A 106,643-nucleotide genomic window follows, 5' to 3' on the forward strand; every position below is an offset into this window, starting at 1 on the left:
ACTCCACCGTGCCGGCGGAGAGGTCCACGTGGGCGATGCGATTGGCGAAGCCGCCGAGGGTCATAGGTGCCTCCTTGGGTAATGGTTGCTTGCCGAGAGTGGATGACGAATGGTGTCCTCACCCTGCCCCCGGCCCCCTCCCTCGCCACCGGCGGTAGAGAGGGAGGGGGCGCCGCGCCGGGCGCGGCGGGGGCGGGTGAGGAGCGGCAGCGCAACCTTCAAGGTTGCGCAACCTTGAGGGTTGCGGCCACGGATCAAACCGGTTTGCCCCGGGCCCCTGCCTGCCGGGAAACAAAAACACCCGGCGATGGGCGCCGCGGGAGCGCGGCCCTGTCCGAGGCGATGCTACAGAGCGAAAATGCGGAGCGTGGATCATCCTTCAACATCGAAGATCAGGTTGCAGCAACGCAACAATACGATGACCAGCAGGGCCAGTCGGGCAGCGACTATCACCGTTCCCAGGCGGGGCGACTGGCGTGTATAGATGGTGTTTCGTAACGGGAGCTTTTACTTATTGATTGTGCCACAGGACGGGAAACTTGTCCAGGGAACTTTCACATCCCGGCCTGCCCGACGGGACGGTTTGTGAGGCTATAGCCCTCCCGGCAATTCTTCTCATCCCTGCCCGGGCCGGTGGGAAGGGTGTGGAGCAGCCAGGTTTCCCCATACCCTCAGGTGTAGGGGTTTTTGGGCGAGCAGGGGTTTTCGGCATTCCAGTGCGCTTACGGTCCTCACCTCCCCGCCCCCCGCTCCCGCGCGCGGGAGCGGGGGGAGTTGGGCGTCCCGATGCCCCGGATGGCGCATGCGACGCGAGGATGCGCCGGAAAACCCTGCACCTGAGAAGCTTCCCCATACCCCTGTCCAGGCCGGTTGGGGAGACAGGGGAAAACCCGGTGGCCCCGGACTCCCGCCCGGCAAAGGCGCATTAAGACAACGTCATAACGCTAACCCATAGAGCGCAATCGCATTCTGGCGGAGAATAGCCAGCGCCGCCGCCTCGGCCTCGGCGAGGGTCAGATCGCCGTCGGTGACGCAGCGGGTCAGCACGGCGGCCAGCGCCTCACGCCCGCAGCGCGCGCCGACATAGAAAGTCTCCGGGATGAGGTGGGCGTCGGTGGAGAAGAGGATCTTGCTGATCGGGGCCAGTTCCAGGGCCGCGCTGGCCACCGCTTCCATCCCTGCGCGGCTGAGGTAGGGGATGGCGAGCCCGAGGTCGAGGTACACGTTCGGATACACCGCGGCGAGGTAGCCGAGTTCGCGGGTGAAGGGATAGCCGGCGTGGAGGAGGACGACCGGCGCGGAACGCAGGTCGGCGCGTTCGAGGAGCGGCCGCAGGTGCAGCGGATTGGCCTCGCGCAGATCGAGGTCAGGGTCGCCGAAGCCGGTGTGGAACTGTACCGGCACGGCGTCGCGGGCGGCGATCTCCATCATAGTCCATACCAGCCAGTCATTCAGCGGTCTGGCGGCGATGCGCGCTGGCGCGCCGCGGACGACCGCCGCGCGCAACTCGGCGAAGGCCCGGCTGGCCGCCAGTGGGTCGGCGGGGGCCAGGCGCAGGCCGGTGCGGTAGGCCACGATGCTCTTGAAACCGACTACGGAAGGATCGCGCTGCTCCAGCCCGGCGCGAAAGGCGTCCACGAAGTCTTCCCAGGCGGAGATCTGTTCTAGCAACTGCGCGGCCAGGTGTTCGATGCGGATCAGGCGGAAGGTGGGCGCAAAGCGCTGATGCCACGGAGTGGGCATAATGCGATCGGGCATGAACCCGTCGTCGAGGATGAGGGCGGCGAACCCGCCGGCATCGAAGAGCCGCTGCGCCATCGCTTCGTAACCCAGTTGGTCGCGCAGCGCCTGCAGGCCCTCCAGCGAAGCTTCGCAGCCCAGCAGGTCGGCCAACTGGCGCATGCTGCGCTTGAAAAACAACGTCTGCCGCACATGCCGGCTGACAATCGCCGCGTCGTAGCCCTCGGTAAATGCCGCCGCCAGCGAGAAGTCGTTCAGCGCCTCGGGGCGCAGCAGGTTGTGCGCGTGATGATCAACGATGGTCAGGTGATCGAGTTCCAACATAAGCTGAGGTGGCAATGCGCCAGGCAGGGAAGGGCGTGAGCGGGCATAGCCCGTCTACGAATAGGCATAGTGTTCACATCGACCGAACACATTCGCACCGCAGAGGACGCGGAGGGCTTCAAAATGTTCATCCTCTCCGTTCCTCGGCGCGCTCTGCGGTACATCTGAACACGTACACGAATAGTCCTCTCAGTACCGCTCCAGGATCAGCCGCACTTCTTCCTCGTGCGACAGATCCTTCATGGCCTGCCACTCGGCTCGGCGCACGGCCAGGTAGGAACGGGCCAGGTCGCCGCCCAGGGCCTCGAGCAGCACATCGTCGCGCTCCAGGGCGGCGATGGCCTCGCCGAGGGTCGCGGGCAGGGGCAGGATGCGCCGCTCAAGCCGCTCGGCTTCGGAAAGATCGGCGGGGTCACCCCGCACGGCATCGCCGAGGGGCAACTGGCGGTCAATGCCGTCAAGTCCTGCCGCGATCACCGCGCCGAGGGCGAGATAGGGATTGGAGGTGGCGTCGCAGGTCTTCAGTTCCACGTTGGTGACCGGCAGGCCGCTATCGGGCATGGGCACGCGCAGCGCGGCCTCGCGGTTGCCCATGCCCCAGCAGGTGAACGCGCCGCTCCAGAAGCGCGGGCGGATGCGTTTGAAGCTGTTGGGAGAGGGGGTGGTCAGGGCCATCAGCGCCGGCAGATGCTCCAGAATGCCGGCCATGAAGGCGCGCATCGGCGCCGACAGGGCGCGGGGCTGGCCTGGCTCGGTGACGATGCTGGCGCCCTGGCGGGCCAGGCTGAGGTGCAGATGGGCGCCGTTGCCGGCTTTATCGGCGTAGATCTTCGGCGCGAAGGAAGCCAGCAGGCCGTGCTGCGCCGCGCAGGCCCTGACCGTCTCGCGGAAGACGATCTGCTGATCGGCGGCGCGCAACGCGTCGGCGTAGCGCACTGGCAGCTCAAACTGGCCCGGCCCCGACTCGGCGTAGGTCATCTCCACCATCACGCCCTGGGCCTCCAGCGCTGACGTCATTGTGTTGATCACCTCCGCGGCTCCATCGAGGGCCGCGGTCTGGCAGAACACGGTGGCGTCAAACGGTGCAGGACCATCGGGGCCGGGGCGTAGCAGGGAGAATTCGTTCTCGAAGGCCGCGAAAACGCTCAGGTCGCGGGCGGCGGCGGCGGCAATCATGCGGCGGAGAAAGGAGCGCGGGCAGTGGGTCCAGGGCTGGTCGCCGGCGTAGATGTCGGTCAGCACGCGGGCGTGGCCGGGGGCATAGGGCAGCACGGCGAAGGTCGTCCAGTCCGCGCGCATGTGAACCTCGCCGTCGGGCGTCAGGCCGGTGTCGGGGGCCAGAGCGTCGTACATTACTGGCAGGGCCTGCTGCGCGGCAGCAATCCCGACCCCGTTGCCGGCCAGGTAGCTCTCGATCATCGTCGTCCGCACTGCCTTGGCGCGGATCACATTGGCGTTATCGCACCAGATGAAGCGCACAAAGCGCACCTGCTGGTTCTGGATCGCCGTCAGAATGCTTTGCACCGAAGTCATGGCTCGCTGAGGTGAACGGAAGTTATATATAGAAGGGGCTGGGAGGGCAAAGCCCTCCCAGAGGGATGCAATCCGGCTGCACATGATGTTCGGCGCGGTTTCAGGCAACCCGTTCCGGCGTCGGTTCGGCACCGAGTGCCTCCAGATGCGCCGCGCCCAATCCAAAATCTAAAATCGAAAATCCAACATCTCCCTAGGGCGTGATCTCCTTGACGAACGTATACGCCCCATCCTGAACCTGAATAATCGTCACCGATTTGTCGGGCTTGCGTTGCCCCGGAGCATAGGTGATCTGCCCGGTGACGGCGGCGAAGCCCTGGGTGGCGGCGAGGGCGTCGCGGATGGCTTTGGGATCGGCAGAGCCGGCGCGTTTGATCGCGTCGGCGATCAGGTTCAGCGTGTCGTAGCCGAGTACGGCGAAGGCATTCTCCGGCGGTTTGCCGTATTCCTGGGTGTAGGCCTGTACGAAGGCCTGCACCTTGGGGTCAACATTGTCCAGCGCGACGTGGGTCGAGAAGAACACATTATCCGCAAGTTCGCCGGCTACCTCGGCGATCAGCGGGGTGTCGAAGCCATCGCCGGAAATGATCGGCATCTGCAGGCCGGCTTCACGGAACTGCCGGGTGGTGATGCCGGCTTCGTTGGGAATGGCCGAGATGAACAGCACGTCAGGCGGGGGATTGAGGGCCTGGACCTTGGCGATCTGGGCCGAAAAGTCGGTGTCGCCAGAGCGATAGATGTCCTCGAGAACGATCTGGCCGCCCTTTTCGGTGAAGCGCTGCTTGAAGAAGGCCGCCAGCGCGGTGGTGAAGTCATAGGCCTGATCCACGAGCATGTAGGCCGTCTTCGCCTTCAGGTCGTCAATGGCGTAGTCGGCGATGGCGAAGGCCTGGGCGTCATCGCCGAAGGGGGCCATAAAGAAGAAATCGCCGATCTGCTCCGGCAGGGTCGGCAGCGTGGCGCCCGCAGTGACGAAGGGGATGCCGGCCTGCTGCGCGATAGGTCCGGCGGCCAGGGCAAAGGTCGAGTCGTTCAGACCGCCGATGGCGACGACCTTATGCACGTTGATCAGCTCCGAGGCGGCATTGGTCGTGGTCGTTTGATCGGTCTTGCCGTCCACGGCGATCAGTTCGATCTGGCGTCCCAGCACCCCGCCTGCGGCGTTGATCTCCTTGACGGCCAGTTTCATGCCGTTTAGCCCGGGCGCGTCAATCGAGGACATGCCCCCGGTAATGCCGTAGAGAGCCCCGATCTTGATCGCTTCGGCTGCAGCGGCAGGCGAGGCAGCAGGCGAGGCGGCGGGGGCAGTGGGCTGGGCCGCAGGGGCGCCGCACGCGGCGGTGAGGATGATCAGAACGACGACGACCAGGGTGGAGAGCATCTGTTGTGTGGGTTTCATAGCGCGACTCACCTTCAGTGGTCTGTGAACTAAGGTTTCTTGCATTGCTGCCCCCTCCCAACCTTCTCAGGCGGAGGGTTTTTCGAGCGAGAAGGGGTTTTCGGCATTCCAGCGCGCTTACGATCCTCACCCCGCGCCCCCCTCTCCCGCTTGCGGGAGAGGGGGGCGCGGGGCGTCCCGATGCCCCGGATAGCGCATGCGACGCGAGGATGCGCCGGAAAACCCTGCACCTGAGAACTCCCAACCTCCTCCCAACGGGGGGAGGAGCCGGACGCCCTCGCCCGGCGGGGGAGGGTTGGGGAAGGTGCGGGGGTTTAGCGAAAAAACTCCGTTCACAGACTATTCGGATCGGTTCTGGATTGCGGATCGTGGATTGTGGATTGACTCGGGACGTCTCGACAGCGTAGACGGAACAGGCACGTTCGAACCCCTTCCCAGGCGTCTCCCCAGGCAGCCTTATCCGCTTTCCAGGAGAATAGCGTCATTATAGGGATGTCTGTGGTTTTGGCAAGCGGGGCGCCCCGGGTCAGCTTCCCGCGCTGCACCGGTCTGGCGCGGGACGTGCGGGATGCACTGATGCGCCGCGCCCAGTAAGGCCGAAGCATTCGCGCAGCCAATGCTTCGGCCTTACTCGGACGCGCTACGATGCCCCTTCACTCTCGACGGCGGGGAGCGGCTCGCGTCGGCGCAGCAGGTCGCTCAGTTCATGCCCGCCGAGCAAGCCCTGGGGGCGAAAGATCATCACCAGCAGCATGAGCAGGGCGATCACGATCTGGCTCAGGCCGTACAGCGGCCTGCCGCCGACGGCCAGGCTGGTCTCGATGCCGCGCAGCCACTCTGGCAACAGGGTCATCAACACGCCGCCGAGGACAGCCCCGGTAATGCTGCCGGCGCCCCCGATTACCACCATGGCGACGACGTTGAAGGTGATGGCGAACGAAAACGATGCCGGAGCGATGGCGGTGATCAGGTGCGCCCAGAGGGCCCCGGCGGTTCCGGCGAAAAAGGCCCCGACCACGAAGGCCAGCAGGCGCGTCGGAAAGACGCGGATGCCGCGACAGGCCGCCGCCAGTTCGTCTTCGCGCACGGCGAGCATGGCCCGCCCAAACGGCGAGCGCACCAGGCGCCAGATGATGATCACGCTCACCAGCATCCAGCCGTAGGCCCAGAGGAGCGAGGTGAAGGCGGGCAGGCCATTGAGGCCGCGCGCGCCGCGGGTCACCGTCTGCCAGTTGAGCGCCACCACCTGCACGATGACCATCAGGCCCAGCGTGGCCACCGATAGATAGTGTCCGCGCAGCCGCAACACCGGAATGCCGACCACGAAGGCCGCCAGCGCGGCCAGGGCGCCCCCGGCGAGCAGGGCCAGCGCAAAGGGCAGTTCCGCCCGAGCCAGCCAGGATGGCAGGTCCGGCAGGGCGACCAGCTTCATACTGGCAGGCATCGTCAGCAGGGCGGAGGCGTAGGCGCCGATAGCCATGAAAGCGGCATGACCGAGCGATACATCACCGCTGAAGCCGTTGGTCAGGCTCAGACTGACGGCGAGGATCACGTTGATCGCCACCACTGCCAGCACCCGCTGGTAATAATCGTTGAGCCGGTACTCAGCGAGCACGACCAGCGCCGCGCCCAGGCCGAGGGCCAGCCAGCCATACACGGGCCTCATGCGCGCCGTCCCTCCTCCAGGCCAAACAGCCCCGCCGGACGCACCAGCAGAATCGCCAGCAGCAGCACGAACACAAACGCATCGCGGTAGCCAGAGAGGGCCGGGGGCGCAAAGGCGACAAAGAAGACCTCGGCGAAGCCAAGGAGATACCCGCCTACCATGGCCCCCGGAATGCTGCCAACGCCGCCGATCACCGCAGCGACGAAAGCCTTGAGGCCCGGCACGAAGCCCGTAAAGGGGTCCACCAGGCCAAACTTGCCGCTCCAGAGCACGCCGGCGACGCCGGCGAGGGCGGCGCTCACGCCGAAGGCCACCGCGATCACCCGGTTCACGTTCACGCCCATCAGGTGCGCGGTCTGCACCCGCTCGCTGCACGCGCGCATGGCAATCCCGATCGTCGTGTATTTGACAAACAGGCTCAGAAGCGCCATCAAGGCGATCGAGAGGAGCAAGATCACACCATCAATTGGCGCAATGGTCAACCCGGCCCACTCGACGCGGCGGGTCAGTTCGGCGGGCAGGCGCAGCGGGCGCGGCTGGGCTGTCAGGGCCATGGTTGCGCTGTTCTGGATCAGCGAACTGATGGCCAGGGAGGTGATCAGCATAGCCACTTCCCGCGAGCCGCGCAGGGGGCGATAGGCCAGCCGTTCAATGATGATGCCGATCGCGCCAGCGACGATCATGGCGAAGAGCAACGCCGACCAGACGGGCAGAACCAGGGCGCTCAGGGCCGCCAGGGCCACGTAGGCCCCCACGGTCATCATATCGCCGTGGGCGAAGTTGATCAGCCGCAGGATGCCGTAGACGATCGTCAGGCCAATGGCAACCAGGGCGTAAATGCTCCCAAGGTTGAGGGCGTTGACGGTTTGTTGGAGGAGGTAGGTCATTGGCGGCCTCCCACCCGCATCATCGGCGGGTCTCCCCGAGACGCTATATCCGACAATCCACAATCCACAATCCACAATCCACAATCCACAATCCAAAATCACCTTAAACCTGCCTGGCGTCTACGCCCCCAGATAGGCCGCTCTGACCCGCGGATCGTCCAGGAGCGCAGGGGCGGGGCCGCTGAGAGTAATGGTTCCGGTTTCGAGAACATAGGCCCGATCGGCCAGGCGCAGGGCCTGCCAGGCGTTCTGTTCAACCAGCAGGACGGTCATCCCTTCGCGGCGCAACGCGGCGATGACCTGGAAGATGCGTTCGACCACCAGCGGCGCCAGACCCAGTGACGGTTCATCGAGGAGGAGCAGGCGCGGGGCGCTCATGATCGAGCGCCCCAGGGCCAGCATCTGCTGTTCGCCGCCGCTCAGCAGCCCGGCGATCTGGCGCTGCCGTTCGCCAAGGATGGGGAACAGGCTCAGCACCCGTTCCAGATCGCGGGCCACGGCGTCGCGGTCGCGCCGGTGGCCGGCGGCCAGGCGCAGGTTCTCGGCGACAGTCAGCCGGGCGAAGATCTGCCGCCCTTCGGGACAGTGCACCAGTCCGCGGCGCACAATCTCATGCGGCGCCAGGCGGGTGATCTCCGCACCCTCGAAGCTGATCCGGCCGCGTCTGGGGCGCAGCAGGCCGGAAATGGCGCTCAGGGCGGTGGTTTTGCCGGCGCCGTTGCTGCCGATCAGGGCCACGATTTCGCCCGGCTGCACCTCGAGCGAGATGCCCTTCAAAGCGTCAACGCGACCATAGGCCACGTGGAGATCGCGCACCTGGAGCATATCATGCCATCCCAACCTGCCGGCCGAGAAAACCGGGATCGCTCACGCCCAGGTACGCTTCCAGCACCCGCGGATGGCGCTGCACCTCGGCCGGCGGGCCGTCGGCGATCAGGGCGCCGTAGTGCAGCACCTGCACGCGCTGGCAGACGCCCATCACGACGCGCATGTTGTGTTCGATCAGCATCACGGTCAGCTTCAACTCGGCGTGCAGGCGGGCGATGAGTCGCATCAGCGCTTCCACCTCGGCCGGGTTCAGCCCGGCGGCCGGCTCATCGAGCAGCAATATCCTGGGTTGGGCGACGACCGCCATGGCGATTTCGAGCCGGCGCTGCAAACCGTAAGGCAGGCTGTCGGCGGGAGCGTCGCGGTAGGTTTCGAGGCCCAGCAGCCGCAGGGTCTGGAGGGCCTGGGCATCGCGGGCGCGTTCTTCCGCGGCGAAGCGGGGCAGGCGCGCCAGGGTGGCGAACAGGTCGGCGCGGCGGTCGAGTTGCGCGCTGATACGCATATTATCCATCACCGAGAGGCGCCGAAACAGGCGGATATTCTGAAACGTGCGCGCCACCCCTGCCCGCCGGATGGCATCGGGCGGCAGGTGGGTAATGTCGCGCCCTTCGAGCAACACGCGACCGCTGCTCAGGGGGACGACCCCTGTCAGCGCGTTGAACAGCGTGGTCTTGCCGGCGCCGTTGGGGCCGATGATGCCGAGCAGTTCGCCGGGGCGAAGGGTCAGGTGATAGTCCTGCAAGGCGATAATGCCACGAAAGGCCACCGAGAGGTTCTGGGCTTCCAGCAGAACCTCTGGTCTCTCACGCGCCATGACGACGATCCTCTGCTTTCCAACGGAGTCTTCTGCTACCTGGTTGCGCTGCGTGGCTTCTTGAGGTACACGTCAGGGGAGGTGGCGTAGGGAAACCAGGTTTCCTCACACCCCTGCCCGCGGGAAGGCTCGCCCCTCCCATCGCCGATTGGAGCGGGGGAGACCCGGTTTCCTACACCCCTGCCCAATCGGAAGGTCCCACACCTGCCTTACTCCCGCACTTCGCCCATCCTGCGCGTGTCGTAGCCACCCAGGGCCTCGACCGCGGCGCGGTAGGCCGGGTCGCCGAGCGCCTGGCGCAGCGGTTCGAGCAGTTCGCTCTCCCAGTGGCGGCGCGGCACGGCCAGTTCGTAGCATTCGCTGAACAGGGGCACGAACTCCAGCCCCAGAGCCCGCGCCGCAGCGCGAATGCCCAGGCCCACGTCCGCGGCGCCGCTGAGCACTGCCGCCGCCACGGCCATGTGGGTGAACTCCTCGCGTTCGTAGCCGGCGATCGCGCCGGGGTCAATGCCCGCCTGCTTCAGGTGATAGTCAAGCAGCACCCGCGTTCCCGAACCGCGCTGCCGGTTGACGAAGCGCACCCCCGGGCGCGCCAGGTCGCGCAGTTCGCCCAGACCCAGGGGGTTGCCCGGCGCCACCAGGAAGCCCTGTTCACGCCAGGCCAGGTGGACCAGGACGATCTCCTCGTCGGGCAGCAGGCGGCGCACGAACGGCCGGTTGTACTCGCCGCTCTCCTCATCGAGCAGGTGGGTGCCGGCCAGATGGGCGTCGCGGCGCTTGAGGGCCATCAGGCCGCCCAGGCTGCCCACATTGGCCGAACTGAGGCGTCGCTGCGCTCCGGCGCGGTGCAGGTGACTGGCCAGCAGATCCAGCGCCAGGTCGTGGCTGCCGATGACCACCAGGGTGCGCTCGATCTCCTCCGGGTCGCGCAGGAGTTCAACCGCCACCTCGGCTCCGGCGTGCACCCCCTCGGAGAAGCGCGGGATGCGGGCGATGCCATCGGCCCTGACCAGCGAAGTGACCACTCCGGCCCCGCGACTCAGCGGCGTGGCGATCAGGCGCCCGTCTACCCGCCCCAGGGTTACGCGCACGAACTCATCTTCGCCGATCGGTGAAAGCAGCTTGCGGCTCATCATCGCGGCAAGCACGGGGCGCAAAGGCGGGGTCAGCCCCTGGAGCCGGTACACCAGCGGGCGCAGGAACAACTCGGCGGTGAGGGCCGCCGAGACGGGGTAGCCGGGCAGACCCAGGGCCGGTTTGCCTGCGGCGACGCCGAGGATCACCGGGTGGCCGGGGCGGATGGCCACTCCGTGGACGGCCACCTCGCCCAGTTCGGCCAGCACCGCCGCAGTAAAATCCTCCGAGCCAGCGGACGAGCCGGCGTTGATCACCACCACGTCGTGGCCTGCCAGGGCCTCCTCGACCACGGCGCGGAGCAGGTCGCGCTGGTCGGGCACGGGGGCGAAGCGGGTGGCGTGCCCGCCCCACTCTTCGACCATACCGGCCAGGATCAGCGAGTTGAACTCCACAATCGCGCCGGGGGGCACTGCCTCGCCGCGGGCCTCGCGGGCCGCGGCCTCTTCGGGGGTGATCAGTTCCGTCCCGGTGGGAATGATCGCCACCCGCGGGCGTCGGCGCACCAGCAAGGTCGTATGGCCGGCGGCCGCGGCGGCCCCCAGATCCACGGGCCGCAGGCGCGTCCCCTCGGGGATGATCAGTTCCGTAGCGACAATATCCTCCCCCAGGGGGCGCACGTGCTGCCAGGGGGCCACAGCGGCGGTAATAGCGACGGTGGTCTCATCGAGCGTCTGCACGTGTTCGGCCATTACCACGGCATCGGTATGGGGCGGCAGGGGATCGCCGGTATCCACCCAGATTGCCTGCGTGTCGAGGGCGAGGGCGCGGGGCGCGGTTTCGGTGGCCCCGGCGGTATCGGCGGCGCGCACGGCAATCCCGTCCATTGCCGCGGCGTGGTAGTGCGGCACCGAGCGCGTGGCCCAGACCGGGGCGGCCGTCACCCGGTCGCGGGCCGCGGCCAGCGGAACGCTCTCGCCCTCCAGCGGCGACAGCCCCCCGGCGCGGGCCAGGGCGGCCTCGAAGCGGGCGATAGCCTCGTCGAGGGCGCGATCTTCGAGGTAGTAACGTCGTCTGGTCATAGCCAGCCTCTTCACCGGGGCGCGAGGAAACCTGGCTTCCCCGCTCTCTTCAGCCGCCTGTGGCGCCGTCAGGATGTTCCTGGGAGGGCCACACCCTCCCGGCCGCTCTCCGAGGCCGGGGCGCGGGGAAACCCGGTTTCCCCGCACCCTTCAGCCGCCTGTGGCGCCGTCAGGATGTTCCTGGGAGGGCCACGCCCTCCCGATCCGTTCCATCGGGCAGGGATGACAATCAAGAAAACAGCTTCACCTCAACCTGATCGCCCGCGTACAGGCCGCCGAGATCCAGAGGCACATGCACCAGGCCATGGGCGCGGGCCAGGGTGTAGATCAGGTTCGACTTGCCGAAGACGGGATCGGCCCACAGTTCCCCATCGCGCGCTTCCAGCCGCACCGGCACGAAATCCTCGCGTCCGGTACGCGAGGGGATGTTGCGCGCCAGGCGCGCCCATCGCGTCAGCGCGGGCGGCGCGGCGGCGTCCAGCAACTGGCGAATGGCCGGGGCGACAAACAACCCGAAGGCGATCATCGCCGAGACGGGGTTGCCGGGCAAGCCGAACACCGGGCGATTGCCGGCGGCAGCCAGAATGGTGGGTTTGCCAGGCTGGATGGCCACGCCGTGCACCAGCACCCCCGGCGCGCCGAGCGCGCCGATCACCGCTACGGTCATATCGCGGGCGCTCACCGAACTTCCGGCGGCAATCACCAGGGCGTCGGCATCTTCCAGGGCGGCGCGGGCCATCGCCTCCAGGGTGGCGGCGTCATCGGGGGCGATGCCGCGGGGCATCGGTTCGCCGCCAGCGCGACGCACCAGCGCGGCGATAGTATACGTATTCACGTCGCGCACCTGCCCCGGCGCGACTGGCGCGTCGGGGGGCACGACTTCATCACCCGAGGCGAGGATGGCCACCCGCGGGCGCGCCACCACCGGCACGCGGGTGATCCCTACCCCGGCCAGGCCGCCCAGATCCTGGGGGCGCAGGCGGTGCCCGCGGGGGAAGAGCAGGTCCCCCCGGCGCACATCCTCGCCGACGGGGATAACATTCTCGCCCACGGCCACCGGGCGCACCACTTCGATGGTCGTCGCATCGAGGCGCTGGGTATACTCCACCATCACCACGCTATCGCTGCCGTCGGGGAGCATCCCGCCGGTATGGATCAGCGCAGCCTGGCCCGCGCCGACGGTGATGGTTGGGGCGCGGCCCATGGGCGCCTCGCCGCAGAGCGTCAGGTAGGCCGGCAGGCCCTCGCTGGCGCCGTAGGTGTCGGCGGCGCGCACGGCAAAGCCGTCAACCGTGGAGCGCGGGAAGGCAGGCAGATCAACAGGAGAATGCAGATCCTCGGCCAGCACGCGGTCGAGGGCGTCGTGGAGGGCCAGCGTCTCCACCCGCGCCAGCGGCGCCAGATGGCGCGCGAGGCGTGCATTGGCCTCGGCTATCGTCACAACCTGAAACAGTTCAGGCATAGCATGCTCCTTCCTCGCAAGGGGGCTGCTATGTAGTATACACGGATGTCCGGGGTTTGCGGCAAGAGCGCGGAGTTGATGCAACATCTTCCGGGTGTGTCTGAGAGGTTTTTCCTGAAAACCAGCGAAATAATCTTGTCAGGCGGCCTGGTCGTCCCGCACCCTCCACCGAAAGCGGCGACCGCATCAGATCTGGCAACACGGTTGATTGCATCTATGCCAGTTGGCGCTATCATTGCCTCCGACTCTGGCGCCTGGCGCAGTTGCGGAAAAATGCGGCGCAATGTCCGGATGCAGCGCGTTTAATCTGCAAGCGCACTGACACTGAAGGAGGAGGCAATGGGGAAGCATCGGATGGGTGCGTTGGGGATGGCGCTGGTAGCCGCGGTGTTAGGGTTAGGAGTTGGGTTCCTCTTACAGGTCAACTGGTCGAGTGGGGCAGCGGCAGCGCCCCTCGCGCAGCCGACGCCCGTCTCAAGCGGGATTGTCCCGCGCTTTATCAGTCTGGACCCGTATGGGGCGTATGTAGAGGGCGCGGCGACCTTTTCTGGAGGTTTTGGACCTAATAGTGGTTTACGCCTGGCCGATGGCGCTAATGGCAGCTTCAATCTGGGTTTCACGCTGCCTCCCGACTACGCCAGTGGCACGCCGCTGACAATACGCATGGTCTGGCACACCCCCTCAACCGGTTGTGCCATCGTCTTTCGACCGAACTCGATCGCTATAGCCCGCCCTGGCCGAAACCATATTCAAGGACCGGGAGCTTCCGATGGGTTATCTGTTGTCGGCGGCACGACCCTGAACGCGCCAGCCACGGCCAACAGTTCGCAGGCAACGCAGATCCAGATTGTCTCACCGATTAGTGGCACGCCCCTGCAGGCGGGTGATGTCATTATGTTCAGCATGTTCCGTGCCGGGACCGCGCCTGAAGACACATGCACCGGCAATCTGGTCATCCAGGGGATGGCCTTGCAGTACCAGGGGCAGACGACCTACCTCCCGCTGGTGGATGACTAGGGCGATTGCAGGGTCGGGTGCAACCCGAAGGGTTGCACCCGCTGGTTTCCTGACCAGCAGAGGATTCGGGATGTCTGGTTCTTTTTCTGGGCGCAACCCGGAGAGTTGCGCCCACGGTGCTTATTGCAGAGCAATGGCCCGGTATACTGCCTTCATCGCCCCGGCAGTGCGTTGCAGCGCGGTGAGGCGGCGCTCGGCAAACGCGGCCAGCCGGCGGTCAACCGGGCATCCTTCGCGGTAAGCGGCGCTCAGGGCGAACCATCTGGGCAACAGGTCGTTTTCGATCCATGTCCAGCGATCCTGAGTGTTGGCGATGCTGCGCGTGCCTAGCAGCACTGCCGGGAGGCCGAAGTAGCCGCTGAACCACGGCTGGCCCATCAGCCCGGAGAGGCCCTCGAAATCCAGCCAGGTGCCCAGGGAGGCCAGGCGCCGGCCCGGGTCGGACAGACGCTCCATATACGGCGGGAGAATGGTCATCTGTTCGTGGCGCAGCATGGCCACCGCGGCCTGATCGATCAGCGCGCGCCCCTCCTCCAGAGTGGACGGATCGCATACCCGGTGAGCGCCCTCATCGAGCATGCGAAACGCATCGAGGAGCGGGCGTTCCTCGTCGGCGGTCAGGCACGCCTCGAGCGCCTCCAGGCCCCCGTGGATGTAGGCCAGGTGGGCCCAGCCCGTGTCATTGAAAATTGCGTCGTTGGCCTGCTTGATCACCCGCAGATCCTCCAGCAGTTGCGCGGTCGCTCCCTCGTGCAGAGCGATGGGCACGAACAGCGCCACGCTCACCCCGCGGCTATGCAAGTCGCGCAGCAGAGCGGGCAGGGCCGTGCCGGGCGGGGGAATGGAGTCTTCGCGTAGCGCCTGGCGGGGGGCCATCAGCATCTCTGCGGTGGCGACGGCGACTCCTACCTGGTCGGAGGCGAAGGCGGCCATCCCGGCCCACTTGAACAGCCAGGGTTCTTGCCGGTACCAACTGGCGTAGGCGGCGGTGATGGCCTGGTTGCGATCACAAAAGCGTTCCGGCGGGGGAAGCTGGCGTTCGATGACAGCGCGCCATTCGGCCTGGGTGGGCATAGATGCTCCTGCTAGGATACAGACTGGACGGATGCGGGCGCGCGCCCGCTCGCTGGCGGGCATTATACCAGTCCTGAACCCGGTCGTTCGTTGCTCCGCGGTCAGGGCTGCTCGCGGCGTCTTTACGCCCCGGACCCGACGAAAGGCGGACGACCGCGTTGCTTCCTTACCCTCTGCCAGAGGCCGACCCTTCGCCGGGCCTGGCCTGGCGGCCTGCATTGCCTCGCCCTCGCGGATAAGGTAGACTACATCATGTCCCCGGCGGGCCGAGCAATGAGAGGGTATGCCCATCTCAAGAAGGCCCTTTGTCTTGTCAACGTTCAGGGCGCACCGATATGGCGCCCTCTGTGGAGGTATTCCCGATGAGCGATCCATCAACGACGCAGGGCATCGCCACCCTCGGCGGAGGGTGCTTCTGGTGCCTGGAGGCGGTGTACGACCAGTTGCAGGGCGTCACCGATGTGGTTTCAGGCTATTCCGGGGGACACGTGCCCAACCCGACCTACGAGCAGGTCTGCGGGGGCAAAACCGGTCACGCCGAAGTCGTGCAGGTGCGCTTCGATCCGCGCCTGATCAGCTACCGTGAGATCCTGGACGTGTTCTTCAGCATTCATGACCCGACCACCTTGAACCGCCAGGGCAACGACGTGGGGCCGCAGTACCGCTCGGTGATCTTCTACCACTCGCCGGAGCAGGAGCGGATCGCTCGCCAGGTGATCGCCGAGTTGAACGCCGCGAAGGTCTGGCCGCGCCCGATCGTGACCGAAGTAGCGCCCTTCAGCGCATTCTACCCGGCGGAGGATTACCACCAGGAGTACTTCGTCAATAACCCCGGGCAGCCCTATTGCCAGTTCGTCGTAGCGCCGAAAGTGGCCAAGTTTCGCCAGCAGTTCGCCGCCCGCCTCAAGGGGTGAGTAGTCTGTGAACACAGTTTCCTGGCATTTCCGCCCCCCTCCCAACTGGGCGCGCCGCCGCGATCCGCGGCGCGCGGCTGGAGAACGCAGTTTCCTGGCATTTCCGCCCCCCTCCCACCCTTCCCCCCGTCAGGTGGAGGCGCCGGACTCTTTCCCCCAGCGGGGGAGGGTTGGGGAGGGGGGCGCAGTTACCGAAAAAACTCCGTTCACAAAGTAGTGAGTGGCAGTGTGTTATGTAGGCCCAACCCGGAAGGTTGGGCCTACAGGCCCCCCCTGCAACATTCGCGGCTCTACCGGCGTCTCACTGCCAGAAGGTAAGAGGGCCGGCGCGGCGGGCACCGGCCAGCGCGAATGGTGGAGGGAGTAGTTCCATGCAAACCAGGCAGGCCCGGATAGCCGGGATCGTGTTGATAGTTCTTGGGATCGTGGCGCTCTTTAATCTCTGGTGGCTCGTGCCGGCGGCGCTGCTGGCCCTTGGCGGCGTGGTGATCTACCAGCGCCAGCGGGCCATCGGGCGCGTGGGCGAAGCGGTGCAGGCGCTCCTGTGGGGCATGGGTCTGGCTGCGTTGCTGCTCGCCGATGTGATCTTCCCCGGGGTGTTGATCCTGGGAGGCGTGAGCCTGCTGCTGCGGGGCCGCGAGGCCGGCATTGACGCTCGCCTCCAGACCCTCGTCGCTCGCTTCCGGCGAGGCCCGGCGATGAGCGCGCCGCAGAGTGTTCCCCCGGCCCCCGTGACGGTCATTGACGAGAGCGAGCGCCCCGCCACGAATGAGACCATCCGGCTCTGAGCAGGGTTCATGAAGATTCAGAATATAAACCGGTATTCGCCCGGCAGCCCGGCGGCTGAAGTCGCGGGCTACCGATGCGAAGCCCGCCTGCGCGGGCTATACCGGATTTAATTCTTAATCTTCATAAACCTGCTCAACGAGGTGGGCTACGCCTCCGCTGCTCCATGCCTCTACGCTATGTGGAGGTGTGGAGATGGCAAGGACCTGAAACTGGGATGGCTTGAAAAGGGAAGGATCGCGCCCGGAGGCGCCGGACCGGCTATCGGCCACCGCTTCAGCGGTTGAGGTTCAGGGAGGGGAACCCTCCCTGAACCTTTTTTGGCTGGAAGGACCAGCCTTCCCAGAGTGCTCCCCATCTCCGCCGCGCGAGGGTGCTGGGAGGGCCGCGCCCGCCGGGACTCTCCACGCCTTCGGAGTTAGCCATGACGCCCTAACCTCTTCTCTCACGACACCGCTCATTAGCGCCAGCGGCCTGCTCAATCGATGGAAACAAGCTGACATCCCGGCGATCGGGCCGGCCGCCTGCCAACGCTTGTCGCTCGGCACAGGACCCGCCACGTCTACCCTGTGCCGCTGCCGGCTGGGGGCCTGCCCTTCGGCCGCCACCTAATTTAACGGCAAGGCAGGTCAGGAACGCGCCGATGTCGCCTGAGAGCTGCTGGCGCGGATGGCGCAGGTATCAACGCGGATAAACCGGCGCACGCATCCGATATACGCCTCTTCGATGCGGAGCGAGGAGCGTTTGCGACACAGCGCGCCGCGCGCCTGATCGAGTCGTCCGGGCGGATGACCGGAAGAGGATATGTGGGGTGTGACGTAAAGTTCTGCACGTGCCGCGGCCCACCGACCCGCCGGGAGCCTGAAGGCTCCGGCTAGCATTGCGAAGACTACCTCCGTAGCCTGCTGAAGCCAGCGCAGGCCGGCTTCGCAGGACGTTAGCCCGCGGCTTCAGCCGCCGGGCGAAGGGGAACGTGCAGAACTTTTCGTCGCACCCGATATGTGCAAATCCCTTTACATCGGATATGGAGTAATCTATACTCATCACACCAATGTACCGTGCAACGTACACAAAGGATGCGGCAGCATCGAACGTGAGTTTCAGGAGAGAAGGTTATCCGTCTATCAGGGCATGTGCGGGAACAGGCGGACGAAGGGTAGTCGAACGCCGTATAGGGCGGGACAAGACGGACAGTTGTCCGGCTAATATGGCGCAAGCGGGCATAGGCGGATGAAGGGCGGCTGAACACCGTACGGGGCGGGATTAGCCGGAAAGTTGTCCGTCTAATGTAGTATAGGCTGGAATAGGCGGAGGCGGTCGGTCTACTTCATGTTGGACGGCTATAAGAACAAAAAACCACGATTGAGACACTTTTGTCATTTGACAAGGATATTACAGCAAACACGGGCTATATTCAGCCCGCGTTTGCCGATTGACTGTATGGTAAGCTACAAAATCTTTATTGAGCGCAATACTATAAACTGATAAGCGAACTCGCGTTCCTGCACCAGATACGAGAAACGTTTCATGGCTGACCTCCTCAGTTGTCGAACGCAGTAAAGGCTGCGTTCTCCAGGTGAAAATGAGGTCAGCGCACTACTTCCCATATTGACCAGGTGTGGTATACTATGGATGAGCCTACAGCGCATATTGCAACCGTATGTGCGCTGACCTCATTGACCAGGTGTGGTATACTATGGATGAGCCTACAGCGCATATTGCAACCGTATGTGCGCTGACCTCTATCAAAGCGCTGCTTTCCGCTTGGAGCCGGGGCAGCGTTTTGATCTGTATATTGGATAGTACCATCTATGTTGGATCATAGTCTACAGCGAGTGTCATCATAAATGCGTTTAGGCGCTTGACCTCACCTAGCTTGAGATCGGTTGGAAGCCTTAGTCTTGCTACACGGCCATCCTTCAGAGGAAAAGGATATTCCACCCATCCTGCTTCATCCGTCGAGATCCCAGTATCCGGAAGACTACTATCCGGCTCTTCTTTTCCTTGCGTGTTAGTAGTTCGCTCTTTTTTTGCTTTTCCATTCTGTTCTTTCCTCCTTGTTGCTTCGCTTGCTATAGGTTTCCAAGCGGAAGGATCCCTTACATAAGCAAGATACGACTCAACAGCTTGACGGAACTTGCGTTTGTATGTAGCAACGCTTTCAGGAGTGAAGTTCCTCCCCTTTAGGTTTTCGAAGCGACGAAGAAGCTGTTCCACATCTATTTGTGATATATCAATGTTCTCCCAGTCATCCTCAACACTTAGAATATGGACAGCAGCCCGACGATATGAAGCAGCAGTATTTGAGTTCATTAGGCCGCGTCTTGAAGCCCAATCCCAATGCTCCACAAATGCTTTCCCTGTTGTTTCCATATTAGACCTCCAGATTGTCACCGCCTCATCCGCCGTACCAGGATATCCGGATGATGGCATAGGATGCCGGCGCCGTCAACCACCATTTTTTCGGATATCCACACTGGACCTGAGGCGATAATTGGTTTGCACGGATGCCCTGCATGACCTACTCCTCGTAATTGTGTGTAAAAAATTAAGCGCCGTCCAACCCCGCTGTGCAACTGACGCCGCTGGCGCGGCCCTGACCTGGGCTCGTTTTACCCGCAAACTACGGCTACCTATTACCGACCCCGGTTACTCCGCATTCCTCCTGCAACGACCAGGCGGAGCGAGGCGAGCCGATGATCCAAGGGGCGGTAGCCGCAGTTTGCTGGCGCGTGTCGCCTGCCGCCGGCGCTGCTCGTTCACACGCCCGCCAGCGGCGCAGCTGACAGTTCCCCGTTGGGCGGCTGCAAGCAGTGCAGAGATTCTCTATGTCGGCCAAGTCACGCGGAGCAAGTAATCAACAAGTCGGTCGTGCTGGCGAGTATTTCGTTGTCGCTGAATTGAACAAGCGCGGGGCGTTTGCTGTGCCTTTTGCTGGCAATATGCCCAGGATAGATGTCATTGCTTGCAACAGTGATGAAAGCCGCACCGTTTATATTCAGGTGAAGACCAGGCGTGGCGGGAAGACCTGGCATTCAAGCATCGCGGGCTGCCAGCCAATGTCGCCAAAAGCCAACGAACATAACTTCTAGGTGTTTGTTGATCTGGGCGATACGAATGTGTATCCACGCTACTGGATTGTGCCAGAATGGTGGATAAAGGACAACATCTACAGGACACACCAGGCATATCTGAACAAACACGGCGGCATAGGTCCCGGAAATCCAGATTCAACGCATCACTCTATTGATGAGAGCAGACTTGAACAGTGGAAGGACCGCTGGGACATTCTTGGCATCTTTGAGTAGGAGTCGCATTTCACGCGAAGTTTCAATCGCAAGGTTGCCACCTAGATCAACCCTGGCGACGTTGCATCGGCCCTGTCTCGGTGGCGCAACGCCATTGGCATGGTATGATGCGAGCCATCGCATACCAAAGAGGCTTGCATGGTCGCCATTCGCACCTATCAGGACGCCCTCGATTACATCTATAGCTTCGTCGATCCGGTGCGCAAGGCGGCGCCTGATCCTGAAGCCGCGGCGCTCAACCTGGAGCGCATGCGCCGGCTGCTGGCGGCCGCCGGCGACCCCCAGCACGGCCTGCGCGCGGTGGTGGTGGCGGGCACCAAGGGCAAGGGCAGCACCGCGGCGATGATCGAGGCCGTCGCCCGCGCCGCGGGGATGCGCGTCGGCCTCTTCACCTCGCCGCACCTCAGCTCCTATCGCGAGCGAATTCAGGTCAATCGCGTGCTGATCGATCAGGACGAGGTGATCGCCCTGACGAACCTGACCCGCCCCGTGCTTGACGCCTTCGACCCCGCTCCCCTTGGCCGGCCGAGCGTCTTCGATGTCGGCCTGCTGCTGGCGCTGCGCTACTTCGCCGCTCGCCAGGTCGATCTGGCGGTGATGGAGATCGGCCTGGGCGGACGCTTCGATAGTGTCAATGTGCTTACCCCGCTGGTGTCGGTGATCAGTTCAATCAGCTACGACCACATGGCCATCCTTGGGCGCACGCTGCGCGAGATCGCCTGGAACAAGGCCGGCATTCTTAAGCCCGGCGCGCCCGCCGTTAGCGCGCCCCAGCAGCCTGAGGCCGCCGCTGTGGTGGCCGAAGAGGCGCGGCGTGTCGGCGCCGACCTGTTCATCGCCGGGCCGGAGGGTCTCGCGCGCGCACACGGGCATGGCCCGGCGCTGCGCCCCTATCCCATGCCGCCGGTGACGGCCCTGCGCGGCGCGTTCCAGGTTGAGAACGCCCGTCTGGCCCTGGGCGCGGCCCTGCTGCTGCGCGACCGCGGGCTACCCTTGCCTGACGCCGCCCTTGCCGAGGGACTGGCCGGCGTGAACTGGCCCGGGCGCTTCGAACTCGTGCCGGGAGCGCCGCCGGTGTTGATTGACGGCGCGCACAACGGCGACTCGGCCCAGAAACTCGTTGCCGCCATCCAGGCTGAGATACCCCACGATCAGCTTATCGTCGTCCTCGGAACCTCGCGCGACAAGGACATCGCGGCCATCGCCGCCGCCCTGGCGCCGCCCGCCGCCGCGGTAGTGATCACCCGCTCGCGCCACAATCGGGCCATGGACATTGACCGCATCGCCGCCGAAGTGCGCGCGCACCTGCGCGGCCCCCTCCTGCTGGCCCCCGATCTGCCCGCGGCCCTTGACATGGCGCGCGGCCTTGCCGGCCCCCGCGACCTGATCTGTGTCACCGGCTCGCTCTTTGTGGCCGCCGAAGCGCGCGAGGCCCTCGGGCTGGCCGTGGCGGATTGATTAGTAGTCTGTAAAGTAAGTCTTTCGCTAAACCCCCACCCCCTCCCCACCCCTCCCCCGCCGGGGGAGGGCGTCTGGCTCATCCCTCCAACGGGGGAAGGCCGGGAGGCAGGCGGAAACGCCAGGAAACTTACGTCGGATAATAGCCAATCCCGTTTGATAGTATGGTATGATTGTAGCGGGCGTCTAAAACATGTGTTCGCAAGCATTCCGGGCGGCAGGGGCGCGGGCCAACCGAGGTTTCCCTCTCCAGCGCCGAATGGGAGGGTAAAGGCGAGGCTCTCCTGTGAAAAACACCTTTTTTTCTCGTGAAGTCACACACAAGAATCTCCCATCACCATGAAACTGTTCCTGCCGGTGATACTGGGCCTGATCCTCGCCGCGGCGCTGGTGCTGATCTCTCAGCGCACGCCAGACCGGCGCATTGCCCCGGCGGGGGCGGTAGGCGGCGTTGAAGGGTTCCGCCTTGCCGGCGGCACGCGCGAGCCGCTTGCCCCGCCCCCCTCGGCGCCCCTGCCAACCCTTGTTCCCGTTGCGCTGCGTGGCTTCACCCCCGCCCTGCCCGGAGAGCGCCCCTACGTGCCCATCCTGATGTACCACTACGTGCGCCACGTGGATCGCGCCGCCGATCCCCTGGGCTTCAGTCTCTCGGTGACGCCCGAGCAGCTCGACGCGCAGCTCGGCTGGCTCAAGGCCGCGGGCTACGAGACGGTGCGGATGGACGCGCTGGCGGCCTGCATGCGCGGCGCAGGCCCCTGTCCCCTGCGGGCAGTGGCGCTCACCTTTGACGATGGCTACGCCGACGCCTTCACCGCGGCGCTGCCCATCCTGCGGCGCCACGGCTTCGTGGCCACCTTCTATATCGTGAGCGGTTTTGTCGGACAGCCGGGCTATATGAACTGGGGAGAGATCCGCGCCCTGCGCGATGCGGGGATGGAGATCGGAGCGCACAGCATCTCGCACCCCGACCTGACCGGGTTGGGGCTGGAGGAAATTCGGGCGCAGGTCGGGCAGTCGGGCGCGGTGATCGCCGCCGAAATCGGCCAGCCGGTGCTTAGTTTTTGCTACCCGGGGGGGCGCTTCAACGATACGGTGGTGGCTGTCACCCGCGAGGCGGGCTATACTTCGGCGACGACGACCATCCAGGATGGCCCGCAGAGCGACCCCTTCACTCTGCCACGCCTGCGCATCTCCGGCGATACGACCCTGGAGGGTTTTCAGTGGATGGTGGCGGCCTATCTGCCGTGAAGGCGCCCATTCAATGTTACCGCAGAGCGCGCAGAGGATGAACCTGTTGTAACCCTCGACGTCACTCCGCGCTCTCTGCGGTGAATACCTGGTCGGTAGAGGTGAACGCTATCCCGCCGGTGTGTAGCTTGGATTTAACGCCGGGCTACCCTCGGTCGATTCTCATAGGGCATAAACTCGCGCGCCAGTTCGCGGGGGATGCGCCCGAGAATATGGGTGCCGGCGTTGTCGTACTCCTCGCGTTCCACTACGCCGCGCCGGTGCCAGAGCGACACCAGATCATTGCGCTGGTAGGGGATGCGCACATCGAGGGTGACCATTGCCTCTCCCAGAACCGTCTCGATGCGTGCTCGCAGCGCGTCAAGCCCCCAGCCCTTCAGCGCCGACACGGCGACAAAATCGCTCGGCAGCCCCATCTCCGCCACCAGGTCGGCAACGTCGGCGGCCTTCAGCCCCTCCATCAGATCAACTTTGTTGAGCACGGTCAGCATCGGGCGATCGGCCACGCCAAGCTCGCGCAGGGTCGCCTCAACGGTCTGGGCGTGTTCCTGGGCGTTAGGATGGGTGAGATCCACCACGTGGAGCAGCAGATCGGCCTCGTCGATCTCCTCCAGAGTGGCGCGAAAGGCGGCGATGAGCTGGGTGGGCAATTTCTGGATGAAACCGACCGTATCGGTCAGCAGGATCTCCTGGCCGCCTGGCAGGGTAATCTGGCGCGTCGTCGGGTCGAGGGTGGCGAAGAGCTGGTTCGCGGTGTACACACTGGCGCCGGCGAGGGCGTTAAGCAGGGTGCTCTTACCGGCGTTGGTGTAACCCACCAGGGCCACCACGGGAATACCGCTCTGGCGCCGACGCTTGCGGTACAGCTCGCGATGGCGATGCACATCGGCCAGTTGGGCCTTGAGCCAGGCGATGCGCCGGTCAATCAGCCGGCGGTCAATTTCCAACTGAGTTTCACCGGGGCCGCGCAGACCAACCACGCCGCCTGCCGAGGTGCCGCCGCCCGTGCCTGCCTGCCGCTCCAGGTGCGTCCACTGGCGCCGCAGGCGCGGGAGCAGATACTGGTACTGGGCCAGTTCGACCTGCAGGCGCCCCTCGTGCGTCTGCGCGTGCTGGGCGAAGATATCGAGGATGAGAGCCGTCCGGTCGAGCACCCCCACCTGGAGCACCTCTTCGAGGTTGCGGATCTGGGAAGGGCTCAGCTCATCATCGAAGATCACCAGCCCGGCGCCGAGTTGCTCGCGCAGAGCCGCAACCTCTTTGACTTTGCCGGGGCCGATGAAGAACTTGGGATAGGGCTGATCCAGCCGCTGGTAGATCTGGCCGACCACTTCAATGCCGGCGGTTTCAGCCAGCATGGCGAGTTCACGCAGCGAGTCCTCGGCGCTCCAGGGGCTGTGGAAACTGGCCACCTCGGCGCCGACCAGCAGCGCGCGAATGCGTGGCGCTGCGGTTGGATACAGGCGCTTGCCGTCCTGGGTGCGCAGCTCTTCGATGGTTGCCTCCTTGTGCTCTGGCCCGTCGGCGGGCGGTCCGGAATGGCTATGCCATCCCACGAACGCTTTGTTGCCGCTTATCGTAATTATAACGCTCGCAGGGCCGCGAGACAAGCGACTTTTGTCGGTTCACAGGGCTGATGCAACGTCCTGGGAGCAGGTCCCAGATCCCAGGTGGTTCGCCGGTTCTGGGGGTTGCGCCGCCCCGGCCTTCTCGCCGGAGGCGGACGTTGCACCAGGCCTGTGTCGGTTCATATCAGGGGAGTTCCTGTGAAGGCATCGTCGGAACCTCGCTCGCCTCTCCCGCCTCCGCGCGCTGTGGCACGGGAGGCGCGGGAACGCGCGCCACCACCAGCGTGCCGGCGCCGGGACCGCTCTCCACGCGCAGGTCGCCGCCGAGCATGGCCAGCCGCTCACGCATCAGCCGTAGACCCAGCTTTTCTCCCAGATGTGTGATCGTGGCAACGTGCGCAGGATCAAAGCCCGGCCCCCAGTCGCGCACCTCCAGACGCACGGTGTCGCCAATCCGGGCGAGCGTCAGGGCTGCACGGCGTTCGCCGGTGTGCTTCGCCGCGTTCGTCAGTGCCTCGTTGGCCACGCGGAAAAGCGCCAGTTCCACTGCCGGGGCCAGGCGCTCAGGGCCAAGCCGCTCCTCCAGCATGATAGTCCAGCCGTCCTGGCGCAGGGTATCCGCCAGTAGATGCAAGGCGCCCGCCAACCCCAGCGTCTCCAGGGTTGCCGGTCGCAGGCTCTCGATCAACCTGCGCGTCTCACCCACCGCCTGCCGAGCCAGCCTGACCAGACGGCGCAGGGTCGCGCGGTGGTGCGGCCCGCCGAAGCGCCGGCTCTGTTCAAGGGAATGCAACTGCTGGTAGAGGCTATGCAACATCTGGCCGACGCCATCGTGGACCTCAGCGGCGAAGTGACAGCAAAGCTCCTCACTCGCCCAGAGTTGCTGAGAGAGGAACTCGTTGGCAGCGTATCCGGCCAGGCTATCGAGAACGCCGCGTTCCCGCTCGTCAAGACGGCGTGACCGGCGATCAAGCACACAGATCGTTCCCACGGGATGCGCATGGCAATCACGCACCGGCCACAGGCTCAAAAAACGCATGCTGAGGGGCGCCCGGAGCAGCGGGCTGGCGAAGAAGCGAGGATCGCCGGTGAGATTGCTAACCACCAGAGGTTGCTGCTCCTGAGAGGCATAGACACAGGCGGCCAGGGCGCGGTTCACCGCATCGGGCGGAAGCGCCAGCGAAGGGCAACTCCACTGTCCATAGGTTTCGGGCAGGATCAGGAGGGCCAGGGGCGCGCGCAGCAGGTGCGCGGTGAGTTCGGCGAACCGGTCGGGGCGCGAGGTGTGGAAGGAGACGTGGTTGGGGAGGGGAGCGACGCGCGGCTCCGAGTTGCTCATCGTGGAGAACATTTGTGCCATACGTACAGGATTTGAACTATGGCGCTGCCACCACCGGGCAGCGCGAGGCGGCGCCAGAGTGCGACAGACTGTAGTATATATGCTCTGCTATACCCAGGTGTAACCGCTGTGCAATCGCGCCTGGCGGGCGGGGGTGTGGGGACAACCCGGGATTTCCCTCCCATCGCTCCCCTCCGGGGTTGGGTCGTCTGAGCCGCCGACAGGCGGGGATGTGGGGAAACCTGGTTTCCCCACGTTCTTTCCACTGGCGTCGGGTCGCCTGAGCCGCCGACGGGCGGGGACGTGGGGGAAACCTTGTTTTCCTACGTTGCCAGACGCCCGTCAGCGTTCGACGAAGAGCCACCGATCGCCCAGTTCAATCGCTACGGGGATGAGCAGAAGCATCGGTACAGCCAGGCCGGCGGCAGCGAAGAGGAAGTAGAAGCACAGGGGGAGAATAACGAGAATCACTGCAAAGATACTGCGCCCCAGGCTGCCCCAGCCGCTGGCGATCACCACGCCGAGGGCCGTCAGGGCGAAAATCACCCCGTCGCCACAGGTGCTCAGGGCGGGCTTGCTGTAGCACGAGTAGAGCGCCGACGGAATGGCAATCGCCAGGGGGAGACCCTCAAGTTCAAAGTAATTCGGCAGCAGCAGGCGTCGCAGCGCGAGCAGCAGCGCCCCGACCAGCACGCAGCCATAGGCCCAGATGAGGCGCTGTGTAGCGATAGGCATGCCAGTGGGTCCTGAGCGATGACCTGGAGAACGTCGTTGCCATTCCTGTCAGATCATACACGCTCAGGGCGGTGTATGAGGCGCGCGGCAGAGCGGCTGATCGCGCGGCTGGAGATTGATGAGAAGAGCGCCGCCCTTCCAGCCGGGACGAGGGTGGAGAAATCCGGTTCCTCCACCCTGCTCCAACCGGCGATGGTCGCCTCAGCCAACCACGATGTTAACCAGTTTGCCCGGCACAACGATCACGTTGCGAATGGGTTTTCCATTCACGTAAGCCTGCACCCGTTCGCTGGCCAGGGCCATTTCACGCAGGCGCTCCTCGCTGGTATCCACGGAGGCGACCAGTTTATCGCGCACCTTGCCGTTGACCTGCACGACGATCTCCACCTCGTCCTCAGCGGCCAGGGCCGGATCGGCGACCGGCCAGCGCTGCTGGTGCACGCTGTACGGGCGTCCGATCCGCGCCCACAGCTCCTCGGCGATATGCGGCGCTACCGGGGCCATCAGCAGGATCAATGTCTCGATGGCCTCGCTCCAGGCGGGCGTGCCGACCAGACCGGCGTCGCGCGCCTTGTAGAGGGCATTGGTGAACTCCATCAGGGCCGCGACCATGGTGTTGAACTTGAAGCCCTCGATGTCGTGCGAGACGCGGATGATTGACTGATGGGTGACGCGGCGCAGTTGCCGTTCGCTAAAGGTCGCCTCGGAGTTGCGCTCCTCCTCCGGGGCGAGCACGATGCGCCACACCCGGTCGAGCCAGCGGCGCACGCCGGGCACGCCATCGGTGCTCCAGGGCACCGAGGCTTCGAAGTCGGAGATGAAGCACTCATAGCCGCGCAGGGCATCGGCGCCGTGCTTTGCGACCACCTCGTCAGGAGTGATCACATTGTTCTTTGACTTCGACATCTTCTCGATGACGATCTGCCCGTTCACCTCCCGTGGCGGCGCGAGGATCAGCCCCTGGTTGCGCAGGCTCTTGAACGGCTCCACGAAGTTCAACAGGCCGTAATCATGGAGGAACTTGGTCCAGAAGCGGGCATAGAGCAAGTGCATCACCGCGTGTTCGGCGCCGCCGACGTACATATCTACCGGCAGCCAGTAATCCAGCAGTTCCCTGGCGGCCAGTTCGCGGTCATTGTGCGGATCGGCGAAGCGCAGGAAGTACCACGAGGAGCAGGCGAAGGTGCCCATCGTATCGGTCTCGCGGCGGCCCTTGCGCCCGTCGGGCAGGGTGACGTTGACCCACTCGTCAATCTTGGCCAGGGGCGACTCGCCGGTGGCGGTCGGCTCATAGCTCTCCACGCCGGGCAGGGTCAGCGGCAACTCATCATCGGACAGCATCACTTCCATGCCGTCTTCGGCGTGAATGATGGGGATGGGCGTACCCCAGTAGCGCTGGCGGCTGATCAGCCAGTCGCGCATCTTGTAGTTCATGCGCCCTTTGCCCAGCCCGTGTTCTTCCAGGTAGGCGATCGCGCGCTCAACCGCCTCGGCGCCGGGCACGCCATTGATCGGCCCGGAGTGAATGGGCGGGCCATACTCGTCGTGGTAGACGATCTCGCGATAGGCGGGCACCGTCACCAGGTAGGCCATGTAGGTGGGAATGGCGTCCACCCGCAGCGCGGTGCGGATGCGGCTGGCGATACGCGCATCGGCCTCGACGCTGTCGAAGGGGATGACCGCGTCGGGGAAGATCGCCAGCCAGCCCGAACCGGCCACTTCGGTCCATCCCTCGACCAGGTAGGGGCGCACCAGGTCGGCGTAGGCGTTCGCCAGGGCGCCGCGCAGTTCCACGACCAGCTCGCCGGCCTCCTCGCTGAAGGCGTAGCCGGCCGCCCGCAGGGCCTCGCGCAGTTCGGGGCGGTAGGTTCCGGCGCGCAGCACCGAGCGGGCGACGTCATCGGGGCGGTTGATCACCGGGATGATCGGCAACCCGTACTTGAGGGCGAAGGCGAAATCGCGCTCATCATGGGCGGGCACGGCCATAATTGCGCCGGTGCCGTAGCCCATCAGCACATAGTCGGCGATCCAGATCGGAATGCGCGCGCCATTGACGGGGTTAATAGCATATCCGCCGGTGAAGACGCCCGTTTTCTCCTTCTCTTCAACCGGGGCGACCGCGCCGCTCTGCGCCCGGGTCTGCTCCACATAGGCCGCCACCGCCGCCTGCTGCTCGCCGGTGGTCACCTTCTGCACCAGGGGATGCTCTGGCGCCAGCACCATAAAGGTCGCTCCCCAGAGCGTATCGGGGCGAGTGGTAAAGACCACGATCGGGTCGCCCTGCTCGGTGTGAAAGACCACCTCGGCGCCCCGCGAGCGCCCGATCCAGTTGCGCTGCATGGTGACGATCTGCGGGGGCCAGTCCACCAGATCCAGATCGCGATCCAGCCGGTCGGCGTAGGCGGTGATGCGGAAGAACCACTGCTTGAGGACCTTCCGCTCTACCAGGGCGCCGCTGCGCCAGGCTCGCCCATCGGGGCCGACCTCTTCGTTGGCGATCACCGTCTTATCCACCGGGTCCCAGTTGACGGTGGCTTCGCCGCGATAGGCCAGGCGGAAGCGTCGCAGGAACTCCTGGCGCTGCAGGGGCGTGTAAGCGTTCCACTCGTCGGCGCTGATCTGCGGCTCCGACAGGGGCAGGTCGAGGCGACTGGTGCCGCTGACCGCCAGTTCCGCTTCCAGTTCAGCAATAGGCCGCGCCCGATCCACCCGCCGGTCGTACCAGTGGTCGTAGAGGCGCAGGAAGATCCACTGCGTCCAATGATAGTAATCCGGCTCGGAGGACGTGATTTCGCGGCTCCAATCGTAGCTGACCCCGATCAGGTTCATCTGGCGCTTGTAGTTGGCGGCGTAGCGCCGGGTCAACACAGCCGGGTTGGTCTTCGTCTTGATCGCCTGGTTTTCGGTGGGCAGGCCGAAGGCGTCCCATCCCATGGGATGGAGCACGTTGTAGCCGCGCATGCGGTAGTAGCGGGCCACCACATCGGTGGGGATGTAGTTGCGGCAGTGGCCGACGCTCAAGCCCTCGCCGGAGGGGTAGGGATAGAAGTCCAGCACGTAGTACTTGGGGCGGCTATCGGGGGGGCCGGTCCTGTACAATTCATCGGCGGCCCAGCGATCCTGCCATTTCTTTTCGATTGCGGCAGGATCGTAGCGCTCGATGTGCGTTTTCTCAGATTTCGGGTCGCTCATACGGATCTGCTCCCTGGGAGATGAGCACGGCTGGCAGGCCATAGGTCGAACAAAATGGCAACATCCGGGCGCGAAGGCCGCTAAGGTCAGGGTCTGACATGGTGCTCACCTCCTTTCAGAGCCAGGCCATACAGGTTAGGAGGGGCGAAGCCCTCGGATAAGCGTTGCTTTCGTAAACGGAACCGGTTCGAGAGAGGCGGGGAAACCCGGTTTCCCCGCGCCCCGCCTGGTGGGGGTTTGACCCCGCCCCTTGATCGCGTGAACATGCTCTGCGTATTATAGCACGAGACGAATCAGCGCCGCACCAGCGGCAGATGGACGCGCCGCACTTCTTCCGCCACGCGCACCTCGGCGCTGCCCAGGTTCTCGCCGGGGCCGCGCACGCTGACGCGGAGCGTGCCGGGGGCGGCCACGTCGGCGGGCGCGAGCGCGACGCGAAGCTCCAGGGCGCTGATGAAGGTCGTCGGGCGGTCGGCGCCGTTAATCTGCACGACGCTGCCGGGGCTGAAGCCATCGCCCAGCACGTTGAGCGTTGGATTGGCGGCGTTCACACCGATCAGCCCCGGCGCCACCGACAGGGCCAGCACCGCCTCAAAGGCCCCCAGGTCGCAGGCTGCTCCCTGCGGGCGGGCGACGCCGCGCTGGTCAGTCGGCGGGCAATCGGCCCCGGCGTTGAAGGCCGGGCTGGCGGCGGTGATGGCCATGGTGCGCGTTGGGCCGCCATTGTCGGCCAGGGCCTGCAATTGCGGATTACGGAACTGGGGGTCGCCAGTCTGACCGGGCGCGCTTTTGCCCTGGAAGCAGGTGACGTCGTTGAAGAAATTGCCTCCGGTCAGGCGCGGGGGGAATTGCAGGCTGCGGCCGTCGTGGGCCAGTTCCGAGGAGCAGTGCTGCTGGATGTTCCAGTCGTTGGGGCCGTTGTCGGCGGTGTTGTTGACGAAGAGCGTGTTGCGCACCCGCCCGCCGGGCTGGCCGTTGATCTGGCTATTGCTGATGGCCCCGCCGACCCAGCCGGCGGTGTTGTTGGCGAAGGTGCTGTTGACGATCTCGAAGGGGTCGCTGTGGTTCACCACGTAGAGCGCGCCGCCGTTGGCGTTGAAGCCCGCGCCGGCGGCCCGGTTGCCCTCAAAGGTGCTGTTGACGATCCGCAGCCGCGCCCGTTGGGGAAAGGCCAGCGCCCCGCCCGAACCGTCTTCGTTGGGATTGCCGCCCGCTCCGGGCGTGCGCCGGACGCTGTTGGCGCTGAAGAGGCTGCGCTCGATCACAATGGCGGGGTTGCCCGTCGCGCCGCCGAGACTCGAGCCGCCGCCGCCGATGGCCCCGCCCTGGGCGCGCTCGCCGCCGATCACCGCGTTTTCGACAAACGCGCTGTCCAGCACTTCGGTCCGGCTGCTGTTCTCGTACATGTTCACGTAGATCGCGCCGCCCGAGTTGTAGGCGTGATTGCTGGCGAAGATACTTCGCGCAACCCGGAACAGGCCGTTCTCGCCGCCCAGACCGTCAATGTAGATCGCGCCGCCCAGGCTGTCCTGCGGCCGCGCGCCGATGGCGCTGTTGTTGCGGAATTCGCTGTCCTCGATGACCAGACCGCTCTGGAGCACGTGGATCGCTCCGCCCGCGCCATTGTTGGCGTCATTGCCGATGAAGCGGCAGTTCCGCACCGTCACCGAGCCGCCCTGGGAGTAGATCGCCCCGCCACCATAGTCGTAGGCGTCGCCGCGCGTCAGGCTGGTGACCGTGGAGTCATTATCCTCGAAGGTGACATTTTCGACGACAAGGGCTGGTTTGAAGGCCGGATTGGCGGCGCCGAAGACGCTGGCGACGGCGCCGCCGTTGGCGGCGTCATTGGCGCCGCCGGCCCGCCCGCCGGTGATCGTGAGGTTCCGCAGCGTCAGCACGCTGCTCCCCTGCGCGCCGGTGGTGCGATGGGCGATGATCCGGCTATTCTGGCCTCGCAGGGTGATCAGGCCGCCCCCGTCAATCGTCGTTTCGGGCGCGGTGATCTCGAAGGGCGCGCTGACCGTAATGGTCACCGGCGCGCCCCCGCAGTTGAAGCTAACACTGCCGCCGCCCGCCAGCGCCGCGCGCAGGCTTGCTTCGGTGCAACTGCCGGGCGTGCCATCGCCGACGATCTTCGGTGCCGCGCGCGCGGGAAGCGTGGGCGGCGTCGCCAGGACCAGCAGCGCGATCAAGGTCAGCGTGAAACGTCGCAGGGTTGGATGCACCATAGACCTTTCCTGACACGATGTTGCCGTAACGTCAGTGGCAGTCTATCCCTACGACGATCAGGCGGACAACCGTACCTCCATCCCACTCGTGGCCATTACCACAACAGGATCGCGTCTCGACGGGAGCCGGAGCAACCCGGCGGGTTGCCTCGGGGCGCTGGTCCCGGATAGAGCCGCGGGGAAGGCTACGACTCGGTAATGGTAATCCCCAGGATGGTCTCGCCAGGACGGGCGCGATCGGCGGGGTTCTCCGGGTCGCGGAGGGGGATGCCGTCCACAATCTCCTGACCGGCGATCACCCGGCCAAAGATCGTGTACTGCCCGTTGAGCCACTCCGCCGGGGCGGTGGTGATGAAAAACTGCGAACCGGCGCTATCGGGGTCGGCGGAGCGGGCCATGGCGACGATGCCCGGCCGGTCGAAGGCCAGTTTATCGGTGAACTCGGCGGGGATGCTGTAGCCGGGGCCGCCGGTGCCATCGCCGAGCGGGTCGCCGCCCTGGGCCATAAAGTCGGGCAGCACACGGTGCCAGGTGAGGCCGTTGTAGAAGTTGTTGCGCGCCAGGAACACGAAGTTGTTGACCGTCTGCGGGGCGATATCCGGCAGCAGTTCGATCACGATCTCGCCGCGCGGGGTAAGGATCGTCGCCGTGTAGCGCCGGGCGGGATCAATTGTCATCGGCGGCGGTGCGCTGTAGGTGTAGGTGGTGGCGGTAGGCAGGGCGCCCGGCAGTGGCGCGGCAGCGGCGGGCGCAGCGGTGGGCGCGGCGCCGGGGGCGGCGGTGGGCGCGGCGGCTTCGGGCGTCTGCGCCCGGCTGATGAGCAGCCCGGCGATGAGGCCGAGGATCAGCAGCACGACCGCCGCGGAGATGATGCCCGGCACGGGACTGGCCGGGGAAGAAGTTGTTTTGCTTCTGGAACGAGACTGGCTCACGCGAGTTCCTCACTGGAAGACAGGCGATGCTCCGGTGCGTGTAACAAACCAGCCCATTATAACACGCTGCGGCAGCGTCGCGCCGGGATGTGCGTTTGCTCCGCGCGCACTGGCGAGGCATGGCGGCCTTGCACGCAGGGTCTGAGAGGGCCAGGTCCTCTCAGGAATACGTTTTACCGCAGTTCTCGCATACTCTGAACCGAGGCTTGCCGATCACCGCAACTGCTCAGACGCAGTGGCCGCGTTGCATCTTCGCGCCTTTGCGTCAAACTTTCGGAAGGCTGTGAAGAAACCCGGTTGCCGCATGCTCTGCCTGAGGCGAGGGTCTGGCAGGGCGCAGCCTTTCAAGAAAGCGATCGGATAAGCCGCTTATGCTCGGCGAGGCTCTTAGCCGAGCATCGCCGCCAGGGCGGGCGCGTGGCGGCTGATTTCGGCGCGCAGACGCAGCAAGGCCAGTTCACCGGCCCGGGCCTCGATCATCAGGTCGAACGGCGGCAGGCCGGCTGCGGCGCGCAGCAGGCGTTCGAGGTCGCCAATGGCGACAAAATCGGCGTGCTGGCCGGGGCGGGGCGGCAAGATGCGCGCGGGGGCGGGCGGGCGGGGCGGCAGGACGTGGGCCTCGCTCCGCTGGCTGCTGAGGTGCACCTCGGGCCGCAGACCGCCTGGCCAGGTGGCCAGGGCCAGGCCCAGGGCCAGAGGCAGCGCCAGCCCCTCGGGATTATGCAGTTCCCAGTGCAGCATATCGAAGACGATCGGCACGCCGCAACGCTGGTGCACCTCCAGCAGGCGTCCCAGGCTCGGCCCGGCGTGGCCATGTTCCAGCGCCAGGCGAGCGCGCGCCCGGGGCGAGAGGGCGGCGTAGCGCGCCGCGAAGCGCGCGCCGGCCCGCTCGTCGGCTGCCGCCGAGCTGAGATGGGCAACCACGATGCCTTCGGGCGGGCCGGGGCTCCGCCGCGCGTCGAGGGCCGCGAGCAGCGCCGCATGCGCCTCCACCTCCACCAGCGCCTCCGCCGCTGCCACGTTGTCGGCCACGCCCAGGTCGAGCCCCGGCGCCAGATGGCAGCAGAGGCGCACCCCGGCCGCGACAACGCGCTCGGCCAGCGCTTCCAGCAGCGCCGCGCACTCACCGAGTTGCGCGTAGACCTCACGTATATTGAGCGCCGGCCCGAAACGGTAATAGCGCACGCCGAGACGTTCCAGATACGTAAGGGCGTCGCCCAGGCGGGCGAGGCTCAGGCTGAGATGCGTGGCTGAGCCTGATCGGGACCCTGTTGCGTCGGGCTGACCAACTAACTGCCCGCTGCATCCCAGACGGATCATTGGCGACCTCTGCTAACCAAAGGCATTACAATGTTCTCGCGAGGACCCCGCGCGCAACCCGGAGGGTTGCGTTACCGTTTGTTCCCGAACGGGCTGCGGCATGGGGGCAACCCGATTCACCATACGCATTTCGGGCCTGCGCCGGCTCATTGTAACACGAAAACGTGTATTTTGCGGTCTTATGCTTCCGAGCGCGCACCTGGAAAGGTCGCTCCGCCATCTGTTTCCAGACGAGCGGGGGCATCGGGAAACCTGGTTTCCCCGCGCCCCTCGGGGCTGTAGCGGGTATGCTAGAGGACTCGCGCGGGCACGGAGTGAGGGGGCGTGGTGAGACCAGATTTCCCGAATCTCAGCGACTGCTGATATTGACGCGGCGGTGCGTGCGGGTGTAGTAGCGGATCTGGCGAGGGAGATTGTTATCGAGAGGCGTTTCGCGCACCGCAGTGATGATCGCCGCGGCGGCTTCGGCAACGCAGGCAGCGATCGCCGGTTGCGGCGCGCCTTCGGCCCGCAGGCGGCGCAGCGTCGCTTCCCAGGGCACACTGCATGCGCCGCGGGCGACAATGCCCACGACATCGGGCAACGCTCTGGTATGGCGCGTCCAGTTAAGCCCCAGGCAGAAGGCGGTGACCGAACAGGGCAGGCGTTCGACGCTGAGGAGGAGCGGTTCAACATCGCGAGCCACGGCGAAGACGAGTAAGGCCCGGTCATCGGCGGTGAGTTCTTCGGCGCTGCGGAGCGGGATCTGGAGCAATTCGGCCAGCGCCGCCGCCAGGGGCCGGGCGAGGCTATCGGCGGCAAGGACGGCGCTGAAGCGCCAGTTGGCGCTGGCGACCAGGGCGATCAGGCGTTGCAGGGTGGTGCCGATGTTGGGATAGGTAAAGTGGTAATCCTGGGTCTCGCGGAGTTGCAACCCATCGTCGCCAGTTGAGCCAAGGTAGATCACGCCGTCTTCGGCATACAACTGATCCTTAATGTTGGTCAGGCTGCGAAATTCGCGGTGGCGCTCGACGCTGTTGAGGTTGTCAACCACCTCGGCCATTGCGGCTGGCGAACTGGCCTGCAAGAGGGCGCGCCCGAAGGCGGCGGTGGCCTCGTCGTAGCGGCGCAGGCCCAGCAGGCAGCGCCCGTGCAGGTTGTGCACCTCCCAGTCCTGGGGGTAACTCTGCAATGGCAGGTCGAGATGTGCCAGCGCCCGGGCGTAGTCGTTGCGCTCGAAGTAGATCAGCGCCAGTTCGAAGTGGGCCGCCGGATCGTCAGGGACGAGTTTGAGGCACTGCTCGAAGGCCTCAAGGGCTTCGTCGTAGCGTTCAAGCTCAACCAGCACATAACCCAGGTTGAAATAGGCCAGGAAGCTGCCCTCAAGACTGGCCACCAGGCGGAACTCCTCAACGGCCTTGGCGAAAAGCCCCGCCCGCTGGTAGTAGAAGCCGAGGGCGTTGTGGGCTTCGGGTTGGAGCGGATCGGCGGCGATCGCCTGGCGATAATGAGCAACGGCCTCGCTGATCCGGTTGGCCCGTTCCAGAGCCATGCCGAGTTGGAGGTGACGCAGCGCTTCTGAGCGGTTATGCGGTTCGTTCATCGCTCATTCCTGCGGCCTTGATAGGCCGGGGCGCGGGGAGATCCGACTGCCCCGGCGCGCCCGCAATCCGGAAGATTGCGCTACAGCGCCAGCACGCGCCGCTGGATCGCCAGCAGTTCGCCTATGCCCTCCGTAGCAAGATCAACCAGGGCATTGAGGAGCTGTCGGGAGACCGGCGTTCCCTCGGCGGTGCCCTGCACTTCCACAAACTCGCCGCTGTCGGTCATGACTACGTTGCAATCCATGTCGGCGCGGCTATCCTCGGTATAATCTAGATCGAGGAGCAACTCGCCGTCAACGCTGCCCACGCTCACCGCTGCGACGGCGCGGACCAGCGGCGAGCGCGCTAGAAGCCCATCCGCAACCAGGCGCCTGCAGGCCAGCGCCAGGGCGACGTAGCCTCCGGTGATCGCTGCGGTACGGGTGCCCCCATCGGCCTGGAGAACATCGCAGTCAACAGTGATCAGCCGTTCGCCGAGTTCCTCCAGCGCCACGGCGGCGCGCAGGGAGCGCCCGATCAGCCGCTGGATCTCCTGGGTGCGACCGCTGGCGCCGCTGCGCTCGCGCCGGGTGCGGGTCAGGGTGGCGCGTGGCAGCAGGGCGTATTCCGCGGTCACCCAGCCGCGCCCCTGCCCCTTCAGCCAGGCTGGAATGCTCTCTTCAACGCTCGCGGCGCACAGCACCCTGGTGTTGCCGCAGCTAATCAGCGCTGATCCCTCGGCGTAGGGCGCGGCGTTGGGGATGATCTCGACCGGACGCAACTGGTTCGGCCGGCGTCCGTCCTGGCGTGTCATGACGTGCTCCTGGCATTTGTGGCTGTATGATAGCATGGGCTTTTCAGTTTGGACAAGATGTAGAGGTGACGGAAAACCGTCCCTCCAGGCAGGGGCGCGGGGAAACCCGGTTTCCCCGCTCTCTTCCAACCTGCGCCGGGGCGCCCGGCGCTCATCTGTCAGGCAGGGGAAGGGGGGAAACCCGGTTTCTCCCTATTCCTGTTCAGCAATGAGGCGTGTATGTACGTCGTTGGCACCGCCGGTCATGTAGACCACGGGAAGTCAACCCTGGTGAAGGCCCTGACCGGGATCGATCCGGATCGCTGGGAGGAGGAGCAGCGCCGGGAGATGACGATTGATCTTGGCTTCGCCTGGCTAACACTGCCCTCGGGGCGCGCCGTAAGCCTGATTGATGTGCCCGGTCACGAGCGGTTCATCAAGAATATGCTGGCAGGCGTCGGCGGCCTCGACGCCGCGTTGCTGGTCGTCGCCGCTGACGAGGCGGTGATGCCCCAGACCGTCGAGCATCTGGCCATCCTCGATCTGCTCGCGGTGCGTCACGGGGTGGTCGTGCTGACCAAGGCCGACCTGGTGGATGCCGACTGGCTGGCGCTGGTCGAGGAGGAGGTGCGCGCCCGGCTCAAGGATACCAGCCTTGAGCCTGCGCCGATCGTCGCCGTCTCGGCGCGCACTGGTCAGGGCCTCGACGTGCTGGTGGCGACGCTTGACCGGGTGCTCGACGCGACCCCTTCGCGCGCGGCGGCGACCGGCGCGCCGCGCCTGCCGGTGGATCGCTCGTTTACCATCGGCGGTTTTGGCACGGTGGTGACCGGCACGTTGCTCGATGGGCCGTTGCGCGTTGGCCAGGAGGTGGTGATCCTGCCGGCGGAGCGTTCGGCTCGCGTGCGGGGCTTGCAGATCCACAAGCAGCGTTGCGAGACGGCGCTACCGGGCGCGCGTTTGGCGGTGAACCTGGCCGGGGTGCACCATCGCGAGGTGGCCCGCGGCGATGTGCTGGCGTTGCCTGGCGTTCTGCGCCCGAGCACTCTGCTCGATATGCACGTGCGGGTGCTGGGCGACGCCCCGGCGCCGCTTGAGCAGAACACCGCCCTGGATCTGTTCCTCGGCGCGGCTGAGGTGCGATGTCGCCTGACGCTGCTCGACGCCGAGGCGCTGGCGCCGGGGAGCAGCGGCTGGGTGCAACTACGCCTGGAGCGCCCTGTAGTAGCGGTGCGCGGCGACCGCGCCGTCCTGCGCGTGGCCTCCCCTGGCCGCACCGTGGCCGGCGGCGTCGTGGTTGATCCGCACCCGCCGCGGCACCGGCGCTTCCGCCCCGAAGTGATCGCCGGCCTCGAGGTGCGCCTGCGGGGCGATCCGCTGGAGTTGCTGCTCCAGGCCCTGGGGGATGGTCCGCCGCGCCCCTGGGCCGAGGTGCGCGCCGAGACCGGCCTGCTCGACCGGCGTTCCCTGGCCCCGTTGCTCACGGCGGGGCGGGTGCTCTGGCTCGGTGCGCCGCCGGAGCAGCCAGACGCGGTAGATGACGGATGGCTGGTTTCGGCCGCAGGCTGGGCGCAACTGGAAGCGCGGCTGCTCCCGGCCCTGCGCGACTATCACCGCCGTTACCCCCTGCGGCGCGGCATGCCCCGCGAGGAGGCGCGCCAGAAGCTCCGCCTGCCGGCGCGGGCGCTGGGCGCGGTGCTCGACGAAGCCGCGCGGCGGGGCCTGGCGGCCTGTAATGAGACGCACGTCTGGCTGGCGGGCCACGACCCGCGGCCGTCACCTGAGCAACTGGAAGCGATTGAGGCCGCACTGGCGGCGATGCGCCGGGCGCCCTACGCTCCGCCCGCGCCCGCGCTTGACGAGGAATTGCTGGCCTGGACCCTCGAACGGGGTCTCATCGTGCGTCTGGCCGCCGATGTCTTTTTGCTGCCGGAGACCTATGCCGAGTTGCTGGCCTGGGTGCGCGCCGCTGCCGCCGATGGCGGCGTGAGCGTCGCCATGCTGCGTGATCGCTTCGGCACTAGTCGCAAGTATGCCGTGGCTTTCCTCGAGCATCTCGACGAGCGCAAAATCACCCGGCGCGAGGGCGAGGGCAGGGTGCTGGTCTGAAGGAGAACGGATAGTGTTCTTAGCTGCCGAACATGTTCGCACCGCAGAGGGCGCGGAGGGCTTCAAAAAGTCGACCCTCTACGTTCATCTGCGCGCTCTGCGGTAAATCTGAACGCGTATGGTTTCCCCGTTCTCCTGCGTCCGGGCGGGCGTTGCTCGGGCTGGTTGGCGGGAATGGGGAAACCAGGTTTCCCCATCCCCCTGCCACGGAGTGTGGTACACTAAGCCTGTTTTCTCGCATCCTACCCGCTGCGCCAGTGGAGCCTGGTATGCTCGATGTTCGCCAGTTGTACAATGCCTTCGCCACGCACTTTGGCGACCCCCCGGCACTGCTCGTGCGGGCGCCGGGGCGTGTAAATCTGATTGGCGAGCACACCGATTACAACGAGGGCTTCGTGCTGCCCATCGCCATTGATCGTGCCACCTTCGTCGCGGCGCGAGCGCGCACGGATCGCGTCATCCGCGTCTACAGCGCGCAGTTCGACGCAGAGGATCAGTTCTCTCTCGACCAGGTCGAGCGGAACCCTGATCAGCCCTGGAGCAACTATGTGCGCGGGGTGGTGAAAGGTATGCTGGCCTGCGCTCCTTCCCTGAGCGGAGCCGACCTGTCAATTGACAGCCAGGTGCCCCTCGGCGCCGGTCTCTCGTCGTCGGCGGCGCTGGAGGTGGCGGTCGCCTATGCGCTGCAATTGCTCAATGCTCTTGATCTGTCAGCTATGGAGCTGGCCTTGCTGGCGCAGGAGGCGGAGCGGAGTTTCGTCGGGATGCAGTGCGGGATTATGGACCAGTTCATGGCCGCCCTGGGAAGCGCCGGGCACGCCCTGCTCCTCGATTGCCGCGACCTGAGCTACCGGCCCATCCCTATCCCGCCGCAGGCGCGGGTGGTGGTGTGCGACAGCGGCGTGCGTCACACGCTGATGGGTTCGGAGTATAATGAACGCCGCGCTGCCTGCGAACAGGCGGTGCAACTGCTGCGTGCGCGCCTGCCGCAGATCTCCGCCCTGCGCGACGTCGCGCCCGCGCAACTCGAAGCCAATGCCGATCTCTTGCCTCAGCCAATCATCCGGCGCGCCCGGCACGTGGTGAGCGAGATCGAGCGCACCCTGGCGGCCGCCGCAGCCCTGGAGCGGGGCGATCTTGGCCGCTTTGGGGCGCTGATGGACGCTTCGCACGCCAGCCTGCGCGATGATTACGAGGTAAGCACTCCTGAGCTTGATGCGCTGGTGGAGCTCGCCCGGCGCCTGCCCGGCTGCTACGGCTCGCGCCTCACCGGCGGCGGCTTCGGCGGCAGCACGGTGAGCCTGGTGGAGGAAGCGGCCGTCGAGGGCTTTGCCGCTGAACTGGTCGCCGGCTACCGCGCGCGTCTGGGCCGCGAGGCCCACGTGCTGGTCTGCACCCCCTCCGAAGGCGTGAGCCAGGTGGCCGTATTTTGATGTGGGGCGGCGCAACCGTGCGGGGAGGGTCCGGAAGGGCAATGCTCCCTACGAGAAGACCTTTTCTCATTCGATGTGAAGCAGCCGACAGACAGGTGGAAACGAGGCGTGAATGAGCGAACATGCGCTTCGACGGCAACTCGACCTGGGCGGGCCGCTGTCACCGGTGCTGATCCCGCTGGTCCTGGGGCTGCGGCGCAAGATGCTGCTGCGAGCCGGCGCGGTGAGCGTTGAGCGCCGCCTCGCGGGCGTCAGGACGCACTGGTACCACGTTCCAGGACGACGGAACAGCGATCCGGATTTGCCGATAGTGCTCGTCCACGGCATCGCCGACAGCGCGCTGACCTGGGCCTTCACCATGCGGGGCATGGCCCGCATTGGTCCGGTCTACGCCCTCGACCTGCCGGGATTCGGGCTGAGCGGCTTCCCTCCGGGCCGGCGCTACACCACGATTGCCGAGCACACCCAGGTGCTGGCCGCGCTGCTGCGCGAGGTGGTTGGCCGGCCCGCCTTGCTGGCGGGCAACTCGATGGGCGGCTGGATCGCCCTGCGTCTCGCCCAGTTGCACCCTGAGCTGGTACGGGGCCTGGTGTTGCTGGCTCCCGGCGGGGCGCTGCTCAACGGGCGCGCCTCCTGGCAACCCTTTGTTGATGTGGTGACCGCGCCTGATCTGCGTGCCGTCCGGCGCATCTACCGCCAGATGTACGGGCGTGTGCCGCTGCCGCTCTACTTCAGCCAGCGCGCCTTCCAGTCACTCTTCCTGCGCGACCCGGTGCAGCAGTTCGTGGCCGCGGCCAGCGAGGATGAGTTTTTCACCGCCGAGGAGCTGCGCCGGATTACCCTGCCGGTCGGTCTCATCTGGGGCGAGCGCGATCGCTTTTTGCCCGTCGGTTCGTTCGAATTCTTCCGCGACAATCTGCCGGGAGCCGACGTGCTGGTGCTACGGGGCTGCGGCCATCTGCCGCAGTACGAGCGCCCCCGCGCCGTGGTGCGCTTCGTGCGCCGTTTCGCCCGGCAGCGCCTCGGCGCCCCGGCGGCGGGGGTGGCGTATACGCGCTAGGTGCGCGTGCGGCTGCGCTCCTCACCCTTCCCCGACCCCCTCCCTCTCCACCTGCAGTGGAGAGGGAGGAGTTGGGGGAGGATGAGGACTTGAACACTCAGGATCGCCCATGTCCACACCCATCCAAGCTCATACCCTCGCCAACGGCCTCCTGGTGCTCACCAGGGAGGTGCACAGCGCCCCCGTCGCCACAAGCTGGATCTGGTACCGCGTAGGCAGCCGCAACGAGCCCAGCGGCGAGACCGGTATCAGCCACTGGGTCGAGCACATGCTCTTCAAAGGCACCCCCGGCATGCCGCGCGGCGAACTGGACCGGCTGATCGCCCGCAATGGCGGGGTCTTCAATGGCTTCACCTGGATTGACTACACCGCTTACTACGAGACCCTGCCCGCTGATCGCATCGAGCTGGGGCTGCGGATCGAGTCCGACCGCATGGTCAATGCGCTCTTCGATCCCGCCGAGGTGGAGAGCGAACGCACCGTGATCATCTCCGAGCTGGAGGGCTACGCCAATTACCCCGAGACCTGGCTCGACGAGGCGGTCAAGGCCATGGCCTTTACTGTGCATCCCTACCACCACCCGGTGATCGGCTACAAGAGCGACCTGCTGGCGATGACCCGCGATGAGTTGGTTGCCTACTACCACACCTTCTACGCCCCGAACAACGCCGTGCTGGTGCTGGTGGGCGACTTCGACACCGACACGCTCTTGCGGCAGGTCGAGCAGTATTTCGGCTCCCTGCCCCGCGGTCCCGCGCTGCCTGCGGTGCGTGCGGTGGAGCCGGAGCCGCAGGGCGAGCGCCGGGTGACCATCCGCAGGCCCGGGCCGGCCCAGTACGTGCAGATCGCCTACCTGGCCCCCGATTGCCGCAACCCGGACTTCGCGCCGCTGGCGGTGCTCGACGCGGTGCTGAGCGGCGCGCGGCCCCTCAGCTTCATGGGCGGCGGCGCGCAGACCAACCGCAGCGCGCGGATCTACAAGGCGCTGGTGGAAACCGAGCTGGCCGCGGCGGCCTGGAGTTCCTACGCCCCCACTCGCGATCCGTTTCTCTTTGAGTTGAACGCCACCGTGCGCGAGGGACGCGACGCCGCCGCCGTCGAAGCGGCCCTGCTGGCCGAAATTGAGAAGATCCAGCGGGACGGGGTCACGCCTGAGGAACTGGCCAGAGTGCTCAAGCAGGTGCGAGCACAGATCGCCTACAACAACGAGAGCGTCACCGACCAGGCCCTGCAGATTGGCATGTGGGAGATGCTCGACAGCTTCCGGCGCGTCGAGACGTTGCCAGAGGAACTGGCCGCAGTGACCCCTGAGGATGTCCGGCGGGTCGCCCGGACCTATCTCACCGAACGACGCCGGGTGGTGGGCCACTTTATTCCAACGGAGGAGCAGGAAGATGGCGACTGAAGCGCGCGGCATTGCCGGGGCGACGCGCTATGTCGCCTCAAATGGCCTCGTGGCCTTGATCTACCGTAATCCGAGCGCGCCGACGGTGAGCGTGCGCGGCGAGGTGCGGGTCGGCGCGGTGCACGAGACGGCGGCGCAGAGCGGCCTGGCCGCCTTTACCGGCGCGGCCCTGATCCGCGGGGCCGGCGAGCGCACCTTTCAGCAGATCGTTACCGAGACCGAGGAGCGCGGTTGCAGCGTGAATGCCGCTGGCGGGCTGCACACCAGCGGCTTTGCCGGCAAGGCCCTGGCGGAGGATCTGCCGCTCATCCTGACCATTCTCGCCGACATGCTGGCCCGGCCAACCTTTCCGCCCCGCGAAATTGAGAAGTTGCGCGGCCAGGTTCTCACCAGCCTGCGCGAGAGCGACCAGGAGACCGGCACGCAGGCCTGGCGCGCCGCGCGGGCCTTGCTCTATCCTTCCGAGCATCCCTACAGCCGCCTCACCAGCGGCACGCTCGAGACAGTGCAGGCCCTGACGCGCGAAGACCTGGTGCGCTTCCACCAGCGCTATCATCCCGCCGCTGCCACCGTGGCGATTGTGGGCGATGTCGAGCCAGAGGCGACTATCGCCCTTCTGGAGTCCTCTCTGGGCGCCTGGCCGCCCGCGGGTTCGCCGCCAGCCCTGGATCTCCCGCCGGTTCCTCCGCTGGAGGCCGTGCTGCGCCGTGACGTGCCCATGAGCGGCAAGATCCAGTCCGACATCGTCTGGGCCGTGCACGGCCTGCGCCGGACTGACCCGGACTACTACGCGGCTATGATGGCCAACATGATCCTCGGGCGTCTGGGAATCGGGGGGCGGCTGGGTGAAAAGGTGCGTGAAGAGCAGGGGATGGCCTACTATTGCTACAGCAACCTCGATGCCGACGTGGGCGCCGGCCCCTGGTCGGCGGTAGCGGGGGTCAATCCGGCCAATGTGGAACGAGCCATCGAGGCGTTGCTGCAAGAAGTGGCCACCTTTGTCGAGCACGGCCCTGACGCCCAGGAGGTCGCCGACGCGCGCGATTATCTCACCGGCAGCCTGGTGCTGAGCCTGGAAACCAACGATGGCATTGCCGCGGCGTTGCTGGCGATTGAGCGCTTCGGGCTGGGGCTGGATTTTATTGAACGCTACCCGGCGATTATCGGGGCCATCACCGCCGATCAGATCGTTGACGTAGCCCGGCGCTACCTCTCCATCGAACGCTACGTGCTGGCGGTAGCCGGCCCCCCGGCGAGCCTTTGATAGAGAAGCCGGGTTTCCCCACGCCCCTGCCCGGGGCGGTGTTATGACGAACTGACGAGGTTGCGATGATAGTGAGCGGCACAAAGGATGCAATTCTGAACGTCGTTCAACCCATCAGCATCCACGGAACGATCCTCTACGATCTGGTCTACACCCACGTTGGCGAGACGCAACCGCGCCAGGCGCGGATCGGGGCCGAGAGCATCTACGCCGACCCGCAGCCAGGCGACGCAGTGCGCGTTACATACCTGATGAATGTGGCAACGGCTGTGGAGCGGCGTGATGGAGGTTGAAGCCGCTGCAGGCGCACTGGCCCCCGATCCGATCAGGACGCCAGATACGGCAATCCAAAATCTCAAATCCGAAATGATTATGATAGCGTTTCTCGGAAAGGTTGACCCTCAACCCTGGTAGCCCAAGCCTGGCAAGCCGCACGGCGCAGTGTCTTCAGCGGATCAAGCATTCCGGTCAGTGCTCTAATCCCCGTAGCGCGCCTGCGCCATATGACCCAAGCCAGTATCCCTGCTCCAGATCCCCGCAGAGCACGAAGGGCGCGCCTGGATCAGGCTCGACCAGCGTGCGCAGATATGTTACCGTGTCCGCGAGGCGTGTCAGCGCGTCCTGGTCGCCCGATCCCCACAGACGTTGGGCCAGCGCCGGAGCGGGGTACGGATGGCCCGGACGGGTTGCCAGCAAACTTAAGAGGGTAAATGCGTCGGGCTGCAGGTCAACCGGCTTTCCGGCACGGATTGCCCAGCGCCTTTGCGGGTCAATGTTGAGCAGTCCGATGACAAGCGCGCTGGATTGCTCGTTGCGGCGCCGGAGCTGGGCGCGAATGCGTGCCAGCAGTTCTTCGGTGCGGAAGGGACGCTGCACATAATCATCGGCGCCCAGTTCCAGCGCGCTGACTACCAGCCGATCATTGCGAGCCGGACCAATAACGATTATTGTTGCCGAACATGCCGCGCGAATGGTCGGAATATGGATCGCCTCATCAGCCGAGGGCAAGTCAAGCAGGACGAGGTCGGTCTGGCTGCGCAGCATTTCCAGGGTTTGCTGCAAGCCAACCGCCAGACTTGCTCGATAGCCTTCTTGCATCAGACGCGGCATAAGATAGTCATGAGTTCTATCGCCAAGACCGGAGATGAGAATGCTGGCAGAAGGGGCCATAAACGACATCTCAACTACCGAGCCACGCTGGCGTCGTGGATGTACTAACTGCTGAGGTCGTGTACCTGCACGGTCTTGAAGTGGGTTCCGGCAAGGCCGGGTCTTTTCGGAACCCACATTCCTCTAGGTCAAGCAACCAGATCGCTCGTTCCTCCCTGGAGGGTGCGGTTGACTATTCTGACTATGCTGGCAAGTTGCCTGGACCGGGACACGGTTCGGGCGGCGCGCTCTGCACGATGATTGTTACTCCTTCGATCAATTCCAGAAATTGCCGTATCGTAGCCTCGGCCTGCTCCGTGGCTTTGCGCAACACGCCATCTTCGCAGGCGGTGCGCAGGATCTGGGCTTCAGCTTCCTGCCGCGCCAGGGATTCCAGATCTTTGTTCTCCGGGGCGAACCAGCCCCGATTCCGGCTGTAGACTCGCGTCCCGGCGTTATCCAGGTGGCTGCTGAAGATCCGCGCGGGCGGCAACAGCACAGTGATGGTCTGCCCGTCCGGGGAAAGGGTCACGTCGGCGGCTTCGACCTCACTGAGATCGATCCCCGCTACTACTGAGCCGCGGGCGATCAGCAGCAAGGCGTCACCGGCAAAGAAATCAAACAGCGGGTTGCCCTGGCTCTGCTGTACCTCGATGACCGTCTGCACGGTATACGATGCGGTTTCAAGCCGGCTGAGGGCCTGAATGCGTTGCACCACGACGGCGCTGGAGAGCGCCGTGGGCGTCGGGGTGGCGATAATCTGGCCCAGATTGGGGGGTTGGAAGAAGCGTCCGAGGCCGCTGACGAAATGATTGAGGGCAAAGATGCCGATCAACAATGCCGCCAGGCCGCCGAGGACAAAATACAGGCTTGCCCGGGCGCACCCGCCGCCGTATCCGTTGCCGCTGAAGCTGGGACGCGGCAACATGGGCGGGTCGTAAAAGTCAACCTCATCATCAATCAGTTCGCCACGTGCTTTTCGTAGACGTTGCTGCATCAGGTTTTCGCGAGGAGGTCGTGGGTCGTAGTCCTGATCCGACATCGGTTTCAATCCTTTTAGTTGAGCCGGCATGCCGGGCCGAATGGCGTAGCGAGGCCTAAACTTTTGCGCCAACGTGAATGGCCACGGCGCCCAGACTAAGGAGGCGGTACGTCACGTGGCGCCAGCCAGCCTCGCGCATCATCGCTGCCAGACGCTCCGGCGACGGGAAGGCGCGGGCCGACTGTGGCAGATAGGTATAGGCCCGGCGATCCCCGCCGAGGATCTGCCCGATCCAGGGCACGACGCCCTCGAAGTACAACCGGTGCCCTAGCCGTACCAGCGCGTGCCTGGGGCGGGCCACTTCCAGGCAGGCCATCACGCCGCCCGGGCGCGCCACGCGGTACATTTCGCGCAAGGCCTGTGAGATATCGGTGACATTCCGCATCACAAAGCCGGTAGTGATGGCATCGAACGTATTGTCGGGGAAGGGCAGCCGCAGGGCGTCACCGCCCACGAAGGCGGCCCGCTGACCCTCCAGGCCCGCGAGTTTCTCGCGACCGGCGGCCATCATTGGCACGGTAAAATCCACGCCGACCGCAATGCCCTCGCGGGTCCACCCGGCGAGTTCAACCAAAAAGTCTCCCGTACCGGTGCCTACATCAAGGGCCCGCCCGTCAATCGGAGGAGCAACCTGCTCAACGACGCGCCGCCGCCAGTACTGGTCCAGTCCGAAGGTCATCACCCGGTTCACCCGGTCGTAGCCTGGGGCAATGCGGGTGAACATACGTTCAACATACTCCGCTTTCTCGTCGAGGGTTGGCAGTACGCTCACAGCACTCCTCACCGGGGCAGTTGCAGTTTAAAGTATCCCGCGCTGCACATCTGGACGTGGCCGGGGCCGTGCTGCTTCCCGAACACGTCGCCTGAAACTTTACCCTGGCTTGCGCGCGACCCAGAAGATGCGCTGGGCGCGCGGACCGGGGGGGTGTAGCGTGAAGCTGTCGTACAGCGCTTCGACGTGCAGTCCCGCCCGCTCCAGTAATGCCGTAACTGTTTCCGGGGGATAGGCGCACTCCACGTGCAATTCGTCGAAGCGTTCGTAGCCCTTCTTGTCGTCGCCCACAAAGCCGGTTAGCACCGTAATGTTCCGTTCCGAGGCGTCGTCGAAGTGACTGCGCTGAAGCTGCACGTAGCCATCATACTCCTGGATCACGCATTCCCCCCAGTCGTGCTCCAGGAAGTGGCGCGTGTTCAGATCCGCCACGTAGAGACCTCCGGGGGCCAGCGCGCCGGCGACGGCATGAAAGCAGGCCGCCAGATCGGCCTCGGTGGGCATGTAGTTCAAACTGTCGTAGGTGCACGTAACCAGATCGAAGGCCATCGCCGGAACCAGACCCTCAAGGTCACGCATGTCGCCATGCACCAGGCGCACGTCTTTATCTTCGCCGGCAGCCTTGGCGGCAGCCTGGGCCAGCATTGCCGCCGAACGGTCAAGGCCGGTGACCTCCCATCCATCCGCAGCCAGCAGCAGCGCCAGGGTGCCGGTGCCACAGGCGAGATCCAGGGCGCGCCGTCCGCTGACCGGATGCTGGCGCAACAGGTCGCGCAGATACTGATGAACCAGCACGGCGAAGCGGGTCTGGCCGCTCCGGTCGTAGAGCGGCGCGTAGCGCTCGTAGGGTGGGCTGAGGTGGTGCTCGTTCATGAACGCTGATCCATGCCGGCGCGGCAGAGGCCCATCGGGACGCACGCGCCAGGCCCTGACGCAGGTTCCTGGCAATAGCGCCTCCCTGTCGGACCTGAAGCATAGTCCAGAGGGTTGCGATGCAACCGACGGGGTCGGAGGGATAATTGATTACCCCCACCCCTCCAGCGGCAGTGGGGCGACGCTCCTACTATCACTGCGTATCATTACTTATCTGGGTGTATTGTAACATGGCCCTCCCCGCCGGTTGTTACGGTTCGCTCGATCCTGCCGCAGCGCTGCCATTGCTTGCGGCGTCAGTTGTTGGCGCCGAGCGGCGCGCCAGAGGGTACCAGAAGGAGAGGATAAAGCCCACCAGAATATGCTGCACATTGATCAGCAAAAAGAGCGCCGAGAGCGCCAGGGCCTGCTCGGTTTGATACCCATACGGCAGGAGCACAGCGATCAGTGCGGCGTCGCGCACACCCACGCCGGCAATTGAGATCGGCAGGACCTGTAGTACGGCAATCAGCGCCGAAACGCCCACCACCACCGCCAGGGGCGCGCGATCAAGCCCCAGGGCCAGGAAGAGCAACCAGAGCCGCAGGAAGGTGAAGGCCGCCGAGCCGAGGGAGAGCAGGGTTAGCTCGGCGACCAACGCCGGGCGCAGGCTCAGGCCGTGGAGCTGGCTGTTCCAGCGGCTCAGGGTGGCGGTGAAGCCCGGCGCGAAGCGGGGCAGCGCAACTGTCAGCATCCACGTCCGCGGGACTCGGGCCACCAGCACCGCTGTCAGCGCTGCCAGGCCCACGGCCATCACCAGCACCAGCGCCGTCTGCAATTCACGGCTGGGGAGCAGACGGCCCAGGGCGAAGATGCCCAGCGTACCGAACGCGGCCATCACCAGCAGATCGAAGAGCCGATCAATCACCACACTGAGCATGGCCGGGGCCAGCGGCTGCCCTCGATCATGCAGGTAGACCCCCTTGAGCAGGTCGCCGGCCTGTCCGGGTGTGGTGGCGCCATAAAACAGCCCGACAGTGTACAGACCGCAGGCGGTACGGAAGTCGAGCTGTAACCCCATTTCCCGCATCAGGCGCAGCCAGCGCCAGGACTTGATCAGGACGAAGGGCGGCATCAGCAGCAGCGAGAGCGCAATGGGCCAGGCTTGCGCGCTGCGCAGACTCTCCCACAGTTGCTCAAGGTTGGCATTGGCGAGGAAGAGGACAAGCAGCGCCGGGCCGAGCAGGCGCAGCAGAAGGGGAAGATACTTTTTCATGCGCTCACTCGCGCCGCTGGAAGCGTAGCGCGGCGATCTGTTCGGCGAGCAGGCCGAACATAAAGACGATAATGCCGCCAACAAACAGGGCTGCCGTCGCGTTAGGGATCTTCAGCCAGACGCCGTTGACCGCCACGCTGGCGATATAGGCCAGCAGGCTCAACAAAAACATGCCCAGGGCGATCGGAAAGTAGACCCGCAGGGGCGCGAACAACGAGATGATCCGCAGGATGATCAGCCCGAATCGGACCCCGTTCTTGAAGAGCTTCTGGCCGCTCCGCCCGCCCAGGCGCCGCTGGCCCTCGATGCTCACGAAGCCCACGCAGTAGCCGGCCTTGAGCAGGCTCAGGGTGCTGGTGGTGGGGTAGGAGTAGCGATTGGGGAGCAGGTGCAGGAACTCCATAATCACCTCGCGGCGCATGGCCCGGTAGCCGCTGGTCAGGTCGCGCACCTCGGCCTCAACCAGGTAGGCCCCGAGCGCGTCCAGCGCGCGGTTGCCGAGGCGGCGCGCCAGCGTGTCGCCCTGGGTTTCGGGGGTGCGCGCGCCGACGACCATATCATAGCCGGCGGCGATGCCATCGAGCAGATCGGGGATGTAACGCGGGTCCATCTGGCCGTCGGCGTCCATCAGCAGGATGACCTCGCCGCTGGCGCGCCGAATGCCGGTTTTAACGGCGGCGCCGTTGCCCCGGTTGACCGGATGGCGCTCGACGCGCGCCCCGGCGGCCAGCGCCGCGGCGGCGGTTCCATCGTGGGAGGCGTCGTCCACCACCAGGATCTCGGCGTCGGGCAGGGCGGCGCGCACGCGCTGCACCACGGCCCCGATGTTGTGGGCCTCATTGAAGGCGGGGATCACCACGCTGACGGTGAAGGGGTAGGTTCGCGGCGCTTCGGGCCGGGAGGTTGCTTCTGGAATGGCCAGGCTCATGGCTGTTCCTGGACGCTGGCCGGAGACGCCGGTTGCTCCACGGCCACGTCGCTGATCATCACGCTGAGCACGCGCGCGTCGCCGCTGGCGCGGTTGATCTGCACGGGAATGAAGGTCGGCGCCTCCAGCCGGAGCGTCAACTGGTCGGCGCCGCTCAGGCTGGCGGGTACGGCGATGCGGTAGACGCGCCACTCTCCGCCGCGTACTGGCAGGGTCATGCGCTCCTCGCCAAGCATCAGGCGCAACGGCGTATCGCCGGGCAAACCTCCTGCCATGCGCAGCCGCAGCACTGCGCCCGCGCTCAGCGCTTCAGGCAGGGGCAGACGAATGATGCCCCGGTTCTGCAACCAGCGGTAGGTGCGCGAGGCGTCCCCGCCCGCGGGCAGTTGCTCGCCGAAGGAGAAGCCGTCGAGGTAGCCGAAGTCAAGCCCATTGCCCAGGCGCAGGGCAGTGAGCGGCGGGGGACGCAGCCACTCCATAGCCAGTTTCTGTACATCCTCGCCCGCCCGCACCTCGGCGTCTTCGAAGAAGAGCCGCGCCAGTTCGTGGTTGCCCTGCGCCCGCGCCAGCGCCCCGCGCACCACGTCGCCGCGATGGGTGTGGCGCGTGCCGAGGGCTTCCCAGCCCTGATCGTAGTCGCCCAGTTCCAGGTAGAGCAGCGCCAGTTCGGCGCGCCCATCAACGAAGTCCGGGTCGGCAGCGAGCATGCGCTCATAGGCCGCGATCGCGCCGGGGTAATCGCCCTGGCGATAGGCGCGCACCGCCGCGGCGCGATGCCACTCCCGTTGCGCGCCAGCGGCAATGATCCGCGGGTAATCGCGATAGCTGAAGACCAGGAACAGGAACCCCGCGCAGAGGAGCATGCCCGCCACGCCCCACGGGGAGCGCAGGTAGGCCCGGGCCGCGGCCCGCGCCGCCGCCGCATCGCGCCGCCGGAGGGCCAGCCAGTTCCACAACGCCCCCAGCGTCGCCGCGCCGTAGAGGGCCATGAACAGCCAGATCGGCAGCAGATAGCGCGGCTCGACATGGATGAGCATCACCGTCAGGCAGGAGTAGGCGATCCAGCCCAGCGCCAGCAGCCGGAAGCCGCCTTCGCGCGGGCGCGCGGCCAGGGCGAACGTGCTCGCCGCGCTGAAGATCAGCCAGAGCAGGTCACCCACGGCGCCGATGATCCACACCTCACGCAGCGGGCGGGTGAAGAAGCTGACCTTAACGAAGTAATCCTCGATGAACTGCGCCTTCCAGATGTGCTGGAAATGGGGCCAGAAATTGCGTGTGAGCCGCCACGGCTCCTCGTTCAGAATACGGCGGATGTCGGCGCTCACGAAGTCCTGCCGCTCCTCCTGGGGAATGGCGGCCAGAATGGCCTTGGCCTCGCCTTCGCCCCGGCCAGCGTTCACTGCGTCGCTCATTGCCATCCACAGATTCACCGGCCCCAGGGTGTCAATGATGATCAACCGGTTATAGGTGACGTAGTTCCGCGCCGTCCACGGGGCGATGAGCGCCGCGAAGGGCAGCAGAAAGATCGCCGCGGCGACCGCGAAGCGCCGCAGCCAGGACCAGAGCCGCGCCGCGCCGGATGGGCGCCGGTCGCCGGGCGCCGTCTCCCACAGCAGGAACCCCAGCACAAAGACTGCGGCGTAGAGCGCTGGCGAGCGGGCCAGGGCCGCCACGGCCAGCGCCGCCCCCGCGCCGGCCAGCCAGGGCCAGCGCCGGCTGTCGCGCCAGCGCACCAGCGCCCAGCAACTCAGCGCCAGGGCGAAGAAGAAGAGCGGCTCGCTGAGGATCAGCGCCGGCAGTTCCACCAGCGGAAACCAGACCGCCAGCACCGTGGCGAAGATCAGCCCCGCCCGGCGACTGAACAGGCGCCGGGCCATGTCGTAGCCTACGGGAACGAGAAGCAGCGAGAGCGCCACCTGCACGCCGCGGATTATAGCAATGCCCAGAGGCGGATCCCCCAGGATCATCGCCGTTTTCAGCATCGCGGCGAAGAAAAACACATGTCCGGGCGGCCGGATGAGCCACGAGTTGTCTACGTATTCTCCGGTGGCGGCCAGACGGAGCGCCCGCTGGTAGTAATCGCCGTCATCGGCTGCCGAGAAGCGCGGATCGATGTCATTGACGGCGATGAACCAGAGCCGCAATCCCAGTCCCAGCAGCACCAGCGCCGCCAGGTACAGCGCGGCGGCCGAAACGCGCGGCAGCGCCACTGCGATGCCGCGGGTCGCTCCGCTTGCCTTGCCGCCGGAGGTTGCTGCCTGTGCCGTGTGCATGCCGTTACTTCGAAGTTCCCTGTGGGCCACTGCCTCGGAAAACCACGATTCTCCACATCGCTTCACCTGGCAGCGGAATCCCGCTCCTCACCCTCCCCCGCCGCGCTGCGCTCGGCGCCCCCTCCCTCTCCGCCGCAGGAGGAGAGGGAGGGGGCCGGAGGGGGAGGGTGAGGACCATGCCCCCCCCTCACTCTCCCGCACCCGTGCCCAGACGGTACAACCCGTATCGCCCGCTCATGCTCACCCGCGCCGCGTCCGGCTGCGGCAGCGGCGGCGGGCCGGCCGTTTCGTCCCACAGCAGGTAGCGCGCCCCTGCGGCGTGTATCGCGATGAGATCCTCCGCGCTGATCCCCGTGTCGGTCCCGACGTGCGGGGGCCAGTCAACCACGCGGTGGGCGATGGCCGAATACTTGGCCAGCGGCGTTCGGGTTGACACTCGCGCGGCAATCCCTTCGCCGGGGGCGGTTGTCGCCTCAACCATGCGGATCGCCGCGACTTCCTCCGCCGGTTGTTGCGCCAGGACGTAGCGCGCCCCGCTTTCGTAACCGCCCCATAGTACCACAACCAGCGCCAGGCTCGTGCCGAGCAGCAGGCGTCCCCCGCGCGCCAGCCGCCACAGGCTCCAGCCCGCCGCGACGGCGTAGATCGGCGCCAGCGGCAGAAAGAAGCGTTGCAGGCTGAACGCTGCGCTGACCAGGGCGACGTATCCGGCGATGAGGATCAGCAGCGCCGCGGCGATCCTCAGGTCCTGGCCGCTTCGCCGGACCAGCAGCAGCGCCCAGCCCAGCAGACCGGCCACGGCGAGCCAGTTGGCCGGCCAGCCGAGCAGGCGCAGTTGCCAGGCGCGCCCAAACTCGCTGGTGTCTTCGGCCCCGCTGCCGGTATAGCCGATCACATTGCGCCGCCAGTTCTCGAAGAAGCGCCCCGGATCGCGCAGCACCACTTCGGCCAGGCCAATGTCGTTAGGCGCTTCCTCCCAGCGCCCCCAGTCGGTGTTGCCGTATACCGCCAGCCAGATGTTCTTGGCCTGCTGATTGTAGAGCGGGTTGCCCGTCCCGATAGTGTTGACAATCAGTTGCGGCAGCATCGTGGCAACCATCGCGCCGGCGAAGACCACTGCCAGCCTGCGGGGGCGCGACCGGGCCGCCAGCAGCAGCGCGACGGCGCCCCAGGGCAGCAGGATCAGCCCGGGGTGGCGCATCAAGAAGGCCAGTCCTCCGCCGAGACCGGCAATGGCGGCCAGCAACAGCGCGGCGTGTCCATCCGACTTGCTCGTTGTCTGGTCGGGTTCAGGGTTGGCGATGCCAGCCTTACCGTCTCTCCGCGACTCCCCATCTCTACATTTCCACATAACCGGTTCATCCGGCTGGGAAGGCGAGGAGGTCAGGGGCGCATTGTTAGACGAGTTTGATCCATGCCCGAGCGCGGCCGCCAGGGCCGCCACGCTCAGGGTCACGCAGGCGGCAAAGGGCATGTCACTGCCAACATACAGGCCATACTGCGCCACCAGGCCGTTCAGCGCCAGGGCCAGCAGGGCCAGCAACGCCGGGCCAGGCGGCAGCACGACGCGGGCAAGCCAGTACCCCGCGCCGAGCAGCGCCGCTCCGCTCAGCGCCGCCAGAAAGCGCCCTGCCAGAAAAGCGTTGCCCTCGAAGAACGGCCGCGCCAGCCAGAGCAACAGCGGGTATCCCAGGTGGTAGAACCCGTCGGCGCGGAAGATGCTCGCCAGCGTATCGCGTGTGGCAAAGACCCGAAAATCGTTTTCCACCCCGGGTCGGGAGAGGGTAACGTGCTGTCGGGCCAGGACCAGCGTCGCCGCCGTCCACAGGCCAATCACGGTGACAGGAGCCGCGACGCTGACGAGGCGCGGCCAGCGTTCGGCCAGAGCCGGCCCGTCGCGCAACGCCAGCAAGCCGCCCAGAGCAAGCACGGCGAGCGGCGGGAGCGCCCGCAGCGGGTAGGGGTAAAGCGGCGGCTGAAGCCGGTAGAGCAGCAGCCAGGCCAGGCCATAGGCCAGCAAGGCGGCGGGAACGAGCCCCTTCCTCTCCCGTGGCGCGCTGCCATTGGCGCGAAACAGCGCCCAGAGCAGCGCGCCCGCTATGGCGGCGTAGGCGATCTGGGCAGGATAGGGAGCAATGAAGCCTGGCCCGACACGATAGATGGCCCGGTCAATCAGCACGCCCGCCTCGCGGCCATCGGCGAGGCGGGTCGTGTCGGCGCGGATCTCGATGAAGAAGTCGGTGGCCTTGAACCAGCCGCCGCGGATGGGAATCTGGCGCTCTTCCCACGCATTGCTGGCCTGGAAGCGATCAAGTTCCGTAACGCCGTTGAGCAGCACGGTAACATAGGGTGGCGGACCGCTTTCGCGCCAGCCGCGCAAACGCAGGGTGATTGCGCCAGGCAGTCCGGCCTGGGGGAAGATCAGGGCCGCCGAGGCGCCACTCCAGCGGGCTCCGCCCTCGGCGCCTTCCAGGTAGGGGCGCGGCCCGCCGGGATCGCCGGGCCGCTCGGCGTCGAAAAAACCCTGGATGTAGGCCGCATCGAACCCCCCGATGTTGACCGCGTGGGTCGCCGGGATCTGCGAAAGCAGGAAGATCAGCAGCGCGCCAAGCGCGGCCCAGGTCAGGGCCGGAACCAGGCGCGCCGGCGCCCGATCAAGCAACGAGCGCCTGGTCTGAAGAGCGTGTTTCAAGTGCAGTTCCAGAGGACCGGTTCAGGCGTCAGTAATCCATCAACCGGTTTTTCTGAAGAAGCCGCTGTAATCCGCCCGTAGATGCGCGGACCCGAACAGACCCCGCCGTTCTCTGCGTCCTCTGCGGTTAACATCGGAACATCACGGACTGGCAGTAGGCATGGGCGTCGCCTCCGGCTCGCGCACAGGTACGTCGCCGAGTGGCGGGCTGACCAGAGCCTGGTTGACCCAGCCGGCCCCATCCGGGCTGTTGATCGCCGAGCCAGGGCTGTGCCGGGATCCCAGGCGGATCAGGTACCACTGGCTATTCGGGCTGCGCCCGATAAAAATGATCTCGTCACCGAAGGTAACGCGCCCGATCGGCTGATTGTTAGTGCCGGGGAAGGGCCGCACATTCGCGTCCTGGCGCACCGTGCCGGTCAACACATCCGTAGCGATGCTTGCCGTCGTTGGCGCCAGGATTGGTTCTACAGTCGGCGCGGCGCCGACCGGCGCCTGCACGGGCGCGGCCGTGGGCGCGGCAGAGATAGAGGTTGGCGCCACCGTGGGCAGGGTAAGCTGCGGGATCTGCGTCTGGCCGGGAATAATCCGGCCAAAGCCGGCCAGTTCGTCGCGCAGGGCGCTGACCACGCTGAACGCCAGCACCAGGGAGAAGATCATCAGCACCGCCACGACCGCAGTTTTGATTAGTTCAAGTCCCTGTCCCCATACGCTGCGGCGGCGAATCTCGTCGAGGGCGCTGCGGGCCGTGTCGGCCACCGGTTCGCCCCAGCTCGTTCGTCCCTGATCGGTCTGGGCGACCCGTCGCAACTCCCACAGGGCGCGCACGTCGCCGATCTGGCTCAGGGCGCGAACGGCGCTCCAGCGAACGTTGCTGTTGGGATGGTTCAGAGCCTGGACGAGCGGGCCAACGGCGCGAGCATCGCCAATCCGGCCGGCGGCCTCGGCGGCGCGGTAGATTGTCAGCCAGGGCTGGTTGGGGGCCATCGCCGCGCCGAGCGCCGGTATCGCTGGCGCGCCAATAGCGGCCAGTTCATCAACCGCGACGGTATGAAGCGGGTGGCTGGTATCGCCGAGAGCGTGAATAAGCGCGTCAATCTGCTCGCGCGATGAGCCGCCCCGTCCGCCCCGGGGCGCGCGCTGGCGACTGGTCGTGCTGGACAGTCGCCGGGTGGCCTGAGGCGACGCGCTGTACGCCCCTCCGGCGGGCGTCTGGCCTGTGGCGCCGGCCGGGGCGCTATTCATCTCAAGCGGTTCCTGTCGCTCGGTCGTCATTGTGTGACCCGTTGATGCGGTTGAAGTTCTGCGATGGACGCTCAGTAGTTTGTAAACAAAGTTTTTCGCTATACCCCCGCCCCCTCCCCAACCCTCCCCCGCTGGGGGAGGGAGCCCGGCGCCTCCCCCCAACGGGGGGAGGTTGGGAGGGGGCGGAAATGCAAGGAAACTTAGTTTACAGACCGCTCAGAGCCTTTCCGGACACCTCACTCACCGCTGGTTGGAGGAGGGTGGGGCAACCAGGCTTCCCCACGCCTCTGCCCGGGGAGGAGGCGGATCGGCGCGCGACTCTCGTACAGAGCCCCTTCGAAACCTTGCCTCAGACGTGCGTCCGGCTGGCCTGCCAGTGGGTGTAGCGTACCACGATCGCGTCAAGCAGGGCCGCCGCCGCCTCGGTCTTCGATTGGCGCGGCAGGGGGGTGACGCCTTCGCGGTCAACCAGGTACAGGGCGATATCGGGGCGTCCAATGCTAGCCACCGCGTCGTTGGCGACGATCAGATCGAGGCCCTTGCGTTCCAGCTTGCTCCGGGCATTTGCCAGCAAATCATCAGTCTCGGCGGCGAACCCTACCTTGAACAGGTCGCGTCGCTGGGCAAATCCGGCGACGATGTCAGGGTTGGGCAGAAGTTCGAGGATCAGCCCCTCATCGCCGCGCTTCTTGATCTTGCTCTCGGCGGCTGCTGCCGGGCGGAAGTCGGCCACGGCGGCATTCATAATCAGCATATGGGCGTGCTCGCAGGCGGCCTGCACCGCGTCGCGCATCTGTAGCGCCGTTTCAACCTGCACCATGTTGACCGCCGCTGGAGCGGGCAGGGCGGTGGGACCGCTCACCAGCGTCACATCGGCCCCCAGGTCGCGCGCGCGGGCGGCCAGGGCATAACCCATCTGCCCCGAGGAGCGGTTTCCGATGAAGCGCACCGGGTCGATCGGCTCGCGGGTGCCCCCCGCCGTCACCACGACCCGCTGCCCCCGCAGCGGCCCGCTGTGGCGCCCCAGCAGCGCCCGGATCTCCCCTTCGAGCGTGGCCGGTTCGGGCAGACGTCCTTTGCCCGAAACGTGCTCGGCCATAAGCCCCTCTTCCGGCTCCAGCACGGTGAAGCCCCTGGCGCGGAGGGTGGCGACGTTGGCCTGGGTCGCGGGATTGGCGTACATCAAAGGGTTCATTGCCGGAGCGATTAACACCGGCCCGGAGGCGGCGAGGATGGTCGTCGTCAGGAGATCATCGGCCATGCCCGCAGCGATCCGCGCGATAGTGTGGGCGGTGGCAGGGGCCACGATCACCGCGTCGGCCTGCGCGCCGAGGCTCACATGGCCGATCACCCCGTCTTCGGGCAGTTCCCACATATCCCTGAGCACCGCTCGCCCGGTGAGGGCCTGGAACGTTGCCGCGCCAACAAAGCGCTCCGCCGCCGCAGTCAGCACCACATCCACCTGCGCGCCGGCCAGGGTCAGGTCACGCGCCAGTTGCGCCACCTTGTAGGCCGCGATGCTGCCACAGACCCCCAGGAGCAGTTTCTTTCCACTCAGAATATCCATCTAAGAGCTTATTCGTTTGTGAACGAAGTTTCCTTGCATGTCTGGCCCTCTCCCAGCCTCTCTTCGTTGGGGGGAGGAGCCAGGCGCCCTTTGCCGCTGAGGGGGGCTGGGAAAGGGATGCGAGTTTAGCGAAAAACTTCGTTCACAACCTGCTTATTTGAACGACGTCCCGGGTGACAGCGCCGCGCCGCGCCCAATCCGCGATCCAGAATCGAAAATCGCACAGGTCTGTTCCGGCATTGTAGCATCAGGGTGCAGGAGCGTCAAAGGCGCCCGTCGCCACGGCCACGCCATGGGGGTGGTCACGCCTGCGCCGCCGCCGGCTTGCCTTCGCGCTGGCTGCCAAACACCCGGCTCCAGGCGTATGACAGTTCGCCGCCGAAGAGCAAGATCTGCGATGAGATAAAGACCCATAGCAGAAGAGTCATTGCCGCCCCCAGGACGCCGAAGGACGAGAAGTTGACCCGCGCGAAAATAAACTCCGCCAGGCGCTGGAGTACGGTAAAGGCGATTGCCGCGACCAGAGCCGCCGGCCAGACGTCGCCCCAGCGTGGCAGCGGGCTGGCCAGCACTTTGTAGAGGGTGGCGAAGCCCGCGGTCAGCAAGGCGATGAACAACGCTATCTGGACTACCTGCACCAGCAGCCTGTTGAGCGGCAGCCAGTCCGTATAGGCCATCAGCAGCGAGATGGCCAGATTGCCCAGCACGGCGGCGAGGATGAGCGCCGCGATGCCCAGCAGTAGCGCGAACAAGGTCAGGCGGCCCATCACCATCGTTGTGACTGCCGTCTTCAACCCGCCGCCATTTGCCCCGGGTTGCACGTTCCAGATCTGTTGCAGGGCCCGGTGCAGCGCGCCCAGCAACCCCGTGGCGGCAAAGAGCAGCGTCACGACCCCCAGCAACCCCGTGCCAACCCGGGTTTCGGAAAAGTGCGTCAGGGTCTGGCTGATCAACCCGGCAATCTCGGCCGATCCCACCAGTTGCAGCAGCATCGTCTGCACGTTCAGTTGCTGCGGATCAACCACGAACCCGACGATGCTGATCACCACCAGCAGCATCGGGAAGATCGAGAAAATTGCGAAGTACGCCAGAGCTGCGGCCATGTCGCCGACCCGATCACTCTGGTATTTTTCGACGGTCAGGCGGATCAGGCGCACCAGGGGATGATTGTGCATGCCCTTCTCTCCTCAGACTCCAGATGCGATGTCGCTGCGCGGCCTGTTGCGTATCCGTTCGGAAGAGGCGCGGCCTCCCCGCGTCCTCCGATGTTATGGATGGAACGGCGTCGGGGAAAACTCCAGACTCCAGGGTTACTGGCCGGTTCTGGCGGCTACGCCCTCAGAACCGGCCAGTAACGTGAGCGGCGCAGCCGCCCCAGCCCCTATCGCCGGAGGCTGACGTTGCCTCAGCCCGTTCGAACGTCTCCAGCATTCCGCCGCGAAGCGCAGCTATGGTACAATCCCGGCTACGCATGGGCAAAATCAAAATGGCCTGCCACCAGGGCGGCCGTTGCTGTCGCGGCAGGAATCGCTGTGGATACCAGGAAGATTGGCGTTCTCGTAGGTCGTGAGTGGTCCTGGCCTCCGGCGTTCATTGAGGAGGTGAACCGGCGGAAAGCGGGCGTGCTTGCCGAATTCGTTAAGCTCGGCGGCACGCGCATGGCTGAGCCATGCGAATACGATGTCATTGTGGATCGCATTAGCCATGAGATCCCATACTATCGAACATTCCTGAAAACGGCGGCCCTTTCAGGCACGCGAGTGGTGAATAATCCTTTCTGGTGGAGCGCCGATGATAAGTTCTTCGGCGCCAGTCTCTGCACCCGCCTCGGCATTCCCCATCCCCGGACCATCGCCTTGCCCTCCCATTCCTACATCGAAGGCGTGGTCGAGGAGTCGTTGCGGAACCTGCGCTACCCCCTGCCCTGGAAAGAGCACGTTGACTATGTTGGCGGCTTTCCCGTTATTCTCAAACCGGCCTGGGGCGGCGGTTTCAAACAGGTCTACAAGGTGCACAGCTTTGAAGAACTCTGGCGCGCCTACAATGAGACCGGCACGGAGTGCATGATGCTCCAGGAATACATTGCCTGGGAAAAGTACGTGCGCTGCATCGTCATCGGGCGCCGGCACATCGTGACCATCAAGTTCGACGCCAACGCCCCCTGGCCCCATCGCTACTTCCGTGATGACTATTATCTGACGCCGGACGAGGGGCGCCAGGTCACCGAGTACGCGCTGCGTATCAACCAGGCCCTCGGCTACGATATGAATACGGTCGAGTTCGCCCTCAAAGGAGGCGTGCCCTACGCGATTGATTTTACCAACCCCGCCCCTGATTTCGACGTAAATTCCCTCACCCCCTACTACTTCGACTGGGTGGTGAAGACGATGGCCGATTTTACCATCGAACTGGCCCTCCAGGGCCGCCAGACGCCCACTGAGTACCCCTGGAGCCGGATGATTGGATAGTCCAATGAGCCTGCTCGCGGCTATCGAATACTATCATAACCTGCTCACCCCGGAGGTGGCGGCGGCCTCCTGGGCGCGTCTCAGCGAAGAGATGCGCGCCCGCCGGCTCTACTTCGGCGAGCGGCCCCTGGCGACCGTGCTGCGCCCCCGCCTGCTCACTGCCGGGCACTACGCTTTGCTGCAACGCGCCGTCAGCGTCGTCGCCGCCGCGGCCCGCAAGGTTGTCGCCGCCGCCCTTGACCCCGGCCCCGATGGCGAGGCGGTGCGCCGGGTCTTGCTGCTCACGCCGCAGGAAGAGAACCTGATCGCCCGGCATCCTGGCTATGCCGAGCCGAGCGCCCACTCGCGCATGGACGCCTTCCTGACCCTCGACGGGGCCTCGCTCCAGTTCGTTGAGTACAATGCGGAAAGCCCCGCCGCGATTGCCTACCAGGATCTGCTGGCCGAGTCATTCCTCGCCATGCCCGTAATGCAGGAGTTTGTACGCCGGTTCCCGCTGCGCCCGCTGCCCGCCCGCTGGCGGCTGCTGGAGACCCTCCTTGCCGCCTGGCGCGAGGCCGGCGCGCCGGGCGGCGAACCGGTGGTGGCGATTGTTGACTGGCGCGGCCTTCCCACTGCTACCGAGTTCGAGTTGTTCGCCGCCTACTTCGCCGAGCACGGCCTCCGCGCCTTGATCTGCACCCCCGACGACCTGCGCTTCCGCGACGGGCGCCTCATCGCCGAACTCGATGACGCCGTCGTCCCCGTGACTATCGTCTTCAAGCGCGTGCTTACCAGCGAATTGCTCACCCACTACGGCGCGGCGGCCCTTGATCACCCCCTGGTTCAGGCCTACACCGCCGGCGCCTGCGTGCTGGTCAACAGTTTCCGCGCCAAGTTGCTCCACAAAAAGTCCCTTTTCGCTCTCCTGTCCGATGAAGGCTTCCACGCCCCCCTCAGCCCCGAGGAACGCGCCGCCGTAGCCGCCCATGTGCCCTGGACCCGCGTGGTGCGCCCCGGCGAGACCACCTATCAGGGCGAGCGGGTTGATCTGCTGGCCTTTGCCCGCGCTAACCGCGAGCGACTGGTGCTCAAACCCAATGATGACTACGGCGGGCGAGGCGTCACCATCGGCTGGGAGACCGATGCTGTCGGCTGGGAGGCGGCGCTGCGGGCGGCGCTGCAGGCGCCCTTCGTGGTGCAGGAGCGGGTGCGCATCGCCTACGAACCCTACCCCGCCCTCGTGGATGGCCAGGTGATCGTGAGCGAGCGGCTGGTGGATAGCGACCCCTTTCTCTTCGGCGCCGAGGTTGGCGGCTGCCTCTGCCGCCTCTCTACGATGACGCTGCTCAACGTCACCGCCGGTGGCGGTTCCACGGTTCCGGTCTTTGTGCTGGAACAAAGTTAGGGGTTTAGAGCGCTGACCGGAGCGGGTTGCGCTGAGGATCATGAGTGGTCTGTAAAGTGAGTTTCGTGGCATTTCCGCCCCCCTCCCAGCCTCCCCCCGTTGGGGGGAGGAGCCGGACTCCCTCCCCCGCCGGGGGAGGGTTGGGAAGGGGGGCGGAAATGCAAGGAAACGTAGTTCGCAGACTACTGAGCTGTGTGGCTTGCTAACACTCGCGCTGCCAGCGTTGCGATCAATTACTGGCCAATAAAGTTGATAATCCCAATCGCCACCCCTGCCCCCCAGAGCGCCAGCAACCCCCCGCCCACCACGAGCAGCGCGGCAAGGATCCAGGTGGCCGCCGCCCGCCAGAGGGTGATGCCGTGGGCCTCGGCCAGCCCGACGACGCTCAATCCGCCAGCCCAGAGCCAGAGCAGGCCGTGAATGACCCAGAAGAGACTGCTCAACGGTCTTGCTGCCGCCGGTCCGCCGAAACTGGCCGCCGGAAAGAGGGCCAGTTGCGCCAGCCAGAGCGGCAGCCCGGCAATCACCGGGGCGACGGCCAGCGCCAGCACGGCCCGCACCTGCCGCGCCTCGGCGCGCCCGCCCAGCCAGCGCCCGCCGGTGCGTAACAACACTCCGCAGCAGATCAGCGCCGCCAGCCCCAGGGGCGGCCCGGCCACCAGCGCGATGGCGAGCACTTCCCATGGGCGCACTTCCGCGCCCAGGCCATGCCAGGCCGCCCAGGCGAACACCGCGTTGATCCCCGCCAGCACCGCGCGCAACCCCGTTAGCAGGGGGGGGTGGGCGATGGCCGCGGCTCGCAGCGCCGCCCGTGGCCGCCGCCAGATGGCTTGCCACGGGCGGAAAGGCGTCCTCATACATACAGGCTCTTCAATGTGTGGTCGCAACCTGGAAGGTTGCGCTAACATTCCGACTCTGCGGAACCACATAAAGATAGACCAGCAATCCCATCAGAATTGCCAGGTTCACCCACGCCACTGCTTCCGGCAGCGCGCTGTCGCGGATCAGCGGCATAAGCTCCGGCGTGAAGCTGCCGATGGCCCCGAAGATGTTGATCGTTGCGTTGACCGCCAGCACCGTGTAGGGCAGCAGCAGGCGCGGATCGGCGGCGGAAGCCAGGAGCAGGAAGGGCAGGGCAAAGAAGGCGTAGCGTTCGTGGATCTGCGTCGGCAGGGTGAAGAACGCCAGCCCCAGCGTTGCCGCGCCCACCAGGTAGGTGTGCGGATGGGGCTGGCGCAGGACGGCCGGCATCACCAGCAGCGCCGCCGCGCCGACCAGCAGAAAGCCCAGGGTGCGGTAGCTTATCCCGGCCCACTCCGTCAGGTCGGAGACGCGCTGATCGCCGACCACCAGCCACCACAAGTTGTAGGCCCGGTTGGTCACCTGCGGGAAGCGGCCAACCGATCCCACCACGGTCTGGTACAGCCCCGGTCCTTCACCAAGCAGCACCAGCGGCGTGCTAAGGGCCACAATCAGGCTGAGGGCGATCAGCGCGCCCTCGACGAAGCCGCGGGGACCGTAGCGCCGCAGGGTGGCCGCGTAGATCAGGGGCGCGAGCACAATTGCCTGGGCCTTGATCAGCAGCCCCGTAGCCCAGGCCAGCCAGCTCCCGCGTCCGCGCCAGCGGTCGAGCCAGATGACCGCCGCGGCCATCGGCAGGGTCAGCAGCACGTCTACCTGGCCCCACCAGGCCACGTTGATCCACACCGGCGGCGCCGCCGCGTAGAGCGCGCCGAGCAGCGCCGACCGCGCCACGCCGCCGTGCCGGCGCGCCCAGCGGTAGATCAGCGCCACGCTGAACAATAACGCCGCCAGGCTGGGCAGTTTCACAATCACGCGGGTAACCGCCGGTAGCGGATCGTAGTATGTGCCGCCCAGGAGCGACACCAGCGGGCCAAGCAGCCAGAGGGTGGCCAGGTTGAGGGGCAGGTAGTCGCACCCGTAGTACGAGAGATCGGCGAAGCGGCCCTCCATCATAAAGCCCATCCAGCGCGCCGACAGCTCCAGATCGCCCACCGGGTCGGGCGCTGTGAGCCAGGGGAGACAGCAGGCCAGGGCCAGCGCCAGCAACCCGCCAAGGGCCAGGGCGTCCCGGCGACTCCCGGCAAGCGGCGGCCAGATCGGTGGCGGAAGGGGCGGCCACAAGCGTTCGATCAGCAGGGCGCCCACGGCGCCGATTCCGCCCAGGAAGAGCAGGTTGCCGAGGAAGGCATAGCGCCAGGCCCCGATGGTCTGCAGAGCACAGGCGGCGATCTGCAGGCCGAGCACCCCGGCGGCTGCCCGCACCGCCGAAAGCCCGGCCCGTCGCAGGAGCGCGTACCAGCTCACCGTGGCGAAGAGGAGCATGGCAAGAAGCAATGCCGGCGGGCGGTCCTGGCCGCCAATCAGCAGGCTCTGCACGACGATGCCAAGCTGGCGCCCTCTGATCTCAAAGGGCGGCGAGCGGAGGACGAGGGTGAGCCGTTCGCCGGGGTGAGGCGGCAGCAACAGGTAGTACGTGCGGAGGCCAGGCTGCACCATGAAATGCTGCGACAGACGGTTTGCCGCCAGTTCAAGGCGCGTCGGGCCGTCAATCCCGCTGGAGAGGCGCATCCGCAGGACCAGGCGCCCGCCGGGGTTGGGCGGTTGCAGCACTCCTTCACCTTTGGTCCAGCGAAAGGAGCCCGGCCGGTCGGCCAGGGTTTCAACAGCGTGCAACCCGGAGGCGGGCAGCATTGCGGGCAGGGCCGTGACGTCGAAGGCGGCCGTGCGCGGGCCGGAATAGACCAGGCCGAGGCCCAGGAAGGCGGTCGTCAGAATGATGAGCAGGGCAGTCAGCTCAGCGGCGATTCTGCGCATAGCGCCGGCTATTATACCAGTTCATGCCGGAGGGGCGAAATGTCTTTCACCCCTCCGGCCCGGGCAGGTGCGACGTTCACCGGAAGCGGTGGATGTGAGGCGGCCACGTTGCCCCCGGGAGATTGAGGCGTACTCCGGGGACTTTATGCCGACCCCCGTTGAACACGCCGCACGCACATCATCGCCAGGCCTCACAGAGACGCTACATACGCCAATCCAAAATCCCAAATCCACAATCCAAAATACTATCTAGTCCCCCACCGCGACGACGCGGGCCATCCGCGGCTGCCGCGGATAGCCGCGCCGGCGCCCGGCAGGCAATGGACGCACCGCCAGTGGCGCGAGTTGGGACTGGTAGCCGAGCAGCCGCGCGATCGTCGCCTGATCCTGCTGGGGCACATAGCGCGAGATCAGCCGGCCCTCGCGCTCGGTGATGATGACCCGCGCCGGTTCGGGGCTCAGGCAGTGGTGCGCCCCGCCGCGCCCCGAGATCATCTGCTGGTAGGCGCCCACGCCGAAGATCGCCAGCACCAGGCCCGCGCCGGTATCGGGCAAGATCAGCGGCGCGCGGTCGGGGCGCGGATAGACATCATCGCTGTCGCAGGTGCGGCGCCCTCCCAGTCGCACCGGGCGCGCCGGGCGCTCCCAGTCGCTCAACGGCAGGATCACGAACTCCTGTCCCTCAACCAGCAGCGAATCTGGCAGGGTGACCATCAGGCTCCCGTTGACCAGGTACCAGTCGGGCGCCCCCGGCTGGCCCCGCTTCACTGCGCCGACTTCGAGCAAGACGACGCTGTGGGTCGCCACCGTGTAGCGTCCGAACTCGCCGATCAGGTCGGGCGCCGGCACGTCATGGGCGGCGCAGATGTCGCGAATAATGACCATCAGCCGGGTCAGAAAGCCCTCGTAATCGAAGCTGAATCCCAGGCGGTAGCCTGACGTCGGCATCCCGCCGCCAAAGTTGAAGTAGCGCAGCGTCGGCGTAACGCGACGCAGACGCGCGTAGTTCTCGACCGACTCGCGCAGGGTGGCCAGGAAGTGGGCCTCGTCCTCCACCTGGCTGCCGATCATGGCGTGGTAGAGCGCCAGTTGATGCCTGCTGCGGGCGATACGCGCGGCGGCCCGCTCGATCTCCTCGCCGGTCAGGCCGAAGCGATCGTTCCCCGGATGGGCCCCGTCGCGATTGCCGGCGGCGCGCTCGCGCACCCCGAATTGCAGCGGCGCCGGCGTGTCAATGAGCGCCTCCAGTTCGTCCAGATCATCGAGCACCGGTATCACATTGGCGCAGCCGGCCAGGCGCAGATCGCGGATCGCTTCCAGGTAGCCCGCTTCTTTCGAGCCGTTGCAGCAGATCAGCCGATCATGGGAAAGCAATCCCTGCCGGAACAGTCCATGGGCGATCACCACATCAGCCGCGGCGGACGTCTCGTAGTGCGCGCCGGCTTGCAGCGCCGTGTGCACCGCCTCGGCGGCGAAGTTGGCCTTGGTGGCGTAGGCGTACAGAAAGCTCCCCGGATATTCGGCGCGCCGCCGCGCCTCTTCGGCCCACTGACGCATCCGAGCGATCTGGATGCTGATCTGCGGCGTGTAAACGACCTCCAGGGGCGCGCCATGGCTCCGCGCCAGCTCCGACAGGTTCAACCGGCCGCCCAGCATCAGTTCCCCATGTTCACGGCTCAAAAAGTCGGTCAGTTGGCCCTCACCCGTAAAGCCGAAGTTATCCCGCATGTAGTCGGCGAAGGTTTGCTGCTTCACTTTATATCGATCCCTCCCAGGTAACGAGCAATCTTCCAGGGCAACGGCGGTTTCCCGGCGCGCAACGCTCTGCGTTGCGCTGCCGTCTCGCCCGGCGCCGGAGCGCCGGACGCTCCTGCGTCAACGGTGGTCAAACCGCACGGTCAGACCACCGCCCCACGGGGTGGCGTTACGCGTGTACGCGCACGGAAACTAACCGTGAGGTCGCTCCTCACAGTTGGATGGGAACAGGCGAAGATACGCTGCGCTGGGGGATCAAAAAAGCCCCTGCATCGGCAAGGGCCTGCGGCGAAGGGGGAAGGAAGGACGTGAGACGTCGCTATCCTGAGCCAGGCGTCTCAGACGCCTGCCCGGCCGCAAGCCGAATGGCCATGCAGTTGACGATGCGCAGCGCAGGTGCGCGCAGTTGTTGGCAGACGTCCATAGAACCTCACAAAAGCCCGCCCGGCGCCATCGAAAAGAAGGGGGAGTCAACACTGACCGCCGTGATGACGACGTCCGTTTCGTGTTCGGTGTTGCGTGTTGCGCTGTGCCGGGTGCCTTCCCGGAACGCGAAACCCGTCACCAAAACGTAACGGGGGGCGCGAGTACTGTGACTGATTGGCTCAGCCGAGGGTGCATTATACACCCCAGGTTCGCAAGCGTCAATATGCGTTTTCTTGCTTTCCGGTGAGAAAATTGACAATGGTGCGCAGAATGATCTTGATGTCGAACAGCAGGGACCAGTTTTCAATATAGTACAGATCGTAGCGCGTGCGTTCCTCGATGCTGGTGTCGCCGCGCAGGCCGTTGACCTGGGCCCAGCCGGTAAGTCCGGCTTTCTCTTTGTGGCGGCGCATGTAGCGGGGGATCTGCTGGCTGAACTGTTCAACCCAGCGCGGTTGTTCGGGGCGAGGGCCGACAATGCTCATCTCGCCCAGCAGCACGTTGATCAACTGGGGCAATTCATCGAGACTGGTGCGGCGCAAGAAGCGCCCCACCCGCGTAACACGGGGATCATTGGGGGTGGTCCAGGCGCCGAGTTGCTCGGCGTCCACGCGCATGGTGCGAAACTTGATCATCCAGAAGGGCCGCTGGTCCATGCCCACTCGCTCCTGCAGAAAGAACACCGGTCCCGGCGAATCCAGGCGGATGGCCAGGGCGATCAGCAGCAGCACCGGAGCGCCAAGCAGCAGCACGGTAGTGGCTACGACAATGTCAAGGACGCGTTTGAGCGCCCGGTTCCAGGGGTTATCGAGAGCGGCGTTCTTGACCGACACCAGCGGCAGGTCGCTCAGGTCGCCAATCGAAATATCATTGTTGGTGATTAGTTGGAAGGTGTCGGGATAGACCTTGATCTCGACCGCCTCGTCCTCGGCCAGACTGATGATCTCCATCAGGTCCTGGGTGGAGCGCCCCGAGAGGGCGATGATCACCTCGTCGGCCTGGGTGGCCCGCACTACCCGCCCGAGCTGGCTGGTGCGTCCGAGAACAGGCAAGCCCTCAACTTCGCTGCCGACGGGGGCCGTGTCGCTCACAAAGCCCTGGACGCGATAGCCCAGGGCCGGGCGGCGGCGAATGGTGCGCCAGACGAGTTGCCCCGGCTCGCGGGCGCCCACCAGCACTACGCGACGGGTGTCGATCCCGTGGCGGCGCAGCCAGTACACCACGCTGCGGTGCAGGCCGCGGAGCAGCACCGTAGCGCCGATGGCGATCGCCCAGCTCCACACCAGCACGTCGCGGGTGATCGGCAGATCCTGGCCGCCCAGTTGCGGGAGCAAGGTGTTAATCACAATTCCCGCCACGGCCACCAGCGACACTGCCGTAACCACTTTGAAGGCCTCGTCAACCCGCGAGGCGCCGCGGCGCATCTCGTAGAGGCCGTTGGCGGCAAAGATGACCAGCGCGGTCAGGTTAAAGAGCAAGGCGAAGCGCGCCACGTCCACGGGGTTGGAGGGCAGGCGATCGCCAGCGGCCTCGATCGTGGGGCGAAAATAGAGGAACACGCTCACGATTGCGCCATTGAGCGCCGCCAGGTCGCAGAGGATCAGCCCGAGGCGCAGTAACGCGCGCCAGGTGCGGGGCCGCAGGGCCGGGCGCGCCTTAACCGACCCGGCGCGCCGCCGGGGGGAGGAGGAGATTACGGCCAAGTGCCAGCAACTCCTTCACAGTAATGCCGGTCTCGATCAGCGCGTTGAGCGGGGCCGGCGTGATGGCACGATAGTGCTTGCGATGAAAGATGCGCATCGCGTCGTAAAAGGCGCGTATCGAAGGGATAGGCCGGCGACTGCTCGCGGCGCGTTTGTAATGGTAAACCACCACCTGCGGATAGTAGACGATCCGCCAGCCGTACTGCTTGATGCGGTAGGCCCAGTCCAGATCCTCGCCGTACATAAAGAACTGCTCGTCGAGCAAGCCCACCTCGCGGATCACCCCCTCGCGCAGCAGCATACAGGCCCCGACCACGGCGTCCACGTCCGTCTCCACGTCGGGGTCGAGGTAGGTCAGGTTGTAACGGGCGAAGCGGGGGTGGCGCGGAAACAGTCGCGCCAGACCTGCCATGCGATAGAACGCGACCTCAGGGTCGGGAAAGCTGCGCCGGCAGGCCAGATCGAGCGATCCGTCGGGCAGGAGCAGCTTGGGGCCAACCACGCCCACATCCGGGTGGCGCTCCAGGTACTCCACCAGCCCATCGAGCGCCCCGGGCGGCACGATGGTGTCGTTGTTCAGCAAGAGCACGTAGTTGACCCGTGGCCCGGCGAGAATGGCCCGCAGGGCCAGGTTGTTCCCGTAGGCAAACCCGCCGTTCACCGGGCTGACGATCAATTCGACCTGCGGAAAACGCTCCCGCACCATCGCTGCGCTGCCATCGGTCGAGGCGTTATCCACCACCCAGACTGTCAGCGTGCAGCGCGTCGGCGCGGCATAGATCGATTTGAGGCAATCCGCCAGCAGATCGGCGCGATTGTAGTTTAGAATAACGACGGCGAGGCTCGACATGGCTCCTCCGGGCGGCCTGGCCCGCGTCGCCTGGTCTCCACGCGCAGTATACCACACGCCTGCGCAGCCCTTGCTGACGCCCGTCTGAGGCGCTTATGCTATGAAGGAACACGCCTATGCCCTCCCCATTTCCAGGCATGGCCCCCTACCTTGAAGGCTATCTCTGGCCCGATGTGCATAACGCCCTGGCTGCCAAGATCCGGCAGGTGTTGACCCCGCTCCTGCGCCCGCGCTATACGGCGCGTCTGAGCGCCTACGTGGTCGAGGATACCGCGCCTGAAAGCGATCTGGGGGTGATGTACCCCGATGTCGAGGTCAAGCGCGCGCGGCGTCCGGCGGAGACCATCGCCACCGCGACCGAGCCGCCGCACCACGAGGCCCGGACGACTACCCCGGCTGCCGTGACCATCCCGATGCTCCTGCCGGTCGAGGTGCAGATCCCGAATGTGGAGATCCGCGATACGGCTCACAATCAACTGGTGACGTCCATCGAAATCATTTCCCCGGTCAACAAGCGTGAGCCCGGTCTGAGCGCCTATCGCCGCAAGCGCCAGCGTCTCTATCAGGCCGGCGTGCATCTGCTCGAACTCGATCTGCTACGGCGCGGCATACATCCCATCGCTCATGCTATGCTGCCAGAGGCGCCCTACCTCATCGCCCTTACACGCGCGCACACGGGCAGTACCGACGTGTGGCCCCTGCGCCTGCCGGATCCCTTGCCTGTGGTCCCCGTTCCGCTCCTGCCCCCTGATGACGACGTGGTGCTGGACCTGGGTCTGGCGCTGCGCGAGGTCTACGATGAAGCGGCCTATGATCTCTCCATTGATTATCAACAGGACCCTCCACCGCCGCCTCTTTCAGCGGAAGAGCGGAGCTGGCTCAACCAGTTGCGCCAACGGATGTGAACCGGCGGGCGTCGGGATTTGCGAGCCCGCGTTGTGCGCCAATTCGCGCGAACCGTTATAATGGCGGCGATCACACGAGCCGCTCTCGCCGGAGCAAAGTTATCGCTGAATGCCATCCCTGGACGCCGGGTGTATGAACAGCGCACCCATTGGCATTGTCGAGGTGGGCACCTATGTGCCGGCCTCCTACATCACCGCGGCGGAGATCGCCCGCCGCAGCGGCATTCCCGAGGAGGTGCTGATTGCCAAATTCGGGATTGAGCGCAAGCCCGTGCCCGGCCCTGATGATCACACCAATGCCATGGCCCTCCGCGCCGCCCGCGATGCCCTGGAGCGCTCCGGAACACGCCCCGAAGACATTGACGTTGTGCTCTGCACTACCGAGGAGTGGAAGGAATATCCCCTCTGGACGGCGGGGATCAAGCTGGCCTACGATCTCGGCGCCCGCCGCGCCTGGGCCATGGACGTCCAATTGCGCTGCGGCACCACCATTGCCGCGTTGCAACTCGCCCGCGGGCTGATGCTCGCCGACCCTGGCGTGGAGACCGTGTTGATCGCCGGCGGCTACCGCAACGGCGATCTGGTGGATTATGCCAATCCCCGCTCGCGCTTCCTGGTCGGGCTGAGCTGCGGCGGCGGCGCGCTGATCCTGCGCCGGGGCCATCCGCGCAACCATCTGCTCGGCATCAGCATCATCACCGATGGGTCCTTCTCTCTCGATGTGATCGTGCCTGCCGGCGGCACCGTCGAGCCGCTGACCCCCCAGGCGCTCGCGGCGCGCCGCAACTGCATTGACGTCCCCGATCCCGAGGGTATGAAGCGACGCCTGGATGCGGTTTCGATGCCCAACTTCCTGGCAGTCATTGACGAGGCGCTGGCTCGAAGCGGCAGGACCCGCGCCGACATCGGCTATCTCAACCTGCTGCATATGAAACGCTCCGCTCACCGGGCCGTCCTGGAGGCCCTGGGGTTGCGCGAGGACCAGAGTTGCTACCTGAGCGACCTGGGCCACGTCGGCCAGCAGGATCAGATGTTCTTGATCCGCCGGGGTCTGGAGCTTGGCCGTCTGCGTGACGGTGATTTGATGGTAATGGCCGCCGCGGGCATCGGCTATGCCTGGGCCGCCGCCTGCGTGGCCTGGGGCGAACCCCGCAGGGGCTGAGTATTGCCGGACCGGAAGGTCTGGCAGAACAGCGCTTTCACCTTCCCCAACCCTCCCCCGCCGGGTGAGGGCGTCCGGCTCCTCCCCCCAACGGGGGGAGGCTGGGAGGGGGGCGGAAATACAAGGAACATCCGGTTGGATGGCCAAAGCTGAACAACGGCCTGACACAGGAACGCGCCTATGGAAATGTATCTCGGTGACTGGCTTGGCCGGCGCGCCCGGCTGACCCCTGACAAGATCGCTCTCTACGATGCCGAATGCGGCATGCGACCGATCAGCTACGCCGCGTGGAACGCGCAGGCCACCCGCGCTGCGGCTTTCCTGCGGCGCCTTGGCGTGACGCGGGGCGACCGGGTGGCCGTACTGGCCTACAACTCGGTGGCCTTTCTCGATCTGTGGTTCGCCTGTGGCAAGATCGGCGCGATCATGCAGCCGCTCAACTGGCGGCTCACCTCCGCCGAACTGGCCGCCCTGGTCGCCGATGGCACGCCCAGCGTCTTCGTATATGGCCCCGAATTCGCCCCGCTGATCGCCGACCTGCGCGCGCAGGCGCCCTCGGTGCGCGCCTGGATCGCCTTCGATGCGAGCGCCCGCGCTGCGGCGAGCGATCTTGCCTTCGATGAACGCGATGCCTGCGATGAGCCTGTGCCTCCCCTGGCGCTGAGTTGGGATGACCCCTGGGTAATCTGCTACACCGGAGGCACCACCGGCACGCCCAAGGGCGCCGTGCTCACCCACGGGAACGTCGCCTGGAACGCCGTGAACACTGTGGCGAGCTGGGGGCTCGATGCCCGCGATGTCGCCATTCTCAATGCGCCCATGTTTCACACCGGCGGGCTGAATGTTTTCACCGCGCCGCTGGTGCTCGTCGGCGGCGCCTCGGTCGTCTGCAAGAGCTTCCAGGTTGACCAGGTGTTCGACCTGGTCAACTCGGGCCTGGTGACTCTCTTCTTCGGCGTGCCGACCATGTTCATCGCCCTGCAACAGCACCCTCGCTGGCCGGAGGCGGACTTCTCGCGGCTCAAGCTGGTGATCAGCGGCGGCGCGCCCTGCCCTATGCCCGTCTTTGAAGAGTTCTGGCGGCGAGGCGTGGATTTCAAGACCGGCTACGGGTTGACGGAGGCCGGCCCCAACACCTTCTGGCTGCCGCCCGAAGATGTGCGCCGCAAGCCGGGCGCGGTGGGCCATCCGCTGATGTTCATTGATCTCAAACTGGTGGATGCCGAGGGCCACGAGGTGGGGCCGGGCACGGTGGGCGAATTGCTCATCCGCGGGCCGCACGTCTGCGCGGGCTACTGGGGTCGCCCCGCCGAGACGGCCAGAGCCTTCACCCCCGATGGCTGGCTGCGCACCGGCGATCTGGCCGTGCGCGATGAGGAGGGGTATTACACCATCGTTGGCCGCTTGAAAGATGTGATCATCTCCGGCGGCGAGAACATCTATCCCGCCGAGGTGGAGAGTGTGCTGGCCGCCCACCCCGCGGTGGCCGAGGTGGCGCTCATCCCCGCCCCCGACCCCAGGTGGGGCGAGGTGGGCTGGGCCGTGGTGGCGCCCCGTCCCGGCCACCCGCTCGATAGCGATGGTCTGCTGGCCTTCGCCGGGGAACGTCTTGCCCGGTACAAGCTCCCGCGCCGGGTCATCTGGGCCGAAGCGCTGCCCAAGACTGCCGCGGGCAAGATTGACAAGCAGGCCCTGGTTCGCACCTATGTCACCTCACCACAGGAGGAACGCGCATGAGTACGATCCCCTTGCTGCCCGGCATTACCTCGCGGATGGTTGATACGCCGCGTCTGCGCCAGCATGTGCGCTTCAGCGGCCCCGAAGACGGCGTTCCCGTGATCTTCATCCATGGAAACAACTCCTCGGCGACATTCTGGGAAGAGACCATGCTGGCCCTGCCCGCGGGCTTCAGAGGCATCGCCCCCGACCTGCGCGGCTACGGCGATACCGAATTCAAACCGGTGGACGCCACGCGCGGTTGCGATGATTTCGCCGATGACGTGCTGGCCCTCGCCGATGCCCTGGGTGTCGAGCGCTTCCACCTTGTCGGCCATTCGCTTGGCGGCGTGGTGGCGTGGGCCTTGCTGGCCATCGCCCCCGAGCGCCTGATCACCGTCACCCTGGCCGCTCCCGGCTCGCCCTACGGCTTCGGCGGCACCAGAGATCTAGACGGCACGCCGATCTGGCCTGACTTCGCCGGTTCCGGCGCGGGCCTGGTGAGCCAGGAGTTCGCCCAGCGCGAGGCCGCCCAGGATCGCAGCGAGGAGAATCCCCAGTCAGCGCCCAGGGTGGTGATGAACACCTATTACTGGAAGCCGCCCTTCCGCCCTGCCCGTGAAGAAGAGTTGCTCTCCGGCCTGCTCAGCATCAAAGTGCGCCCCGACCACCATCCCGGGGACCTGACGCCCAGCGAGAACTGGCCGGGCGTCGCTCCCGGCGTGCTGGGGCCGAATAACGCCCTTTCACCGAAGTACCTCGGCGCGATGCCCGGGCGCATCCTGGCCGCGGCCGCCAAGCCGCCCATCCTCTGGGTCCACGGCGCCGACGACCAGATTGTCTCCGACGCGAGCCTGTTCGACGTCGGCACCCTGGGCAAACTCGGCGTGCTGCCCAACTGGCCCGGCGAGGAGGTCTATCCCCCGCAGCCGATGGTCGGGCAGATCCGCCGCTTTCTGGAGCGCTACGCGGCTGCCGGGGGCCGCTTCCGCGAGGTGCAACTGGCCGACTGTGGCCACACGCCCTACCTGGAGAAGCCGGAGGAGTTCAACGCTGCCTTTCATGCCCATTTGCAGGGCGCGTGACCGCGCCCCCGCCCACGAGCGGGTATGGAAGGGCGCCCGTTGTCCTCAGGCTGGTTGGAGGGGTGCGGGGAAACCTGGTTTCCCCATACCCCTGCCTGCGGGAAGGTATGGAAGCGTGTAGCCTTCTCAGGAAAGCTCTGCGCCGCTACTGTGCGGCGAAGCCGCAAGGGTCCAACAGGAAACGTCTCGCTGTAGTAATGGCCAGGAGAAAAATTCAATGACAATGATGTCGTATCGCCGGACGCTCCCGCTGCTGCTGGTCCTGGTGCTGCTCGTCACGTCGGTGCTGGCCGGCGCCCGGCCCGCCCGCGCCGATGCCTGCCCGACCAGCGCGGAACTGCCCGTCCCCGGCGCCGAGATGCAGAAGATCACCTGTGTGGAGGATCTCAGCGTCAGCGCCCTGCTGCCTCTCGGCCTGACCGTGGCGACCGACTGGTTCGGCCTCAACGCCACCGGCACGCTCAATCCCAGAGCGGGTCCGGGCATCCAGATTGACGGCTACTTCCCTGACACGCCCCCGTCGGCGCCCTACGCGCCCAACTCCTTCAATGGCTGGAACCACGATGCTCAGTTCGTAATCCGCCTGCCCAGGAACTGGAACGGCAAACTGGTCATCGCTCCCTCGCCCGGCAACCGGCGCCAGTACTCCAGCGACGTCATCATCAGCGATTATGTGCTGGCGAAAGGCTATGCCTACGCCTCAACCGACAAGGGCAACGTCGGCGCGAGTTTCTACCTCGATGGCGAGCGTCCCGGCGATGCGATCGCCGAGTGGCACCACCGTGTGGGCGAACTCACCCGCGCGGTCCGCGAGGTCATCCACTGTCACTACGGTCGCTATCCTGAACGCACCTACCTCTTCGGCATCTCCAACGGCGGCTACCAGGTGCGCTACGCCCTCGAACGCGACCCGCGGCTCTACGACGGCGGCGTGGACTGGGAGGGCACGCTCTTCACTCGCGATGGCCCGAACCTCTTCACTTACCTGCCGACGGCCCTGGCCCAGTTCCCGATCTACGCCAACCCCGCCAGCACCCCTGAGCAGGTAGAAGCTGCGCGCCAGGCGATGCTCGCCGCCGGCTTCGCGCCCGGCTCTGAGTTCCTCTGGCCGGTGCACAATCAGGTCTACTGGGGGCTGACGCAGCGCATCTACCGGCTGGAGTTCGACCCCGATTACACTGGCCTCGATGCGGAGTATGACTACGCTAGCCGGCCCGACGAGGTCAAGGACGCCGTCGGGCGCGTCTCCCTGACGGGGCGGATCCGGCGGCCTATGATTACGGTGCATGGCACGCTCGATGCACTGTTGCCTCCTGCGACCAACGCTGATCCCTATGTGGCGTTGATTCCTCCCCGGCGGCGCGAACGTCTGCATCGCTACTACCTGGTGGAGAACGGCAACCACGTGGACGGCTTCCTGCGCGGCTTCGAGATCGCCGGTCTGCCGATCTTCCCCGATGATCTCGAGCCGCTCCTGCCCTGTGCCCGCGCCGCCTTCGAGGCCCTGGAGCAGTGGGTCGAGGGCCATGTCAGCCCGCCGCCCGGCGGGCTGATCACCCGCGATAAGGTGGATCTCAATAGCTGCCAGTTGCAGTAGGTTTTAAACCTCGGCGCTGCACCAGGGGTGGAAGGCGCCCGCTCTCCTGGACCGGTTTGAGGAGCACGGGGAAACCCTGTTTCCCCATGCTCCCGGTTGCAAGACGATGGGTAGGGATTCGCCCTGCCGGGCCGGGTATTGCCTGTCATTCTGTGATTGACAGCTCGTTGCCATGCAATCTATAATTTGCCAATAATCACCTAGATTTGGTAAGGTTTGTATGGGCGACGATACGCACTATCTCTCCCTCTCCGCCGCCAGCAAGCTCCTCGGCGTTCACAGTACGACGCTGCGGCGCTGGGCCGACGACGGCGCGGTGCCGGTGTATGTTACACCCGGAGGCCACCGGCGCTTTGCGCGCAAGGACATTGAGGCCCTGGCGGCGCGCCGGCCCATCAGCGCCCATGCCCTCGGCAGCGCCTGGGCCGCGCGGGCCCTGGCCCAGACGCGCAGCGACCTTGCCGCGCCGGCCTCTCGTCCGGCCTGGCTGGCCAGCATCAGCGAGGAGGAACGCGCGGCCTGGCGCCGCATCGGCCAGCGACTGATGGGGCTGGTGCTGCACTACATTAACAGCCCCCGCGATGATGATGATCTCCTTGCCGAGGCGCGACGCATTGGCGGCGAGTACGCCGCCCGCGCCCGGCAGGCGGGTATGCCCCTTACCGCTGCCCTCGAAGCCGCATTGTTCTTCCGTGATTCGCTGGTGGAGTCGGCGATGGGCCTGCCCGAGGAGGCTCACCTGCGTCCCGAGGCCAGCGCGCGCCTCCTGCGCCGCATCAGCCGCGTCGCCAATGAGGTGCATCTGGCCGTTGCCGCTGCATACGAACAGTCGTCCTGACTGCAGGGTGATCCTTTTACCCTGTAGAATCGCCCTGGAATTGCCCGGATGAACCGCCATGGAAACCAAACCTGCTGAACGTTTCAGCGTCTGGCGAACGATGCGCCTGGGAACTTTTCACATCGGCTCGTCGTTCGTGGACCTGTTGACCTCGGGCGTATTGAACCGGGTGCTGATCACCGACCTGGGACTCTGGGCCTCGCCAGTGGCCCTGCTTTCGGCCCTGCGCTACCTCCTTGCCCCTCTCAGCATCTGGGCCGGCTATCGCTCCGACACCCGCCCGATCTTCGGGCTGCATCGCCTGCCCTACATCTGGGCCGGGCGCCTGCCGATGGTGCTGTCTCTGCCCCTGCTGCCAATTGTCACGGTGCTCCTGGCGGCCGATCCCCGCTCGTTCATCGGCTGGACGCTGGCGACCCTGGCCTTCCTGGTTTACGGTGTCGGCACCCTGATCTCCGGCAGCACCTACCTGGCGCTGGTGCGCGACAGCGCCCCGCCGGCTAAACGCGGCCAGGCGCTGAGCATCGTCCAGACCTTTCTGGTGGTGAGCTTTCCTGTCGCCGGGGTGGTCTACGGCGCGTTGATGCCGGTCTACGACCCGGCCACCTTCTGGCGCATTACCCTGATTGGCATGGCGATTGCCTTCGGCTTCTTTCTGTTCGCCCTCTTTCGGGTTGAACGGCCCGGGCAACGTATTGTGGCCGATGACCGCGAAGAGCGCCTGCCGTTGCCCCGTCTCCTGCGCGCAATGTGGGCTGACCGGCGCGCGCGGGGCTTCTTTCTGTTCCTGGCCCTCGGCGCTATGAGCGCCTTCGCTCAGGATGCCGTGCTCGAACCCTTCGGCGGTGATGTCTTCGGGTTGCCCGCCGGCGAGACCACGCGCTTTAATGCCTACTGGGGCGTCGGAGTGCTGGTGAGCCTGATCGGCACAATCATCGTTACTCGCAACCGCATGGCCCACGAGCAGACGCCCACAACCGTCTTCGGGTTGTTGTTCACCGCCCTGCCGCTGGCGTTGCTGGGGGTAGTGGCATTGACCGAGGCGCGCGCCCTGTTGATCCCCGTGCTGCTGCTCTTCGGGCTGGGCTTCGGCATCTACACGGTCGGCGCGGTGTCGCTGCTGATGGCCATGACCTCTGATCGCTGCGCCGGGGCCTACCTGGGTCTGTGGACGGTGGCTCAGCTCGTCTTTCGCGGCGTGGGGATATTTATGGGCGGCTTCGTGCGCGACCTGGCCCTGTGGGCCACCGGCTCGCTGACGCTGGCCTATGCCACGGTGTTTCTACTCGAAGCCATCGGGTTAGCAATCTGCGCCTGGCTGATCATCCGCGTTGATGTGCCCGGCTTCGCTCGGTCCGCCGCCGCGCCTGCCGTCCCGGCGGCGACCCTTGCTGCCGCCACCGAGTAGTGATTGCGACCCGGAGTTCTCCGCTGTTCCGTTCGGGGGAGGATGTGGGAGGGCTGCGCCCTCCCACGTACTATTTGCACATAACGACCGTAGCGATAGACGGCGTGGAAGGGCGCGGCATCATCTCCTGGTCCCATCGGGACCCCATCTACGGCAATCCAAAATCCAAAATCCGCAATCCAAGATGATATTACTCCCACTCCGCCAGGTCCAGCAGGATCGGATAGACATAATCTACCTGCTGCAACTCCTGCGCCGGGTCAATGCAGTCGTGGATCACCTGGCGCTCGCGGGGGAACATGTGCAGGTGCACGCTGGCGCCGTGCGCGTGCCAGCAGGCGGCCAGCAGTTCGTTCGGCAGGTTGTCTACCGCCTCGTCAGCCTCGTTCAGCACCATCACGATTGACCGCGCGCAGGGGGGCCGGCGGCGCGCCGCTCGCAATACTTCGAACCCCATGCGGGTAATCGTTCCCAGGACGCGGGTGGCATAGCGCGGGTAACAGTGCGGCGGGCTGCGACGCGAGTCTTTGTGCACCGGGTCCCACCAGCGATAGCGGTTGGGGAGTACGCGGGCCGCGTTGGCCAGGGGCAGGGTAGCCCAGCGGGGAATGGACGGCGTGCCCAGCACCGGCGCGATGGGCATGGCGTACTCCACCTCCGCGCGGAACTGCGCGGCATAGGCGGCCAGCACCGCGCCCGCCGAAATGCCAATAATCCCTACGCGCCGGCCAAGCCCCCGCGCCACCGCCAGCGCGTCGTCCAGGTAGCGCAGCAGGGCGGCCCGATCCATGCGCCCATGTTCGTTGTTGAGCCGGTCGGCCAGGCCGTGGTAGGGCAGGCGCGGAACATAGACATTGTGGCCTCGCCCGTGCAGCAATTCGCCGAAGGCGCGGAACTGCTGCGGGCAGTTGGTGTAGCCGTGAATAAGCACATAGCAGCGTTCAGCCGTCGCGCCGTGGTTCAACGCGAAGCTGTGACCCACCGCGTTGAGCGGTAGCGCCGCCTCACTCGCGGCGATGGCCCGCAGCCGCTCCAGGGCCTCCTCGTAACTCAATGCGCGACCTGAGATAGGTGTGTTCATTGTGGTTGAAGGGGGTCTTATGCCTTCGTCATTATACAGGCGTGCGAACCTCGAAGTTTCTCAGAAGCTAATCCAACCTCTGCCGAGCGAGCTGTAAACTCCGGGTGTTTCACGGATTTTGACGGTGTAGCCGCCAGAGTCAACGAAACGCAAACCTCTCCCGCGGGTCGCCTGGTTCGTTCGGCATGCTACGATACCTGGTAGTCCTGGGAGGCGCCATAGCGCGACTCCTTCAATCATCTCAGACCAGCCAGGGAGCCAGGAATGACTTTCGCCATCAACGTGATCGAGACCATTGGCCATCCTGAGCAGCGCGGAGTATCGCGCGCCGGACGCGGCATTGAACTGATCGCCGTTGTTGCCGATTGGCGGGCCTTTGCCTCCACCTGTACCGCGCGGACCGTGCTGCCCAATTACGCCCTCGACCGTTCCGGGCGCGTGTTCCAGTTCGTCGCCGACACGCGCGCCGGGTCGGCCCTGGGGGTGGCCATCCACGCCGGGCGTCGGTGCCGGCTCGACCGCATCGCCTTGAGCGTCTGTCTCGAACCGCATCCCGACGGTCCCAATGAGTCGCAGATCGAGTCGCTGCACATCCTGTTGCACACGCTGCTGGCGCGCCACAATTTAGGCCAGGACGCGCTGGTCACCCTCGCCCCCACGCCGGCTGGCAACCGCCGCGTCGTTCCCTACCTGCCGCCGGCCCCGGCCATGGTGGAGGAGCGGTTGACCCTCGGCGGCGGACTCAGCCCGGAGCAGGAACTCTTCGTCTTTCTCCTCGGCGAAACCTACCGCCCGCGCGGCGGCGCGCTCAAGCTGAGCCAGGCCTTTGCCTTGCACGCGGCTCGCTACGACCTTGGCGCGCCGGTGGGTCCCAACGAGCCGGTCCCGCTGGTCGTGGATGGCCGGCGCTTCAATTTTCAGCCCTTTGCCCGCGACACGATCTTCAACGAGGGGACCGACTACGCCGCCGTGCAGCACCTGAGCGCCCTGTTTGACCACCAGCGCATCGAAATCCCTGCGCACGGCCTGGCGCGCCGGCTGCTTGAGGCGACCTATCGCGTGACGCTCCAGGCGAGCAGGACCCGTGGCCCTGTGGTCGGCGTCGAGACCCTGCGGCCCGACTGGCGCTTTCATCAGGTGGCCCGGCACGCCGGGTTTGGCCCGCCCCTCAGCGGCAATTATCGTGCCGCCGACGGGGCGTATGCGGTGCAGGTCTTCGCCGGGGAAACTCTTTATACCCCGGTCAGCGAGCCGGCCGGCTGCCGCTACCTGAGCGCCACCGATCCGCGCGATCCCGCCTACGAGCCTATCTGGCGCGAGACCTACAAGGTGGCCGGCGCGCCCTACGACCCGGCTTCGCCCTTCCATCAGCGCGCGCTCGAGTGGAAGCTCGGCGCGCCGCTTACCGGCATTTATGAAACCAGCCACGCCGGTGTTCGCTACCAGGTGCAGGTCTGGGCCTATGATACGCTCTACGCCGGCCCCGACGGGGTGATCCGGCGCATGAGCGAGTTGCCCAGACCGCCCCAGGTGCAGGCCTGGAAGCCGAAGCCGGCTGCGCCACCGCCCCTGCCCGCCACGCCGCCCAACCCTCTGCCCCCGCCGCAGCCGCCCACCCAGGCCGGCCCGCCTCGGGCTGGCGACCCCTCCTGGCCGCCGCGCCCCGATTTTTCGATCCTCACCGATCACGGCGGCGCCCGCGAGCGCGTCCTCGGCCGGATCGAGTGGGTCCGCGCCAGCGGTGATTTCATTCGCATCACCAACGGCTGGGAGCGCCAGCACCTCGTCGAGGTCTTCATTCCCCAGCTTGCCCGCGTGCCCGGCGGCAATGGCGGGCGGCTCCTCTTCCACCGCATCGCCGCCGAACAACTGCGCCGGCTCTTCGCCGCCTGGGAGGCTGCCGGTTTGCTGCACCTGCTGAAAACCTTCGACGGCGCCTGGGTGCCGCGCACCATTCGCCTCCGGCCCACCATCCTGAGCAACCACGCCTACGGCACCGCCTTCGACATCAACGCCGCCTGGAACGGCATGCTGCGCGTTCCGGCCCTGGTGGGGCAACCGGGATCGGTGCGCGAACTGGTGCCGCTGGCCAATGCCCACGGCTTCTACTGGGGCGGCCACTGGAACTTCGACGGCAAAGGCGCCGCCGATGGGATGCATTTCGAGTGGGCCGTGGCCCGCTAATACCATTTCGGATTGTGGATTTTGGATTTTCGATTGCCGTATATCGCATCCCGGTGAGAGTTGGGCGCAGCGCCGTCTGATGCTCCAGACGGTGTACAATATCCCCAAAACCGCCTGATCACACAAGAGGAGCCCGACAATGGACATTCGCAGAACGAGCGCGCTGGTTACCGGCGGAGCTTCGGGGTTAGGCGCGGCCACGGCGCGGCGGCTGGCGGCCCTCGGCGCCCGCGTGACGGTTGCCGACCTCAACCCCGACCTGGGCCACCAGGTGATCGCCGATATGGCCGACGGGCGCTTCGTGCACACCGACGTGACCGACGAGGCCGCCTGCGCGGCGGCGGTGGCGGCCGCGGTGGAGCACGGCGATGGCCTGCACATTCTGGTCAACTGCGCCGGTATCGCCCTGGCCGAGCGCATCCTGGGCAAAGAGGGTCGCCACGACATGCACCGTTTCCGGCGCACGGTGGAGATCAATCTGGTCGGCACCTTCACCATGCTGATGCACGCCGCCGAGGCGATGGCGCGCAACCAGCCGAACCACGAGGGGGAACGCGGCGTGATCGTCAACACCGCGTCCATCGCCGCCTTCGACGGGCAGATCGGCCAGGCCGCCTACGCCGCCTCCAAAGGCGGTGTCGCGGCGCTTACCCTGCCCGCGGCCCGCGAACTGGCGCGCATTGGCGTCCGGGTGATGACCATTGCTCCGGGTCTCTTCGACACCGCGATGATGGCCGGCCTGCCCGAAGCCGCCCGCGTCTCCCTGGGCCAGCAGGCGCCCTTTCCCCCGCGCCTGGGCCGCCCCGAGGAGTACGCCGCCCTGGTCGAGCACATCATCGAGAACCCCATGCTCAACGGCGAGGTGATCCGCCTGGACGGCGCGCTGCGCATGGCGCCCCGGTGAGCTTTCGCAAGAAACGATACGATTGACTGCCGGCTGGAGGAAGGTGGGGAAAGCAGGTTTCCCCACGCCCCTGCCGGAAAGGAAAGTTTGGGAGTGCCGGGCTCTCCCGAGAAAACACCTTGTAATCCGGGGATGCCCACACCGGAGCCGTCCGTACAGCCTGCACGGACGGCTCCGGCATACCTCGTGCTCCTGCAATCGGCAGGCGCAAGACGATCGCTATGGAGCTACTGCGCTGGCTACCGTGGTCTGGACGTCTTTACCCAACGCGACGGAAGCCCCTGGATTGGCCGGTTGAGCGCCAGGATCGATCAATCGGTTGACCCAGCCGTTATTTGGTTCGATGGAGCGGAGGCGCACAATGTGGGTTATCGACTTCGCATTGCAGTAGCGGGCATCACGGTAGTCTTCGATCTCACCGCGCGCGAAGGCGTCGAGTACCTGGCGTACACCGTCTTCAACGGTCCAGCGGGGAGCATAACCCAGCATCCGCCGGATTTTGTCGAAGTTGACGCGGTAGTTCCGTCGATCGCCATCGTTGCCCAGTTCGACCAGTTCGGCAGATGGCACCATTCTATGGATGAGTTCACCGATCTGGCGGATGGTGTAGTTCTGCTCATTTGAGCCGACGTTAAAGATTTCGCTGCGAACCACGGCCAGCGGGGCCTCCAGGGAATGTACGACGGCGAGGGCGGCATCAGCGACGTGGACGAAAGGCCGCCATTGATCCCCGCCAAAAACGGTGATCTTGCCCTCGATCAGCGCCTTGGCAGTCAACAGGTTTACGACCAGATCGAAACGCGTGCGACCCGAAAAGCCGTAGACAGTGCCAAAACGTAAGATGACCGGTGCGAAACGCTCGCTGGCCAGTTGGAGCAGCACCCGCTCCGAGGCGATCTTGCTGCGGGCGTACAGGGAAACCGGGTTAAGGGCCGATCGCTCGTGAAGCACCTCATCGCTGGCGCCATACACCGAGCAGGTGCTGGCGAAGATGAATCGTTCAACCCCTGAGCCTTTGGCGACCTCGGCCAGCATCCGGGTGGCCATCAGATTGACTTCGATGGTGAGTTCCTCGTGCACCGTACAGGCGGGATCACCGACGATGGCGCCCAGGTGGATCACTGCATCGACGTCGCGCATCGCGCGTACCGCCTCGTCTACATTGCGAAAATCCGCCCGGATGATTTCCAGGTTCGGATGGTTGAGTACGTCTTTGATCGGTTCGGTGCCGAAGAGCAACAGGTCGAGCAAACGAACGCGATATCCGCGCTCGATGAGCATGGGCAGCAGGGCTGACCCAATATAGCCCGCTCCACCGATCACCAGGATCCGTTGGGCCGATTCGCCCCTTACGGATTGCGCGCTGGTTGTGGTGACAGAACTGGACGCGCGCGAAGGGAGGACCAGTTCCCAGATGTATGACCAGAGCCGCGCGCCGACAAGCATCGCCGTGGTCATGAGCCAGGCGCTGATCAGCGCCACACGCGGTATGGGCAGGACCTGGGGGATCAGGTACGATATAAAGCCGAAGATCAGATAACTGATGCTTACGGCCTGGACGATGATCAGAGCTTTGTAGCGGCTCGCATAGGCACGGGTTCGCGTATAAAAACCTGACAGATCAAACGTTGTCAGGCTGATCAGAATCAAAACCGGCAATCCTAGTGTCCACGCCTGAATGAACGTATCCGTTAGCAAGCGCCCCTCGGGACCCGGACTCAGAAACACGAACCACTCGAACTCCAGGATCAGGGCCAGCGTAAAGGCGACGCTGACCATCAGCGTATCAGCAATAACCCGCACCGTGACGTCAGGACGCCAGCGGCGCAGGTCGAGCAGCAAACCGTCCATGGTAAGGCTCCTTTGCACTAGCTATCACCAGCGTGTATTGCTTACCCGCCACGCTGGCCGGGCAACGGATCATGATCCGTCCGAAAGCGTGTTATCATTGTGGCGAGTCCTCACGATGGCACTGGTCACGGGTGGCGCCACGATCATGCCGTTATCGCGAGGACTCCCTCGTTTTCGTAAGCTGTAGGGGTGATCATTACGACTCCGCTCACGTTCCGCATAGGCTGGCTTCGTCAGGATCACGGGCAACCTCGGTTTCGGCTCATCCCTGAACGACGTCAATAATGGCCGCGATAACGTCCTCGAGATCATTCTCGGACATGAGGGGATAGAGCGGCAACGATACGCTCTGGTCGTAGATGGCCTCGGCCATGGGCAAATCGCCGCGTTGATAGTGGTAGTGGTGGGCGTAAAAGGGATGCATATGCACCGGGATGAAATGAACGCTGGTGCCAATCTGGCGCGCGCGCAACGCATCTATGAAGGCGCCGCGTTCGATGCCGGTCACGGTTGGATCAACCTGGATCACGTACAGGTGATAGACGTGGTTCCGATCCTGGTGGCGGGCCAGAGTGCGGATGCCGGGCACACTGCTGAGCGCCGCGTCATAGATGGCGGCATAGTGCTGGCGGGTTGCAATGAACGCGTCGAGCCGGCGGAGTTGATGGATCCCAAGGGCGGCCTGGAGGTCGGTCATATTGTCTTTGTAGCCGGCGGCGACGACCTCGTAGTACCACGATCCGGCGCTACTGTAGCGCTTCCAGGCGTCCCGGCTCATGCCGTGCAGGCTCAGCAGCCGCATGCGCTCGGCGAGGTCTATGTCGGCGGTGGTGATCATCCCTCCTTCGCCGGTGGTCATATTCTTGGTCGCATAGAACGAGAAGACCGTGACCCGCCTGAGTTCGCCTGGCGCCAGGGTGTCGGCGCCAATCCGCTGGCCGTGATAGGTGCTGCCGATGGCGTGGGCGGCGTCTTCGACCACAGCCAGCCCGTGCTGGATTGCCACCTCGTAGATGGCCCGCAGATCACACGCCTGGCCGGCGAAATGTACTGGAACGATCGCTCTGGTGCGCGGTGTGATAGCTGCCCTGATCGCTTCGGGAGTCACGTTCCCGTCGGCGCCAACATCGACCAGAACCGGACGCGCGCCGAGATGCACCACGACATTGGCCGTCGCGCAGAAGGTGAGAGTCGGCACGATCACTTCGTCGCCTGGCCCAATGCCGAGCGCGGTGAGAGCGATGTGCAACCCGGCGGTGCATGAACTCACCGCGATGGCGTGAGCACTGCCGACATACGCCGCGAGATCGGCTTCAAAGCGTTTCACCTTAGGACCGGTGGTGATCCAACCTGAACGCAGCGAGTCGACCACCTCCGCGATCTCGTCATCACCGATCTGGGGGAGCGCGAATGGCAGGAAACGCTCACGAACCGGCCGCGCTTTGCGTACCGAAACGCTCATCTTAGTCCTCCTTCATCAGTTGACGGATCGTTACGAAGGCTTCTGCTGCGAGCATACCCACGCTTACCCCGCGCTGCTGCGCGTAAATCCGCGTTGCCTCAGGCGAGCGGGGGTGAGGAAAGGGTTTGACTTCGCTCTCGTGCGTTTCGGTATAGACCGCAACCGCTCGCAGTTTGGTTTCAAGCGTTGAACTGATATCAACGAAACAGGTCGGCTGAAACGCCGTCTCGGCGAATGGCGCGCCCCACTCTGTGGAGGACGCCACTTCGTAGCTGTAGGCCTGCTCAACGGGGCAGGCGCCAAAGGGACGGATGGCCACCATCGTCGCCGCGAAGATCGTCCGGTGATCCTGGTTGGCATCCCCCCGATGGTGCGTGTAGACGATCTGGGCCCCGGTATCGGTGATGGCCGCGGTTATGGGACGGATCAATTCGAGTAGCGGGAGTGCATCGAGACGCTGATCAGGTAGGCGCGCGAATCGCACATCCTCCACCCCCAGGACGGCGCAGGCGTTGAGCGCCGCCGTTTCTTGCAGACTAGTGACGGTATGGCGTGCGGTTACTCCATCGGTCATGATCAGCACCGTCACGCGATCACCTCGGCGAACATGGCGAGCAATTGTCCCACCCACCCCGTAGGTCTCATCGTCCGGGTGAGCGGCGATGACAAGCACACGCTTCGACATGCATTCCCCCCTCAACTAACTTATGCCAGTGGACCGTACACAGGCGCTTCTACGGGCTGCCCGGCTGGCAGACTGGCGCCATCGAGAATGGCGCGACTGGTTGGTCCACAGTTAAACAAGAGATCGACTGCGGACATTGCCGGTATGAAGTCCCCCCATAGTTGGGGGTAAACAGGGTGCTGAAAATCCTGATAGACCACCCTGATGCCGTGCTCGGCAAAGCGTTCCTCATCGAGGTAGGTTCGACCGGCCCGACCCGAAAGGTAGGCCGATGCGCCTACTGCCCGGCAGATCGCAAGATTGACGGTAGTTGGTCCGCGTTCATCGATTCCTAGTTTGGAGGCGCGGACAAATCGCCCACCGAGCCCAAACTGTTCGGCCAGGTAGGTAATAATGGCGATATTCAATTCAACCAGCGAGCGCCAGTCACGCCGGTACAGGTCAGCGAAGAACGAGGCGTGATCGTTGAAATACGGCGCACGTCCGTAGCTCTGGCGCATCAACGACCAGCAGCGCTGGCGCCAGTTCCGATCGTTGCAGATTTCCACCTCGTTAATCGTCTGATCCGACCGGCCGGTTTTGTAGACCGGTACAGTGAGCCAGGTTGGACCGTTCGCAGTCTTGATCCGGTTCCGGTTCTGGAAATCATCTTTGGCAAACTGACAGGTGTCGAGAAGTACGAACAGTTCGGCCTGTCGCAGTTTGTCAAAGAAGCCAAGCCAGGGAAGGTGTTCCGGTTGATGAATGGTGACGAACACGCTGTTCCTCCTGATCACGGCCTCATTCACTTGTCAGCAGGTCTGCGGTGACGGGTCGCCGGGGCGGCGGCGCCCAGGAGTACACCAGGATGCAAAAGAGAACCTGGGCGATGATCTGCAGATCAAGGAGAAGCGACTGGCGCTCGATGTAGCGCAGATCCCACGCCAGCCGGGCGGGCAGGTGCCGCGCGATGTAATACTCTTGCAATGGCACCCCGGGCGGCGGCGGGTCGTGGTACGTAAAGTCGGGATACCAGCGAACATCCGACGGGGCGGCGAGACCGGGTCGCACGCTGAGCGTGCGTCGCTGCTCGGAGGTATAGTGGCGCTGGACAATCTCGTAGTCTTCGGGACGCGGCCCGATGATAGACATATCGCCTCGCAGCACGTTCCAGAGTTGCGGCAATTCATCAATTCGGAACCGGCGCAGCCATTTGCCGACGGGTGTAATCCGATCGTCATTCGCTTCCGTGACCCGCCGGTTCGGATGGTCGAGGCCCGTGCGCATGGTGCGCAGCTTGTACATCGTGAAGGGAACGCCATTGCGCCCCGCGCGACGCGCCCGGTAGAAGATCGGACCGGGTGAGCTCAGGCGGACCGCAATCGCCCCCGCCAGGATCAGGGGCCACGTCAGGGCCAGTCCAAGACCGGCGCACAGCACATCAAACAGGCGCTTGCCCATCGAACACCTCTCGCGATAGCATCGCCGGCGGTTGCTGACGCTGGGTTGGTTGCCGGCCCTCCAGGTAAAAGCGGAGCAGACCTTCGGCCTTGCGCAATGCCGGACGGTCCATCCCGGCACGCAGCATCCACCGAACCGCAGCGTGGCTCAGCGGGTTGAAGAGCGGCGCAGCCAGGGGATGAAAACAGACCCGCTGGCGCACCGGCCTGGCCCGATAGCCCATCAGGAACTTAAACTCGTCCACGCTCGGCGGCGCATCGAGTGAGTGTGTGCTGTAGAAGATGGCCCGCACCCCCGGACGCCCCCACAGTTCCACGCTCACGGTGAAGCAGAGCGCGTTATTCACATACTGATCCAGGTAATCGCGATGGCTCTGCGCCGTCAGGATCAGAAAGGTGTCATCCACGCGCGTCAGCAGGAGCGTCGCCGCCAGGTCTTCCCCGACGAAAGCGCCCCAGGCTTCGAAGCCGGGCAGGCCCCGGGCGGCCTGGCAAAGCCTTTCCCAGCCCGCCCGATCCATACTTGCCGCACGCCCCTGCCGGACAAGAGTGTCCTCCTGCAAACGCCATCCCTGCTCGGCAAGCTGATCAAGACTGATCGGAACAACCTTACTTTCACGCAATCCGCGCCGGATTTTGTTGCGTGTCCGTGGGCCTATCCGCTCGATAGTGTATGGCCCCTCGTCAAAGATGACGTGATAGCTCAGCAGACCGGTATGGAAGCCAGGCGGGGCCGAGTAGCGCAGACCCAGGGCGCCCGCCGTGCGCATCAGGCGGCGCAACTCGGCTTCAGGCGGCGCAAAGACGCGATGGAACGGGACGGGTTGGAAGACCCGCGCTCCCGCGTCGTACCACAGACTCCCGGCCCCCTCAATGATCCGGTGTCCGCGCCGGCGCAACCACTCGGCCAGATTCTCGTCATTCATAGGTTCCCCTTCGCGAATGATCCTGAAACCTGCCGTCGCAAGTTTGGCGGAAGCAGCCTGACTTGCAGGTCAAGGGTCTCGGCGAGCATTCGGTCAAGACTGTATCGTTCCATTACCCGGCTTCGGGCCTGGGTGGCGCACTGAAGCGCCAGTTCCGGTTCATTGGCGAAGCGCGCGATCATAGTCGCGAGCACCTCAGGCGCGCGTGGAGGCGCCAGTAACCCGGTGACCTCGTGCTCGATCAGTTCGGCATTGGCGAGGATGCTGGTGGTCACAATCGGACGGGCGGCGGCCATAGCTTCAAGGATCGAAATGGACAGACCTTCCCAGAGGGAGGGGCTGACAAAGATGTCCAGGGCCTCCAGGATGGCGGGGATGTCACGTCGAAAGCCCAGGAAGCGGACCTGGTCGCGCAGGTCGAGCGCATCGCGGAGTTGCTCAAGCGCGTCCCGTTCGGGACCATCGCCTGCCAGAAGCAGCGTGAAGGGCCGTGGACCCAGAAGCGAGCGTAACGAGGCCATGGCCCGAATAAGGCTGGCATTATCCTTCTGGGCAGCCAGGCGCCCGGTATTGCCGATCACCAGGTGCGTCTCGGGAATGCCGAGTTCACGGCGCAGGCTGCCGCCCGACATTGCAGGTTTTGTCCCGGCAAACGGCGATGGGTCGATCCCATTACAGATTGTGACAAGTTTCGATTGGGGCGCGCAGTGAAAGCGGCGCGCATTGATCGCGTCGGCGTGACTGACGCAGATAGTGCGGGTCGAAGCGAGCGTTGCTATGTATTCAAGCGGTGTAAAGAACAGACGCTCGGAGAGTGAGGAGAACTCATTGACGGCCCATCCCGCCTGGTGGTGCAGAATCACCGGTACGCCGGCCATGCGAGCAATGATCCGGCCAAGAAAGCCGGGGGTTGCCGTGTACGTATGCACGACGGCGTACCGTTCGCGGCGCAGCAGAGCGAAGAGTTGCGCCGCGGCCCGAATCTGGGGGCCGGGAGCGATGTCGCGCGGAATCAGGATCGAGGTGATGACCCGTAGACGTGGAATACGCTGCAACTCAGCAACAACGACCGGATCGGTTGCCAGGACATCCACGTCCCAACCCTGGTCCAGCAGGTAACGGCACCAGCGGATTAACAGGTAGTCGCCGCCGCCATAACTCGAGTTCCCGGCGATCTGGAGCGCTCGCATGCGCATTCTCCATCTTTCTGAGTAATCGGTCCGGCTTCGTCAGGATGATGAACCGTAGCGCCTGGAAATGATTGGCGCGAAGATCATCTGCGACTCAGCTTCTGGCGTCCGGGGGCTTCGCGGCGCAACAATGACGTCGGCGATCTTGCGCACGGTCGCGTGCAGCTCTGGATGGACCGCCAGATACGTCGGGTAGAGGTCATTGTCCCAGCGCCACATGTACCACCAGGCCCCGCTGATTTCCGGACGTCCATACACCAGGCTCGCGTAGTCCCACATTTCGTCGCTCGTGGGCATGCGGAGACTATCGCCCCGGTGCGCCATCGCTGGCATGGTCCAGATCAGGTGCGATTCAGGGGCATAGCGTCGCAACGTGGCGATCTCACGCTCGATATGCGCGATCAGTTCATCGCGTTGGTAGCTCCCATCGCTGCGAAAGGGGTAGAACGCTGTCTGACAATAGTCGCAGACCTCCGGCGCGATAGTTTTTGCGCGGCTGGCCTCGGCCCAGAAGGCAAAGCCGTTGATCTCGGAGTAAATCGGCACGGGCGCTATCTCCTTAATCGCCCGGTAGAGGGCCTGCTGTTCGGCCGTGGTGTAGCCGCAGGTATCGCACTCGTTCCAGTAGGGTTCGTGCAATCCATAGACGGCCAGGGTTGCTGGATGCCTGGCGACGGTTTCGAGGAACCGCCGGGCGGTGGCGTCAATGGTCCAGACCCCCGTTCGGCGGTCCAGCGTCCAGCCCTCGGGCCAGAGCCAGGGGATCACCCGCATCTTCAACGCCCGGGCCGTGTCGAGGTACGTCACCCACGTTGCCGGGTCCGCGTCGTAAGCGAAATCGGTGAGAACCACGTCGAAGCCAAGGGCGCGCACCTGCGGCAGTTCGGCCAGCGGAACGTATTGAATGCCATAGAATGGCAACACCGGGCTGGATTGGAGCGCGTGCGCCTCTTCGGTTGCCAGGCGAGTTGCTGGCAGTTGCGTTCCGGACACCTCTGCCACTGGTGCGGCGTGCGCCGCTGTCGTCGCCGTAGGCGGCGCCGATTCTGGGGTCGCTGTCGCCCCGATGTCTGAAGCCGCTGTTGCCGCCGGTGCTGGCGCCGCTGTGGGTTGAATATCCGAAGCCGATGGATTTGATAGCTGCGAACGGGTACTGCAGGAACTGATCAGGGTCAGCATGATTAGACTAAGCAGGATGATCGGCCACCAATGAGTGCGCATACAGGATCCTCGGACGCTACACTTCTGGCTCGACACCGTTACGCCGCTGCATTGTCATGTGCCACCGCCTGGTCAAACCGCCGATCGATTTGTTGAGGGCCAGTAGTTCCTCGACCCTCAACGCCAACATCATCCCGAGCAGACATACTCCACCCGCCACACCTGCCCCGGCGAGCGCCATAAGCTGCACCAGACCAGAGGTCACTCCCACGGAGGGCAACCAGCCCGCAATCAACCCGTAGCAGACGACCATCGTTCCTGCCATCATTCCCGAAGCCGCCAGCACTTTTCCCATCAGGATCGCTAACCCTGCAACCGGCTGTGGTCCAGCAATCCCCCCGAGAACCAGCGCTCCCACGCTACAGGCCAGGGCCTGCCCGATTGCATAGGCGACGGCCACGCCGGCAGCGCCGAATTGGTGCGCCAGGAGCGGCGCGGTGATCGCGACGCCAGCGAGTTGCGCGCCCGAGGCCAGCAGCACCAGTTGCGGGGCGCCAGAAGCAAACAGGTAACTCCGCGCCACCAGTAAATAGCCATACAGCGGTATCGTTGCCGCATAGATCCCCAGGACCAGGGCCGCCTCAACATTGATTGGGCCGCCTTCGCGCTCGAAGATGAACTGAATCAGAGGAAGCTTCAACGCCCAGACCGCCAGACCAACCGGCATTCCCAGCACAACCACGAGTCGCACTGCGGCCATCAGGGTCGCCTGCGCTTCACGCTGGCGCCCTGAGCTTCTTCCGGCCAGGCTGGTAGCCAGCGCTGAGAGTGACACCACCTCGACACCGGTAAAGAGCGTGTTCCCGATGACTGAGGCCAGACGATGGCCGTAGCTCAGCGCCGTGATACTCCCAGCAGGCAGGAATGAACCAACTATCCGCTCGACAATCAACACACTCTGGCTGACCAGGTTGTCAAGCAAGGGGACCGTCAGCATGCGTTCGACCCTGACGGAGCGCAACAGGTCAAGATCGATCATCATCCGGTAGTTCCCTCCCAGGCGCAGCCCGATGACCCCTCCAAGCACGCATGCCTGTACGAAAGCCGCCAGGGCAAAGCCCACGGCCACAACTTCGATCTGGTACGACCCTGTCGCGAAGAGGCTGATCACGACAACGCCAATCACAGTGCTCCCACGGATCAGTTCGATTGTCGCAGGCGCGGCAAACAGGTTATTCGCGTTAAGGAAGGCCCGCATCACACCTATCGGTACGACGAACACCAGCCCGGTGAGCATCACCGCCGCCATACGCGCGGCAAGGGCGCCATTGTCAGGGCCAAGCCCGGGCGCCAGCATCTTCGTCAATACGGGACTGCCCAGAACCATACCGGTTGCAAGGAGCAGCGCGCCTATGCTGCCCAGGGTAAGTACACTGTTGAAGACGGCCCACATCTGCGCCGGCCCGCCTCTGGTATGCACGCCAATGAAGATGGGTACAAGCCCTGACTGGCATGCCGGATAGATCAGCGACTCGGCGAGGATCAGCAGGGTATAGGCGACGAAGAAGGCGTCAGTCGCCCCCGTCAGCCCAAATCTGGCGATGATAACAATATCCACTACCAGCTTGACCAGCACGCCGAGTCCCATCAGCAACCCGGTGCGACTCGAGGCCAGGGCCAGTCCTGGTCCGCTTTGTTCCTTCACACCGAACTCCTCGCACCTCGCATTGGGGCGTCTCTGTGTTATACGTTTCCTCTCCCTAGCACCACAACGAGACTTCTTATCGTAGGGGAGGCTCGGAGGGGCTGCGCCCCTCCGAGAGCCCGTTCGGGTGCGGCGCGGCTTCGCCGCACCCGAACGGGGAGTCCTGCGGGAACCGAGGGCCCCCCTACCCCCGCCGAGACGAAGTCTCGTTGTCGTATCAGGGGCTTTCGGAGGGGCGAAGCCCCTCCGAAAGATAGAAAACGCTTTACTCGGGGGGCCTCGGACCCTCAAACCCCGTTGGCGGCGGCCCTGCCGCGAACCGACAAGGTAGAGGGGCACGTCATGATCCAGCCCAGGGCGAACATCACCCAGAAATATCGCCAGTGGATGGTGTCAATCACGACGCTGTTGAGCAACAACCCGATCCAGCAGGCTACCACCACTCGTGATGAGAGGCCATAAACCCGGTCATTACGGCCAAGCGCGCGCCACAAACTACCGCCAACCAGCGCCAGGATCAGCGCCAGCAGCGTAACCAGGCCGAAAATGCCATACTCGGCGAAGGTGCGGACATACAGGCTATGCGCATTGAACAGCATTCCAGGACCAATGCCGAACAGGTGACTTAATCCGGCTTCGATGCCTTCAGCCTGCGTGCTGAAGCGATCGACGTCGTATGACTGCATCAGCGTTGCCCGGCTGCGCAGGAAATCCAGCAGTTGCAGTTGCACAACCAGAACCACGAGCAATACAGCGCCGCTGATCCCTGGCAGGAATAACTGCAACCACTGCCGCACTGAGAGCGATGGCAACGTCAGCAGCATATAGATCATCACGGAGAGGATCAGATTGGCCCATGCCGCCCGCGAAAACGACAGAAACACGCCAGAACTCAGAGCGGCGATGGCGGCGATTTTTAGCCAGTAGCCTCTGCGGATCAGTTCCGGTCGGATCAATTCATCAATCAGAAAGACGATCGGCAAGACAAGAAATGGCGCGAAGACATTCGCATCCTTGAACAAAGCTCGCGCCCGATTCTCAAACACAAACAGTTCCCTGGTCGGGAGCACACCGCTCATCTGCAGACCAACCAGGAGCACCGACGCAACCGCTCCTCCTACGTACCCCAACATCAGCACACGCATGCGGTCGGATGACGTGACATACAGTTTCACGAAATAGCTGAGCGCGATCAGGTAAAACGTTATCGCCGTATAGCGCAGGCTGTAGCGCAGATCATCAGCTACAAGTAGCGCCACCAGATTCAGGGTTGCAAAGATCCAGCAACCCGCGTGGATCAGCAACGATCCCCGCAGGGAGTCCGGCGACAAACGACCGGCCAGGAAACCCAGGCCAAGCAGAAATGTGATTAACAGATCAACCGGAGCTGGCTCCCATTTCACGATCCCAAGCGTTGCAAAAGCAAGAAACGCAAACAGATCGAAATATGCCCATGCCAGGGCTGCCAGCGGCGCTATGCTCAGCAGGGCGATCAGCAGCACGGGGATGGGAATAGCATCAGGCGCGGCTCGCGCAACGACAACGGCGCCGACGCCAGCGATCCCGCTCAGCGCGAGGGTCATGAGATCGGAAGCGAGAGAGGATTGCCATCGTGCGCGCCGATACCCTTTAATCCACATACGCATCGTCACAACTCCCGGCAGTTGGCCCTCGCAGAGCCTGATCAGGTGCCTTATAGCAGGCTGCTCAACTCATAACTCCTGGATGAGTCGCAACGCCGCGTTCCGTTTATTGGCTGTGCAGACGCGCGTATTCAGTCACCGGCCGGTTGCTGGCCTGGATCACTGCTCCTCACCGCTATCGGTTGCCGTTGCTCGCCGATCGCGGTTGCGGGTCGCAAGAAAGGACGGGGCGGCGCATTGGTCAGGACAACCCCGAGCACCTGTGTTCCCGTGCGCTCGAGACTCTGGTAAACCTGTTCAAGATCGCTCTTGCGTGTTGCGCCTGCCCTGGCGGTCAGGAGCACGGCATCGCTCGCGCGGGCCGCATCGAGGCCGTCGGCGACCGCAAGAGCAGGGCCGCAGTCCAGAATGACAATGTCGCTCAGTTCTTTCAGCCGTGCAATGACGAGCGGTAGATCCCGTGAGGCCAGCAGATCTGCGGGCGCATTCGCTGGTGGGCCGGCTGCCAGGAGCCGGAGGTTGGGAACGTCAGTCGTCAGCAAATGCTCAACGATGTCCTCCCCCTTCTGCCGAAGCGCCGTGGTCAGCCCACGCGATCCCTGACGGTCAAACATAGTGTGAAGAGCCGGTCGGCGCAGATGAGCGTCAACTAAAATGACGCGACTCCCCGCCCGCGCCAGCGCAATGGCCAGATTGGCGGCTACGACGCTTTTGCCCTCGGCTGCAACCGCACTCGTAACGGCCAGCGCCCATGGGCCATCAGCAGGTAGCGCCGGTCGCAGACGGGCGCGCAACTGCCGGTATGCTTCGGCGGCCGGCGTCTCCGGGCGCTCCAATGTGACCAGTTGATGCTGGCGGTTGCGCGAACGAGGCACGCTCGCCAGGGTATCCAGCCCGACGTTTTCGGGCGTCTCAATGACCGTGCTCGTTACCTTACGCAGTATGATCAGCCCGGTCGCCGTCAGACCCCCGATAACGGCGGCCAGCGCGACATTAAGCGGTGTCCGAGGGAAGATCGGGCGAACTGGCGGAGTGGCTGGCGCTACGATCGTCACTGTGGTGCGCCGCCAGAGCGGTTCAAGCATTTGCGGACCTAGCGAACCGAGTTCCGCCGCAGCCGTATTGGCGAGAATCGCTGCCTGTTCGGCGCTGCCTGCCCGTGCGCTGATGGTGATCAACTGCGTGCCCGGCACCGGTTTAGCCTGAAGCTGGCGTGCCAGTCTTTCAGGGCGCGTGTTCAGCGTGAGGCGGGTTCTGATAGCATCGAGCAAGGGCTGGCGTTTTAGAAGCTGGATGTAACTTTCGACCAGCAAATCATTCCGTCCCGTGGGCGGAGCAATATCTGCGCCCTGGGGATGATTGCTGATGAGAACTGTGGTTGTGGCACTGTAGATCGCCGGGAGTTGATGGCTTGCCAGCAGCGCGGCCACACCCGCCATAACGGCTGACAGCACGATCAACCATTCTCGCTGTAGCAAATGCTGAAGGAGGGAGGCAAGCTTCATGACAGGCTCTCTCGTTTATATATTGCTGAACGCAATGATCCCTCGCCACCTCCTGTTTCAGGGTGAGAGTCTGGGTGGTCGATTATTTAGTGAACGATGACGAAATAATTGCAGAAACTGAAAAACTGCCAGTCGCAGCTAGTTTCTTCGCTCGATCACGAGACAAATGCCTGCTATACACCGTAAGCTAGAAAGCTACGTTGTTCGCAAGGGTTGCATAACGTGGAGATATGCTGATAGCGTCAAATAGCTAACGAGCAGGCGCTCCAGTTATGTCAGTGATATAGTGACCAGACCTGGAGGATGGAGGGAGGCCGGCGATAGTAAGGGGAGAAGATTGTCTGGTCAGGAAGATCCTGAATGGATTTTCACAGACGGTACTCTTTATAGCACACAGGTCGCCTTGTTGTCAATTATACAAGGATAAAGGAATGGTTGAAAGTGGATTAAAATTTTGTCATTTTGCCCTGCGATTAATTGATTGATCTGGCGACTCCTCAACGTGAACAGGGGCGCGTTTGCGAGCGCTGGTCCTCCATGAGGATACACGAGTTGGCAAGGGTTTGCCCTCTTGCCCTTTTGCCTCTCTGCGAGCAACGGCCCTGGAAAATGCTATACTACCTCCGTTCCGTCTCCTTGCCATACTCGACCACCGGCCACCAATCACAGGAAACCTTATGCCAGACCTGCGCAAAGTTGCCCTGTTCACCAACGAGTACCCGCCCAATGTCTACGGCGGCGCCGGCGTGCACGTGGAGTACCTCAGCCGCGCCTTGAGCAAGCTGGTGCCGGTGGAGGTGCGTTGCTTCGGCGACCAGCGCGTGGATGCGCCGAATCTCACCGTGCGCGGTTATCCGCGCTGGGAGGAGACCACGCGCAATACCGACCCGCGTTTCGTTGGCGCGGTTGATGCCTTCAACCGTTCCCTGCTCATGGCCAAAGACCACCTCGACGCCAGTGTGGTCCATTGCCATACCTGGTATACCGACATGGGCGGTCTCCTGGCCAGTAAACTCTGGGGCGTGCCCTACGTTCTCACCATCCACTCGCTGGAACCCCTGCGCCCCTGGAAGGTCGAGCAGCTCGGCAATGCCTATCACCTCAGTTCGTGGATGGAGCGCACCGCCATCGAACAGGCCGATGCGGTGATTGCCGTGTCCCGTGAGACGCGCGACGATGTGCTGCGTCTCTTCTCCATCGCTCCCGAAAAGGTCCACGTCATCTATAACGGCATTGATCTGGCCGAGTATCGCCCTGTCGCCGCCACCGATGCGCTTACCCGTTACGGCGTCGATCCGTCACGCCCCTATGTCCTGTTCGTCGGGCGGATTACCCGCCAGAAGGGCATTATTCACCTGGTCAACGCCATCCCCCAGATTGACCCGCGTCTCCAGATCGTGCTTTGCGCTGGCGCGCCCGACACCCCTGAAATCGGCCGCGAGATGGAAGAGCGCGTCGCCGCCGTCAGCGCCGGACGCCCTGGCGTCATCTGGATCCGTGAGATGCTGGCTCGCCCCGACGTGATCCAGATGTACTCCCACGCGACGGTCTTCTGTTGTCCCTCGGTCTATGAACCTTTTGGCATTATCAACCTCGAGGCTATGGCCTGCGAAACCGCTGTCGTCGCCTCGGCGGTCGGGGGCATCAAAGAGGTCGTCGTTCCCGAGGAAACCGGTCTCCTGGTGCCCCTCACCCTGAAACCCGGAACCTTCGACCCGCTTGACCCCGCCCGTTTCTCCGCCGATCTCGCCGCGGCCATCAACCGGGTGGCCGGCGATCCCGCCCTGCAGAAACGCTTCGGCCAGGCCGGACGCCGCCGGGTCGAGGAGCATTTCAGTTGGGACGCCATCGCCCACCACACCCTGGAGTTGTATCGTTCGCTGGTCGAACGGCATCAAATGTAGAAATGGCGCGTAAGGTGGAAAGGAGCCTCCGCATGTCCGAAGAAGTCACGGTCAATGTGCGTCTCGCCGAGGGGATGCATTTTGTCGGCGAAGATCGCGTCGGCCGAACGATTGACCTGGATAGCCCCGTCGAAGGCGATGGCGTTGCTCCTTCGCCCATGGCTGCGGTGCTGATGACCCTGGCCGGCTGCTCGGGAATGGACGTTGTCTCGATCATGCGTAAGAAACGCCAGGATCTGCGCGGTCTTCGGATCATCGCTACAGGGACGCGCCGTGACGAGTACCCCCGCGTCTACACCGCCATTCGCCTCGATTATCGCTTCACCGGCAGCGGTCTCGACCCGGCTGCCTGCCAGCGGGCCATTGAACTCTCGCGCGATCGCTACTGCCCCGTCTGGGCCATGCTGCGCCCGACAGTAGACATAAGCTACACCTTCAGCATCAACGAGGGGTGATCACCACTGTAACGCAACCCTTCGGGTTGCACCCAAAATCCAAAATCTAAAATCCAAAGTTTACAATGGTGCCACGCGCCCGTCACGGGCGCTCAAATGGCTGTCCCAGGGCGGCGGGGGCCGGTGCAACCAGCCGATCTACCAGCGCCTGCACAGGCCCGCGCAGGCCCGGCGGCAGCCCGCCGATGCGCCGGCTGACCCGCCGGCGCCCGGCCAGGTTGACCAGCACCAGCACCGCGATCATCAACGCGAAGGGCGCCACCTGAAACACCTGCGTCGGCAGCCCGGTCAGCACGCTCTGCATACGCAGGGCCAGGATCTCCAGTGCGGCGAAGAGGTAACAACCCAGCGCCACGCGCCACGGTCGCCAGCCGCCGAAGATGACGATGGCCAGTGCGATCCAGCCCGCGCCAAAGGTGTGGCGGTAGCTCCATCCCTGCTTCAGGTCGAGCGAGTAAACCGCGCCTGCGATGCCCACCAGCGCGCCTCCCGCCACAGTCACGAGGTAGCGCACCAATGTTACCGGCACGCCACGAGCATAGGCAGCCTCAGGCCGCTCACCCAGGGCGCGCAGGGTCAGCCCTATCCGCGTCTGGAAGAGCAACCATCCTGCCAGGGGCGCGAGCAGAAAACTCGTGTAGATCGCCAGATCGTGCTGGAACAGGAGCGGCCCGATCAACGGTAAGTCGGCCAGGCCGGGAATAGGCAGAAACGGCACCGCTGGCCCCGGTAGCCTGACGAACGGCGCCCCCAGGAACGACGAGAGTTCCGTGCACAGCAGCGCCAGCACGAAGCCTACTGCCGTCTGCGATTGCCGCAGGCTCAGGCTCAGGAAACACAATACCAGGGCGATCAGCGCGCCGGTCAGGGCAGCCGCTCCGAAACCCAGCAGCACGCTCTGCGTCTTCAGCGCCACGGCGAAGGCGATCATCGCCCCCATCAGGATGGTCCCGTCCAACGACAGGTTGACCACGCCCGCCCGCTCGGTAAGCGTCTCGCCCATCGTGGCGAAGATCAGCGGCGCTGCCGCCGCCAGTACCGCCGCCGCGAAGATGGTTGCCTGGTCCATAGCACTCGTTTCACCTAAATACACTTGCGCTGCGTGGCTCGTTGCGTTGCTTTGGAGAGAGGCGCGGAGGACGGAGCTTGCCGGGCTGCGCTGGTTTCGCCCGCGGTGAGGGCGCGCCTGCTCGAAACCATAGTGTGTCTGCCACTGCCTGCAACCCGCTGGCGCACCAGGCCATCAACCAGGTTTCGACATTACCCCTCGCGCCAGCAGCGCGAAGAGCACCAGCGCCCCCTGTAGCACCCCGGCGATGCTGCTGTCCACGCCCAGTGCCAGGGGCAGTTGCACGCTTCCCACGGTAAAACTGGCGAACACAATGCTTACCGGCAATACCCAGCGCGGATCGGCCCGCACCAGCAGCGCCGCCAGCAGGCCCAGCAACCCTATCCCGCTGGAAATGTTTGGGATGAGCTGGTGAAACACGCCGAGGATCTGGATGGCCCCTGCCATCCCCGCCAGGAGGCCGCACGCGGCCATGGCCTGCCCGATGCGCCGTTGGGCCGGGACCCCCAGGCGGTCGGCGGCCTCCGCGTTCAACCCCACCGCGCGCAACTCCAGGCCCCAGCGCGTCTGGCGCAGAATCCACCAGACCACCGCCAGCGCCGCCAGGGCCAAAATTGGCGCCAGCGGCGCCAGTCGCAACGTGCCGATGGTCGGCAGCCAGAGGTCGCGGGGCAGCAACTCCGTGCCCGACATCGAGGCGCTGCCGCTGCGTCGCCACGGCCCCAGCACCAGGTAGAGCGCCAGTCCACTGGCAACAAAGTTCAGCCCCAACCCGGCGAAAATCTCGCTCACACCGGCGAACAGCCGCAGCCCCGCTGCCAGCAAGGCCCAGCACGCTCCTCCCGCTGCCGCGCAGGCAAAGCACAGCATCCACAGCAGCGGCGCCGGCAGATCCGGCAGCAGCCGTAGCGGCAGCATGGCCGCCACCGCTCCCAGCGCCAGTTGTCCTTCGACCCCCAGGTTGTACAGCCCGCTCCTGAACGTCAGCGTCAGGCCCGTCGCGCACAGTAGCAGCGGCGCCGCCAGCATGATCATATCGCTAAAGCGGCTCGGGCTGCTGAAGGCGCCGAAAATCAGAATCCGGTACGCCTGGAGTGGTGATACTCCGGTGCTGAGCAGCGCGAGGGTGGTGAGCGCCAGCGCCCCCGCCAGGGTCAGCAGCGGCAGGCGCAGGGCGCCTAACCACGGGGCCAGAGCCGGCCGCGGCTGCGGCTCGCGCGGACGATTGATCTCGATGTTCACCTCAGATCGTCGCCTTGTTCAGGAACTGGAAAGCCCACTCCGCCGATCAACTCGCCAAGACGGCTTATGCTGAGTTCCGCCCGTGGCAGCGGCGCCGAGACGCGTCCGGCGAAGAACACCAGCACCTCGTCGCTGTATTCGATCAGTTCATCCAGGTCCGCTGAGGCGAATACGATCGCGCAGCCGTCGGCGCGACGCGCGAGCAGGCTGTTCCAGATCGTTCGGGCCGAGGCCACGTCCAGACCACGGGTTGGCTGCTCGCATGCCAGCCCCCGGCAGCGTGGCGGCAGCAGAGCCAGCAAGGCCCGCTGCTGGTTGCCTCCCGACAGCGCGCTGATCGGGGTTTCCGGCGTCGCCTTGATCCCGTAGGCCGCAATCGCCTCCCGCGCCTGCCGCTCCGCCCGCTGGCGGTCCACCAGTCTGCCGGTCTGCTGCAGGGCGAAGTGCTCGCTCAACGAGAGCGGGCCGATCATCCCCTCGGCCAGCCGATCCGCCGGAAGGTACTCGATCCCCGCCGCGCGGTAGGCCCGGCTACTCGCGCCGGTCAGGTCGGTTCCACCGACCAGCACCCGCCCCGCATCAGGACGCAGACGCCCGGTGAGGAGCCGCAGGAGGATCTGCTGGCCGCTGCCGTCGAGTCCCGCCAGGCCCACCACGCGCCCCGCCGGCACCTCGAGACTCAGGTTGCGGAGCACTACTGCGCCTTCCCCTGCCGTCACGCCTTCCAGGCGCCACACCACTGCCGCCGATCCGGCGACGAGGCGCTCGGAGATGTCACGAGTCGGGGCGAGGGTCTCGCTCCTTGACCCCGCCACCGCGGTATCAAACATCAACCCCAGCAACACCGCCTGGGGCACGGGCATGGCCATCTGCTCCCCCACCAGCCGGCCCGCCCGCAGCACGCACACCGTGTCGCACAGCGCGGCCACTTCATCCAGTTTGTGCGACACGAACAGCACGGTATTGCCCGCGGCGGCCAGTCGCCGCAGCGCGGCAAAGAGCGCCCGAGTCTGCTCGGCGGTGATCCCGGTGGTCGGTTCGTCGAGGATCAACACCCGGGCGCCGCATGCCAGCAGGCGGATAATCTCCAGTTGCTGGCGCTGGCCGATGCTCATGCGCGCCACTGGCGCATCAGGCTCCACGGTGAACCCCAGCCGCCCGGCCATCTCAATCAGCAGACGCCGGCCCTCGGCCCGCGAGCCGATCGCCGAGCGCGGCGTGGCGCACAGCAGGTTCTCCAGCGCGGTGAATGCCGGCACATCCAGGGGGTCCTGGTGGATCATCCCCACCCCGGCTCGCAGGGCGTCGCCGGGGCTGCGCAGCTTCGCCTCGCGCCCATCGAAGCGAATGCTTCCCTCGTCGGGTCGCAAGAACCCGGCGATCAGCTTCATCAGCGTGCTCTTCCCCGCCCCGTTCTCGCCCAGCACGCCGTGGATCTTCCCCGCCTCGAAGCGCAGCGTCAGGCGGTCATTCGCCCGCAGCGATCCAAACGACTTGCTCAGATTGTGGACCGCAACCTCCACCGCGCCTCCAAGGCTCCACACCTCCGCACCTCCACAACTCCACACAACTGGTATGTGGAGGTATGGAGGTGCGGAGATGGCGCCCACATCATAGCAGGTTTGATCTTCGCTCCCTACGGCGCGCTCTGCCCCTCGATGCCTTCAAGCAACTGCTCGGTATACCAGATAGTCTTATCATCGGCCACCTGCCCCGCGGGCACGAACACCGTCCCATCCTGATAGTTGAGCGGACCGGTAAAGAGGTTCAGACTGCCGTCGGCCAGTTTTCCGATAAACTCGTCCAGGATCCCCGCGTTCTCCGCTGTGAGCGCCGGCCCTTTCACAAAGCCGACCATGCTCGTCTCGGGATTATTGATGTCGCTCCAGTCGGGGCCGATCCACTCCCACTGCGGCGTAAACTTGCCCGCCCGCGCGTCGGCGATAATCTCGGCGTAGCGCGGCCCCCAGTTAAAGAAAGGCACCCCCAGACAGACCGCCTCGCCCTGGGCGCAGGCCTCGCGATAGTCATAGGGCACCGCCCAGACCTTCTTGCCCGCCTGCGACGCCTTGTTGGCCTCGACGATCCCTTCGGTGGTGTCAATGCCCGAAATAATCACATCGTAGCCCTCATTAATGAAATCGGTGGCGACCTTGGTGGGGTCGAGCGTCACACCGGGAATGTTGAACCAGAAGCCGATCCACGTCACCTTGAAGGCCAGGCTATCTGCAGGCTTGCCGCGGTAGGTTTCCCAGCAATATTTTGCTCCCAAATAGGCCGAATTGACCAGCCGGCGCGTCTCCGGGTCGATCAGGGGGCCGAGGTAGGCGATTTTGCCCGCCTCACTCTGCAGTGCGGCGGCGCAGCCGGCGATCATCTTGCCGTATTCCATCCGGCCCATCAGGTTTGTCACATTGGGCGGGGCGACGCCGCGCAGCACCGCATCGCCTGAAGCATGCAGAAAATAAACGTCCGGATGCGCTGCGGCGGCTGTGTTCGTTCCATCGGCGAATTCAGCCGAGTTGGTAATGATGAACTTTGCTCCCTGGCTGATCAGCTCTTCGATCGCCTGTTCCACTTTAACATTCGGGCGGTCGGCCGGGTTCACCTTGTCAATGTAGACCAGGCGCGTGCCCGGAACCTTCGTCTCAACGTATCTGGCGCCCTCAAAGTGGGCCTGGTTCCAGCCGCCGTCGTTAATCGGGCCAACCAGCACCATCCCGAAGACATATTCCTCGGCGGCGGGGGCCGCGGTGGGCTGTGGAGCGGCGGGCGCCGTGGCGGGTTCGGCGGCGGGGGCCGTAGTGGGCTGAGCGGCGGGCGCCTGGCCGCACGCCGCCAGGAGAGCAACGGCAAACAGCAGCGCAAGCCGACGGTGGAGAGACAGTCGCATAGCATTCCTCCTCAAGGTATCTGCAGCCAGAGCAGCACAAAGCGCGAACAACGGCTTCCGTTGCCGCTATTCGCGCCGAAACAACCCTCGACGCGCGGCGCTACGGAGGGGGCCTCGTGCCCCGCGGTAGCGACGCCGCTGCGTTTCTTAATTTCAGGTTAACCTGGCGACGCGGAGTATACTCGATTGCCTGAAGGGTGTCAAACGTGCGGCCAGCGTTCCTGTTCAGGCCCACCGCAGGGGATGCAGAGGATGGGGATGGAGAGAAGCGCTGCGCCCCTCCGCACCCTCTGCGGTGAGGACGGGTGTCGCTATGACCCGATCATCTCTTTTCGGCCGTGCCGCGCTCGCTATTCTCCATCAAGGCCAGTTGGCGCGCGACCTCCTCGATCGCCACGCGCTGTTTGCGATAGAAATCCGACTCGCTCATCGCCAGGCGATTGGCTACATCGCGCACCGTCTTCCGTTGGAGGAAACGTCCTTCAAGCAGGTTATAGAGCAGCCACTCCTGAGCGGAAGGATCGAGTTGATCGTCAGGGCGCAGATTATTAATTGCCTGGCGCAGCACCATCTGTAACGCGCGGGTCGGGCTGCCGCCCTGGCTCTGCAGCAACCGGCGCACCGAGCGCATTTCCAGGAGCGGGCTTTCGGCCAGTTTCGGCCCGCCCCAGAACTGGGTGAGCGCTTCCTTCACCAGTTGCGGGAACTCCGGTTGCATGACGATGTCACCATCAATCTCGGCGAGCGTCTCCGGCGTAGCCTGTTCCAGCCGGCTTGCCAGTTGCTGCAGCGACTGCATCTCCGGGCCGAGTCCTCGCAGTGTATCGAAGATCCGCTGTTGCATCTGCACCGTTGAGAGGGCCAGTTCCATCTGGTGCGCCAGCACGCTGATCAACTGGCGCGTCTCGGCGGGCAGGGCGCTGTCGCGCCGGAGCAGTTCGGGCGGCGCGGCCACCCCCAGCGCCCCGAGGAATTGCCCGTCGGGGCTGTGCAGGGGCAGCAGGCAGAAGCCGCCGCATGCCAGGAACGCATCGGTATTAAACAGCCCATTGCGCGATTGGGCCGGCAACTGCTCCAGTTGCGGCACCAGTTCGCTCAACGGATACTCGGCCACGAAGCGCTTCACCTGGTTCCGCGGCCCGCACACCGCGCGGACGGTATAGCCGCCGTCCCCCGGCGCAATGACAAAGCCCGTCTCCACCTTCAACGCCCCACAGACGGCCACGAGAGCGTTTTCGAGCAGGGTGCGCAGATCGGCGCGGGTGAACGTGCTGCGTGGCAGGTTCCGCAGGTAGTTGATCTCTTCGTGATCCTGCATGTACACCAGCGCGTCCAGGTACGGTTTGACCCGGTTGACGAACAGCGGCATCAGCACCGTCATCAGCATCACCCCGAAGGTGAGCAGCGTATCCTTGGGCAGCCCGAGCAGCCGCTCGAGGAACGGCACTGCCTGCATAAAGAGGATAATGGTCACGCCAATGAACGGGCCGTAGAGCCACCAGCGCAGAAAATCCTGCTTGATCAGCCGATCGGGAAGCAGCACCCCCTGGAAGGCCACGCTGTAGGTCATCACCGTAAGCATCACGATCACGACGAGACTGGCCAGCGCCTGCAGCACCAGAATGGCGCTTACCGGCGCGACGTTCGGCGCGGCGATGACCAGAAAGGGAAACACGCCGATCCCCGGCGCCGCGAAGGTGGCCCCCAGGTACGTCAGACGGCGGCGCTGCGTGAAGGTCAGCGCCTGCTGCTGCGACTGGATGATCGCTCCCAGAGCTGTTGCCGCTCCGGTAAGGAAAAACAGACTGTACACCCAGAACAGAGGGCCAGGCTGGAACTGGGCAATCGGTCCGCTTGGCAGCCCGCCGCGCACCACCAGGTCGGTGCCGAGGGCCACCAGCGCGAAGAAACCGGCGCTGCCTACATAGGCCGCATAGACCAGCCAGCGGTAGCGTTGCGCCAGACTGCGCTGGTTGCCAAGCGCGAGCAACCCGTTGGCGAGATGAATATAACCGGCCGGCACCACTGCAATTCCCAGCCACTGCACCCGACCCAGGACATCCATCGTGCTCGGGCGATCAGTGCGTGCCAGGAGCAGGTCGCCCCCGTACACGATAACTACTCCGGCCAGCAGGACCACCAGGGCGCGGGCGATATCGTTGCGCCGGTTCTGCATCACGATGTACGCCAGCAGCGAGAAGGTCACAATCAGCACGGCTGCCGAAAGCAGTTGGTTGAGTTGCTCTAAAATCGCTACCATAGCTACCGCGTGATCCGCCACCTAATTCAGCGATGGATACTAGAAAGAAACCCTGTTGATACGGCCACACAATGGTAACCGCTCGCAGGGTTGCAGCGAAAGCGCTTGCGTTAGACAGGTGTCAGGAGCTCCTGGCCGGCGGGCGCCAGAAAGTTTTCGTGCGCCTGCCAGAGCCTTATTGCAGGGCAAGGCAACGTCTTACCGATTATACCACACGCCAGTTTCAGGCTTAAGAGCGCCCTGGAACTCTGTGTTATAATCCCCGCGAGGCGTGGTTCAGACGTGAACGAGAGAGGTTGGGAGGGCCAGGTCCCGCAGAAACCCTTCTCTCAAATTGTCCATTATGAGCGCCCGCAGTGTTCCCAATCTCCTTGGCCTGTTCCGCATCATCACCACTCCTCTCCTGGTGTGGTTGATCCTGCTGGAGCAGCCGGGGGGGTATCTGTGGGCCGTACTCCTGTTGATCGTCATGGCGCTGAGCGACATGGCCGACGGCAGGATCGCGCGTCGCCTGAAAGTCGTGTCGCCGCTGGGCATCTTTCTTGATACTATCAGCGACAAAATTTTCATCAGCGGCGCCCTGCTTCCCATGGTAGAGATTGGCCTGATTTCAAGCTGGGTCGCCTTTGTGATCATCGTGCGCGAATTCATCGTCTCGGGGTTACGCTCATTTGCGGCTGCCGAGGGCCGGGTGATATCTGCGGGGCAGTTGGGCAAGCAGAAGCTGGTCATCCAGGTTGTTGCCGTGGTCTGGTGCCTGCTGGCAGCGAACGCGGCCCGGGGCGGGCTGATGGGCGCGCTCGGCGGAGGGGCGCTGCTGGGGCTGCTCCAACTCTGGTGGCTCGCGATGGCGCTGGCGGTCCTCTGGACCCTCGGATCGGGCATCGAGTATCTGTGGAAAGCCTGGCCCCTGCTGCGCGAGAGCTGGGCGCCACGTCCTCTGACCGACTTCCCGCCATCGGAGTGATACTCGAAGGGGCTTCGGACGCCTTTCGGGAACCTCTGGGCGGGCCGGGTCTCCCAGACATTAGCCAGACGAAGAACGCCGCGCACTCTTCAGGGTGCGCGGCGTGTCAATTACTTATAGAAGGGTGCATGGACCTACGTTCCCAGGGTTTAAACCCCAGTATCATCGGCGCTGCGGCGTTTCACGACCCGGTTCGGGATGGGACGGGGTGGGTCCACCGCGCTCAACACACACCCGTGGCATAGAGCAGTTGCCCTGCCCTACCAACTGACGCGCATAGTTGACGTAATAAGAACCTCGCGGTGACCCGCCACTCGAGGCAGGGGAGGGAAGCCCTCGACTATGCGCACGCCTGACCTGCACGTGTCGCCACGCGTCCAGTGGGCGCCGCTTAACCCAGTCATCTCCTGGGAGTCTTACCTGGCTAGACCAGCGAGAGCACTCATCTTGAGGCGCAGTTCCCACTTAGATGCTTTCAGCGGTTCTTGCTTCCGGACATAGCTACGGAGCCTGCGGGCCGCCCCACAACTCCTCCACCAGCGGTCCGTCCAGCCCGGTCCTCTCGTACTAGGGCCAGCCCCTCGCAATGCTCTAGGCGCTCAGAGCGGATAGAGACCGAACTGTCTCAC

80 protein-coding genes and 2 rRNA genes are annotated in these 106,643 nt (G+C 65.1%); 26 read left to right on the top strand and 56 right to left on the bottom strand.

Features of this window, described 5'->3' with window-relative positions:
• Positions 1–936: 936 nt before the first annotated feature.
• From NZU74_16110 to NZU74_16150, 9 genes are all read right to left on the bottom strand, one after another.
• Complete coding sequence (locus NZU74_16110) at positions 937–2,064, bottom strand: amidohydrolase family protein (protein MCS6882858.1); 1,128 nt, start codon at positions 2,062–2,064, stop codon at positions 937–939.
• A 189-nt stretch (positions 2,065–2,253) separates the two neighbouring features.
• Complete coding sequence (locus NZU74_16115) at positions 2,254–3,597, bottom strand: glutamine synthetase family protein (protein ID MCS6882859.1); 1,344 nt, start codon at positions 3,595–3,597, stop codon at positions 2,254–2,256.
• A gap of 193 nt (positions 3,598–3,790) precedes the next feature.
• Positions 3,791–4,996: an ABC transporter substrate-binding protein gene (locus tag NZU74_16120; GenBank protein ID MCS6882860.1), complete on the bottom strand. Its 1,206-nt coding sequence runs from the start codon at positions 4,994–4,996 to the stop codon at positions 3,791–3,793.
• Positions 4,997–5,636: 640 nt separating this feature from the next.
• Positions 5,637–6,662, bottom strand: a complete 1,026-nt coding sequence (locus tag NZU74_16125) for a branched-chain amino acid ABC transporter permease (protein MCS6882861.1) — start codon at positions 6,660–6,662, stop codon at positions 5,637–5,639.
• A complete protein-coding gene (locus NZU74_16130; GenBank protein ID MCS6882862.1) occupies positions 6,659–7,549 on the bottom strand; it encodes a branched-chain amino acid ABC transporter permease in 891 nt (296 codons plus the stop codon). Before NZU74_16130 ends, NZU74_16125 begins: the two co-directional genes overlap by 4 nt.
• Positions 7,550–7,669: 120 nt before the next feature.
• Complete coding sequence (locus NZU74_16135; protein MCS6882863.1) at positions 7,670–8,374, bottom strand: ABC transporter ATP-binding protein; 705 nt, start codon at positions 8,372–8,374, stop codon at positions 7,670–7,672.
• A 1-nt stretch (position 8,375) separates the two neighbouring features.
• The gene (locus NZU74_16140) at positions 8,376–9,191 is read right to left on the bottom strand and encodes an ABC transporter ATP-binding protein (GenBank protein ID MCS6882864.1); all 816 of its coding nucleotides are present in this window, start codon (positions 9,189–9,191) and stop codon (positions 8,376–8,378) included.
• Between the two features lie 209 nt (positions 9,192–9,400).
• The gene (locus NZU74_16145) at positions 9,401–11,347 is read right to left on the bottom strand and encodes a molybdopterin biosynthesis protein (protein ID MCS6882865.1); all 1,947 of its coding nucleotides are present in this window, start codon (positions 11,345–11,347) and stop codon (positions 9,401–9,403) included.
• Positions 11,348–11,576: 229 nt separating this feature from the next.
• Positions 11,577–12,809 (bottom strand): molybdopterin molybdotransferase MoeA, encoded by a 1,233-nt coding sequence (locus tag NZU74_16150; protein ID MCS6882866.1) that lies wholly within the window; start codon positions 12,807–12,809, stop codon positions 11,577–11,579.
• A gap of 339 nt (positions 12,810–13,148) precedes the next feature.
• Here NZU74_16150 and NZU74_16155 point away from each other — a divergent pair, with 339 nt between their 5' ends.
• Positions 13,149–13,826 (top strand): hypothetical protein, encoded by a 678-nt coding sequence (locus NZU74_16155; GenBank protein MCS6882867.1) that lies wholly within the window; start codon positions 13,149–13,151, stop codon positions 13,824–13,826.
• A gap of 120 nt (positions 13,827–13,946) precedes the next feature.
• Here the strand turns inward: NZU74_16155 and NZU74_16160 are convergent, their stop codons facing one another.
• On the bottom strand, positions 13,947–14,900 hold the full coding sequence (locus NZU74_16160) for a hypothetical protein (GenBank protein ID MCS6882868.1): 954 nt from the start codon (positions 14,898–14,900) through the stop codon (positions 13,947–13,949).
• Between the two features lie 362 nt (positions 14,901–15,262).
• On the opposite strand from NZU74_16160, the gene msrA reads away from it, so the two are divergent.
• Positions 15,263–15,814, top strand: coding sequence for a peptide-methionine (S)-S-oxide reductase MsrA (msrA, locus tag NZU74_16165; GenBank protein MCS6882869.1), 552 nt, complete (start codon positions 15,263–15,265; stop codon positions 15,812–15,814).
• Between the two features lie 371 nt (positions 15,815–16,185).
• Positions 16,186–16,602, top strand: a complete 417-nt coding sequence (locus tag NZU74_16170) for a hypothetical protein (GenBank protein MCS6882870.1) — start codon at positions 16,186–16,188, stop codon at positions 16,600–16,602.
• Positions 16,603–18,409: 1,807 nt separating this feature from the next.
• Here the strand turns inward: NZU74_16170 and NZU74_16175 are convergent.
• On the bottom strand, positions 18,410–18,973 hold the full coding sequence (locus NZU74_16175) for a hypothetical protein (protein MCS6882871.1): 564 nt from the start codon (positions 18,971–18,973) through the stop codon (positions 18,410–18,412).
• Positions 18,974–19,428: 455 nt separating this feature from the next.
• Between NZU74_16175 and NZU74_16180 the strand changes: the two genes are divergently transcribed.
• The 3 genes from NZU74_16180 to NZU74_16190 all read left to right on the top strand — a co-directional run bounded on the left by NZU74_16180 (position 19,429) and on the right by NZU74_16190 (position 22,614).
• A complete protein-coding gene (locus NZU74_16180; GenBank protein MCS6882872.1) occupies positions 19,429–19,692 on the top strand; it encodes a hypothetical protein in 264 nt (87 codons plus the stop codon).
• A gap of 354 nt (positions 19,693–20,046) precedes the next feature.
• Entirely contained in the window at positions 20,047–21,366 is a 1,320-nt protein-coding gene (locus tag NZU74_16185) for a bifunctional folylpolyglutamate synthase/dihydrofolate synthase (protein ID MCS6882873.1), read from the top strand.
• A 339-nt stretch (positions 21,367–21,705) separates the two neighbouring features.
• On the top strand, positions 21,706–22,614 hold the full coding sequence (locus NZU74_16190; protein MCS6882874.1) for a polysaccharide deacetylase family protein: 909 nt from the start codon (positions 21,706–21,708) through the stop codon (positions 22,612–22,614).
• 134 nt (positions 22,615–22,748) lie between these two features.
• Here the strand turns inward: NZU74_16190 and hflX are convergent, their stop codons facing one another.
• The 10 genes from hflX to rph form a co-directional block, all read right to left on the bottom strand.
• Positions 22,749–24,170 carry a GTPase HflX gene (gene hflX / locus NZU74_16195; GenBank protein ID MCS6882875.1) on the bottom strand — a complete coding sequence of 474 codons (1,422 nt, stop codon included), beginning with the start codon at positions 24,168–24,170 and terminating at the stop codon, positions 22,749–22,751.
• A gap of 196 nt (positions 24,171–24,366) precedes the next feature.
• A complete protein-coding gene (locus NZU74_16200) occupies positions 24,367–25,521 on the bottom strand; it encodes a GAF domain-containing sensor histidine kinase (GenBank protein MCS6882876.1) in 1,155 nt (384 codons plus the stop codon).
• A 342-nt stretch (positions 25,522–25,863) separates the two neighbouring features.
• Complete coding sequence (locus tag NZU74_16205) at positions 25,864–26,256, bottom strand: hypothetical protein (protein MCS6882877.1); 393 nt, start codon at positions 26,254–26,256, stop codon at positions 25,864–25,866.
• A gap of 201 nt (positions 26,257–26,457) precedes the next feature.
• Positions 26,458–29,448 (bottom strand): leucine--tRNA ligase, encoded by a 2,991-nt coding sequence (locus NZU74_16210; GenBank protein ID MCS6882878.1) that lies wholly within the window; start codon positions 29,446–29,448, stop codon positions 26,458–26,460.
• Positions 29,429–29,548, bottom strand: coding sequence for a TADA1 family protein (locus tag NZU74_16215; GenBank protein MCS6882879.1), 120 nt, complete (start codon positions 29,546–29,548; stop codon positions 29,429–29,431). Before NZU74_16215 ends, NZU74_16210 begins: the two co-directional genes overlap by 20 nt.
• Before the next feature lie 193 nt (positions 29,549–29,741).
• Positions 29,742–31,676, bottom strand: a complete 1,935-nt coding sequence (locus NZU74_16220) for a hypothetical protein (protein MCS6882880.1) — start codon at positions 31,674–31,676, stop codon at positions 29,742–29,744.
• 185 nt (positions 31,677–31,861) lie between these two features.
• Positions 31,862–32,608, bottom strand: coding sequence for a peptidylprolyl isomerase (locus tag NZU74_16225; GenBank protein ID MCS6882881.1), 747 nt, complete (start codon positions 32,606–32,608; stop codon positions 31,862–31,864).
• Between the two features lie 387 nt (positions 32,609–32,995).
• Positions 32,996–33,928, bottom strand: a complete 933-nt coding sequence (locus NZU74_16230) for a UV damage endonuclease UvsE (GenBank protein MCS6882882.1) — start codon at positions 33,926–33,928, stop codon at positions 32,996–32,998.
• 349 nt (positions 33,929–34,277) lie between these two features.
• Entirely contained in the window at positions 34,278–35,510 is a 1,233-nt protein-coding gene (locus tag NZU74_16235; GenBank protein MCS6882883.1) for a tetratricopeptide repeat protein, read from the bottom strand.
• Positions 35,511–35,590: 80 nt separating this feature from the next.
• Positions 35,591–36,304: a ribonuclease PH gene (gene rph / locus NZU74_16240; GenBank protein MCS6882884.1), complete on the bottom strand. Its 714-nt coding sequence runs from the start codon at positions 36,302–36,304 to the stop codon at positions 35,591–35,593.
• Positions 36,305–36,523: 219 nt separating this feature from the next.
• On the opposite strand from rph, the gene selB reads away from it, so the two are divergent.
• The 6 genes from selB (at position 36,524) to NZU74_16270 (ending at position 43,847) form a co-directional block, all read left to right on the top strand.
• Positions 36,524–38,392: a selenocysteine-specific translation elongation factor gene (gene selB / locus NZU74_16245; GenBank protein MCS6882885.1), complete on the top strand. Its 1,869-nt coding sequence runs from the start codon at positions 36,524–36,526 to the stop codon at positions 38,390–38,392.
• Positions 38,393–38,661: 269 nt separating this feature from the next.
• On the top strand, positions 38,662–39,825 hold the full coding sequence (gene galK / locus NZU74_16250; protein ID MCS6882886.1) for a galactokinase: 1,164 nt from the start codon (positions 38,662–38,664) through the stop codon (positions 39,823–39,825).
• 112 nt (positions 39,826–39,937) lie between these two features.
• A complete protein-coding gene (locus tag NZU74_16255) occupies positions 39,938–40,885 on the top strand; it encodes an alpha/beta fold hydrolase (GenBank protein MCS6882887.1) in 948 nt (315 codons plus the stop codon).
• Positions 40,886–40,994: 109 nt separating this feature from the next.
• A complete protein-coding gene (locus NZU74_16260; GenBank protein ID MCS6882888.1) occupies positions 40,995–42,290 on the top strand; it encodes an insulinase family protein in 1,296 nt (431 codons plus the stop codon).
• On the top strand, positions 42,280–43,554 hold the full coding sequence (locus tag NZU74_16265; GenBank protein MCS6882889.1) for an insulinase family protein: 1,275 nt from the start codon (positions 42,280–42,282) through the stop codon (positions 43,552–43,554). The genes NZU74_16260 and NZU74_16265 overlap by 11 nt, the downstream gene beginning before the upstream one ends.
• Before the next feature lie 65 nt (positions 43,555–43,619).
• Positions 43,620–43,847, top strand: coding sequence for a hypothetical protein (locus tag NZU74_16270; GenBank protein ID MCS6882890.1), 228 nt, complete (start codon positions 43,620–43,622; stop codon positions 43,845–43,847).
• A 175-nt stretch (positions 43,848–44,022) separates the two neighbouring features.
• Here the strand turns inward: NZU74_16270 and NZU74_16275 are convergent, their stop codons facing one another.
• The 11 genes from NZU74_16275 to NZU74_16325 form a co-directional block, all read right to left on the bottom strand.
• On the bottom strand, positions 44,023–44,724 hold the full coding sequence (locus NZU74_16275) for a response regulator transcription factor (GenBank protein ID MCS6882891.1): 702 nt from the start codon (positions 44,722–44,724) through the stop codon (positions 44,023–44,025).
• Positions 44,725–44,905: 181 nt separating this feature from the next.
• Positions 44,906–45,745 (bottom strand): DUF4230 domain-containing protein, encoded by an 840-nt coding sequence (locus NZU74_16280; GenBank protein MCS6882892.1) that lies wholly within the window; start codon positions 45,743–45,745, stop codon positions 44,906–44,908.
• Between the two features lie 55 nt (positions 45,746–45,800).
• The gene (gene ubiE / locus NZU74_16285) at positions 45,801–46,517 is read right to left on the bottom strand and encodes a bifunctional demethylmenaquinone methyltransferase/2-methoxy-6-polyprenyl-1,4-benzoquinol methylase UbiE (protein ID MCS6882893.1); all 717 of its coding nucleotides are present in this window, start codon (positions 46,515–46,517) and stop codon (positions 45,801–45,803) included.
• A 99-nt stretch (positions 46,518–46,616) separates the two neighbouring features.
• Positions 46,617–47,390 (bottom strand): class I SAM-dependent methyltransferase, encoded by a 774-nt coding sequence (locus NZU74_16290; protein MCS6882894.1) that lies wholly within the window; start codon positions 47,388–47,390, stop codon positions 46,617–46,619.
• Between the two features lie 250 nt (positions 47,391–47,640).
• Positions 47,641–48,645, bottom strand: coding sequence for a flippase-like domain-containing protein (locus NZU74_16295; GenBank protein MCS6882895.1), 1,005 nt, complete (start codon positions 48,643–48,645; stop codon positions 47,641–47,643).
• 4 nt (positions 48,646–48,649) lie between these two features.
• On the bottom strand, positions 48,650–49,573 hold the full coding sequence (locus tag NZU74_16300) for a glycosyltransferase family 2 protein (GenBank protein ID MCS6882896.1): 924 nt from the start codon (positions 49,571–49,573) through the stop codon (positions 48,650–48,652).
• A complete protein-coding gene (locus NZU74_16305) occupies positions 49,570–51,846 on the bottom strand; it encodes a glycosyltransferase family 39 protein (protein ID MCS6882897.1) in 2,277 nt (758 codons plus the stop codon). The genes NZU74_16300 and NZU74_16305 overlap by 4 nt, the downstream gene beginning before the upstream one ends.
• 187 nt (positions 51,847–52,033) lie before the next feature.
• Positions 52,034–54,538 carry a hypothetical protein gene (locus tag NZU74_16310; GenBank protein ID MCS6882898.1) on the bottom strand — a complete coding sequence of 835 codons (2,505 nt, stop codon included), beginning with the start codon at positions 54,536–54,538 and terminating at the stop codon, positions 52,034–52,036.
• 141 nt (positions 54,539–54,679) lie between these two features.
• Entirely contained in the window at positions 54,680–55,783 is a 1,104-nt protein-coding gene (locus NZU74_16315) for an SH3 domain-containing protein (GenBank protein ID MCS6882899.1), read from the bottom strand.
• Between the two features lie 349 nt (positions 55,784–56,132).
• Entirely contained in the window at positions 56,133–57,350 is a 1,218-nt protein-coding gene (gene coaBC / locus NZU74_16320) for a bifunctional phosphopantothenoylcysteine decarboxylase/phosphopantothenate--cysteine ligase CoaBC (GenBank protein ID MCS6882900.1), read from the bottom strand.
• Between the two features lie 302 nt (positions 57,351–57,652).
• On the bottom strand, positions 57,653–58,525 hold the full coding sequence (locus NZU74_16325) for a YihY/virulence factor BrkB family protein (GenBank protein ID MCS6882901.1): 873 nt from the start codon (positions 58,523–58,525) through the stop codon (positions 57,653–57,655).
• A gap of 357 nt (positions 58,526–58,882) precedes the next feature.
• Here NZU74_16325 and NZU74_16330 point away from each other — a divergent pair, with 357 nt between their 5' ends.
• Positions 58,883–59,818: a hypothetical protein gene (locus NZU74_16330; protein MCS6882902.1), complete on the top strand. Its 936-nt coding sequence runs from the start codon at positions 58,883–58,885 to the stop codon at positions 59,816–59,818.
• A gap of 4 nt (positions 59,819–59,822) precedes the next feature.
• Positions 59,823–61,205: a hypothetical protein gene (locus NZU74_16335; GenBank protein ID MCS6882903.1), complete on the top strand. Its 1,383-nt coding sequence runs from the start codon at positions 59,823–59,825 to the stop codon at positions 61,203–61,205.
• A gap of 233 nt (positions 61,206–61,438) precedes the next feature.
• Here the strand turns inward: NZU74_16335 and NZU74_16340 are convergent, their stop codons facing one another.
• From NZU74_16340 to NZU74_16360, 5 genes are all read right to left on the bottom strand, one after another.
• Positions 61,439–62,062, bottom strand: coding sequence for a YIP1 family protein (locus tag NZU74_16340; protein ID MCS6882904.1), 624 nt, complete (start codon positions 62,060–62,062; stop codon positions 61,439–61,441).
• A gap of 13 nt (positions 62,063–62,075) precedes the next feature.
• On the bottom strand, positions 62,076–64,043 hold the full coding sequence (locus tag NZU74_16345) for a hypothetical protein (protein ID MCS6882905.1): 1,968 nt from the start codon (positions 64,041–64,043) through the stop codon (positions 62,076–62,078).
• A 249-nt stretch (positions 64,044–64,292) separates the two neighbouring features.
• Positions 64,293–65,798 (bottom strand): arginine decarboxylase, encoded by a 1,506-nt coding sequence (locus tag NZU74_16350; protein MCS6882906.1) that lies wholly within the window; start codon positions 65,796–65,798, stop codon positions 64,293–64,295.
• A 644-nt stretch (positions 65,799–66,442) separates the two neighbouring features.
• Positions 66,443–67,927, bottom strand: coding sequence for an undecaprenyl-phosphate glucose phosphotransferase (locus NZU74_16355; protein MCS6882907.1), 1,485 nt, complete (start codon positions 67,925–67,927; stop codon positions 66,443–66,445).
• A complete protein-coding gene (locus NZU74_16360; protein ID MCS6882908.1) occupies positions 67,881–68,777 on the bottom strand; it encodes a glycosyltransferase family 2 protein in 897 nt (298 codons plus the stop codon). Before NZU74_16360 ends, NZU74_16355 begins: the two co-directional genes overlap by 47 nt.
• Positions 68,778–68,893: 116 nt before the next feature.
• Between NZU74_16360 and NZU74_16365 the strand changes: the two genes are divergently transcribed.
• The 7 genes from NZU74_16365 to NZU74_16395 all read left to right on the top strand — a co-directional run bounded on the left by NZU74_16365 (position 68,894) and on the right by NZU74_16395 (position 77,488).
• On the top strand, positions 68,894–69,682 hold the full coding sequence (locus NZU74_16365) for a DUF4058 family protein (GenBank protein MCS6882909.1): 789 nt from the start codon (positions 68,894–68,896) through the stop codon (positions 69,680–69,682).
• Positions 69,683–69,815: 133 nt separating this feature from the next.
• The gene (locus NZU74_16370) at positions 69,816–70,844 is read left to right on the top strand and encodes a 3-oxoacyl-ACP synthase (GenBank protein ID MCS6882910.1); all 1,029 of its coding nucleotides are present in this window, start codon (positions 69,816–69,818) and stop codon (positions 70,842–70,844) included.
• Positions 70,845–71,024: 180 nt separating this feature from the next.
• Positions 71,025–72,581, top strand: coding sequence for a long-chain fatty acid--CoA ligase (locus NZU74_16375; GenBank protein ID MCS6882911.1), 1,557 nt, complete (start codon positions 71,025–71,027; stop codon positions 72,579–72,581).
• Entirely contained in the window at positions 72,578–73,645 is a 1,068-nt protein-coding gene (locus NZU74_16380) for an alpha/beta hydrolase (GenBank protein ID MCS6882912.1), read from the top strand. The genes NZU74_16375 and NZU74_16380 overlap by 4 nt, the downstream gene beginning before the upstream one ends.
• Positions 73,646–73,862: 217 nt before the next feature.
• Positions 73,863–75,242, top strand: a complete 1,380-nt coding sequence (locus NZU74_16385; protein MCS6882913.1) for a tannase/feruloyl esterase family alpha/beta hydrolase — start codon at positions 73,863–73,865, stop codon at positions 75,240–75,242.
• Positions 75,243–75,462: 220 nt separating this feature from the next.
• Positions 75,463–76,080, top strand: a complete 618-nt coding sequence (locus NZU74_16390; GenBank protein ID MCS6882914.1) for a helix-turn-helix domain-containing protein — start codon at positions 75,463–75,465, stop codon at positions 76,078–76,080.
• Between the two features lie 58 nt (positions 76,081–76,138).
• Positions 76,139–77,488: a BCD family MFS transporter gene (locus NZU74_16395; protein MCS6882915.1), complete on the top strand. Its 1,350-nt coding sequence runs from the start codon at positions 76,139–76,141 to the stop codon at positions 77,486–77,488.
• Between the two features lie 190 nt (positions 77,489–77,678).
• On the opposite strand, the gene NZU74_16400 is transcribed toward NZU74_16395, so the two are convergent.
• Entirely contained in the window at positions 77,679–78,569 is an 891-nt protein-coding gene (locus NZU74_16400) for an alpha/beta fold hydrolase (protein MCS6882916.1), read from the bottom strand.
• 264 nt (positions 78,570–78,833) lie between these two features.
• Here NZU74_16400 and NZU74_16405 point away from each other — a divergent pair, with 264 nt between their 5' ends.
• Together NZU74_16405 and NZU74_16410 are read left to right on the top strand one after the other, a co-directional pair.
• The gene (locus tag NZU74_16405; protein ID MCS6882917.1) at positions 78,834–80,753 is read left to right on the top strand and encodes a M15 family metallopeptidase; all 1,920 of its coding nucleotides are present in this window, start codon (positions 78,834–78,836) and stop codon (positions 80,751–80,753) included.
• Positions 80,754–80,892: 139 nt separating this feature from the next.
• Positions 80,893–81,657, top strand: a complete 765-nt coding sequence (locus NZU74_16410; protein ID MCS6882918.1) for an SDR family NAD(P)-dependent oxidoreductase — start codon at positions 80,893–80,895, stop codon at positions 81,655–81,657.
• 219 nt (positions 81,658–81,876) lie between these two features.
• Here NZU74_16410 and NZU74_16415 read toward each other — a convergent pair whose 3' ends face one another.
• The 11 genes from NZU74_16415 to NZU74_16465 all read right to left on the bottom strand — a co-directional run bounded on the left by NZU74_16415 (position 81,877) and on the right by NZU74_16465 (position 95,224).
• Positions 81,877–83,508 (bottom strand): NAD(P)-dependent oxidoreductase, encoded by a 1,632-nt coding sequence (locus NZU74_16415; protein MCS6882919.1) that lies wholly within the window; start codon positions 83,506–83,508, stop codon positions 81,877–81,879.
• A gap of 262 nt (positions 83,509–83,770) precedes the next feature.
• Positions 83,771–84,970 carry a DegT/DnrJ/EryC1/StrS family aminotransferase gene (locus tag NZU74_16420; GenBank protein MCS6882920.1) on the bottom strand — a complete coding sequence of 400 codons (1,200 nt, stop codon included), beginning with the start codon at positions 84,968–84,970 and terminating at the stop codon, positions 83,771–83,773.
• Between the two features lies 1 nt (position 84,971).
• Entirely contained in the window at positions 84,972–85,655 is a 684-nt protein-coding gene (locus tag NZU74_16425) for a PIG-L family deacetylase (GenBank protein MCS6882921.1), read from the bottom strand.
• 20 nt (positions 85,656–85,675) lie between these two features.
• The gene (locus tag NZU74_16430) at positions 85,676–86,413 is read right to left on the bottom strand and encodes a WbqC family protein (protein ID MCS6882922.1); all 738 of its coding nucleotides are present in this window, start codon (positions 86,411–86,413) and stop codon (positions 85,676–85,678) included.
• A 22-nt stretch (positions 86,414–86,435) separates the two neighbouring features.
• A complete protein-coding gene (locus NZU74_16435; protein MCS6882923.1) occupies positions 86,436–87,095 on the bottom strand; it encodes a sugar transferase in 660 nt (219 codons plus the stop codon).
• Entirely contained in the window at positions 87,076–88,020 is a 945-nt protein-coding gene (locus NZU74_16440) for a hypothetical protein (protein ID MCS6882924.1), read from the bottom strand. Before NZU74_16440 ends, NZU74_16435 begins: the two co-directional genes overlap by 20 nt.
• Positions 88,017–89,210: a glycosyltransferase family 4 protein gene (locus NZU74_16445; GenBank protein MCS6882925.1), complete on the bottom strand. Its 1,194-nt coding sequence runs from the start codon at positions 89,208–89,210 to the stop codon at positions 88,017–88,019. The genes NZU74_16440 and NZU74_16445 overlap by 4 nt, the downstream gene beginning before the upstream one ends.
• Before the next feature lie 39 nt (positions 89,211–89,249).
• Positions 89,250–90,203 (bottom strand): hypothetical protein, encoded by a 954-nt coding sequence (locus NZU74_16450; GenBank protein MCS6882926.1) that lies wholly within the window; start codon positions 90,201–90,203, stop codon positions 89,250–89,252.
• 244 nt (positions 90,204–90,447) lie between these two features.
• Positions 90,448–92,076: a hypothetical protein gene (locus NZU74_16455; protein MCS6882927.1), complete on the bottom strand. Its 1,629-nt coding sequence runs from the start codon at positions 92,074–92,076 to the stop codon at positions 90,448–90,450.
• A 287-nt stretch (positions 92,077–92,363) separates the two neighbouring features.
• On the bottom strand, positions 92,364–93,578 hold the full coding sequence (locus NZU74_16460) for a hypothetical protein (GenBank protein ID MCS6882928.1): 1,215 nt from the start codon (positions 93,576–93,578) through the stop codon (positions 92,364–92,366).
• 272 nt (positions 93,579–93,850) lie between these two features.
• Positions 93,851–95,224: a polysaccharide biosynthesis tyrosine autokinase gene (locus tag NZU74_16465; protein MCS6882929.1), complete on the bottom strand. Its 1,374-nt coding sequence runs from the start codon at positions 95,222–95,224 to the stop codon at positions 93,851–93,853.
• A gap of 677 nt (positions 95,225–95,901) precedes the next feature.
• Between NZU74_16465 and glgA the strand changes: the two genes are divergently transcribed.
• Together glgA and NZU74_16475 are read left to right on the top strand one after the other, a co-directional pair.
• Positions 95,902–97,128 (top strand): glycogen synthase, encoded by a 1,227-nt coding sequence (gene glgA / locus NZU74_16470; GenBank protein ID MCS6882930.1) that lies wholly within the window; start codon positions 95,902–95,904, stop codon positions 97,126–97,128.
• Positions 97,129–97,160: 32 nt separating this feature from the next.
• Positions 97,161–97,583, top strand: coding sequence for an OsmC family protein (locus NZU74_16475; GenBank protein MCS6882931.1), 423 nt, complete (start codon positions 97,161–97,163; stop codon positions 97,581–97,583).
• Between the two features lie 82 nt (positions 97,584–97,665).
• On the opposite strand, the gene NZU74_16480 is transcribed toward NZU74_16475, so the two are convergent.
• The 5 genes from NZU74_16480 to NZU74_16500 form a co-directional block, all read right to left on the bottom strand.
• Positions 97,666–98,652 (bottom strand): ABC transporter permease, encoded by a 987-nt coding sequence (locus tag NZU74_16480; GenBank protein ID MCS6882932.1) that lies wholly within the window; start codon positions 98,650–98,652, stop codon positions 97,666–97,668.
• Positions 98,653–98,826: 174 nt separating this feature from the next.
• Positions 98,827–99,894 carry an ABC transporter permease gene (locus NZU74_16485; GenBank protein ID MCS6882933.1) on the bottom strand — a complete coding sequence of 356 codons (1,068 nt, stop codon included), beginning with the start codon at positions 99,892–99,894 and terminating at the stop codon, positions 98,827–98,829.
• A complete protein-coding gene (locus NZU74_16490; GenBank protein ID MCS6882934.1) occupies positions 99,891–101,438 on the bottom strand; it encodes an ATP-binding cassette domain-containing protein in 1,548 nt (515 codons plus the stop codon). The genes NZU74_16485 and NZU74_16490 overlap by 4 nt, the downstream gene beginning before the upstream one ends.
• Positions 101,439–101,530: 92 nt before the next feature.
• Complete coding sequence (locus NZU74_16495; GenBank protein ID MCS6882935.1) at positions 101,531–102,787, bottom strand: BMP family ABC transporter substrate-binding protein; 1,257 nt, start codon at positions 102,785–102,787, stop codon at positions 101,531–101,533.
• A 322-nt stretch (positions 102,788–103,109) separates the two neighbouring features.
• On the bottom strand, positions 103,110–105,047 hold the full coding sequence (locus tag NZU74_16500; protein ID MCS6882936.1) for a hypothetical protein: 1,938 nt from the start codon (positions 105,045–105,047) through the stop codon (positions 103,110–103,112).
• 343 nt (positions 105,048–105,390) lie between these two features.
• On the opposite strand from NZU74_16500, the gene pgsA reads away from it, so the two are divergent.
• Positions 105,391–106,014: a CDP-diacylglycerol--glycerol-3-phosphate 3-phosphatidyltransferase gene (gene pgsA, locus NZU74_16505; protein MCS6882937.1), complete on the top strand. Its 624-nt coding sequence runs from the start codon at positions 105,391–105,393 to the stop codon at positions 106,012–106,014.
• A 121-nt stretch (positions 106,015–106,135) separates the two neighbouring features.
• Here pgsA and rrf read toward each other — a convergent pair.
• Together rrf and NZU74_16515 are read right to left on the bottom strand one after the other, a co-directional pair.
• Positions 106,136–106,250, bottom strand: a 5S ribosomal RNA gene (gene rrf / locus NZU74_16510).
• Between the two features lie 88 nt (positions 106,251–106,338).
• A 23S ribosomal RNA gene (locus NZU74_16515) occupies positions 106,339–106,643 on the bottom strand; the annotation flags it as partial.

It is taken from the genome of Chloroflexaceae bacterium, assembly GCA_025057155.1.
Lineage (GTDB): Bacteria > Chloroflexota > Chloroflexia > Chloroflexales > Chloroflexaceae > JACAEO01.

Excerpts from the sequence above, each read along its gene's own strand:
- NZU74_16190 (MCS6882874.1), top strand. The coding sequence starts at position 21,706 with ATGAAACTGTTCCTGCCGGTGATACTGGGCCTGATCCTCGCCGCGGCG.
- NZU74_16160 (MCS6882868.1), bottom strand. The coding sequence starts at position 14,900 with ATGCCCACCCAGGCCGAATGGCGCGCTGTCATCGAACGCCAGCTTCCC.
- NZU74_16185 (MCS6882873.1), top strand. The coding sequence starts at position 20,047 with ATGGTCGCCATTCGCACCTATCAGGACGCCCTCGATTACATCTATAGC.
- NZU74_16175 (MCS6882871.1), bottom strand. The coding sequence starts at position 18,973 with ATGGAAACAACAGGGAAAGCATTTGTGGAGCATTGGGATTGGGCTTCA.
- NZU74_16380 (MCS6882912.1), top strand. The coding sequence starts at position 72,578 with ATGAGTACGATCCCCTTGCTGCCCGGCATTACCTCGCGGATGGTTGAT.
- NZU74_16500 (MCS6882936.1), bottom strand. The coding sequence starts at position 105,047 with ATGGTAGCGATTTTAGAGCAACTCAACCAACTGCTTTCGGCAGCCGTG.
- NZU74_16305 (MCS6882897.1), bottom strand. The coding sequence starts at position 51,846 with ATGCACACGGCACAGGCAGCAACCTCCGGCGGCAAGGCAAGCGGAGCG.
- NZU74_16475 (MCS6882931.1), top strand. The coding sequence starts at position 97,161 with ATGTCCGAAGAAGTCACGGTCAATGTGCGTCTCGCCGAGGGGATGCAT.
- NZU74_16325 (MCS6882901.1), bottom strand. The coding sequence starts at position 58,525 with ATGCACAATCATCCCCTGGTGCGCCTGATCCGCCTGACCGTCGAAAAA.
- NZU74_16275 (MCS6882891.1), bottom strand. The coding sequence starts at position 44,724 with ATGGCCCCTTCTGCCAGCATTCTCATCTCCGGTCTTGGCGATAGAACT.
- rph (MCS6882884.1), bottom strand. The coding sequence starts at position 36,304 with ATGACACGCCAGGACGGACGCCGGCCGAACCAGTTGCGTCCGGTCGAG.
- NZU74_16290 (MCS6882894.1), bottom strand. The coding sequence starts at position 47,390 with ATGAACGAGCACCACCTCAGCCCACCCTACGAGCGCTACGCGCCGCTC.
- NZU74_16205 (MCS6882877.1), bottom strand. The coding sequence starts at position 26,256 with ATGCCTATCGCTACACAGCGCCTCATCTGGGCCTATGGCTGCGTGCTG.
- NZU74_16495 (MCS6882935.1), bottom strand. The coding sequence starts at position 102,787 with ATGCGACTGTCTCTCCACCGTCGGCTTGCGCTGCTGTTTGCCGTTGCT.
- NZU74_16335 (MCS6882903.1), top strand. The coding sequence starts at position 59,823 with ATGAGCCTGCTCGCGGCTATCGAATACTATCATAACCTGCTCACCCCG.
- NZU74_16215 (MCS6882879.1), bottom strand. The coding sequence starts at position 29,548 with ATGTCAGACCCTGACCTTAGCGGCCTTCGCGCCCGGATGTTGCCATTT.
- pgsA (MCS6882937.1), top strand. The coding sequence starts at position 105,391 with ATGAGCGCCCGCAGTGTTCCCAATCTCCTTGGCCTGTTCCGCATCATC.
- NZU74_16260 (MCS6882888.1), top strand. The coding sequence starts at position 40,995 with ATGTCCACACCCATCCAAGCTCATACCCTCGCCAACGGCCTCCTGGTG.
- glgA (MCS6882930.1), top strand. The coding sequence starts at position 95,902 with ATGCCAGACCTGCGCAAAGTTGCCCTGTTCACCAACGAGTACCCGCCC.
- NZU74_16390 (MCS6882914.1), top strand. The coding sequence starts at position 75,463 with ATGGGCGACGATACGCACTATCTCTCCCTCTCCGCCGCCAGCAAGCTC.
- NZU74_16370 (MCS6882910.1), top strand. The coding sequence starts at position 69,816 with ATGAACAGCGCACCCATTGGCATTGTCGAGGTGGGCACCTATGTGCCG.
- NZU74_16295 (MCS6882895.1), bottom strand. The coding sequence starts at position 48,645 with ATGAAAAAGTATCTTCCCCTTCTGCTGCGCCTGCTCGGCCCGGCGCTG.
- NZU74_16155 (MCS6882867.1), top strand. The coding sequence starts at position 13,149 with ATGGGGAAGCATCGGATGGGTGCGTTGGGGATGGCGCTGGTAGCCGCG.
- NZU74_16135 (MCS6882863.1), bottom strand. The coding sequence starts at position 8,374 with ATGCTCCAGGTGCGCGATCTCCACGTGGCCTATGGTCGCGTTGACGCT.
- NZU74_16415 (MCS6882919.1), bottom strand. The coding sequence starts at position 83,508 with ATGGACGGTTTGCTGCTCGACCTGCGCCGCTGGCGTCCTGACGTCACG.
- NZU74_16170 (MCS6882870.1), top strand. The coding sequence starts at position 16,186 with ATGCAAACCAGGCAGGCCCGGATAGCCGGGATCGTGTTGATAGTTCTT.
- NZU74_16445 (MCS6882925.1), bottom strand. The coding sequence starts at position 89,210 with ATGCGAGCGCTCCAGATCGCCGGGAACTCGAGTTATGGCGGCGGCGAC.
- NZU74_16420 (MCS6882920.1), bottom strand. The coding sequence starts at position 84,970 with ATGAGCGTTTCGGTACGCAAAGCGCGGCCGGTTCGTGAGCGTTTCCTG.
- NZU74_16265 (MCS6882889.1), top strand. The coding sequence starts at position 42,280 with ATGGCGACTGAAGCGCGCGGCATTGCCGGGGCGACGCGCTATGTCGCC.
- NZU74_16435 (MCS6882923.1), bottom strand. The coding sequence starts at position 87,095 with ATGGGCAAGCGCCTGTTTGATGTGCTGTGCGCCGGTCTTGGACTGGCC.
- NZU74_16255 (MCS6882887.1), top strand. The coding sequence starts at position 39,938 with ATGAGCGAACATGCGCTTCGACGGCAACTCGACCTGGGCGGGCCGCTG.
- NZU74_16280 (MCS6882892.1), bottom strand. The coding sequence starts at position 45,745 with ATGTCGGATCAGGACTACGACCCACGACCTCCTCGCGAAAACCTGATG.
- selB (MCS6882885.1), top strand. The coding sequence starts at position 36,524 with ATGTACGTCGTTGGCACCGCCGGTCATGTAGACCACGGGAAGTCAACC.
- NZU74_16375 (MCS6882911.1), top strand. The coding sequence starts at position 71,025 with ATGGAAATGTATCTCGGTGACTGGCTTGGCCGGCGCGCCCGGCTGACC.
- msrA (MCS6882869.1), top strand. The coding sequence starts at position 15,263 with ATGAGCGATCCATCAACGACGCAGGGCATCGCCACCCTCGGCGGAGGG.
- coaBC (MCS6882900.1), bottom strand. The coding sequence starts at position 57,350 with ATGGATATTCTGAGTGGAAAGAAACTGCTCCTGGGGGTCTGTGGCAGC.
- NZU74_16440 (MCS6882924.1), bottom strand. The coding sequence starts at position 88,020 with ATGAATGACGAGAATCTGGCCGAGTGGTTGCGCCGGCGCGGACACCGG.
- NZU74_16120 (MCS6882860.1), bottom strand. The coding sequence starts at position 4,996 with ATGAAACCCACACAACAGATGCTCTCCACCCTGGTCGTCGTCGTTCTG.
- NZU74_16405 (MCS6882917.1), top strand. The coding sequence starts at position 78,834 with ATGACTTTCGCCATCAACGTGATCGAGACCATTGGCCATCCTGAGCAG.
- NZU74_16235 (MCS6882883.1), bottom strand. The coding sequence starts at position 35,510 with ATGAACGAACCGCATAACCGCTCAGAAGCGCTGCGTCACCTCCAACTC.
- NZU74_16180 (MCS6882872.1), top strand. The coding sequence starts at position 19,429 with ATGTCGGCCAAGTCACGCGGAGCAAGTAATCAACAAGTCGGTCGTGCT.
- NZU74_16385 (MCS6882913.1), top strand. The coding sequence starts at position 73,863 with ATGACAATGATGTCGTATCGCCGGACGCTCCCGCTGCTGCTGGTCCTG.
- NZU74_16210 (MCS6882878.1), bottom strand. The coding sequence starts at position 29,448 with ATGAGCGACCCGAAATCTGAGAAAACGCACATCGAGCGCTACGATCCT.
- NZU74_16230 (MCS6882882.1), bottom strand. The coding sequence starts at position 33,928 with ATGATCCGTCTGGGATGCAGCGGGCAGTTAGTTGGTCAGCCCGACGCA.
- NZU74_16140 (MCS6882864.1), bottom strand. The coding sequence starts at position 9,191 with ATGGCGCGTGAGAGACCAGAGGTTCTGCTGGAAGCCCAGAACCTCTCG.
- NZU74_16110 (MCS6882858.1), bottom strand. The coding sequence starts at position 2,064 with ATGTTGGAACTCGATCACCTGACCATCGTTGATCATCACGCGCACAAC.
- NZU74_16220 (MCS6882880.1), bottom strand. The coding sequence starts at position 31,676 with ATGGTGCATCCAACCCTGCGACGTTTCACGCTGACCTTGATCGCGCTG.
- NZU74_16315 (MCS6882899.1), bottom strand. The coding sequence starts at position 55,783 with ATGAATAGCGCCCCGGCCGGCGCCACAGGCCAGACGCCCGCCGGAGGG.
- NZU74_16360 (MCS6882908.1), bottom strand. The coding sequence starts at position 68,777 with ATGTCGAGCCTCGCCGTCGTTATTCTAAACTACAATCGCGCCGATCTG.
- NZU74_16410 (MCS6882918.1), top strand. The coding sequence starts at position 80,893 with ATGGACATTCGCAGAACGAGCGCGCTGGTTACCGGCGGAGCTTCGGGG.
- NZU74_16270 (MCS6882890.1), top strand. The coding sequence starts at position 43,620 with ATGATAGTGAGCGGCACAAAGGATGCAATTCTGAACGTCGTTCAACCC.
- NZU74_16365 (MCS6882909.1), top strand. The coding sequence starts at position 68,894 with ATGCCCTCCCCATTTCCAGGCATGGCCCCCTACCTTGAAGGCTATCTC.
- NZU74_16425 (MCS6882921.1), bottom strand. The coding sequence starts at position 85,655 with ATGTCGAAGCGTGTGCTTGTCATCGCCGCTCACCCGGACGATGAGACC.
- NZU74_16300 (MCS6882896.1), bottom strand. The coding sequence starts at position 49,573 with ATGAGCCTGGCCATTCCAGAAGCAACCTCCCGGCCCGAAGCGCCGCGA.
- NZU74_16480 (MCS6882932.1), bottom strand. The coding sequence starts at position 98,652 with ATGGACCAGGCAACCATCTTCGCGGCGGCGGTACTGGCGGCGGCAGCG.
- NZU74_16150 (MCS6882866.1), bottom strand. The coding sequence starts at position 12,809 with ATGCCTGAACTGTTTCAGGTTGTGACGATAGCCGAGGCCAATGCACGC.
- NZU74_16400 (MCS6882916.1), bottom strand. The coding sequence starts at position 78,569 with ATGAACACACCTATCTCAGGTCGCGCATTGAGTTACGAGGAGGCCCTG.
- NZU74_16115 (MCS6882859.1), bottom strand. The coding sequence starts at position 3,597 with ATGACTTCGGTGCAAAGCATTCTGACGGCGATCCAGAACCAGCAGGTG.
- NZU74_16145 (MCS6882865.1), bottom strand. The coding sequence starts at position 11,347 with ATGACCAGACGACGTTACTACCTCGAAGATCGCGCCCTCGACGAGGCT.
- NZU74_16395 (MCS6882915.1), top strand. The coding sequence starts at position 76,139 with ATGGAAACCAAACCTGCTGAACGTTTCAGCGTCTGGCGAACGATGCGC.
- NZU74_16340 (MCS6882904.1), bottom strand. The coding sequence starts at position 62,062 with ATGAGGACGCCTTTCCGCCCGTGGCAAGCCATCTGGCGGCGGCCACGG.
- NZU74_16200 (MCS6882876.1), bottom strand. The coding sequence starts at position 25,521 with ATGAGCAACTCGGAGCCGCGCGTCGCTCCCCTCCCCAACCACGTCTCC.
- NZU74_16125 (MCS6882861.1), bottom strand. The coding sequence starts at position 6,662 with ATGAGGCCCGTGTATGGCTGGCTGGCCCTCGGCCTGGGCGCGGCGCTG.
- NZU74_16465 (MCS6882929.1), bottom strand. The coding sequence starts at position 95,224 with ATGAAGCTTGCCTCCCTCCTTCAGCATTTGCTACAGCGAGAATGGTTG.
- NZU74_16345 (MCS6882905.1), bottom strand. The coding sequence starts at position 64,043 with ATGCGCAGAATCGCCGCTGAGCTGACTGCCCTGCTCATCATTCTGACG.
- NZU74_16130 (MCS6882862.1), bottom strand. The coding sequence starts at position 7,549 with ATGACCTACCTCCTCCAACAAACCGTCAACGCCCTCAACCTTGGGAGC.
- galK (MCS6882886.1), top strand. The coding sequence starts at position 38,662 with ATGCTCGATGTTCGCCAGTTGTACAATGCCTTCGCCACGCACTTTGGC.